General features: G+C 62.7%; 108 protein-coding genes and 5 tRNA genes. 53 read left to right on the top strand and 60 right to left on the bottom strand.

All coding sequences use genetic code 11. The annotated features are described in order from the left end of the window. The first annotated feature begins 151 nt into the window (after positions 1-151). A tRNA-Ile gene (locus L1069_RS02205) sits at positions 152-227 on the top strand. 244 nt (positions 228-471) lie between these two features. After that, positions 472-1,656 carry a hypothetical protein gene (locus L1069_RS02210; RefSeq protein WP_237454634.1) on the top strand — a complete coding sequence of 395 codons (1,185 nt, stop codon included), beginning with the start codon at positions 472-474 and terminating at the stop codon, positions 1,654-1,656. 99 nt (positions 1,657-1,755) lie between these two features. Here L1069_RS02210 and L1069_RS02215 read toward each other — a convergent pair whose 3' ends face one another. The 3 genes from L1069_RS02215 to L1069_RS02225 all read right to left on the bottom strand — a co-directional run bounded on the left by L1069_RS02215 (position 1,756) and on the right by L1069_RS02225 (position 4,449). Next, the gene (locus L1069_RS02215; RefSeq protein WP_237454635.1) at positions 1,756-2,697 is read right to left on the bottom strand and encodes a hypothetical protein; all 942 of its coding nucleotides are present in this window, start codon (positions 2,695-2,697) and stop codon (positions 1,756-1,758) included. After that, entirely contained in the window at positions 2,697-2,960 is a 264-nt protein-coding gene (locus tag L1069_RS02220; protein WP_211038714.1) for a hypothetical protein, read from the bottom strand. Before L1069_RS02220 ends, L1069_RS02215 begins: the two co-directional genes overlap by 1 nt. Before the next feature lie 169 nt (positions 2,961-3,129). Further along, positions 3,130-4,449 carry an ATP-binding protein gene (locus tag L1069_RS02225; RefSeq protein WP_237454636.1) on the bottom strand — a complete coding sequence of 440 codons (1,320 nt, stop codon included), beginning with the start codon at positions 4,447-4,449 and terminating at the stop codon, positions 3,130-3,132. An 83-nt stretch (positions 4,450-4,532) separates the two neighbouring features. Between L1069_RS02225 and L1069_RS02230 the strand changes: the two genes are divergently transcribed. Both L1069_RS02230 and L1069_RS02235 read left to right on the top strand, forming a co-directional pair. Beyond that, a complete protein-coding gene (locus L1069_RS02230; RefSeq protein ID WP_237454637.1) occupies positions 4,533-5,450 on the top strand; it encodes an MBL fold metallo-hydrolase in 918 nt (305 codons plus the stop codon). Between the two features lie 69 nt (positions 5,451-5,519). Further along, positions 5,520-5,594, top strand: a tRNA-Asn gene (locus L1069_RS02235). A gap of 331 nt (positions 5,595-5,925) precedes the next feature. Here L1069_RS02235 and L1069_RS02240 read toward each other — a convergent pair. The 3 genes from L1069_RS02240 to L1069_RS02250 form a co-directional block, all read right to left on the bottom strand. After that, positions 5,926-6,117, bottom strand: a complete 192-nt coding sequence (locus tag L1069_RS02240) for a hypothetical protein (protein WP_237454638.1) — start codon at positions 6,115-6,117, stop codon at positions 5,926-5,928. A 191-nt stretch (positions 6,118-6,308) separates the two neighbouring features. Continuing rightward, a tRNA-Asn gene (locus L1069_RS02245) sits at positions 6,309-6,383 on the bottom strand. A 195-nt stretch (positions 6,384-6,578) separates the two neighbouring features. Next, positions 6,579-7,577, bottom strand: a complete 999-nt coding sequence (locus L1069_RS02250) for a LysR substrate-binding domain-containing protein (protein ID WP_237454639.1) — start codon at positions 7,575-7,577, stop codon at positions 6,579-6,581. Positions 7,578-7,616: 39 nt separating this feature from the next. Here L1069_RS02250 and L1069_RS02255 point away from each other — a divergent pair, with 39 nt between their 5' ends. Then, on the top strand, positions 7,617-8,624 hold the full coding sequence (locus L1069_RS02255; RefSeq protein ID WP_237454640.1) for an ornithine cyclodeaminase family protein: 1,008 nt from the start codon (positions 7,617-7,619) through the stop codon (positions 8,622-8,624). A gap of 1 nt (position 8,625) precedes the next feature. Next, a complete protein-coding gene (locus L1069_RS02260) occupies positions 8,626-10,146 on the top strand; it encodes an aromatic amino acid ammonia-lyase (RefSeq protein WP_237454641.1) in 1,521 nt (506 codons plus the stop codon). A 230-nt stretch (positions 10,147-10,376) separates the two neighbouring features. Here the strand turns inward: L1069_RS02260 and L1069_RS02265 are convergent, their stop codons facing one another. The 3 genes from L1069_RS02265 to L1069_RS02275 all read right to left on the bottom strand — a co-directional run bounded on the left by L1069_RS02265 (position 10,377) and on the right by L1069_RS02275 (position 16,865). Next, the gene (locus L1069_RS02265; RefSeq protein ID WP_237454642.1) at positions 10,377-13,331 is read right to left on the bottom strand and encodes an SdrD B-like domain-containing protein; all 2,955 of its coding nucleotides are present in this window, start codon (positions 13,329-13,331) and stop codon (positions 10,377-10,379) included. A 527-nt stretch (positions 13,332-13,858) separates the two neighbouring features. Next, complete coding sequence (locus tag L1069_RS02270) at positions 13,859-16,342, bottom strand: response regulator (protein ID WP_237454643.1); 2,484 nt, start codon at positions 16,340-16,342, stop codon at positions 13,859-13,861. 25 nt (positions 16,343-16,367) lie between these two features. Beyond that, on the bottom strand, positions 16,368-16,865 hold the full coding sequence (locus tag L1069_RS02275; RefSeq protein WP_237454644.1) for a molybdopterin-dependent oxidoreductase: 498 nt from the start codon (positions 16,863-16,865) through the stop codon (positions 16,368-16,370). Positions 16,866-17,187: 322 nt separating this feature from the next. Between L1069_RS02275 and L1069_RS02280 the strand changes: the two genes are divergently transcribed. Continuing rightward, positions 17,188-17,802 (top strand): response regulator transcription factor, encoded by a 615-nt coding sequence (locus tag L1069_RS02280; protein ID WP_134831302.1) that lies wholly within the window; start codon positions 17,188-17,190, stop codon positions 17,800-17,802. A 36-nt stretch (positions 17,803-17,838) separates the two neighbouring features. On the opposite strand, the gene L1069_RS02285 is transcribed toward L1069_RS02280, so the two are convergent. Further along, positions 17,839-19,068, bottom strand: coding sequence for a cytochrome P450 (locus L1069_RS02285; RefSeq protein WP_237454645.1), 1,230 nt, complete (start codon positions 19,066-19,068; stop codon positions 17,839-17,841). A gap of 163 nt (positions 19,069-19,231) precedes the next feature. Between L1069_RS02285 and L1069_RS02290 the strand changes: the two genes are divergently transcribed. The 3 genes from L1069_RS02290 to L1069_RS02300 all read left to right on the top strand — a co-directional run bounded on the left by L1069_RS02290 (position 19,232) and on the right by L1069_RS02300 (position 20,309). Then, positions 19,232-19,561, top strand: a complete 330-nt coding sequence (locus L1069_RS02290) for a TfoX/Sxy family protein (RefSeq protein ID WP_237454646.1) — start codon at positions 19,232-19,234, stop codon at positions 19,559-19,561. Between the two features lie 69 nt (positions 19,562-19,630). Beyond that, positions 19,631-19,801 carry a YqaE/Pmp3 family membrane protein gene (locus L1069_RS02295; protein WP_129371167.1) on the top strand — a complete coding sequence of 57 codons (171 nt, stop codon included), beginning with the start codon at positions 19,631-19,633 and terminating at the stop codon, positions 19,799-19,801. Continuing rightward, positions 19,794-20,309, top strand: coding sequence for a DUF4112 domain-containing protein (locus tag L1069_RS02300; RefSeq protein ID WP_237454647.1), 516 nt, complete (start codon positions 19,794-19,796; stop codon positions 20,307-20,309). The genes L1069_RS02295 and L1069_RS02300 overlap by 8 nt, the downstream gene beginning before the upstream one ends. Before the next feature lie 53 nt (positions 20,310-20,362). Here L1069_RS02300 and ndk read toward each other — a convergent pair whose 3' ends face one another. Next, positions 20,363-20,785: a nucleoside-diphosphate kinase gene (ndk, locus tag L1069_RS02305; protein WP_237454648.1), complete on the bottom strand. Its 423-nt coding sequence runs from the start codon at positions 20,783-20,785 to the stop codon at positions 20,363-20,365. 271 nt (positions 20,786-21,056) lie between these two features. On the opposite strand from ndk, the gene L1069_RS02310 reads away from it, so the two are divergent. From L1069_RS02310 to L1069_RS02320, 3 genes are read left to right on the top strand one after another with little or no spacing between them, the layout of a single operon-like run. After that, entirely contained in the window at positions 21,057-22,928 is a 1,872-nt protein-coding gene (locus tag L1069_RS02310; RefSeq protein ID WP_237454649.1) for an ABC-F family ATP-binding cassette domain-containing protein, read from the top strand. Beyond that, positions 22,925-23,545, top strand: a complete 621-nt coding sequence (locus L1069_RS02315) for a MarC family protein (RefSeq protein WP_129371170.1) — start codon at positions 22,925-22,927, stop codon at positions 23,543-23,545. Before L1069_RS02310 ends, L1069_RS02315 begins: the two co-directional genes overlap by 4 nt. 44 nt (positions 23,546-23,589) lie before the next feature. After that, the gene (locus L1069_RS02320) at positions 23,590-24,171 is read left to right on the top strand and encodes a TIGR02281 family clan AA aspartic protease (protein ID WP_129371171.1); all 582 of its coding nucleotides are present in this window, start codon (positions 23,590-23,592) and stop codon (positions 24,169-24,171) included. A gap of 106 nt (positions 24,172-24,277) precedes the next feature. On the opposite strand, the gene L1069_RS02325 is transcribed toward L1069_RS02320, so the two are convergent. From L1069_RS02325 to L1069_RS02335, 3 genes are all read right to left on the bottom strand, one after another. Next, positions 24,278-24,829, bottom strand: coding sequence for a CHAP domain-containing protein (locus L1069_RS02325; protein ID WP_129371172.1), 552 nt, complete (start codon positions 24,827-24,829; stop codon positions 24,278-24,280). 159 nt (positions 24,830-24,988) lie between these two features. Continuing rightward, positions 24,989-25,447: a DNA polymerase III subunit chi gene (locus L1069_RS02330; protein ID WP_129371173.1), complete on the bottom strand. Its 459-nt coding sequence runs from the start codon at positions 25,445-25,447 to the stop codon at positions 24,989-24,991. Positions 25,448-25,453: 6 nt separating this feature from the next. Beyond that, the gene (locus L1069_RS02335; RefSeq protein WP_237454650.1) at positions 25,454-26,929 is read right to left on the bottom strand and encodes a leucyl aminopeptidase; all 1,476 of its coding nucleotides are present in this window, start codon (positions 26,927-26,929) and stop codon (positions 25,454-25,456) included. A gap of 196 nt (positions 26,930-27,125) precedes the next feature. Here L1069_RS02335 and lptF point away from each other — a divergent pair, with 196 nt between their 5' ends. The 6 genes from lptF to rsmA all read left to right on the top strand — a co-directional run bounded on the left by lptF (position 27,126) and on the right by rsmA (position 34,638). Continuing rightward, a complete protein-coding gene (gene lptF, locus L1069_RS02340; RefSeq protein WP_237454738.1) occupies positions 27,126-28,244 on the top strand; it encodes an LPS export ABC transporter permease LptF in 1,119 nt (372 codons plus the stop codon). After that, complete coding sequence (gene lptG / locus L1069_RS02345) at positions 28,241-29,344, top strand: LPS export ABC transporter permease LptG (protein ID WP_237454651.1); 1,104 nt, start codon at positions 28,241-28,243, stop codon at positions 29,342-29,344. The genes lptF and lptG overlap by 4 nt, the downstream gene beginning before the upstream one ends. Then, positions 29,328-31,499 carry an LPS assembly protein LptD gene (lptD, locus tag L1069_RS02350; RefSeq protein ID WP_237454652.1) on the top strand — a complete coding sequence of 724 codons (2,172 nt, stop codon included), beginning with the start codon at positions 29,328-29,330 and terminating at the stop codon, positions 31,497-31,499. Before lptG ends, lptD begins: the two co-directional genes overlap by 17 nt. After that, complete coding sequence (locus tag L1069_RS02355; protein ID WP_237454653.1) at positions 31,484-32,743, top strand: peptidylprolyl isomerase; 1,260 nt, start codon at positions 31,484-31,486, stop codon at positions 32,741-32,743. The genes lptD and L1069_RS02355 overlap by 16 nt, the downstream gene beginning before the upstream one ends. Beyond that, the gene (gene pdxA / locus L1069_RS02360) at positions 32,740-33,711 is read left to right on the top strand and encodes a 4-hydroxythreonine-4-phosphate dehydrogenase PdxA (protein WP_237454654.1); all 972 of its coding nucleotides are present in this window, start codon (positions 32,740-32,742) and stop codon (positions 33,709-33,711) included. The genes L1069_RS02355 and pdxA overlap by 4 nt, the downstream gene beginning before the upstream one ends. Before the next feature lie 84 nt (positions 33,712-33,795). Beyond that, complete coding sequence (gene rsmA, locus L1069_RS02365; protein WP_237454655.1) at positions 33,796-34,638, top strand: 16S rRNA (adenine(1518)-N(6)/adenine(1519)-N(6))-dimethyltransferase RsmA; 843 nt, start codon at positions 33,796-33,798, stop codon at positions 34,636-34,638. Between the two features lie 68 nt (positions 34,639-34,706). Here the strand turns inward: rsmA and L1069_RS02370 are convergent, their stop codons facing one another. The 3 genes from L1069_RS02370 to prfA form a co-directional block, all read right to left on the bottom strand. After that, complete coding sequence (locus L1069_RS02370) at positions 34,707-35,408, bottom strand: DUF4167 domain-containing protein (protein ID WP_237454656.1); 702 nt, start codon at positions 35,406-35,408, stop codon at positions 34,707-34,709. A gap of 213 nt (positions 35,409-35,621) precedes the next feature. Continuing rightward, entirely contained in the window at positions 35,622-36,473 is an 852-nt protein-coding gene (prmC, locus tag L1069_RS02375) for a peptide chain release factor N(5)-glutamine methyltransferase (RefSeq protein WP_237454657.1), read from the bottom strand. Between the two features lie 2 nt (positions 36,474-36,475). Then, positions 36,476-37,531 (bottom strand): peptide chain release factor 1, encoded by a 1,056-nt coding sequence (gene prfA, locus L1069_RS02380; protein WP_237454658.1) that lies wholly within the window; start codon positions 37,529-37,531, stop codon positions 36,476-36,478. Positions 37,532-37,591: 60 nt separating this feature from the next. Between prfA and L1069_RS02385 the strand changes: the two genes are divergently transcribed. Continuing rightward, complete coding sequence (locus L1069_RS02385; RefSeq protein WP_237454659.1) at positions 37,592-37,891, top strand: hypothetical protein; 300 nt, start codon at positions 37,592-37,594, stop codon at positions 37,889-37,891. Positions 37,892-38,125: 234 nt separating this feature from the next. Here the strand turns inward: L1069_RS02385 and L1069_RS02390 are convergent, their stop codons facing one another. The 5 genes from L1069_RS02390 to L1069_RS02410 all read right to left on the bottom strand — a co-directional run bounded on the left by L1069_RS02390 (position 38,126) and on the right by L1069_RS02410 (position 42,535). Beyond that, the gene (locus L1069_RS02390) at positions 38,126-38,527 is read right to left on the bottom strand and encodes a hypothetical protein (protein ID WP_134830066.1); all 402 of its coding nucleotides are present in this window, start codon (positions 38,525-38,527) and stop codon (positions 38,126-38,128) included. A gap of 341 nt (positions 38,528-38,868) precedes the next feature. Continuing rightward, positions 38,869-39,309 carry a DUF1499 domain-containing protein gene (locus L1069_RS02395; RefSeq protein WP_134830067.1) on the bottom strand — a complete coding sequence of 147 codons (441 nt, stop codon included), beginning with the start codon at positions 39,307-39,309 and terminating at the stop codon, positions 38,869-38,871. Between the two features lie 72 nt (positions 39,310-39,381). Then, positions 39,382-40,329, bottom strand: a complete 948-nt coding sequence (gene speB / locus L1069_RS02400) for an agmatinase (RefSeq protein ID WP_129371185.1) — start codon at positions 40,327-40,329, stop codon at positions 39,382-39,384. Then, complete coding sequence (gene speB / locus L1069_RS02405; protein ID WP_237454660.1) at positions 40,322-41,290, bottom strand: agmatinase; 969 nt, start codon at positions 41,288-41,290, stop codon at positions 40,322-40,324. Before speB (L1069_RS02405) ends, speB (L1069_RS02400) begins: the two co-directional genes overlap by 8 nt. A gap of 78 nt (positions 41,291-41,368) precedes the next feature. Then, complete coding sequence (locus L1069_RS02410; protein ID WP_237454661.1) at positions 41,369-42,535, bottom strand: M20 aminoacylase family protein; 1,167 nt, start codon at positions 42,533-42,535, stop codon at positions 41,369-41,371. A 64-nt stretch (positions 42,536-42,599) separates the two neighbouring features. Here L1069_RS02410 and mazG point away from each other — a divergent pair, with 64 nt between their 5' ends. Then, a complete protein-coding gene (mazG, locus tag L1069_RS02415) occupies positions 42,600-43,415 on the top strand; it encodes a nucleoside triphosphate pyrophosphohydrolase (RefSeq protein ID WP_237454662.1) in 816 nt (271 codons plus the stop codon). A 72-nt stretch (positions 43,416-43,487) separates the two neighbouring features. On the opposite strand, the gene L1069_RS02420 is transcribed toward mazG, so the two are convergent. Further along, positions 43,488-44,042 (bottom strand): hypothetical protein, encoded by a 555-nt coding sequence (locus L1069_RS02420; RefSeq protein ID WP_237454663.1) that lies wholly within the window; start codon positions 44,040-44,042, stop codon positions 43,488-43,490. Here L1069_RS02420 and L1069_RS02425 point away from each other — a divergent pair. The 3 genes from L1069_RS02425 to L1069_RS02435 are packed head-to-tail and all read left to right on the top strand — an operon-like array spanning position 44,041 to position 45,699. Continuing rightward, a complete protein-coding gene (locus L1069_RS02425; RefSeq protein WP_237454664.1) occupies positions 44,041-44,358 on the top strand; it encodes a hypothetical protein in 318 nt (105 codons plus the stop codon). The genes L1069_RS02420 and L1069_RS02425 overlap by 2 nt on opposite strands. Beyond that, a complete protein-coding gene (locus L1069_RS02430; protein ID WP_237454665.1) occupies positions 44,312-45,253 on the top strand; it encodes a nucleoside hydrolase in 942 nt (313 codons plus the stop codon). Before L1069_RS02425 ends, L1069_RS02430 begins: the two co-directional genes overlap by 47 nt. Next, on the top strand, positions 45,250-45,699 hold the full coding sequence (locus L1069_RS02435) for a GNAT family N-acetyltransferase (protein WP_129371191.1): 450 nt from the start codon (positions 45,250-45,252) through the stop codon (positions 45,697-45,699). Before L1069_RS02430 ends, L1069_RS02435 begins: the two co-directional genes overlap by 4 nt. Positions 45,700-46,260: 561 nt before the next feature. Here the strand turns inward: L1069_RS02435 and L1069_RS02440 are convergent. The 5 genes from L1069_RS02440 to L1069_RS02460 form a co-directional block, all read right to left on the bottom strand. Then, on the bottom strand, positions 46,261-46,716 hold the full coding sequence (locus tag L1069_RS02440; protein WP_237454666.1) for an MEKHLA domain-containing protein: 456 nt from the start codon (positions 46,714-46,716) through the stop codon (positions 46,261-46,263). A 50-nt stretch (positions 46,717-46,766) separates the two neighbouring features. After that, positions 46,767-47,255 (bottom strand): hypothetical protein, encoded by a 489-nt coding sequence (locus L1069_RS02445; RefSeq protein WP_237454667.1) that lies wholly within the window; start codon positions 47,253-47,255, stop codon positions 46,767-46,769. A 73-nt stretch (positions 47,256-47,328) separates the two neighbouring features. After that, the gene (gene eno, locus L1069_RS02450) at positions 47,329-48,606 is read right to left on the bottom strand and encodes a phosphopyruvate hydratase (protein WP_237454668.1); all 1,278 of its coding nucleotides are present in this window, start codon (positions 48,604-48,606) and stop codon (positions 47,329-47,331) included. Between the two features lie 184 nt (positions 48,607-48,790). Further along, positions 48,791-49,684: a DMT family transporter gene (locus L1069_RS02455; protein WP_237454669.1), complete on the bottom strand. Its 894-nt coding sequence runs from the start codon at positions 49,682-49,684 to the stop codon at positions 48,791-48,793. A gap of 202 nt (positions 49,685-49,886) precedes the next feature. After that, entirely contained in the window at positions 49,887-50,300 is a 414-nt protein-coding gene (locus L1069_RS02460) for a Fur family transcriptional regulator (protein WP_129371195.1), read from the bottom strand. Between the two features lie 349 nt (positions 50,301-50,649). Here L1069_RS02460 and L1069_RS02465 point away from each other — a divergent pair, with 349 nt between their 5' ends. After that, complete coding sequence (locus L1069_RS02465) at positions 50,650-51,969, top strand: DEAD/DEAH box helicase (RefSeq protein ID WP_237454670.1); 1,320 nt, start codon at positions 50,650-50,652, stop codon at positions 51,967-51,969. A gap of 292 nt (positions 51,970-52,261) precedes the next feature. Here L1069_RS02465 and L1069_RS02470 read toward each other — a convergent pair whose 3' ends face one another. Next, a complete protein-coding gene (locus L1069_RS02470) occupies positions 52,262-52,966 on the bottom strand; it encodes an endonuclease/exonuclease/phosphatase family protein (RefSeq protein ID WP_129371196.1) in 705 nt (234 codons plus the stop codon). A 153-nt stretch (positions 52,967-53,119) separates the two neighbouring features. Continuing rightward, a complete protein-coding gene (locus tag L1069_RS02475; protein ID WP_237454671.1) occupies positions 53,120-54,538 on the bottom strand; it encodes a YdiU family protein in 1,419 nt (472 codons plus the stop codon). Positions 54,539-54,594: 56 nt separating this feature from the next. Between L1069_RS02475 and L1069_RS02480 the strand changes: the two genes are divergently transcribed. Next, a complete protein-coding gene (locus L1069_RS02480; protein ID WP_129371198.1) occupies positions 54,595-55,014 on the top strand; it encodes a cupin domain-containing protein in 420 nt (139 codons plus the stop codon). A 46-nt stretch (positions 55,015-55,060) separates the two neighbouring features. Next, positions 55,061-55,963 carry a fatty acid desaturase gene (locus tag L1069_RS02485; protein ID WP_237454672.1) on the top strand — a complete coding sequence of 301 codons (903 nt, stop codon included), beginning with the start codon at positions 55,061-55,063 and terminating at the stop codon, positions 55,961-55,963. Positions 55,964-56,044: 81 nt separating this feature from the next. On the opposite strand, the gene L1069_RS02490 is transcribed toward L1069_RS02485, so the two are convergent. After that, positions 56,045-57,154 carry an anhydro-N-acetylmuramic acid kinase gene (locus tag L1069_RS02490; protein ID WP_237454673.1) on the bottom strand — a complete coding sequence of 370 codons (1,110 nt, stop codon included), beginning with the start codon at positions 57,152-57,154 and terminating at the stop codon, positions 56,045-56,047. A 144-nt stretch (positions 57,155-57,298) separates the two neighbouring features. Here L1069_RS02490 and tyrS point away from each other — a divergent pair, with 144 nt between their 5' ends. Beyond that, positions 57,299-58,618, top strand: a complete 1,320-nt coding sequence (gene tyrS, locus L1069_RS02495) for a tyrosine--tRNA ligase (RefSeq protein WP_237454674.1) — start codon at positions 57,299-57,301, stop codon at positions 58,616-58,618. Between the two features lie 458 nt (positions 58,619-59,076). Here the strand turns inward: tyrS and L1069_RS02500 are convergent, their stop codons facing one another. Then, positions 59,077-59,214 (bottom strand): hypothetical protein, encoded by a 138-nt coding sequence (locus L1069_RS02500; RefSeq protein WP_167738113.1) that lies wholly within the window; start codon positions 59,212-59,214, stop codon positions 59,077-59,079. A 46-nt stretch (positions 59,215-59,260) separates the two neighbouring features. Between L1069_RS02500 and L1069_RS02505 the strand changes: the two genes are divergently transcribed. The 3 genes from L1069_RS02505 (at position 59,261) to L1069_RS02515 (ending at position 61,882) form a co-directional block, all read left to right on the top strand. Continuing rightward, complete coding sequence (locus L1069_RS02505; RefSeq protein WP_237454675.1) at positions 59,261-60,178, top strand: GNAT family N-acetyltransferase; 918 nt, start codon at positions 59,261-59,263, stop codon at positions 60,176-60,178. Positions 60,179-60,266: 88 nt separating this feature from the next. Next, positions 60,267-61,022: an SDR family NAD(P)-dependent oxidoreductase gene (locus L1069_RS02510; protein WP_237454676.1), complete on the top strand. Its 756-nt coding sequence runs from the start codon at positions 60,267-60,269 to the stop codon at positions 61,020-61,022. 281 nt (positions 61,023-61,303) lie between these two features. Further along, a complete protein-coding gene (locus L1069_RS02515; RefSeq protein WP_237454677.1) occupies positions 61,304-61,882 on the top strand; it encodes a sugar O-acetyltransferase in 579 nt (192 codons plus the stop codon). 133 nt (positions 61,883-62,015) lie between these two features. Here L1069_RS02515 and L1069_RS02520 read toward each other — a convergent pair whose 3' ends face one another. The 3 genes from L1069_RS02520 to L1069_RS02530 all read right to left on the bottom strand — a co-directional run bounded on the left by L1069_RS02520 (position 62,016) and on the right by L1069_RS02530 (position 65,196). Then, positions 62,016-63,800, bottom strand: coding sequence for an ATP-binding cassette domain-containing protein (locus L1069_RS02520; RefSeq protein ID WP_237454739.1), 1,785 nt, complete (start codon positions 63,798-63,800; stop codon positions 62,016-62,018). A 93-nt stretch (positions 63,801-63,893) separates the two neighbouring features. Continuing rightward, positions 63,894-64,637: a GNAT family N-acyltransferase gene (locus tag L1069_RS02525; protein ID WP_237454678.1), complete on the bottom strand. Its 744-nt coding sequence runs from the start codon at positions 64,635-64,637 to the stop codon at positions 63,894-63,896. 85 nt (positions 64,638-64,722) lie between these two features. Further along, the gene (locus tag L1069_RS02530) at positions 64,723-65,196 is read right to left on the bottom strand and encodes an outer membrane protein assembly factor BamE (protein WP_129371206.1); all 474 of its coding nucleotides are present in this window, start codon (positions 65,194-65,196) and stop codon (positions 64,723-64,725) included. Positions 65,197-65,297: 101 nt separating this feature from the next. Here L1069_RS02530 and L1069_RS02535 point away from each other — a divergent pair, with 101 nt between their 5' ends. The 8 genes from L1069_RS02535 to L1069_RS02570 all read left to right on the top strand — a co-directional run bounded on the left by L1069_RS02535 (position 65,298) and on the right by L1069_RS02570 (position 72,239). After that, the gene (locus L1069_RS02535; RefSeq protein WP_129371207.1) at positions 65,298-65,834 is read left to right on the top strand and encodes a DUF177 domain-containing protein; all 537 of its coding nucleotides are present in this window, start codon (positions 65,298-65,300) and stop codon (positions 65,832-65,834) included. 222 nt (positions 65,835-66,056) lie between these two features. Beyond that, positions 66,057-66,263: a 50S ribosomal protein L32 gene (gene rpmF, locus L1069_RS02540; protein WP_008558107.1), complete on the top strand. Its 207-nt coding sequence runs from the start codon at positions 66,057-66,059 to the stop codon at positions 66,261-66,263. A gap of 36 nt (positions 66,264-66,299) precedes the next feature. Then, entirely contained in the window at positions 66,300-67,412 is a 1,113-nt protein-coding gene (plsX, locus tag L1069_RS02545; protein WP_237454679.1) for a phosphate acyltransferase PlsX, read from the top strand. Positions 67,413-67,429: 17 nt separating this feature from the next. Next, the gene (locus tag L1069_RS02550; protein ID WP_129371209.1) at positions 67,430-68,401 is read left to right on the top strand and encodes a beta-ketoacyl-ACP synthase III; all 972 of its coding nucleotides are present in this window, start codon (positions 67,430-67,432) and stop codon (positions 68,399-68,401) included. A 101-nt stretch (positions 68,402-68,502) separates the two neighbouring features. Then, positions 68,503-68,805 carry an integration host factor subunit alpha gene (gene ihfA / locus L1069_RS02555; protein WP_024090431.1) on the top strand — a complete coding sequence of 101 codons (303 nt, stop codon included), beginning with the start codon at positions 68,503-68,505 and terminating at the stop codon, positions 68,803-68,805. 15 nt (positions 68,806-68,820) lie between these two features. Beyond that, entirely contained in the window at positions 68,821-70,803 is a 1,983-nt protein-coding gene (locus L1069_RS02560) for a MerR family transcriptional regulator (protein ID WP_237454680.1), read from the top strand. Between the two features lie 154 nt (positions 70,804-70,957). Next, a tRNA-Pro gene (locus L1069_RS02565) sits at positions 70,958-71,034 on the top strand. Positions 71,035-71,159: 125 nt separating this feature from the next. Continuing rightward, positions 71,160-72,239, top strand: a complete 1,080-nt coding sequence (locus tag L1069_RS02570; RefSeq protein ID WP_237454681.1) for a 2'-deoxycytidine 5'-triphosphate deaminase — start codon at positions 71,160-71,162, stop codon at positions 72,237-72,239. A gap of 38 nt (positions 72,240-72,277) precedes the next feature. On the opposite strand, the gene L1069_RS02575 is transcribed toward L1069_RS02570, so the two are convergent. Further along, a complete protein-coding gene (locus L1069_RS02575) occupies positions 72,278-72,808 on the bottom strand; it encodes an Lrp/AsnC family transcriptional regulator (protein ID WP_129372915.1) in 531 nt (176 codons plus the stop codon). Between the two features lie 70 nt (positions 72,809-72,878). On the opposite strand from L1069_RS02575, the gene L1069_RS02580 reads away from it, so the two are divergent. After that, positions 72,879-74,030 (top strand): MFS transporter, encoded by a 1,152-nt coding sequence (locus L1069_RS02580; RefSeq protein ID WP_237454682.1) that lies wholly within the window; start codon positions 72,879-72,881, stop codon positions 74,028-74,030. Here L1069_RS02580 and L1069_RS02585 read toward each other — a convergent pair. From L1069_RS02585 to L1069_RS02630, 10 genes are all read right to left on the bottom strand, one after another. Next, positions 74,005-74,193, bottom strand: a complete 189-nt coding sequence (locus tag L1069_RS02585) for a hypothetical protein (RefSeq protein WP_129371212.1) — start codon at positions 74,191-74,193, stop codon at positions 74,005-74,007. The genes L1069_RS02580 and L1069_RS02585 overlap by 26 nt on opposite strands. A gap of 133 nt (positions 74,194-74,326) precedes the next feature. After that, the gene (gene scpB / locus L1069_RS02590) at positions 74,327-75,004 is read right to left on the bottom strand and encodes an SMC-Scp complex subunit ScpB (protein ID WP_205877247.1); all 678 of its coding nucleotides are present in this window, start codon (positions 75,002-75,004) and stop codon (positions 74,327-74,329) included. After that, positions 75,004-75,798 (bottom strand): ScpA family protein, encoded by a 795-nt coding sequence (locus L1069_RS02595; RefSeq protein WP_129371213.1) that lies wholly within the window; start codon positions 75,796-75,798, stop codon positions 75,004-75,006. Before L1069_RS02595 ends, scpB begins: the two co-directional genes overlap by 1 nt. After that, positions 75,791-76,795, bottom strand: coding sequence for a beta-N-acetylhexosaminidase (gene nagZ / locus L1069_RS02600; RefSeq protein WP_237454683.1), 1,005 nt, complete (start codon positions 76,793-76,795; stop codon positions 75,791-75,793). The genes L1069_RS02595 and nagZ overlap by 8 nt, the downstream gene beginning before the upstream one ends. Before the next feature lie 91 nt (positions 76,796-76,886). Beyond that, entirely contained in the window at positions 76,887-78,086 is a 1,200-nt protein-coding gene (locus L1069_RS02605) for an SPOR domain-containing protein (protein ID WP_237454684.1), read from the bottom strand. Positions 78,087-78,203: 117 nt separating this feature from the next. Further along, the gene (argS, locus tag L1069_RS02610) at positions 78,204-79,949 is read right to left on the bottom strand and encodes an arginine--tRNA ligase (RefSeq protein ID WP_237454685.1); all 1,746 of its coding nucleotides are present in this window, start codon (positions 79,947-79,949) and stop codon (positions 78,204-78,206) included. Positions 79,950-80,115: 166 nt separating this feature from the next. Then, positions 80,116-80,454 (bottom strand): YciI family protein, encoded by a 339-nt coding sequence (locus L1069_RS02615; RefSeq protein ID WP_129371217.1) that lies wholly within the window; start codon positions 80,452-80,454, stop codon positions 80,116-80,118. Continuing rightward, positions 80,451-80,750 (bottom strand): hypothetical protein, encoded by a 300-nt coding sequence (locus L1069_RS02620; protein WP_237454686.1) that lies wholly within the window; start codon positions 80,748-80,750, stop codon positions 80,451-80,453. Before L1069_RS02620 ends, L1069_RS02615 begins: the two co-directional genes overlap by 4 nt. Positions 80,751-80,952: 202 nt before the next feature. Continuing rightward, entirely contained in the window at positions 80,953-81,345 is a 393-nt protein-coding gene (locus tag L1069_RS02625; RefSeq protein ID WP_237454687.1) for a GFA family protein, read from the bottom strand. A gap of 396 nt (positions 81,346-81,741) precedes the next feature. Continuing rightward, a complete protein-coding gene (locus tag L1069_RS02630) occupies positions 81,742-82,926 on the bottom strand; it encodes a deoxyguanosinetriphosphate triphosphohydrolase (protein ID WP_275423045.1) in 1,185 nt (394 codons plus the stop codon). Positions 82,927-82,983: 57 nt separating this feature from the next. Here L1069_RS02630 and L1069_RS02635 point away from each other — a divergent pair, with 57 nt between their 5' ends. Further along, positions 82,984-83,307, top strand: a complete 324-nt coding sequence (locus L1069_RS02635) for an iron-sulfur cluster assembly accessory protein (RefSeq protein ID WP_134830090.1) — start codon at positions 82,984-82,986, stop codon at positions 83,305-83,307. A 135-nt stretch (positions 83,308-83,442) separates the two neighbouring features. Here the strand turns inward: L1069_RS02635 and L1069_RS02640 are convergent, their stop codons facing one another. From L1069_RS02640 to L1069_RS02650, 3 genes are all read right to left on the bottom strand, one after another. Then, on the bottom strand, positions 83,443-84,360 hold the full coding sequence (locus L1069_RS02640; RefSeq protein ID WP_237454688.1) for a DMT family transporter: 918 nt from the start codon (positions 84,358-84,360) through the stop codon (positions 83,443-83,445). After that, the gene (locus L1069_RS02645) at positions 84,360-85,421 is read right to left on the bottom strand and encodes a hypothetical protein (protein ID WP_237454689.1); all 1,062 of its coding nucleotides are present in this window, start codon (positions 85,419-85,421) and stop codon (positions 84,360-84,362) included. The genes L1069_RS02640 and L1069_RS02645 overlap by 1 nt, the downstream gene beginning before the upstream one ends. A 97-nt stretch (positions 85,422-85,518) precedes the next feature. After that, positions 85,519-86,124: a DUF6749 family protein gene (locus L1069_RS02650; protein WP_237454690.1), complete on the bottom strand. Its 606-nt coding sequence runs from the start codon at positions 86,122-86,124 to the stop codon at positions 85,519-85,521. A 360-nt stretch (positions 86,125-86,484) separates the two neighbouring features. Here L1069_RS02650 and xth point away from each other — a divergent pair, with 360 nt between their 5' ends. Further along, entirely contained in the window at positions 86,485-87,291 is an 807-nt protein-coding gene (gene xth, locus L1069_RS02655; RefSeq protein ID WP_237454691.1) for an exodeoxyribonuclease III, read from the top strand. 99 nt (positions 87,292-87,390) lie between these two features. Here the strand turns inward: xth and L1069_RS02660 are convergent, their stop codons facing one another. Together L1069_RS02660 and dksA are read right to left on the bottom strand one after the other, a co-directional pair. Continuing rightward, complete coding sequence (locus tag L1069_RS02660) at positions 87,391-88,557, bottom strand: FAD-dependent monooxygenase (RefSeq protein WP_237454692.1); 1,167 nt, start codon at positions 88,555-88,557, stop codon at positions 87,391-87,393. Between the two features lie 103 nt (positions 88,558-88,660). After that, the gene (dksA, locus tag L1069_RS02665) at positions 88,661-89,083 is read right to left on the bottom strand and encodes an RNA polymerase-binding protein DksA (protein ID WP_129372917.1); all 423 of its coding nucleotides are present in this window, start codon (positions 89,081-89,083) and stop codon (positions 88,661-88,663) included. Positions 89,084-89,269: 186 nt separating this feature from the next. On the opposite strand from dksA, the gene L1069_RS02670 reads away from it, so the two are divergent. From L1069_RS02670 to L1069_RS02685, 4 genes are all read left to right on the top strand, one after another. Then, positions 89,270-90,109: a MoxR family ATPase gene (locus L1069_RS02670; RefSeq protein ID WP_129371227.1), complete on the top strand. Its 840-nt coding sequence runs from the start codon at positions 89,270-89,272 to the stop codon at positions 90,107-90,109. Between the two features lie 198 nt (positions 90,110-90,307). Continuing rightward, positions 90,308-91,678 (top strand): DUF2927 domain-containing protein, encoded by a 1,371-nt coding sequence (locus tag L1069_RS02675; RefSeq protein ID WP_237454693.1) that lies wholly within the window; start codon positions 90,308-90,310, stop codon positions 91,676-91,678. Between the two features lie 60 nt (positions 91,679-91,738). After that, positions 91,739-91,906: a hypothetical protein gene (locus L1069_RS02680; RefSeq protein WP_129371228.1), complete on the top strand. Its 168-nt coding sequence runs from the start codon at positions 91,739-91,741 to the stop codon at positions 91,904-91,906. A gap of 21 nt (positions 91,907-91,927) precedes the next feature. Beyond that, entirely contained in the window at positions 91,928-93,112 is a 1,185-nt protein-coding gene (locus tag L1069_RS02685) for a VWA domain-containing protein (RefSeq protein WP_237454694.1), read from the top strand. Between the two features lie 246 nt (positions 93,113-93,358). On the opposite strand, the gene L1069_RS02690 is transcribed toward L1069_RS02685, so the two are convergent. Further along, positions 93,359-93,727, bottom strand: a complete 369-nt coding sequence (locus tag L1069_RS02690; RefSeq protein ID WP_237454695.1) for a hypothetical protein — start codon at positions 93,725-93,727, stop codon at positions 93,359-93,361. Between the two features lie 410 nt (positions 93,728-94,137). On the opposite strand from L1069_RS02690, the gene minC reads away from it, so the two are divergent. The 5 genes from minC (at position 94,138) to L1069_RS02715 (ending at position 98,345) form a co-directional block, all read left to right on the top strand. Beyond that, entirely contained in the window at positions 94,138-94,902 is a 765-nt protein-coding gene (gene minC / locus L1069_RS02695; RefSeq protein WP_237454696.1) for a septum site-determining protein MinC, read from the top strand. A 55-nt stretch (positions 94,903-94,957) separates the two neighbouring features. After that, positions 94,958-95,776: a septum site-determining protein MinD gene (gene minD / locus L1069_RS02700; RefSeq protein WP_343328036.1), complete on the top strand. Its 819-nt coding sequence runs from the start codon at positions 94,958-94,960 to the stop codon at positions 95,774-95,776. 3 nt (positions 95,777-95,779) lie between these two features. After that, positions 95,780-96,043 (top strand): cell division topological specificity factor MinE, encoded by a 264-nt coding sequence (minE, locus tag L1069_RS02705; RefSeq protein ID WP_129371233.1) that lies wholly within the window; start codon positions 95,780-95,782, stop codon positions 96,041-96,043. 141 nt (positions 96,044-96,184) lie between these two features. Next, positions 96,185-97,627: an HD domain-containing protein gene (locus L1069_RS02710; protein ID WP_237454698.1), complete on the top strand. Its 1,443-nt coding sequence runs from the start codon at positions 96,185-96,187 to the stop codon at positions 97,625-97,627. A gap of 31 nt (positions 97,628-97,658) precedes the next feature. Further along, positions 97,659-98,345 carry a M48 family metallopeptidase gene (locus L1069_RS02715; protein ID WP_134830098.1) on the top strand — a complete coding sequence of 229 codons (687 nt, stop codon included), beginning with the start codon at positions 97,659-97,661 and terminating at the stop codon, positions 98,343-98,345. A gap of 69 nt (positions 98,346-98,414) precedes the next feature. Here L1069_RS02715 and L1069_RS02720 read toward each other — a convergent pair whose 3' ends face one another. The 8 genes from L1069_RS02720 to L1069_RS02755 form a co-directional block, all read right to left on the bottom strand. Continuing rightward, positions 98,415-98,957, bottom strand: a complete 543-nt coding sequence (locus L1069_RS02720) for a PIN domain-containing protein (protein ID WP_237454699.1) — start codon at positions 98,955-98,957, stop codon at positions 98,415-98,417. 5 nt (positions 98,958-98,962) lie between these two features. After that, positions 98,963-100,177: a class I SAM-dependent rRNA methyltransferase gene (locus L1069_RS02725; RefSeq protein ID WP_237454700.1), complete on the bottom strand. Its 1,215-nt coding sequence runs from the start codon at positions 100,175-100,177 to the stop codon at positions 98,963-98,965. A gap of 83 nt (positions 100,178-100,260) precedes the next feature. Then, positions 100,261-100,929, bottom strand: a complete 669-nt coding sequence (locus L1069_RS02730) for a DUF6778 family protein (protein WP_237454701.1) — start codon at positions 100,927-100,929, stop codon at positions 100,261-100,263. Between the two features lie 173 nt (positions 100,930-101,102). Then, positions 101,103-101,372 (bottom strand): hypothetical protein, encoded by a 270-nt coding sequence (locus L1069_RS02735; RefSeq protein WP_237454702.1) that lies wholly within the window; start codon positions 101,370-101,372, stop codon positions 101,103-101,105. Next, complete coding sequence (locus L1069_RS02740) at positions 101,356-104,160, bottom strand: glutamine-synthetase adenylyltransferase (RefSeq protein ID WP_237454703.1); 2,805 nt, start codon at positions 104,158-104,160, stop codon at positions 101,356-101,358. The genes L1069_RS02735 and L1069_RS02740 overlap by 17 nt, the downstream gene beginning before the upstream one ends. A gap of 580 nt (positions 104,161-104,740) precedes the next feature. Then, positions 104,741-104,826 (bottom strand) — tRNA-Leu (locus L1069_RS02745). Between the two features lie 108 nt (positions 104,827-104,934). Further along, on the bottom strand, positions 104,935-105,540 hold the full coding sequence (locus L1069_RS02750) for a tetratricopeptide repeat protein (RefSeq protein WP_237454704.1): 606 nt from the start codon (positions 105,538-105,540) through the stop codon (positions 104,935-104,937). A gap of 64 nt (positions 105,541-105,604) precedes the next feature. After that, positions 105,605-106,075: an Lrp/AsnC family transcriptional regulator gene (locus tag L1069_RS02755; protein WP_237454705.1), complete on the bottom strand. Its 471-nt coding sequence runs from the start codon at positions 106,073-106,075 to the stop codon at positions 105,605-105,607. Between the two features lie 126 nt (positions 106,076-106,201). Between L1069_RS02755 and putA the strand changes: the two genes are divergently transcribed. Together putA and L1069_RS02765 are read left to right on the top strand one after the other, a co-directional pair. Further along, on the top strand, positions 106,202-109,615 hold the full coding sequence (putA, locus tag L1069_RS02760; protein ID WP_237454706.1) for a bifunctional proline dehydrogenase/L-glutamate gamma-semialdehyde dehydrogenase PutA: 3,414 nt from the start codon (positions 106,202-106,204) through the stop codon (positions 109,613-109,615). A gap of 53 nt (positions 109,616-109,668) precedes the next feature. Then, positions 109,669-110,439: a rhomboid family intramembrane serine protease gene (locus L1069_RS02765; RefSeq protein WP_237454707.1), complete on the top strand. Its 771-nt coding sequence runs from the start codon at positions 109,669-109,671 to the stop codon at positions 110,437-110,439. Positions 110,440-110,665 lie beyond the last annotated feature (226 nt).

Raw genomic sequence — 110,665 nt, forward strand, 5'->3', positions numbered from 1 at the left:
AAACCCCCCCCCCCCCCCCGGGGGGCCCCCCCCCCCCCGGGGGGGGGGGGGGGGGCCCCCCTGCTCCAGCCGCGCACGGCAAATTCACCGGTGCGCCTTGCAATCACCGCTTGACCTCGCCCGCCCCATTTCCTAACCACAAACCCATGGCGGGCCTGTAGCTCAACGGTTAGAGCAGAGCGCTCATAACGCTTTGGTTGCAGGTTCGAATCCTGCCGGGCCTACCATCCTCCCCGCCCTGCCTCCGGTTCGGCTGCGCTGTTTCTGACCCTTCCCGATCCACTGATTTGCGTCCGGAAACGGCCGATGCCATTCCAATCCCCGGTCTGGCCAGAAGCTTTTGCTTTTTTCTAACCGCCTGAAGGCTAAAGTGGCCAATGAGCAGGCCGGCTTTATTCATTCCGTTGTGTTTCCAAGCTGTTTTTTGGCATTCGTCCGGCCACTGGACCTGTAGAGGCACGAGAGAACACAATGGCAACCGAAAAACTCACAATCATCAAAGCAGACGTAAAGAACGAGGTGACCAAGGCTGTGAAGCCGAAGTTTGTTCAGCTCGGCAATATGAATTTTGCAGCCACCGTCGAAGTCGACAAGAAAGTGGCTGCCGAACTGGATACCGACGCCCGTTTTGTCGCCAAGCTTTATGATGACGCCACCAAGGAATACAAAAAGCTTCTGGCCGAATGCAGCCTGCGTGTCAGCCAGGCAAACGATCTGGGTTCGGTGCTGCCGCTGACTGAAAAGGAATGCAAAGAGCTGGACGCCGACATCAAGAAGATCTTTGCCAAATACGAAAAGTCGATTGAGCAGGTCGCGACCAAACATTTCGACAAGTGGAAGCAGGCCAACAAGGACCGCAAGAAATACCGGATCAAAGTGGTCAGCGCGATTGTCCTGGGCAGCGCCTGCGCCATCGGCAGCACGGCGTCATTGGCGGCTGGTGCGGTGACCGGCGGCGTGTCGATTGCCGCCAGCATCTACGGTATTGCGCAAAGCATCGTCTCGGTGGCGCGCGCAATTCAAAAGGTGACGTCCGACATCGTCAAGATCCATGGCGAGCTGGAGAAGGCGCTGAAACAGCTGGTGACCTCTTATGAGAAACAGTCCAAGGCCAAGGTTAAGGCCAAGGAGATCGGTAAGGAATTCCTGGCAGATTTTCTGATGATCGAAACCGCGGGCTTCAACCGGGTGGATAAGCATCTGGAGACCTATAAGGCGAAGCTCAAAAACATCGATCTGGAGATAGCGGGCCTCGGCAAGGAGCTGAACAAGCTGCTGGATAAGCAGGGCAAGCTCGACAAGGAGATCGAGAAGAAGCTGGGCAAAATGGCCAAGGACCGGGGCTACAAGAGCAAGAAACTGGACGGGCTGTTTACAGCCATGGAAGCGGCCCGCAAGGCCACGGCCAAGCTGATCAAGGATATCGAGGCTTATCATGTCAGCATCAAACCGGCCGAGAAATTCCGCGACAATGCACAGAAGGCCGTTGATGCCTTGCGCCACAAGGACCCGGTCTGGACCAAATGGGCAATCTGGATCGGCAGCCTGGGCCTTACGACCGCAGTGACCAGCATCGCATCGGGCGGAGAAAACCTGATCAAGGCAGCCTCGGCCATTGAACAGGGTTTCACCGCACTGTCCAAGGAACTTGCCTGAACCTGGCAGCACGCTTGCGGGCCGCTGAAGACAGCGGGCCGCAAGCAGCCTGTCCGGACCAGCCCTGGCAAGATACTGCACCCCCAGCCCCGCCCACGGTCACACCCCGCGCTTGCGATTGAGCCAGGCAGTCAGGCCTGCCGTCTCCGCTGCCGTCAGCGCCCTGTTGACCACACCATAGGCGTAAAGCTTTTGGCTGACCGGCAAATCCCGCAGCCCCGCGGCGATGGTCAGACCGCCGCTGATCAGCACACCGGTTTCATCTGCGCGCCATTCTGTGGCCTGCGTTCCCAGATCCGGCAGCGGTATCGTCAAACGATCGTCAACCAGGTCGTGTGACAGATACCAGGCGCTGCTGGAGGGCTCCTGCATCAGCAGCGGCCTGAAACTGTCCCCTCCCTCCTGCAACGCATGGAGGCCGGGGACATTGCGCACCGAAACATTGCGCACCGATCCTTGGGTCGCGGGTGTGCCCTCGATCCAGAAGTTGCCGCCGGAACCGTCGCCGCGCAGCAGAACCTCAACCGTGCCATTGGTGACCTGCCAGGGGCCAATCCCTGTATCATCCGCACTGGTCCCCACCCTGGCGCGGAAGCCCCCCGACAGAAAGCCGAAGACTTCGTAAGAGACGAGATACCAGTCCCCCACCGTGATCCCGGCCCCATCCTTGTAGACATAGGACGTGCCGGAACCATCACCGGTGCAAGTAAAGCTGCCGTCGCCGTTGTCCGCGAATTTCCTGGTGGTTGAGAACGGTGCCGCGAACAGCTCCGTCCCCTGCCCGCTCAGGCGTTGCGCCAGCGGCCCGGCGCCCGCAGCGGCCATTACACCCTGTGCGCCATCCAGTATCAGCGCCACCGGATCGCCCGGGCCGGCCACCGGCACCCGGCCTTTGATGTCCTGGAACATCCCGCCGGTGCTGGACGGATCCCAATAGCCGCCAAGCGCGCCGGGCGCGGCAAACAAGGCAGCGGGCGTGAACGGGTGCTGTGCAGCCGCCAGACCGGTCAGCCTGGTGGCGGAATGCCCCAGCCCCAGCATCAGTACCACCCAGCCACGGATGCGGTCGTCCCCGTCGCTTCAATACCCGCGGCGGAAAACCCGATGGTTTCACCGGCAGTAACCACATAGGTGATGATTGTGCCCGCCTCATCGCGCAGCACCAGATCCCCCGAGGCCAGCACCCGCAGCACCCGCGGCCGGACCGGCAGGTCGGTGCCGTCCTGCGGCGTGATCACCATGTGATGAGCAGCAGGGCTTTCCAGCCCGCGGCGGTGGTTGGAAAACGGATCAATCTGAGGCATGAGAGCTCTCCCAACAGTGTTTCTTTCCCGGACAAGCTGCCCGGGGCCCGATTGATAGCTGCAAAGAAAGAAGATTGGGAAAAGCAGGCGTGCGCTGCAGGCCGCCGCCGCGCAACACCTGACGGCATTCAGGCGCCCGCCCCGCGCGGCGGCCAGTTCGGTTTAGCGGTCAGCGCGCAATTACGATGTCAGCCTTCAGCCCGCCCAGATCCGTGCTTTCGCCCAGCCGCAATGTGCCGCCATGGGCACGTGCTATGTCCGCCACAATCGCCAGCCCCAGACCAACACCAGACCCGCGGTCCTGGTTGCGGGCCGGATCCAGCCGGGTGAAGGGGCGGATGGCATCGCCGCGCTGGCTGGCTGGGATGCCGGGGCCGTCATCCTCGACCCGGATCCGCATGGAGCGTTCGGTCATCGCCACAGAAACCCGCGCTTGGGAGCCATAGCGCACGGCATTGGATATCAGGTTCTCCACCGCCCGCCGCAGCGGCTGGCGGCGCAGCATCACCTCTCCTTCGCCGGACATCTCTCCCAGCGCCACCTGTTTTTCCTGGCGCTGCCAATCGCTGATGATGGTGCGGACCAGCTCTTGCGGGTCCACCGGCTCCGGTTCGCTTATCGTCGCCCCCCGGGAAAAATCCAGAAATGCGTCCAGCAGTGCCTGCATTTCATCCACGTCGCGCAGCATCGGCGCGGCGTCCTCCTCGTCCAGCATCGCCAGCTCCAGCTTCATCCGCGTCAGCGGCGTGCGCAGATCATGGCTAACCCCCGACAGCATCAGCGTGCGCTGCTCGATCTGGCGCTCCAGCCGGGCCCGCATGTCCAGAAAGGCGCTCCCGGCTGCCCGCACCTCCAGCGCGCCGGCGGGCGAATAGGGCACTGCCCGGCCGCGCCCAAAGGCCTCTGCCGCATTGGCCAGCCGCTTGATCGGGCGCAGCTGGTTGCGCATGTAAAGGAAAGAAATCAGCATCATCAGAAAGCCGAACAACAGCATGGTGACAATCAGCTGATGCGGAGCTGCGGCGGTTACCCGGCGGCGGTCAAAGCTGAGTTCCATCAGCCCATGCGCCGCGCCGAAATAGACCTGCACCCTGCGGTCCGCCGGGAACCGCGCCGCGAGAAACCCCGGAAACGTCTTTTCCAGCTCTTCGCGCACCACCCGGCCCGAAAATTCGATCAGGCTGAACTGATCCTCCGGCAGCGGCGCACCGGGCGGCAGAAACCGCGCCTGCATTTTCAGCGGCTGCAGCAGCGGCCCCATCTGCGCCAATGCGGCCTCCTGATCCGGTGCCGTATCCGCCACCTGGCGCAGCAGCTCGAACTCACGCTGGAGGGTGGCCGTCATCTGCACGGTCACATCCTCCAGGTCGCGTTTGATGAACACGACGGACACCACTATTTGCAATGCCACAATGGGCACCACCAGGATCAAAGCCGCACGGGCATAAAGACTGCGCGGCATATATCGTTTGAGCCATTTGAAGAACATGGGCTAAGCCTATAGGGCGGTTGGATAAGAGGAAAGAGGATCCAGGCGCGCACCGGCCAGGAAAACAGCAGCGGAGCAAGACCATGCAGGCACCGGATGAATTCAACCCGCAGGCAGGCCTGGCCGAGGAGCTGGAGCCAGGCCTGCGCCGCATCCTGGCGCCGAATCCCTCGCCGATGACTTATCGCGGCACCAATACCTATATGATCGGGACCGGCGGCCTGGCCGTCATTGATCCGGGGCCGGACTCTGCGCCGCATCTTGCCGCGATCCTGGCCGCAGTGCAGCCGGGCCAAATGATCACCCACATCATCGTGACCCACAGCCATCTGGACCACTCCCCGCTGTCCCGGGCGCTGGCCCAGGCAACCGGCGCGCCGGTCTATGCCTTTGGCGGTCCCGCAGCCGGGCGCAGCGCAGTCATGTGCCAGCTGGCCGCCGACGGGCTGGCCGGCGGCGGCGAGGGCATCGACAGCGGATTCTCTCCAGACATCATCGTCGGTGACGGCGAAATGATCCGCGGCGACGGCTGGGAACTAGAGGTCATCCACACACCCGGCCACCTTGGCAATCACATTGCGCTGGCTTGGGGCGACGCCTGTTTCACCGCCGATCATGTGATGGGCTGGGCCAGTTCGCTGGTGTCGCCGCCGGATGGCGACCTGACGGAATTCATGGCCTCCTGCCGCCGCCTGCGCCAGCGCGGCTGGCGTGTTTTCCACCCAGGCCACGGCGCCCCGGTCCACGATCCTGCCGGAAGGCTGGACTGGCTGACCGCCCACCGCGAATCCCGCGAGGCCGCAATTCTGGACGCGCTTCAAATTGCGCCGGCTAGCGCAGCCTCTTTGGCCCGGCAGATTTATACCGAGACCCCGCCGGCTTTGCTAAAGGCTGCTGAGCGCAACGTTTTCGCTCACCTTGTTGACCTCACCGGCCGCAAGTTGGCCGCACCGCAAGGCGTCCTTTCCGCCACCGCTGTATTCGAACAGCGCGGCGGTTGATTTTTTTCGAAAAAGTCCTCCGAACCCTCTGGACGCCTGATCCCGAGGGCGCTATACGGCACGGACCGTTCCGGCGTAGCTCAGCGGTAGAGCAGTTGACTGTTAATCAATTGGTCGTAGGTTCGATCCCTACCGCCGGAGCCAAAGAATTCAAGGACTTAGCGATCGCCCGTTAGGTCCTTTTTTCTTTTCAAGCACAGAAAACACTACCCGGATCGGTGACATCGGATCTTTTGTCATCCATTTGCACATGTACGTCCTAACCAACGGCCTGCAAACGCTTTTTCTCCTCCACCGCATATTGAAGGAGAGGCTTGCCCTTTTCCTTAGCTGTGGCAAACACGCATGGTTTCGGCACCTTCGGCAAAGACCTTGGTGGCTACACCTCTGGGCCGCACGAACGTGTTTTTTGACGAATGCTCAGTCATCAGATGCTCCCCCGGCCTCCTGTGGCGTCCCCTGGACTGCTTCGGCATCAATCGTGTCGTGTCGCATAGACCATGTAGTCGGGTGATTGGTCGATGGGATGCGCCGTTAGATCATAGACCAATAATGCGATTTGATCGCCGAGATCAGAGGCGTTCTCGACTTTGAGGTTTGCCGTGCTGTTCAAAACCGTGACTGTGACGGTTGCGGTCGATCCGCCGGTAGAGGCGGAGAACGTCATGGCGTTCCTTTCATGGTGTTGCGCGCCCAAGAGCCAAGCCAGTCGAACCCGCCTTGAGTTTAATCTTCTCAATGCTCCGGCTCCCGCAGGAGGAGGGTGTAATCGGATGTGACCGAGGGTGTGCCCAGAACGACAAAAGCGCCCCGAAATGGAGCGCTTTGTCGTTTATTTCCAACTTCTTAGGAGGAAGTTGGCTCCGGCGGTAGGGATCGAACCTACGACCAATTGATTAACAGTCAACTGCTCTACCGCTGAGCTACGCCGGAATACGAGATGCGGTATAGGAATAACTCCAATGGACGTCCAGAGGTAATTTGCGGTTTTGAACAACTTTTTTCGCCCCCGCTAGAGGGGCCGTTTTCGCCGGGAAGAACCGTAAGTCCTCCAAGGCCTGCCAACCTCCAATCAGCCGCCGGGCAGGCCCCCGAATTGTACGCTCAAGACCGATGACTGCGGTACGGCTAGTGCGTTTCTTCAGGTGCATCCTTCGGGAACAATTCCTCCAAAAACGCCTGCAGCGGCGGGTTCTTTTCAGCCGCATCGGTTTGCTGAGCAGCAGAATGCGGCACGATAGCAAAATAGGCGTACGGCAACGGCAGGCCAGGTTCACCAACCACGACGCCAAGATTGGCGGGGTGTTTTGCCTGCGCCAGCATCTTTGGCACCAATGCAATACCTGCCCCCTGTCTGGCGAGTTCCAGGGCAACCGCAGCGCCGCCGACACGCAGGCCTTTGCGCATGTTCGGGTTTCTGGCCAGGCCAGCGGCCCGGAACCAGTTTGCCCAGGTCGGATGCGACGCATACTGCTCTCCCCAATCAGTATGTATCAGCAAAACGTCCGGCACTGCGGCAATCCCGGATCCTGCCACATGGCTGTCGTAAAACGCTTGTGTGCAAAACGGATGGGCGACGTCTTTGAACAATGGCAGCTGGGTGTGCTGCGGATAAAGATGGCTCTCATAGGTTACCCTAAGATCGGTACGCGTATTCAACAGGTCGACCGGATCAGCTTCGATCCGCAACTCGATCCCGGTGCCGGGAAACGCCTCCCGAAAGCGCGAAATGGCGGGGGCGACCCAGTTTTCTGCCAAAGACTGGATTGTGCTGACTGCAAGGCCGGAGCGGGCCTCAGCTTCAATGAGGTTCTCCGTGGCCGTCGATATGGCCGTCAATGCTTCGGAAATTGCCGGGTAATAGGTCCGCCCGGCATCGGTCAGCAGCAGACGGTTATTCAACCGGTGAAACAGCGTTTTCCCAAGAAACGCTTCTGCATTCTTGACCTGCATACTGACTGCGGCAGGCGACACGCCAAGTTCGGACGCCGCAGGCGTGAACCCGCCCAAACGCACTGCAGCCTCGAATGCTTTGAGTGCATTCAATGGAGGAAGGAGCATGGAAGCGGCCCTTTCTGAATCAGAAAACCTTAGGCCAGCCTCACATTTTTCGATCTGTAAAGACATCACACAAACGCCATCATGCCCAAAACGGGAGTGACAGACATGGCGCGCATAGAGATCGAATACCTGGGACAGCCGGAAGTGGACCGGGTGGCTCTCAGCAATGACGACATCCTGGATGCGGTTGAGCGGACTTTGGTTGCAGCCGGCCGGAACAAAACCGTCATCGAACCGCGGATGCATCTGACGCCGGATCCGGCGTTCAACGGGCACTTCAATGTGCTGCGCGGGTATGTGGCGCCGCTGGACTATGCAGGGGTCAAGATCGTGGGGGATTACGTCGACAATTACAAACAGGGCCTGCCGTCAGAGCTGGCGCTTTTGAACCTGTTTTGCCCCAGAACCGGGGCACCGCGCGCCGTGATCGACGCCGCCGGCATTACCGATATGCGCACTGGTGCGCTGACGGCCCTGGGTGCCAAATGGCTGGGGCCGAAGACCCCGAAGGTCCTGGGCCATGTCGGCGCGCGCGGCACCTCGTACTGGAATGTGCGGCTGCTGGATCATCTGTTCGACTTCGAGGAAATCCGCATCCACTCGCGGCGCCCCGAAAGCCGGGAGGCCTTTGCCGAACGGCTGCGCCAGGACCTGGGCAAAGACGTGACCGTGACCGCCAGCTGGCAAAGCTGCTTGGAGGGCGCTGATATTCTGGTCGAGGCAACGCGGCTTAGCACCCCTGCCCCGATGTTTAACCGGGCCTGGGTCAAGCCGGGTGCCTTTGTGGTGCCTTACGGAACCATGAGCACCCTGCCGTTGGATTTCATCGAGGGTTTTGACAAACTTGTCATGGATGATCTGGGGCAGATGCGCGCCGGGCACCTTGGGGCGCTGAGACCGCACATCGATGCGGGCCTGGTCAGCGAAGAGACGTTTTATGCCGAGATCGGCGAAATCGCTGCAGGATTGAAACCGGGGCGCGAGGCGGACAGCGAAACAATTCTGTTCTGGCACCGCGGCATGTCCACAAGCGATATCGCCCTTGGGGCAAAGATACTGGAGCGCGCCAGAGAACTGGGGATCGTTCAGAACCTGCTGTACCGGGATGCCTGACATGAAAACGCTAAGATTGGATGGCACGTCGCTGACGGTTGCGGATCTTGACCGGGCCGCGCATGGAAACTGGCAGCTGGACCTCGCCCCGGGAGGGCTTGCCAGAATGAGCCGGACACATGCGCTGGTCGCGCGGGCCATCGCAGGAAAAATCCCGGTTTACGGCGTGACAACCGGATTGGGCGCGCGGGCGACCGAGGTATTAGGTGCAGACGCACTCGCCGATTTTTCGCTGCAGACGCTGCGGGGACGCGCCCATGCCATCGGGCCATTGGCCGCGCCCGAAGTGGTGCGGGCAGGATTGATCGTCCGGCTGAACACAATGCTTGGCGGTTACAGCGCAGCCCGGCCCGAGGTCGCCCGGCATATTGCCAGCTGCCTGAATGCGGGTCTTGTCCCGGTGACTGGCTCCCTTGGGTCAATCGGTGCGGCGGATCTGGTGCTGAATGCCGCAACCGGGCTTGCGCTGATCGGCGAAGGCGAGATGTATGCCAGCGATGGCAGCATCGGCCCCAGCGCCGAACTGATGCAAGCTCATGGGATTACGCCCTTAAAGCTGGCACCGCGCGACGGGCTGGCGCTGGCCAATCACTCCTGTGCAACCGCCGCCAGGGCCGCGCTGACCGTGTCCAAAGCCGCAACCGCCTTTGAAGCGGTGCAGACTTCTGCCACGATGTCGATGGAAGGGTTCCGGGCGAATACCGGTCCTTTGGACGAAACCATTTTGTCCATTAAACCCCATCCCGGCCATCTGAAGGCAGCATCGGGCCTGCGCAACCGGCTGGCTGGCAGTGCGCTGTTTGAATCCGGCCAGGCCCAGCGCCTGCAGGATCCGCTGTCGTTTCGCAATGTTGCGCAGATCCATGGCACCGCCAAAACTGCGCTGGACCGGGCCATGGACTGCGTGCAAATCGAGATCAGCAGTGCCAGCGACAATCCGGTTGCCCTGGCCGAACGCAAAAAATTGGTTTCTTGCGGCGCCTATTTCACATCCGAGATTACCAGTACTGCCGAAACCCTAAGCCGGTCGTTTGTCCCATTGGCCATGGCACAGCTTGCCCGCGCCGCCAAACTTCTGAACCCCGAATTCAGCGGCTTGCCCAGTTTTCTGGCAATGCCGGACAGCGCCTCCAACGGGTTCGCCTCGGTCATGAAGGTGGCTGAATCCCTGGTCGCCGAGATCGCGCATGCCGCCCAATCGGTGCCGGTTTGGCCCAGCGTGAATGCAAATGGAGTGGAGGATTGCCTGACAGGTTCCCCGGCAGCCGTCAGCGCGCTGGACAGGATCGCTGACAATGTCTTTCACCTGACGTCGATTGAATTACTGATTGCCTGCCAAGCGATAGAGCTTCGCAAGCTCAGCGGCAATTGCGGCGGGTTTCTTTCTGGTATGAACAATCAGGTCCGAAAGATCTCGCCCGCGCTGCGCGACGACCGGCCGCTTGCCAAAGATATCGAAAACCTGTCAGCCACCCTAAAAGAAAATCGCATCGCTTTCTGCCCCCCTGACGCAAGCGAATGAACACTTCAGATGCGGCGACCTGATTGCAAAGGCACGATCCGGCCGGCAATCAGCCCCGCCCAGGCGACACACGTTTTTGGAGTGGTGACTTAAGACATGGCTGAAATCTGCGGGGGCCGCTTTTGCAATTACCCTCGCCGCGGCTGCGTGCTGCAAACGGTATAGTTGTTTTTTTTGAAGCCTGAAGCGCGGCAAGGAGTTATTGCCGCGCCTCATTTTTGATCAAGCCCCTACGCGAAAGTAAGGTCGATATTTTCGATATTTGCGATATCCAATGCGATTGTCGAGAAGCTGTAGCTTGATACAACACCATTGGTGTCATCCGCATTTGCAGCCAGCGACATCAGATAAGCATCAACTTCGACTTGCATCGCAGCAAAGTCCGCAGCAGCCACCTGCACCTCAAGCGTATCGATACCTGACTGCCCGTCGATCAGGTCGCGCACGCCATCCGCCTGGAAGTCGCGCCAGATAAAGACGTCATCGCCATCACCGCCAAAGGCCATATCCGCGCCCTCACCGATACGTTTGATTTCATCATCACCTTGGCCGGCAAAAATCATTTCGCTTCCGGCATTTCCGCTGATCTCGTCATTACCGGCGCCAGCAAAGATAAAATCGTCACCTGGGTTGGCACTGATGACGTCATCACCGTCGCCGCCCAGTATCTGGTCGTTGTCGCCGCTGCCCGCGATGTCATCGTTGCCGCTGCCGCCGGAAATGATGTCATTACCAAGATTGCCCGACAGATCGTCATCGCCTTCACCGCCAAGGATTGTGTCATCACCGGCCGACCCCAGAACCGTATCGTCGCCGCTGGCGCCGTCAATGCCATCATTGCCGCCGCGGCCCGTGATGGAATCATTACCGCTGCCGCCGACGATGATGTCATCAAGGCCTGAGCCTTCGAAGGTTTCGCCCCCGTCGCCCAACATCACGGCGCCCGGCGCTGACGCGTCCGGAGCCGCAATATCGCCCAACTGAAGCTCGGCTGTCGCCATCCGGCCCTGGCTGTCAACAACGGTATAGCTCACAACGTCAAACCCGCCGGTTGCTTCCGCATTGGCAGTGTAGGTGATCTGTCCGTCCGGCTCGACTGACGCCGTGCCAAACTGCCCGTCTGTAACAGACATGACAACCGGCGTGCCGGGGGCCTGACCCGGATTGTCATTGGCCAGCACGTCAACAGTCGTGCTGCCGTTCAGGGCAGGCAAATCAGCGGTATCATCACTGGCTGAAAGGATCAGGGAGGAGACCAGAACATCCTGATCGTCAAATCGCAGCAGTTCCATATCAATCAGCAGGTCTTCACCATCCGGCCCCGTCACTGTGAGCGAGCTTCCACTAAGTGTATTCAGGGTGATTGTGTAATCTGCAAGAGCACCGTTAAAGACTGCAATGTCGAAATCAAGGCCGCCATCGATCGTATCATCGCCCGCGCCCCCGACGGCTGTATCATTGCCTCCGGCAAGGTGGATGGTGTCATTGCCGCCGCGCGCGTCGACAGAATCATCGCCAGAGAACGCGCGGATAGTGTCGTCGGTATCACAGCCAATCAGCACGTCATCGACGCGCGCCTCACCGTCGATGCGCCCGCACGGCCGGATGCCGGCGTCGATGTCTTCAACAGCCTCGCCTTTCCGGATTTCAATAATCTCAACCCTGCCGGACATATTCACATCGGAATCGATAGTGTCATCGTCCCCCTGATCCTGAGCAACGAATCCAAATCCATCGACCTCCGCAAAGAAGACCTCATAAACGCCCGGATCCAGATCAGTGAATGAATAGCCGCCGTCGCTGTCTGTGCTTGTGGTGAATACTTCGCCCGTATCCAGGTTCGTCAAAGTGACTTCGGCGCCGGCCACGCCGGGTTCACCATTGTCGGTGTCACTGCCATCCGTGTCTTCGAAATACCGGCCTGAGAGCGAGCCGGGCTGCGGGTCGACAACACCCAGGTCGATATCAGTTTCCGTGTTCGCACCAACAGTGATCACACCCGACATACCGTTTTCATCAACATCTGAATCGATCGTATCGTCCGAGCCTGCGTCCTGAATGGTAAACTCTGTACCGTCAGGCGCCACACCCATGATCTTGTAATCGCCGGCTTCAATTCCGTCGAACCGGTAGTTCCCATCGGCATCGGTGGTGGTGGTTGCCACGACAACGCCGCCGGCATCAAGCAGCTTGATCGTGACATCAGCCTTGCCAGGCTCCGGGACCACTTCTTGCTGGTCCTGGCCTTCAAGAACGATGTTATCGATACGCACATATTCGTAGCCATCGCCCTTGGTCTTGATCGTGATGTCTTCCCCATTGCTGATGGCAACATCCTTGATGACATAGGTTGAAAAGCCGCCATCATTCGACCCGCCGCCGTCGGAATCGGCATCCAGCCGGATTGCTTCGACTAACTGACCATCCACTTTCAGCTTGATCTTGCTTTGGCCGTCGTTTTCATCCTGCACGCGTATCTTTACGTCATAGACACCGGTTTTGCCGTCAAAGGTGGTGCACAGCGTGCCGTAGCACCCTGGATAAGCCAGCTTGACAAGCTCACCGCCGGACGCCTGGTTGCCGTCCACCGTCTTAAAGCCGCTCTTGTGCATATTCTCGGCTTCGATCTTGTAATCGCAACCTGGGATGGTGGTCACCTCCCCGTTAATGCCGTCGCAATCCAAATCGCAGAAAACGGTGCCTGAAATGGATCCCGTTTCAATTTTGTCACCCGCGCCAAGGCATTTGTAGTCAACCCAGTTACCTTTGACGCCGCAGGTCTTGACCACAGTCAATTCAACCCCGGCCGGGGGAACATCATTGTAGAAGGTGAAATAGTCTTCGCCCTGTCCCGGGGCGTCATGGCCTTCAATCTCGATTTCGATCAGGTAATAGGTATTGCCGTCCGAGCCTTTCAGGACGTGATAGCTTTCGGCATACATCTTCCCGCCTGCCGGTTCACCATCGACATAAGCGTTTTGGCCGTACCTGTCATCCGCGCGTTCGTTACTGTAATAGTCGCCTGACAAAAAATAGTCGTTGTCTTTTGTAGACAGGCATACCGTGGCGCTTGCCGGCATGCTGAAGGTGTCACCGTACCCAAAGCTGGATCCATTTCCTCCTTGATCCAAAAGATCTGCTTCGGTAAATGCAGTCCATTCGTAATTCCTGTAATTGTAGGTCACTTTCACTTCCCCCGATCAGGCGCAACTCGTTACAAACAAACGCCCCAAGGAAAGGCCCGTTTTCCAGGCCGTTTAAACGCATTCCGCAACACAGACTGCCCGCAAAACCGGGTTCGACGAAACCGGCTGCGGCTCTCACTGAGTAATGAAATTTGTTCATTTCGGCCAAGTACGGCTCGGTCTGTCCCCCGGCAGCGTGTTTTCCCAATTCTTGACCACCGGAAACAACACTTCGCTTCTGGCAGCCACCTTCTAAACTAAAGCGCAAATTTTTTTGTCAATGGGAGAAAGCACCCAACCGGTTGCGCAAAACAATGGAGCGTGCCTCCAAATGCGGCCGGAGCCTTGTCAAACATGCTTTAAAAACAACCTCTATCGCCGTAACAGACCGGTCTTCCAATCGCTGCCAAAGGTCAAAAAAAAGAACACCGTAAAAGCGGATCCCAATCTGTTTTCCAGATTAAACTGGAATGGGAGAGGCGCGCCCGGCGGTTTCTGCCCCAGCAGCCGCTGGCAAGGAAACCGGTTTATACGTGCAAATGAGGGGCCAGAACCAGTGCTGCGCTGGCCCAGGCCTGCTGAAACGGCGCAACCGGAGGCGTTCCCCCTTCTTCCGCCGTCTCGATCGCCAGCATCGCCGCGCGCAGGCCGGACAGGCCCAGAACTGCCGCCGACCCTGCCAGCCGGTGCGCCTCTTTGCGCTGGTCATCGTCTAGAACCGCGCAATCCTGCAGCCCATCCTGGAGCTGATTTACCTCGTCGCAAAAGGACGCCAGAAAGCTGCGTGCCCGGTCTTGCCCAAGGGCTTCAAAAAACTGGTGGATGTCCGACTGCGTTCCGGGCAGCACCTTGACCCCGCTGCCTGCCCGGCGGTCTATCACTTCAGCCAGCTCAGCCTTGTTGGCCGGTTTGGTAAGAACTTCGGCAAAACCGGCATCCAGAATGCGGGCGTGGTCCTCCGCGGCGGCATGCGCGGTGAGCGCCACAATGTCGGTGCCCTCGGCCAGCTGCTGGGCGCGGATCCGGCGCAGCGCCTCGATCCCGTCCACCTGCGGCATGCTGATGTCCATCAGAATCAGATCGAACCGCCCCTCTTCTGCGGCCTGCACAGCCTCGGCACCGCCCGGCACAGCCGTCACCTGATGCCCCTCCTGGCGCAGCATCGTGGCCAGAAGCTCGCGGTTGATGTCGTTATCCTCGGCGATCAGCAGACGGCAGGCGCCGTTCCGGCAGGGTTTGTCCTGTGCTGCCTGGCGCGGCGGCGCCTTGGCCGCCGGTAACGCCAGTGAGATGGTGAACAGGCTGCCTTCACCCAGCTCGCTTTCGCATGCAATCGTACCGCCCATGGCCTGCACCAGGCGCTTGGTGATTGCCAGTCCCAGTCCCGTGCCCTCGCTGCCACGGCCATAGCTGGAATCCAAAGTGATAAAATCTTCGAAAATCCGGTCAAGGTCGCCAGGCGAGATGCCTTGGCCGGTGTCCGCGACATGGAATTCCACCGTTTCCCCGTCCGGCAGCCGCATTACATCCACACTCACCGCGCCATCGCTGGTGAACTTCAAAGCATTGCCAATCAGGTTCAAAAGCACCTGCTGCACAGCCCGCGGCCGCCCGGCCACCACCGGCTTGCCGCCCAGGCTGCAGTGCAGAGACAGATCGATCCCCCTGCCCTTGGCGCTGGCCTGCTGGCTTTCAATCAGACCGCTGATCAGCTCCTCCAGATCAAAGATCCGCCGTTTCTCAGTTTCGGCGCCGGCCTCCAGCCGCGACAGCTCCAGCACGTCATTCACATGCTGCAGCAGCAAGCCGCCCGAAACCCGCATCGCCTGCAAGTAGCGGCGCTGCTCCGGTGTCGGTCCGGTTCCCTCAATCAGATCGATAGCCCCCAGAACCCCGGTCAGCGGGGTGCGCATCTCGTGGCTCATCACCGTCAGCAGGTTTTGCTTGGCGCGCTCGCCGGCCAGCGCGTCGTCCCGCGCCCGCCGCAATTCCTCTTCCGCAGCGATCCGCTCGGAGATGTCGCGCAGGAAGCCAACAAAGACCAGTTCGTTTCCCGACTGGCTGACCGACACAGACAGCTCTACCGGGAACAGCTCGCCGGACTTACGCCGCGCTTCCAGCTGCAGCCGGCCTTTGCCGGCCACCTGCGCCTCACCGGTTTGCAGAAACCGTTTCATGCCGGCCTGATGCGCCTCCTGCAGGTGGTCCGGCACAATCAGGCTGACCATCTGCTGGCCCATGGCCTCAGCCTTGCTGTAGCCGAACACCGTTTCCGCCGCCCCGTTGAAGGCAAGAATGCTGCCGTCTGCACCAACCACCAGGATCGCATCCAGCGAGGAGGCAATCATCGCCTCCATCCGCGCGGCAGAGCGGCTGCGCTCCACTGCCAGCCTGCGGCCTTTGCGGTAGAGCCGCCCAAGCAGCAGCGCCGCCAGCGCCAGCGCCAGCACCAGGGCCAGCACCACCCAGCCCAGACGCGTCAGGATGGTGAACAGTTTCAGCCGCTTACCCTTGGAATCCTCCACCTGCAGCACGACACCAAACAAGGCAAGTTCACGCACATCACCGCTGTTTTGCGCCAGCTCGGCGGCAAGCTCCGGCAGGCTGTCCAGCAACGGCCGGCTGCCACTGTCAATAACCGCCGCCATGCGGTCCAGCCGGTCCTGCATCTGCTGCAGCAGGGCTGCACCTGCCGGGCTTTGGCGCAAATCCTCAAACAGCGGGCTTTCGCGGAACGTGGCAATCCGGCTGTAGTAAACATCGAACTGGCGCTGCAGGCGGCGCAGATCCCCAGGCGCGCTGGCCGTCAGAACCGCCGCCTCCAGCTTGAGATGCTCAACTTCGGCCTGGGACAGATTCCATTGCATATTGTCTGTTGCCGCGGTCGACAGCCCGCCCAGCTGCTGCAGCACCTGATGCCCCAGCCGCACAGACTGCGCAGCCAGCGCTGCTGCAATTGCCAGCACCAGCGCTAAAACCCAGCGCGGCATCGTTGGAAATCCGCGCAGCATCACCTGACTGCTCCCTGCCTGCCATTCACGGCCGAATTACGATCCGGTCCAGTTGCCAAATACTGCGCGAAAAGACTTCTTCGGTACGGTAGGCCGGGTTGCTGTCATAAGGGTACACCACCCATAGCGGCCCCTTGTTGCGCAAGGACATTTCCGCGCCGTTACGCTCAAACGCGACAATCGGGCCACCGTCAACCGCATCCGCAACAGGGATTTCCACCGCATAGTCATTCACCGCATACGCTACAAGCCGCCCGCTGCTGACATCCATCCGCCCGACCAGAACAGCCAGCGGCACGCCGGTGAACTGCTGCGGCCCGCTGGTCCAAATGGTCTCTGTCTCAAAGGTGACCGGAGCCAGCGCACGCAGATCCTCAATCGTGTACTGCGCTGCAGGTTCCGCCGCGCCCTCCACTCCGACCGACAGCAGCACCGGTTGCGCTTCATCCGCAAAAACTGCGGTTGCGCACGCCATGACTGCAAGCGAAGCCAAGGCCGCGACCTGCGAAATCAATCCTCTCATTCCAGCACTCCTCATTTGATGCCGTTTCCGTAACAGCCGGGCAAAGCATGGCACATCCGCTCCGCCCGAAAACCGGCACCTGAGGATAGGTTCATGACCTTTCGTATAGGGTGCACAACCGCCAGAGTAGCGCCATCAACCCTAATGTTGGCTTACCAGAGGCCGTCAGAACGTCGTAACATCGGTAAAATTTCCAGTACTCGCACAGGAGCAGCAGCAGATGTTCACACCCCAGACCAGTCCGCAATCCAAGGTTGACAGTTTTGAAACCCTTGTCGCTGTAGACTGGGACCGGGAAGTAAAGAACAGGTCTAGTGGCTACATGCGCATTTTGCTGGCAGACGATCATGATATGGTCCGCGAAACAATCTCCGCCTACCTCAAATCCGAGGGCGGTGCTGAGGTCGCTTTGGCGACTGATCTGCCTGGTGCGATCTCGCAGATCTGTGAACTGGGCCCCTACGACCTGGTGCTGCTTGACTTCAACATGCCCGGCATGATGGGGCTCGACGGCCTGGCCAAGGCGCTGGAGGCCAATGGCGGCAAGGGCGTGGCCATTCTGTCCGGCAGCGCGCCCGCCCGCACCGCACAGGAGGCCCTGGATGCCGGCGCCATCGGCTTCATCCCCAAGACCATGGGCGCGCAATCCCTGCTGAATGCCGTGCGCTTCATGAGCGCGGGAGAGATCTATGTGCCTGTAGATCTGATGCGCGAAGACGCCTCGGCAAAAACCCATCCGCTGGCCGAAAAACTCAGCCCGCGTGAACTGGAAGTGCTGAACGGGTTATGCCGCGGCCTGTCGAACAAGGAAATCGCCCGCGAGCTGGAGCTGCAGGAAGTGACAATCAAACTGCATGTGCGCACGCTTTGCCGCAAGCTGGAGGCCAAGAACCGGACCCAGGCCGCGCTGACCGCCAAGGCGGCCGGGCTGTTCTGAGCCGGCCTGCCTGACAGCGCCCCTGTCGACCCTTACTCACTCCATTTCCGCCGGCAGTGCCGCATAGCCGCGAAAGCGGATTCGCCCGCCCGGCACCCGGCCGGGCAACAGGCGATAGCCCGGAAAACGGTGCAGCAGGCGTTCAATGGCGATCCTCCCCTCCAGCCGCGCCAGCGTCAGCCCGACGCAGACATGCGGCCCGCCGGCAAAGGCCAGATGCCGGTTCGGCGTCCGGTTAACATCAAAGACACCCGGCTTTTCAAACACCTCCGGATCGCGGTTCGCCGCCCCGATCAGCAGATGCAAGTTGGTCCCCGCAGGGACTTTCATTCCGCCAAATTCCACATCCGTTGTGGTTTCCCGGTTGCCCAGCTGATTGGGCGACCGGAAGCGCAGAACCTCCTCGATGGCAGGTTTGATCAGCTCCTGCTGCTCCAGCAGCCGCTGCTTTTGGTCCGGATGGTCATTCAGCAGCGCCAGCCCGTTGCCGATCAGATTGGTGGTGGTCTCGTGACCTGCATTCAGGATAAAGATGCAATTCTGGATCAGCTCAACCTCGCTGAGGGCGCTATCCGCCCCCTCGCCGTTGATCAGCCGTGTCAGCACGTCGGTGTCAATGTCCCCTGGTTTGGCCCGCCGCCGGGCGATCAAATCCTGCAGGTAGGCCTTGAACTCCTCCACCGCCCGGTGCCCTGCGGCCAGCTGATCAGCATTCAGCGCTGGCTCCAGCGCGCCCAGGATGGCCAGCGACCAGTCACGCAGCGGCGCCCGCTCCGCCATCGGCACGTCCAGCAGATTGCCGATAATCTGGATCGGAATGGAGGCGGCAAAATCCTCGATCAGGTCCACTTTGGCTGCGCCCGCCATTCCGTCCAGCAAGCGGTCAACCGTCTCAACCAGCCCCGGTTCCATCCTGGCAATTGCCCGCGGCGTCAGCGCCGAGGTCATGATCCTGCGCACCCGCGTATGCAGCGGCGGATCGGAAAACACTAGCGAAGTGGTGTGATGCTCAAACAATGGCGAACCCGCGCCGAATTTTGGCGCAAAAGCTTTCTTCTTGTCCGAGGAAAACAGCGTGGTGTCCCGGTAAACCCTGTCCAGATCGGCATGGCGGCAGACCAGCAGCGACCCATCCGGCTGCGGCAGCACCGGCGCCTCGCGCAGCAATGCATCGTAAATGGGAAACGGATCCTCCAGAAAACCCTCAGGCGGGTTCGCCAGATTAAACTCCTCAATATTCACAGATACTTGCTCTCCGCTGCTCATCCGACACCCTCCCGCTGGCCATTCCGGCCAGGGTTTCTGCAGGAAATGCGACTGTCAATCCGCCATTGCGGCAAGAAACCCAGCGTCAGTACGATGCCCCGCAATATACGGCGACGCCCGATTACAGCGTGACAACGGCACCGGGAACAGATAGAAACAAAACATGAACACACCAATTTCTTCCATCCGAAACCTTGGCCCCGCGTATGAGGAAGCCTGCCACCGGGCCGGCATTTCTTCGGCCGAGGATCTGCGTGCCATCGGCGCTGATGCGGCCTATGCCAAACTTCTGAAAACCGGTACCCGGCCGCATTTCATCGGCTACTACGTGCTGGTGATGTCGCTGCAGGGGCGGCCTTGGAATGATTGCAAAGGCAAGGAAAAAAAAGAGCTTCGCCAGCGCTTTGACGAGATCAAGGCCAGCAGCATTGATACCCATCAAGCAGCACTCGAGGCAACCTTGGACATGATCGGCGTTGTAGCGCGCAAATAGATGGATGGAACCAAATGGGGTATCCGGGGGTTGGTTCATCAACGGGACACTAACCAAAGGAGATCCTCGATGGACCTGATCCGGATTATTTTTGCAGTCATTCTGCCGCCGCTTGGCGTGTTTCTGCAGGTCGGCCTTGGCAAGCATTTCTGGCTCAATATCCTGCTGACGATCCTCGGCTATATTCCGGGCATCGTGCACGCTGTCTGGATTATCGCAAAGACGCCTGAACATGCCTGACACCGCGCATCACGAAGACCGCCTGCAATCATTGCAGCGCCTGGCACACCGCATGGACCGGGCATTCCGCATTCCCTTGATCGGAACGCGGATCGGCTGGGACAGCATTCTGGGTCTCATCCCGGGCGTGGGCGACGCGGTGGCGCTGCTGCCTGCGGGCTATATCCTGCTCTCGGGACACCGCATGGGTGCTTCAAAAGGAACGCTGGCGCGCATGGCCGCCAACATCGGCATTGATGCGCTTGTTGGCACGATCCCGCTGGCCGGCGATCTTTTCGACATTGGCTGGAAGGCCAACACCCGCAACGTCGCCCTGCTGCGCCGCCACCTGGAACAATCAGCCGCGCAGGATGAGCCTTTGGCGAAACGTCTTGCGCGGCGCGGCTTTTCCAACCTGATTGCGCCCAAGGACTTGGCTGCCTTCAGCCGCTTCGCCACGCGGACACGGCCCCGCAGACCGCGCAACCGGCAGCACAGCGGGCTCAGAACCGCTTTCTCCAACTCATAAAAAAACCGCGCCAGTCGCCCGGCGCGGCCTTCAGTCATCGCTAAGCCTGCGGCTTAGCCGACCAGCTCGAGGCCTGAGAAGAAATAGGCGATCTCAACAGCGGCGGTTTCCGGTGCGTCGGAACCGTGCACGGAGTTTTCGCCAACCGATTCAGCAAATTCGGCGCGAATGGTGCCGGCCGCGGCGTCCGCCGGGTTGGTGGCGCCCATCACTTCGCGGTTTTTGGCAATGGCGTTTTCGCCTTCCAGAACCTGCGCGACGATCGGAGCGGAGGCCATGAATTCGCACAGTTCGTCGTAGAACGGACGCTCGGCGTGCACTTTGTAGAACTCGCCTGCCTGGGCTTTGCTCAGGTGAATGCGCTTTTGCGCCACAACGCGCAGGCCGGCTTCTTCGAATTTGGCGTTGATTGCGCCGGTCAGATTGCGGCGGGTTGCGTCGGGCTTGATGATCGAGAAAGTGCGTTCCAGTGCCATGGGGCAGACTCCTGTGCTGAAAAGCCGGACATCATGCCCGGCCCGTTACGAATTGCCGCCCCGATAGCATGGCTCTGTGACAGGATAAAGAGGGGATTGCGCAGCTGTGACGCAGCAGCAAAGGCGACGCGCAGCCCGTTGGCTTTGCCTCCTGAGCCTGCGCCGGTCTTGCCGCGCATCTGCAATAAGCCGGCCACAGCCAGCCACGTCCGGCACCCGCACATGGCCTGCCCCATTGACAAGGGCCAGACAGTACCCCAGTGCAAGGCCCATGTTACGTATCAGCGATATATCCTATGCGGTCGAAGGCCGTCTTTTGTTCGATGGCGCCAGCGCCACGATCCCCACTGGCCACAAGGTTGGATTGGTCGGCCGCAACGGCACCGGCAAAACCACGCTGTTCCGGCTGATCCGCAATGAGCTGTCGCTGGAATCCGGCGCCATTTCACTGCCCAGCAAAGCGCGGATCGGCGGCATTGCCCAGGAAGCGCCATCCTCCAACGTGTCGCTGATCGATACGGTGCTTGCCGCGGACACTGAACGCGCCGAATTGATGGCCGAGTCCGAGACCGCGCAGGATCCCGGACGGATTGCCGAAATTCAAACCCGGCTTTCAGATATCGACGCATGGTCGGCCGAGGCACGTGCCGCTGCCATCCTCAAAGGTCTCGGGTTTGATTTTGCCGCCCAGCAACGCCCTTGCTCCGACTATTCGGGCGGCTGGCGGATGCGGGTGGCCCTGGCTGCGGTGCTGTTTTCACAGCCTGACCTCTTGCTGCTGGACGAACCTACCAACTACCTGGACCTTGAGGGCGCGCTGTGGCTTGAGGCCTATCTGGTCAAATACCCGCACACCGTGATCATCATCAGCCACGACCGCGAACTGCTGAACCGCTCGGTGAACGGCATTCTGCACCTCGAAGAGCTTGGGCTGACCTATTACTCCGGCAACTATGACCAGTTCGCCCGTCAGCGCGCCGCCAACCGGGCCAATCAGGCCGCACAGGCCAAGAAACAGGACGCCCGCCGCGCCCATCTGCAGGCCTTTGTGGACCGGTTCAAAGCCAAGGCGAGCAAAGCCAAACAGGCGCAAAGCCGGGTCAAGATGCTGGAGAAGATGGAGACCATCCGCGCTCCCGAAGACGCCGCGCGCACCGTTTTCACCTTCCCCGAACCTGAGGAGCTGTCGCCGCCGATCATCGCGACCGAGGGCGCCTCGGTCGGCTATGACGGCACCCCGATCCTCAGCCGGCTGGATCTGCGCATTGATCAGGACGACCGTATCGCGCTGCTTGGCAAGAACGGAGAGGGCAAATCCACCCTGTCCAAAATGCTGTCAGGCCGTCTGGATGTGATGGCCGGCAAGATGACCCAGTCCAGCAAGCTGCGGATCGGTTTTTTTGCCCAGCATCAGGTGGACGAACTGCACATTGACGAAACGCCGCTGCAGCATTTGCAGCGCGAACGCCCGAACGAAGGCCAGGCCCGCCTGCGCGCCCGGCTGGCCGGGTTCGGACTGGGGTCGGATCAGGCTGATACCGAGGTCGGCCGTCTTTCCGGCGGGCAAAAGGCGCGGTTGTCGCTGCTGCTGGCCACCCTGCCCGCTCCGCATCTGCTGATCCTCGATGAACCGACCAACCACCTGGACATCGAAAGCCGCGAGGCGCTGGTCGAAGCGCTGACCGCCTATTCCGGCGCGGTCATTCTGGTCAGCCATGACATGCACCTCCTTAGCCTGGTTGCGGACCGGCTGTGGCTGGTGTCGGGCGGCACGGTGAAACCGTTTGAGGGCGATCTGCCGGCCTACCGCGATCTGCTGCTGACGCGCGACAAACCCGCAGGCAAATCCAAATCCAAGACCAAGGCCAAGGCCAAGGCCGAAAAACCCAAGCGCCCCAGCCGCGACGCCATTCAGGCCCTGCGCGCCGAGGTCCGCAAAGGTGAGGCGCGCCTGGAGAAAGTCAGCGAAATGCGCGACAAGCTGGCCAAAAAGCTGGCAGACCCTGCTCTTTATGACGATGGGCGCAAAGACGAAGCCATTGTCTGGCAGCGCAAATATGCCGAAGTCATGGAAGCCCAGGACCGCGCCGAGGAGCTGTGGCTGAAAGCGGTGGAGAAACTCGAAAAAGCAGAGGCGCAATGATCGACACGGCCTTTCTGATCACCTCATTTGTCACGTTGTTTGTCATCGTTGACCCGATCGGCCTGACACCGATCTTTCTGGCGCTGACACAGGGCATGACGCCCGCACAGCGGCGTGCGATTGCCCTGCGTTCGACCATCACTGCGGCAATTCTGCTTGCGCTGTTTACGGCACTTGGCGAGGCGGTGCTTGGCTTTGCAGGCATTTCCATGGCTGCCTTCCGCATTGCCGGGGGTGTGCTGTTGTTCCTCACTGCGCTTGATATGCTGTTTGAACGCCGCAACAAGCGGCGCGAAGACCGCAGCGAAGAGGATGATTTTGACGACCCGTCCATCTTCCCGCTGGCGATCCCGCTGATTGCAGGCCCCGGCTCCATCGCCACTGTCATCCTGCTGGCGGGGCAGCAGCCTGGCATTGCAGGCTTTGCCATGGTGATGGGCGTGGTGGTCGCAGTGCTGGCGATCCTCTTGGTGATGTGCCTGTTTTCCGGCCTGTTCGAACGCTTGCTGGGCAAGACCGGCATCACCGTTGTGACCCGCCTTCTGGGCATGCTGCTGGCGGCGCTTTCTGTCCAGTTCGTGCTCGACGGACTGCGCGCTTTTGGATTTGCAGGCTAGCATAACGCCCCGGCCCGCCTACATTATATTCAGGAGGTGCGCAGATGGGCGAGTTTGAGATCGGGCGGGTTATCTACCTGGTTGTCCTGCTGGTTGCAGTGGGATCCTGGGTGTTTGTGCAGAACCGCCAATCCATCGGCAAGACACTGCAGATGTTTGCGGTCTGGGGATTTATCTTCCTTGGTGTGATCGCCTCTTACGGGCTGTGGGAGGACATTCGCCAAACCGTGCGCCCGCAGCAAAGCGTCGCGGTGGAGGCCGGACGGGTCGAAGTGCCGCGCGCGCCGGACGGGCATTACTATCTGACCCTTGAGGTGAACGGCGCAGCTGTCCCGTTCCTGGTCGACACCGGCGCCAGCGAAGTCGTGCTGAACGCGCGCGATGCAGAGCGTGCCGGGATTGACACCGGCAGCCTCGCCTATCTCGGCCGCGCCCGCACCGCCAATGGCGAGGTGCGCACAGCCTCGGTCTGGATCGAAGAAATGTCGCTGGGCGGCATCACCGACACAGACGTGCGCGTGTGGGTGAACCAGGGCGAGCTGGAGCAATCCCTTTTGGGCATGGGCTATCTGCAGCGCTGGTCCAGCATCGAAATCCGCAATGGCGCATTGGTGCTGACCCGCTGATCATGCGCCTTGCGGCGCAGGCCTCCGGCAGGGGTATTTCGAACCAGAAAGAAGCCAAGGCACCTTTCTTCCTTTGGCCAAGAGAGGCAGCGCCGCTGCGCTGCGATCACCCTTTGTCCGGAACCGGCAGAATGAACCCGTTGATCGGATAGACCCGCCCGTAGGCCCCCGGATTGCTTTCCAAGCGAACGGCGGACCAGTCATTTGCTGCAGACACGTCAATTACCGCCATGCCCAGCGACACCTTGTTGCGGCGCCAGTTGGCGTGATTGATCCGGATCCGGCGCGAATCCTCCACCTTGGAGACCACTGCCACATGGCCCAGCGGATTGGAGCGGGTCGCCCGGAACGCCATCACCGCACCGGTTTGCGGCTGCTGGCCGCGGCTGAACTGTCCTTTGGCCTGTGCCCACCAGGTTTTGGCATTGCCGAAAATCTCAATCCCGCTGGCATTGCGGGCAAAGGGCACGCACCAGACACGGCTCCCTCTGGATTGCAAAGACTGGACTTCCTGAACCGCGTATTCCAGACGCGCGGCCTCAGCCTCGGCCCGGGCCACCGATCCGCCTTGAATATCACCGCAGTTGGCAAGGAACAGCAGCCCAGCCCCAACAATCGGCAGCAGCCGCGCCCGACGGAACGCATGTGATACTTTCATCTGTCCCCCAGTGTCCTGGTCTTCTGTTCTGATCTTTTGACCGGGAGGATTACTGCGGCAGCGCCTTTTGCGCGAGCATTTCCTGCCAAGCTGAAACAAATCTGAAGGATATTGGCAAAATCCCGCCGATACCGCGGGTTAACAGGCCGGTTTCCCGGCCTATTTCTCGGCCTTCTTCTCCCAACGCCCGCCCTCTTCGGACCAGTATTGGGCGGAACAGCCAGCATCTGTCAGTGACTTCCACTGGCTGCGGGCGTGCTGCACAGCTTGCGGATCTGTGCCGTCGAACAGAATACAGACACGGCTCAGCGCCTGCACCTCATCGGCGCTGACTGCGGCGCCCTCCACCGCCATCACACAGTCCGGGGTATTGGCGGCCTCAGGCCCGGCGGTAAGCAGAACCGGCTGCAGCGCGTCATGGGGGCCGCCCGCCAGGCCATGGGGCAGAAAGCTGTCCTCTGCCCCCAGCCACAGACGGTCATCCAGCCAGGCCATGCGCTCGGGGTCGCGCCCGCGCACCGCAATGCGCCAGCCCGCCCCGCGCGCCTTGTCCAGAAGGACCGGCAAGGTCTCCTCCAGCGGTCTGCGCGTCAGATGATAGAAATAGGCAGCCCCCATGAACGCTTATTCCGCCTCGAACTTATCCGCGACCAGACGGTTCAGCGCCATCACGCCCCAACCGGTGGCGCCTTTGGGCGCATAGTCCGTGTCCGCCTTGACCGAGGCCACACCGGCAATGTCCAGATGGATCCAGGGCATATCGTCCTTGATGAACCGCTGCAGGAACTGCGCTGCGGTGATGGAACCCGCCGGGCGTCCGCCGATGTTTTTCATATCGGCAATCCGCGATTTCAGTTGTTCGTCATAGGCCTTGCCCAACGGCATCCGCCAAGCGCCTTCGTCCTCGGAGCGCGCGGCCTTCAGGAAGGCATTGCACAGATCGTCATCGTTGGAGAATACGCCGGCATTTTCATGCCCGAGGCCAATAATGATCGCGCCGGTCAGGGTCGCCAGATCGATAACACCCGCAGGTTTGAACCGCTCCTGCGCGTACCAAAGCACGTCGCACAGAACCAGACGGCCCTCAGCGTCCGTATTGATGACTTCGACCGTGTCGCCCTTCATCGACTTCACCACATCGCCCGGACGGGTGGCATTGCCCGAGGGCATGTTTTCCACAAGGCCGACCAGCCCGACCACATTGGCCTGGGCTTTGCGCAGCGCCAGTGCCTTCATCGTGCCGGCCACAACACCGGCGCCGCCCATGTCCATGGTCATGTCTTCCATGCCGCCCGCAGGCTTCAGCGATATGCCGCCGGTATCAAACACCACGCCCTTGCCGACCAGCGCCAGCGGAGCTGCGTCCTTGGCGCCGCCTTTCCACTGCATCACCGCCACTTTGGAGGGGCTGTCAGAACCTTGACCAACACACAGCAGCGTGCGCATGCCCAGTTTTTCCAGGTCCGCCTCTTCCAGGACCTCAACCTCAAGGCCGATCTCCCTCATTTCTTCGATGCGGCGGGCGAATTCGGTGGTGGTCAGCACATTGGCAGGCTCATTGACCAGATCCCGGGTCATGTGAACGCCTTCGGCCACCGCCAGCAACGGTGCGCAGGCGGCCTCCAGATCGGACGGCATCTTGGAAGCGATCACCACCTCGCCTTCAGGCTTGTCTTCGGCGGGGGTCTTATGGTCATCAAAGCCATAGTCGCGCAGCGCCAGCCCCATGGTGAGGTCAGCAGCCTTGTTCATGCTGCCGGCCATCACCGTCAGCCGCTTGCCCGCTGCCGCCTTGGCCAGTTTTGCACCCGCTTGGCGTGCCTCTACCGGAGTCAGCTTGCGCGGCAGAACCAGCACATCCAGTGCCTCGGCCTGCATGCCTGCGGGCCAGCCCAGAGAAATCACATCACCCGCCTTGGCCTTCTTGAAGCCGTCCGATTCGATCAGCCGGGCAATTGCGCCCTTGCTCAGCCGGTTGGCGGTGCGCGCGGCCTGATCCATGCTGCCCTCGGGCGTGACCATCACCGCCACACGGCCGGTCATTTCCGGCAGCGCCTTGGGGTCGTATTCGGCAAATCGGATCGGGGTAAGGCTGCTCATTCTCGCGCGCTCCTGCTGGTTTCATATGGTTCTTGGCATAAGAGGTATCCTGCGCAGGGGCGCTTGGCCAGACCCGCCTTTGCGCCCGCTGCGGCCGCGATCTGCCGCCGAATGAGGCGCCTTGCGAGAATGCAGTTTTCCCCGCCCGGCAAATCCACTAATGTCGCGCAAAATCACAATGGTCTGGGGGGATCGGGTGTCACGCTACGACAGATACGTGCTGTCACAATATCTGCTCTTCTTCGGCTTTTTTGCGCTGATTCTGGTGGCCGTGTTCTGGGTCAACCGGGCTGTTGTGCTGTTTGACCGGCTGATCGGCAATGGTCAGTCGGCCTTGGTGTTCCTTGAGTTCACCGCGCTCACCCTGCCGAACCTCATCCGCATGGTGCTGCCGATTGCCGCCTTTGGCGCCTCGGTCTGGGTCACCAACCGGCTGAACAGCGAAAGCGAGCTGACAGTGCTGCGCGCCACCGGCACCAGCCCCTGGCAGATGGCGCGGCCGGCCCTTGCATTCGGCGTCATCACGGCACTGATGATGTCGGCTCTGACCCACTACCTGCTGCCGGCGTCGATCAGCCAGTTGGAAGTCCGTGAAAGCGAAGTCTCCCGCAACATCACCGCCAAGCTGCTGAGCGAGGGCGATTTCCTGCACCCGGCAGACGGTGTTACCTTCTATATCCGCCAGATCGACCCGGACGGCACCTTGAACGACGTTTTCCTGTCTGACCGCCGCGACCCGGCGACCACGGTGACCTATACCGGCGCCCGCGCCTTTCTGGTACGCGACGAAGGCAGCGCGCATCTGATTATGGTGGAAGGCATGGCGCAGCGGCTGGACAATCAGACGCAACGGCTTTCGACCACGTTCTTCTCGGATTTTTCGTATGATATCAGCGCACTGGCCCGGAAGTCTGAAAATAAGTCGCGCAACATCCGTGCGATCCCAAGCCTGGAACTGATGACCAGCACCCAGGCCGTCACCCGCAGCGATGGCTACTCCGCAGGCGCCCAGGCCGAGGAACTGCACCTGCGCTTTGCCCGTGCCCTGGTCTGTGTGGCCGTCGCCCTGATCGGATTTTCCGCGCTGATGCTGGGAACGTTCTCGCGGTTCGGCGTCTGGCGTCAGGCTTTCCTCGCCTTTGTTGTGCTGATTTTTGTCGAGGGCTTGCGCGGAGTTGTCTCGGAGCCGGTTCTGCAAAACCCCAGCCTGTGGCCGCTGATTTACCTGCCGACCTTGCTGGGGCTTTTGGTGGCGCTGATCTTCCTGATTTTATCAGTCCGGCCCAAACGGACCCGGGCGGAGGCGCCCGCATGAAGCTTGATCTCTATTATGCGCGCCGCTTTCTGCAGTGGTTCCTGGTGATTGTTGCGGTGCTGATGACACTGGTGGTGCTGATCGACCTGAACGAACAGGTCCGCCGGTTTGAGGCGATCGACCTCAGCCTGCCGCAATTGCTTGGCCTGACCCTGCTGAACGTTCCGGCCGCCCTCAGCGAGTTCCTGCCGCTGATCATGATCCTGTCGACCATCGTGCTGTTTGTCGGCCTTGCCCGCAGCAGCGAGCTGGTGGTGACCCGCGCCATCGGCCGGTCCGGCATCCGCGCGCTGGCGGCACCGGTGCTGGTGGCCGCGGCAATCGGCGCCTTGGCGGTCACCATGCTGAACCCGATCGCTTCGGCCACCGCCAACCGCTATCAGGACCTGGCCGAGACCTATCACAACGGCGGGCCGTCGGCGCTGTCGCTGTCCGGCGAAGGCCTGTGGCTGCGCCAGGGCGGCGCCAGGGGCCAGTCGGTCATCCACGCCAAAGGCTACAGCGGCGACGCGGCGGATATCACTTTGCTTGACGTGTCGATCCACGCCTATACCAGTGTCGGCGGCCTGGTCCGCCGCATCATTGCCGACAGCGCCCGGCTGGAGGGCAGCAACTGGATCCTGTCCAATGCCAAAACCTGGCCGCTGGCGGCTGGCATCAACCCCGATTCCAACGCCGCCCGGCATGACGAGCTGCATTTGCCCACAACACTGACCACCGACCGGATCCGCGATACCCTGGGCACGGCCAGCGGCATCTCGATCTACGATCTGCCCTCCACAATCCGCGAATTGTCTGCCGCAGGTTTTACCACCAAACGCTACGAGGTCCGCTATCAGGCGGAACTGGCCCGCCCTCTGTTTCTTATCGCCATGGTTCTGGTCGGTGCCTCCTTCACCATGCGGCACGCGCGCTTTGGCGGCACCGGCCTGGCGGTGCTGATGGCGGTCCTTTTGGGATTCGGGCTTTATTTCATCCGCAATTTCGCGCAAATCCTTGGCGAGAACGGGCAAATCCCTGTGGCCCTGGCCGCATGGGCGCCGCCCGCCGCCGCGATACTTTTGACCTTGGGACTGCTTCTCCATGCCGAAGACGGGTAAATTGCGCCGCGCACTGCTTCTTTCGGCTGTGCTGCCCTGGCTCGCCCTGACAGCCCCGGCGCAGACCGCGGCACTGCCTGATCCGGCGCAGCCCGCGATGCTGGTTGCAGATCAGGTCTTCATCACCCCTGACCGCACCTTGGTGGCCGAAGGCAATGTCGAGGCGTTTCAAGGCGATATCCGGCTGCGCGCGCAAAAGATCACGTTTGATCAGACCACCGGCACCCTGCAGATCGAAGGCCCGATCCGCATCGACCAGCAAGGCGATATCACCATACTGGCCACCGCTGCCGAGCTGGACCGCGACCTGCGCAACGGATTGCTGACCGGCGCCCGCATGGTGTTCCAGCAGCAGCTGCAGCTGGCCTCGCTTCAAATGACCCGGGTCAGCGGCCGCTACACACAGCTGTACAAGACCGCCGTCACCTCCTGCCATGTGTGCGAGGATGGACGCCCGCCGCTCTGGCAGATCCGGGCTGAGCGGGTGACCCACGACCAGCAGGCACGCCAGCTCTATTTCGAAAGCGCCCAGCTGCGGGTGCTGGACGTGCCGGTGTTCTATTTTCCGGCGATCCGCCTGCCTGATCCTTCACTGGAGCGGGCCAGCGGATTTCTGGTGCCTTCGATACGCTCCACGTCGAATCTCGGCACCGGGGTCAAGGCGCCCTATTTCTTCACGCTTGGCCCGCACCGCGACCTGACGCTCGCGCCCTATATTTCGTCCAGCACCCAGACGCTGGACGTCCGCTACCGCCAGGCCTTCCGCCGCGGCAGGATCGAATTCAACGGGGCCTACACCCGCGACGATCTGTTTTCCGGCGAAGACCGCGGCTACATCTTTGGCGAAGGCCAGTTCGATCTGCCGCGGGACTTCCGCTTCACCTTTGATGTCAAAGCGGTCTCGGACGACGCCTATCTCGAGGACTACGGCCTGCCGGAACTGGACCGTTTGCGGTCCGAGGCGGTGCTGTCCCGCGCCAAACGCGACAGCCTGTTCCGCGCCTCCCTGACCCATTACAAAACCCTGCGTACCAGCGAAGAGCAGGCGAACATTCCTTCTGGAATCGCGGAAGCCTTCTATCAGACCCGCCACCATCCCGCCCTCACCGGCGGCGAGCTGCGGCTGACCCTGCAGGGCCATGGCCACCGCCGCAGCTCCAGCATCGACGGCACCGCCACTGACAGCAACGGGCGTGACCTTGCGCGGCTCACTGCCGACATTGACTGGCGCCGCAGCTGGCGCCTGGGCTATGGCATCCTGGCGGAATGGGAGCTCGGCGCCGCAGCAGACGCGTTCCGCGCTTATGACGACAGTTTCTTCAACGAAGAGGTCACCCGCCTGACGCCGCGCACCGCGCTGACCCTGCGTCTGCCGATGAGCCGCCGCGAGGCTGGCGGCGCCACCCAGTACCTGGAGCCGATCCTGCAGCTGGGCTGGCGCGACGAGGGCGGCGGCAGCGTGGTCACCGAGGAAAGCCGCTTTGTCGAGTTTGACCAGGGCAATCTGTTGTCACTGTCGCGGTTTCCCTCCACCGACGCCCGCGAGGACGGCCTGACCCTGGTCTACGGCGCCAACTGGGCGCGTTATGCGCCCACCGGCTGGCAGGCCTATGCAACCGTCGGCCAGGTGCTGCGCAGCGACGGCGATGACCGGTTCACCAAAAGCTCCGGCCTCAGCGGCACCTCCTCGGATTTCCTGCTGGCAGGCCAGATCAAATTCGGCGACGGGCTGGCCCTCTCTACCCGCGGCTTGCTGAACGGTTCACTGAACTTCTCCAAGGCAGAACTGCGCGGCGACTGGCGCACCAGCCGCTCCAGCCTTTCCGGCACCTATCTGTGGCTCGGCACCGACCCCGATGAAGACCGGGCCGAGGAAAGTTCGGAGCTGTGGGTCGACGGCAGCTATGATTTCACCCCCAGCTGGTCCGCCAGTGCCCGGCTGCGCTATGATATTTCCGACGCCCGCGCCACCCGTGCAGGTCTCGGCGTGGCCTACAGCAACGAATGCGTGACGGTCGACCTTTCAGTCAACCGCCGCTATACCTCAACAACAAGTGTTGAGCCGACAACCGATTTCGGCTTTACCATCTCGCTCAGCGGATTTTCCGTAAAGAGCGGCAGCAAACAGTACAGGCGGTCATGCAGCAAGACGTGAATACCCGGTTCCCGGCTCCTTTCCTTTCCCGTGCTCTCAAAACCGCAGCCGCGCTGGCGCTGGCCGCGGGGCTGTCCTGGACCGGCCTGCCGGCAGGAGCACAAAACCTCTTTGCCCCGGCCATCACCGTGAATGACGAGGTCATCACCCGGTATGAGCTGGAACAGCGCGCCCGCTTCCAATCGGCGCTGCGGGTGCCCGGCGATCCTCTGGCCACCGCCCGCGAAGAGCTGATCAACGACCGGCTCAAACTCGCTGAACTGGAGCAGGCCGGGATCGAACTGGCCGAAGAAGATATCACCGCCGGCATGGAAGAGCTGGCCGCACGCGCCAACCTGTCGCTGAACGAATTTCTCACCGCCTTGCAGCAAAGCGGCGTGGAGCCGCAAACCCTGCGCGATTTCACCAAGGTCGGGCTGGGCTGGCGGGAATACACCCGCGCCCGCTTCCTGTCCCGCGCCCGCCCCACTCCGGAGGAGATTGACCGCGCCATGGGCTCGGCCGGCACCGGCAGCGTCCAGGTTCTTCTCAGCGAATTCATCGTTCCGATCAACGAACAGAACGCAGCGCAGGTCGAAGAGCTGATCGAACAGGTCGCCCGGCTGAAAGGCTACGACAGCTTCTCAGCTGCCGCTTCCCAGTATTCTGCTGCCGCCAGCCGCAACGAGGGCGGACGCCTGCCCTGGATGCCGCTGACCCAGCTGCCGCCGCAGCTGCAAGAGGTTGCGCTGGCGCTGAAACCCGGCGAGATTTCCGAACCGCTGCCGCTGCAAAGCGCTGTGGCCCTGTTCCAGATGCGCGGCGTGCGCGAAGTTGAGGGCGCAGCACCGCGCTTCACCGCGATCGAATACGCTGCCTATCATGTGCCCGGCGGCCGCACGCCCGAAGGGCTTGCCGCGGCGCAAAAGGTGGTGGACAGCGTCGACACCTGCGAAGATTTCTATGGGCTGGCCCAGGGTCAGGACCCCTCGGTGCTGGATGTGCAAAGCCTGCAGCCGTCAGAAATCCCCCGCGATATCGCGCTGGAACTGGCCAAACTGGACCCGGGTGAGACCTCCACTACGCTGACCCGCAACAACGGCCAGACACTGATGGTGCTGATGCTCTGTGGCCGCACTGCCGACCTGGGCGAGGACAGCTCGCGCGAGACCGTGGCCAATGCGCTGACGGCACAGCGGATGGCCTCACTGGCCGGCAGCTACCTTGAACAGCTGCGCGCCGACGCCCGGATCAACATCAAATGAGCTTATCCGGGCCGATTGCCCTTAGCTGCGGCGAACCCGCAGGCATCGGCCCGGAAATTGCCGTCAAGGCTTGGGACGCACTGCGCAGCTCTTGCCCGTTCTTCTGGATCGGCGACCCGCGCCACCTGCCTGCGGGCACCCCGGTCAAGGAAATCACCGCCCCGGCTGAGGCTGCTGCAGCCTGCACAGACAGCTTCCCGGTACTGCCTCTCGCCTTTGGCGGCAGCGCAGCCAAGGGCGCTGCCGACCCGGCCAACGCCGCTGGCGTCATCCGGTCCATTGAGACCGCAGTCCAATTGGTCCAGACCGGCAAAGCCGCCGCTGTCTGCACCGCCCCGATCCACAAAAAGGCGCTGATTGACGGCGCCGGCTTTGCCTATCCCGGCCACACCGAATTTCTGGCGTCCCTCGCCGGCCGCAATCGCGTGGTAATGATGCTGGCCAGCGAGCAGCTGCGGGTTGTGCCCGCCACAATCCACATCGCTTTGTCCGAAGTCCCTAAGGTCCTGACCCCGGAACTGCTGCGCGAAACCGTTGAGATCACCGCTGCCGGCCTAAGCGGTCAGTTCGGCATCGCAGCGCCCCGCATTGCTGTCGCCGGGCTCAACCCGCATGCAGGCGAAGGCGGCGCCATGGGCCATGAGGAATTGGATTGGATCAACGCCCTGATCCGTCAGATGCAGTCGGAAGGCCTGAATGTCACCGGCCCGCACCCGGCGGACACACTGTTCCATGCGGCCGCCCGCACCCGCTATGACGCGGCGGTCTGCATGTATCACGACCAGGCGCTGATCCCGATCAAGACGCTGGATTTCGACCGCGGCGTCAATGTAACCTTGGGCCTGCCCTTCATCCGCACCTCGCCCGATCACGGCACCGCCTTTGACATCGCAGGCACCGGCCAAGCCAACCCAACCAGCCTGATCGAAGCCCTGAAGCTGGCGCAGCGGATGGCTGCCAGCCCTTGATTCTTCCCCGGACGGCAAATATCCCCGCCGGAGGCATGAAATCTCTGGCGCGCCGCCCGCGCCATGTCCCAAGGTACAGATGATATGAGCGCTATCGATAGCCTTCCTCCCCTGCGTGACGTGATCGCAACGCATCAATTGTCGGCGCGCAAATCACTGGGCCAGAATTTCCTGCTGGACCTGAATCTCACCGCCAAGATCGCCCGCCAAGCCGGTGATCTGACGGGCTGTGATGTGCTGGAAATCGGCCCCGGCCCTGGCGGGCTGACACGCGGGCTGCTGGCCGAAGGCGCCCGGCGGGTGCTGGCAGTAGAGAAAGACAGCCGCTGCCTGCCCGCATTGCAGGAAATCGCAGATGCCTATCCGGGCCGGTTTGAAGTCATCAACGGCGACGCGCTGGAGATCGACCCGCTGGCGCATTTGACCCCGCCGATCCGCATCGCCGCCAACCTGCCCTATAACGTCGGCACCGAGCTGCTGGTGCGCTGGCTGACACCCAAGGAGTGGCCGCCGTTCTGGCAGAGCCTCACCCTGATGTTCCAGCGCGAGGTGGCCGAGCGTATCGTGGCCCTGCCCGGCTCCAAGGCCTATGGCCGGCTGGCAATCCTGGCGCAATGGCGGGCCGATGCACGCATTGTGCTGTCGTTGCCGCCCGGCGCCTTCACCCCGCCGCCCAAAGTCTCCAGCGCGGTGGTGCATCTCGATGCCCTGCCCGAGCCGCGCTTCCCGGCTGATGCAGCCATCCTGTCGCGTGTCGTGGCCACGGCCTTCAACCAGCGCCGCAAAATGCTGCGCTCCTCGCTCAAAGGCGTCTCACCGGTGATCGAGGACCACCTTAACGCTGCCGGCATCCCGCCCACCGAACGCGCTGAACAGGTGAGCCTTGAGGCCTTCTGCGCGCTTGCCCGCGAACTGGCCAAAGCCTGAACAGAAACGGAAAAAACCCCCGGGCAGTCAGCGCCGGGGGTCTTTTTGATTGCCGGATCCGGCGCTGATTACTCAGCCGCCTCTGCCGGGCCTTCTTCGGCCTTCGGCTTGGGCTTGGCGCGCGGACGGGCTGGTTTCTTCGGCGCCGGTGCCTCGCCGCCTTCACTTGCTGCAGGCGCATCGGCAGCCTTGGCCGCGGGTTTGCGCGGGCGGGGCTTGCGGGCCGGAGCCTTTTTGGCGGGTGCTTCAGCCGGCGCTTCAGCAGATGCTGCCGACTGGCTTTCCGGTGTTTCCACCAGGCCGCTGTCGCCGCCGTTGCCATTGTCGCCGCGCGGGTCGATCATCTCGGGCTGCGGGGCCGCTGCCGGATCAGCTGCGGGCGGTGCCGCTGCGGGGGATGCCGCTGCGGCAGCCGCAGCTTCCCGCTCCTGGCGTTCCAGCCGCTCGGTGCGTTCGCGGTCGCGCTCGGCCTGGCGTTCGCGGTTCTGCCGCTCCTGCTCATCGCGGCGCGCATCGATTTCGCGCTGTGCTTCATTGAGCAGCCGCAGATAATGCTCTGCATGCTGCTGGAAATTCTCTGCCGCAACCCGGTCATTGCTCAGCTGCGCGTCCCGCGCCAGCTGATTGTATTTGTCAATGATCTGCTGCGGGGTTCCGCGCACCTTGCCTTCGGGACCGGAGCTGTCGAACACCCGGTTGACAACATTGACGCCATTCGGGCGATTCCGGTTGTTCGACTTGGAACGTGAACGTGATTTTGACGATCTCATATGCCTAGCGTAAGCCTTGAGTTAATGCGCCGTAGACCCTGTTCTACGCGTCTTAGCGCCGGATCATTAGCTTTTTTGGGCTTGATGCCGCGGGAAGGCTTGGAAAGCGTTCTCCTGAAGCGGCTCTTCTTGAGTAACCATGTTACGAAGCCCCAGACAAGGGGCACAACAGTGTTTTCTTTGATTTTTCTTCCGAAATTGTGAATCTTCGCGTTAAAAGCGGTGTTTTGCGCCGGAATGCGCCCGTACCACCCGGTCCCGGCCGTCCAAATCCGGCAGCACAGCAATGCCGCTTAACCCTGCCATTTCCAGCAGCGCGCCGACCGCCTGCCCCTGCGTCGGGCCGATTTCCAACAGCACCCGCCCGCCCGGCGCCAGATGCGCCGCAGCCTGCGCAGCTATCCGCCGGTAGGCGCCCAGCCCGTCGCCGCCATCTGTAAGTGCAATGCCCGGCTCATGCCCGCGCACCTCTGCGGACAGCCCGTCCATCTCGTCCAGCGCAATATAGGGCGGGTTGGATACGATCAGATCAAACGTCCCCTCGACACTCTCAAACCAGTCCGACTGCTGAATATCTGCCCGCGCTTCAACCCGGTGCAAAACGGCATTGGCGCTAGCCTGCAGGCAGGCCGCCTCGCTGATGTCCACCCCCAGTCCGGTGGCCTCCTGCCGCTCGGCCAGCAACGTCACCAGAATACAGCCCGAGCCAACGCCTAAGTCCAGCACCCGCGCGTATGGTTCCGCCAGTGCGGCCTCTATCAGGATCTCTGTTTCGGGCCGCGGATCCAGAACATCGCGGGACACTTTGAAACGGCGGCCATAGAATTCCCGCTCGCCGATCAGATGCGAGACCGGCACCCGCACCGCCCTAAGCGAAATCAGCTGCTCATACCGTTCTGCTACTTCCTGCGCCAGCTCCTCGGGCGCGATCAGCGTCACCCGGCTGGCTTCGATCCGCGCCGCATGGGCCAGCAGCACCCGCGCATCCCGCGCCGGGTCATGAACCCCGGCCGCGCGCAGCCGGGACGCCGCTGCTGCCATCGCCTGTGCCGCGGTTTCTGCCATGCTCACTGCCCCATCTCGGCCAGAAGCCGCGCCTGATTGTCTGCAGTCAGCGCATCGACAATCTCGTCCAGATCGCCGCCCATCACCTGATCCAGCTTGTAAAGCGTCAGGTTGATGCGGTGATCGGTCATCCGCCCTTGCGGAAAATTATAGGTGCGGATGCGTTCCGACCGGTCGCCCGAGCCCACCTGGCTTGCCCGGTCCGCAGACCGCTCATTGTCGATCCGCTGCCGTTCCAGATCATAGAGCCGGGTTTTCAGCACCTGCATGGCAATTTCGCGGTTTCGGTGCTGGGATTTCTCTGACGACGTCACGATCAGCCCGGTCGGCAGGTGGGTGATACGGACAGCCGAGTCGGTGGTGTTCACATGCTGCCCGCCCGCACCCGAGGCCCGCATGGTATCAATACGGATGTCGTTGGCATCAATATGAATGTCCACATCCTCGGCCTCCGGCAGCACCGCCACAGTGGCCGCCGAGGTATGTATGCGCCCTCCGCTTTCTGTGGTTGGCACCCGCTGCACCCGGTGGACGCCGGATTCATATTTCAGCCGGGCAAAGACATTCTCACCCTTGATATGCGCCACCACTTCCTTGATGCCGCCCAGCTCGGTCGCCTGTTCCTCGATGATCTCGACTTTCCAGCCCTGCGCCTCGGCATAACGCTGGTACATCCGCAGCAGATCGCCTGCAAACAGCGCCGCCTCGTCACCGCCGGTGCCGGGCCGGATTTCCAGCATCGCAGGGCGGCCATCGGCGGCGTCCTTGGGCAGCAAGGCCAGCTGCAGCGCCTGCTCAACTTCGGGGATTGCCGCCTTCAGCGCCGGGATCTCTTCCTCGGCCAGATCCTTCATGTCCGGATCACCCAGCATCAGCTCGGCTTCCTCCAGATCGCTCAGCAGCTTGCGGTAGGCCGTCACCTGCTCCGCCACCGGGCGCAGTCCGGAATATTCCTTGGCCAGCGCCGCAATGTCCCCGCCCCCGGCACCATCCGCCATTGCGGCTTCAAGATACTGAAACCGCTGCAGGATCTGTTCCAGCCGCTCTTCGGGGACCATGGGCGCGCCTATTCTTGTTCATGTTTTGGCCAAATCTTGCCTCTGTGATATGCTAGAGCCATGAAACATGCCAGTGCCCTTGTCGTTTCCATTCTAATGGCTGCCTCCGGCAGTGCCTGGGCTGATGTGACCGGGCCGGGCGGCAAAACCATCGACTGCTATTGCACCGACAAGTCCGGCAGCCGCGTCGAGCTGGGCGAGCTGCGCTGCCTGCAGGTCGACGGGCGCATGTTCATGGCGCAATGCCAAATGTCGCTGAACGTGCCGATGTGGCGCGAGGTGCAAAGCAGCTGCCTTTCGGCGTCGCTGGGGGCAAACTCCGGTTCTTCGAACGCGCCATCAGACCTGCCGCGGCTCTGAGCCGCCCCGCCGGCTGTTCCGCTGCCCCTGCAACGTGAATACAGATGTCCGGCAAAGACGTCTTCATTAAGCTGGGCAGCCCGGGCATTCGCTAACCTTCACCCGGGCCGCAGCCACGCTTGATCAAGTAGTTACGCGACAGCTCATCTCTGTTGAGTTCACGGCAGAGCGTCTTATGACCGCCCCCCACGCTCAGCCCCTGCCGCGTGGCACGGGGAAGGGATGCCTGCGCCATCAATCCACAAACGGGGTGGAGCCGTCCCAAGCCGAACTGCTCGCCACTGGCGCCACTGCCGCCGCCGGGGCGGGCTGCGCGGTGACGATGTAGTCTTGCCCCACGCCTGCGACGGGGAAGCCATCGCCTCCGGATGCGCAAGTGCCGGAGAAAATTTTGTAGTCCGGTGCAGTTGGCAACACCCTCACATTGATTTCCGCAACAGATCCATTACCGCATATCTGGCCAGAGACCTGTGTTCTGATCTCTTGCGCCGTCCAACTGGCACCGGCACTGCCGCTGAAGCGGCCATTTCCATCCTTGTCGAATCGCAATTCATTGCTGGCAGGCGCGCCGCCGCAGGCCGCCAGCAGCGCACAACAGGCAAAGTACAGAACAGGTTTGGAAAAACTTAAGGCCACGAAATATTCTCCATATTTTAATAAAACAGCGCTTTAGGTCAGCGCATGCGAATAACATCTGCTTTGGAAGATGCCACGAACCACACCCAACAAACACCCTGCCGGGTCAAGGGTGGCGCAGCCACCGCGCGCCAGCGCGGCTTGCCCTTGACGCGGCAGAAACAAACACAATCGAAAGGGCGTCTTCAGGGGCAGTCCTGCCCCTGAAGCGCTTCTCAGCAAAAACCGTGGCTCATCGGCCCATGGCCGATGAGCCTGCGCCGCGCTTTGCGCGGCGCCCGGCCCAACTGTGAGGGGCTTTTCCCAAAAGCCCGCGAACAGGCGGGAGCACACCCAGGGTGTTACTCTCCAGCAGCAGCAGCCTGTGGATCCTCCGCCATCTCCGCCAGCCAGGTGTTAATCCGCTCCTTGTTGGCGCCCAGATCCGACCGCCCGAACCGCAGCCGCGCATAGACCTTCAGCAGATCCCCGTCCTGTGCTGCAGTGGTGTAATCCGGAAATCCCAGCACCTGGGTGCGGGTGATATAGGTCACCATTCCGTCTGCCGGCCCGCCTGCCAGCACGCTGGTGCGCGGGGCGTGGCTGGCGATGCGGTGGAACCGCTCCAGCCCGTCCGGCCCCGAGCGCACCACCCGGAACACGCCACCGCGGAACTCCTTGTCTTCAGTGAACTCCGGCTGAGTGTTCCAATCCAGCGGATCGCTTGGCGCCAGCCGGACAAAGCCCAAGACAGCAATGCCTGCCGCCAATACCAGCCAAGCAAACAGCATCAGCCGCCTCATTGCGGTTTCAAGGTCAACCCTTGCCTCCTCCCTTTGCGGCCCTCCCCCGGCCTGACGTGCAGGCCGGACCGCTTATTTTGTCGTCACCCCCGGCAGCACGCACAGCAGCTCATAGAGCAGATTGGCACCCACCAAAGCCGTGTTGCCCGAGGGATCATACGGCGGCGACACCTCCACCAGGTCGCAGCCCACGATGTTCACCCCCTTCAGCGACCGGATCAGCTCCAGCGCCTGCGGCGTGGTCAGCCCGCCGATTTCCGGCGTGCCGGTTCCCGGTGCATAAGCCGGGTCCAGACTATCGATATCATAAGACACATAAACCGGCCTATTGCCGATATCGCGGCGAATTTCCGCACCCATCTGATGCAGCTGCCGCCCCCACAGCTCCGCCGCGGGGAAATGCTGAAAACCCCAGCTTTGCGCCTCGGTAAAATCGCTGGCGGCGTAACCTGTGCCGCGGATACCGATCTGATAAGTCTTGTCGGGGACAATCAGCCCTTCTTCAAAGGCGCGGCGGAACACGGTGCCATGGGTTTCGCGCTCACCGAACATCTCGTCGTTCACATCCGCATGGGCATCCACATGCACCAGCGCCACGGGGCCGTATTTCTTGGCAATCGCCCGCAGAATCGGCAGGGTGATCGAATGATCGCCGCCCATTGCCACCGGGATCACGCCGCCGGACAGGATCGCCTCATAGCTTTCCTGAATGATGCGCAGCGATTCCGGCAGCGAAAACGTGTTGATCGCCAGATCACCGATATCGCCAATGTTCAGACTGTCAAACGGCGCAGCACCTGTCGCCATGTTATAAGGCCGCAGCATCGCGCTTTCGGCCCGGATCTGCTTGGGGCCGAAACGGGTGCCCGACCGCCAGGAGGTGCCAATGTCCATTGGAACCCCCAGAACGGCCACATCCAGGCCCTCCAGAGAGGTTGCCTGCGGCAGCCGCATAAAAGTGTTGGGACCGGAGAACCGGGCCAGGTCATTGCCGCTGATCGGTTGATTGAAGTCAGTCATTGTCTCTCATGTTCCAGCCCAGTAGGCAGATGATTTCCGTCGCCACATGTGCCCCGGCAATAGCAGTTGCGCCAGTTGTGTCAAAGGGGGGAGAAACCTCGACCACGTCACCGCCCTTGATATTGATGCCGGCAATCTCCCGCAGGATGCGCGCCGCTTGCGCCGAGGTCAGCCCGCCCCAGACCGGCGTGCCGGTGCCGGGCGCATAAGCCGGGTCCAGGCAGTCGATGTCAAATGTCAGGTAAGCCGGGCGGTCGCCCAGGATCGCCTTGATCCGCTTCGCGGTCTCCACCGGCCCGATCTCATGCACTGTGGGGGCGTCAATGATGTTGACGCCCAGCGTATCGTCATTGGTGGTGCGGATCCCCACCTGAACGGATGTTGCCGGGTCCACGATCCCCATTTTCACCGCCTTATAGAACATGGTGCCGTGATCCACCCGGTCCATGTTGTCATCCGGCCAGGTGTCGGTATGGGCATCAAACTGCAGCAGCGAGATCGGCCCGTATTTCTCGGCATAGGCTTTCAGGATGGGAAAACTGATGTAGTGATCGCCGCCCAGCACAACCGATGCCGTGTCCTGTGCCAGAATGCCCCGGATATGCTCCGTCAGGGCGGTGGGAAATCCCGGCACATTGGCATGATCAAATGCCAGGTCGCCATAGTCGGCAATCGCCAGAGTGCTTAAGGGTTTATGCGGCCAGCCATAAGGTTCATCCGGGCTTTGCAAGGTAGAGGCCTCGCGGATCGCCCGCGGCCCCAGCCGCGTGCCGGGCCGGTTGGTCACCGCCTGGTCAAACGGCACGCCGGTGACGGCAATATCCACGCCGGTCAGGTCCTTGGTGTATTTACGGCGCAAAAATGACACCGCCCCGCCAAAGGTGATCTCAAAACTCAAACCCTTCATGTCCTCGCGGGTGAAGGCGTGATCGATCATGTGTTTTGCGTCTTCCAGTGCCATGGCGATGCATCCCTGTCCTTCGGCTTCAGCTTTTGATCAAATACCCGCTTTGCAGGCCCCTGTCATCTGCGCAGGCCCTTACCCGCCCACCGGCTGCGCCCGCTCCACCAGCCGGGCAAAGAACGACGCCCCGACCGGTGCGATCGCGTCGTTGAAATCATACTTGGGGTGATGCAGCCCCGCACTGCTGCCCTGACCCAGAAACAGGTAGGAGCCGGGCCGCGCCTGCAGCATATAGGCAAAATCCTCCGCCCCCATCTCGCGGCCGCCATCAGGCACAACATTGCCCTCGCCCGCGATCTCCTTGGCAACCTCCACCGCAAATGCGGTCTTCTCCGCATCGTTGAATGTGGCCGGATACCCGATCTCATAGTCCAGTTCCGCCTCAACACCGTAACTGGCAGCCTGCCCCGCCACGATCTCCTTCATCCGCCGCCTCACCATCTTCTGCACCTCCGGGTTAAAGGTGCGCACGGTGCCGTTGATATAGGCGGTATCCGGGATCACATTATCGACAGTGCCGGTATGGATCTGAGTAACCGAGACCACCAGATCCTCCAGCGTGTGATGGTTCCGCGACACGATGGTCTGGATCGCTTGCGCCATACCGCAGGCCGCCATCACCGGATCACGGGTTTCATGCGGCATCGCACCATGGCCGCCCTGCCCCTGAATGTGAATGTGAAAGGTGTCCACCGCCGCCATCAGCGCCCCGGGCGTGGTCAGGAAATGCCCCGCCGGCAGCCCCGGCGCATTGTGCAGCGCATAGATCTCGCCGATATTAAACCGCTCCATGATGCCCTCTTCGACCATGATGCGCGCGCCGCCGATCGCCTCCTCGGCGGGTTGAAAGATCAGCGCCGCCCGGCCCATGAAGTTACGCGTCTCCGCCAGGTATTTCGCCGCCCCCAGCAGCATGGCGGTATGCCCGTCATGGCCGCAGGCATGCATGTTGCCCGCATGACCCGAGGCGTAATCCACCCCTGTCTCCTCCGGGATCGGCAAAGCGTCCATATCAGCCCGCAAGCCGATGGTCGGACCATCCCCCTGCCCGTTGATGATCGCCACCATGCCGGTCTGCGCGATCCCCTCATGCAGCTCATCAACCCCGATTTCCCGCAACCGCTCCGCCACAAAGGCGGCGGTCTTGGGCAGGTCCAGCGCCAGCTCGGGGATCTGATGCAGATGCCGCCGCCAGGCCTTCATCTCCTCGGCGTAATCGGCAATACGGTTCACAACGGGCATTGGGGTGGACTCCTGCAGCAGACTCGGGATTGATGCATCAGACACTGGAACAAGAGCCGCCGCAATGCCCCAAACAGACCTGATTCACGATGAGACCGCAGGCATCGAACGCCTGCTTGAAATCATGGCGCGCCTGCGCGATCCCAAAACCGGCTGCCCCTGGGACATCGAACAGGATTTTGCCAGCATCGCCCCCTATACCATTGAAGAGGCTTACGAAGTTGCCGATGCAATCGACCGCGGAGCCTGGGATGAGCTGAAGGGCGAACTCGGTGATCTGCTGTTCCAATCCGTCTTCCACGCCCAGATGGCGCAGGAGGCAGGTCACTTCACCTTTCAGGACGTGGTCCGGACCATGTCGGACAAGATGGTCTCACGCCATCCGCATGTGTTCGGGGATGAAAACCGCGAGAAATCCGCCGAACAGCAAACCCGGGATTGGGAAGCGATCAAGGCAGCGGAACGCGCCGGAAAGGAACAGAAAGGCACACTGGATGGCGTCGCCGTGGGCCTGCCTGCCCTCTTGCGCGCCTACAAGTTGCAAAAACGCGCCGCGCGCGTCGGCTTTGACTGGCCCTCGGCCGACAATGTCATCGCCAAGATCACCGAGGAATGCGCCGAACTGGTCGAGGCCCGCGACACCCTCACTCAGACAGAAGTCGAAGAAGAATTCGGCGACCTGATGTTTGTGATGGCCAATCTGGGCCGCCATCTGGGGGTTGAGCCCGAAGCCGCCCTGCGCGCCGCCAATGCCAAATTCACCCGCCGGTTCGAAGGCGTCGAAGCCAAGCTAACCGCCCGCGGCAAACGCCCCGAGGACAGCGATCTGGCCGAAATGGACGCCCTCTGGGACGCGGTCAAGGCAGATGAACGCGCCTGAGCGCGCATCTTTCATTCATCTTTCTTCAAATACTCATATCCCGGCGGCGCAGCCGCCGGGCAGCCAAAGGCTTCAGGCCAGGCCGGCCTTTTTCAGGTTTCCCATGATGGTCTTGAAGTCCTGAATGATCTTTTCCTTCTTCATCAGATCTTTCCACAGCTTCTCGCCGGTCTTCTTGTCGCCAACAGCGATATTGACCATCACATCCTTCAGCTTTTTCACATCGGTGATGCCCAGCAGCTTGGCCGCCTTCTTGGGATCGCCCATCCGGTTTTCGGCCACGTATTTCTTGTATTCATCGCTGCCGGTGAAGCCCATCACATCCTTGTTCAGCATCAGGACGACTTCTCTCTTGCCGGTCTCGATGATCTTCTTCCAATCGCCGCTCTTGAAGTCCTTCTTCTCCGCCAGAAGCTTGGCCGCATTGTAGGTCTTCGAGGTGATATTGACCGGCTCCTTGCCCTTTTTCTGATCCATATAGCGGGCCCACAGCGATTCCGGGTTGCCCTTGTTCTGCGTGAACATGAACTCATTCAGACAGTAACGCCGCTTGCAGTACTCCATGTAAGAAGCGGTCATCTTCTTGTCCTTCAGAATGTCGCCGACAACTTTGGGATCATTGCTCATGTCTCTTATTCCTCATGAAAATCAAAATACATCTTCCGGCAAAACACCGCAGAACCAATACTTCCCGTTTCCGGGCTTCAAAAGCCGCTGCGCATCCGGGACCATCCCGCCCCGCCTGACGCTGCGTCAAGCAACCATAGAAAGCAAACGCCGCAACGGCAAACTTCCGTCGCAGAAAATGTCCGGAAATTTGCACCGCCGGTGCGGCAGCGGTTCAATCCCGGCTAAACTGCGCGTAGTCTCATGGCTCACCAGCAGCGGAGAGTGCCATGGCACCGAGAAAAATCATCATCGACACCGATCCGGGACAGGATGATGCAGTGGCCATCCTGCTGGCGCTGGCCAGCCCCGAAGACCTGGATCTGCTTGGCATCACCTGTGTCGCAGGCAATGTGCCGCTTGCGCTCACCAGCAAGAACGCCCGAATTGCCTGCGAAGCTGCCGGCAAGACGCATGTGCCGGTTTACGCGGGCAGCAAGGCGCCGCTTTGCCGGCCGCTGATCACCGCCGAACATGTGCACGGCCAAACCGGCCTCGACGGGCCAACGCTATGGGAGCCGGACATGCCGCTTGCCGCAGGGCACGGCGTCGATTTCATCATCGACACCCTGCGCCGGGAACCAGCAGGCACTGTCACCCTCTGCACGCTGGGGCCGCTCACGAACATTGCCGCCGCCTTTAACCGGGCGCCCGACATCATCGAACGGGTGCAGGACGTCGTGATGATGGGCGGCGCTTATTTCGAGGTCGGCAACATAACCCCGGCGGCTGAATTCAACATTTACGTCGACCCGGAAGCCGCTGAAATCATGTTCAGATCCGGCGCGCCGATCACCGTGATGCCACTGGACGTGACGCATAAGGTGCTGGCCACCCAACCCCGCGTCGAAGCAATCCGCGCCCTGAATTCCCGCGTGGGAACCTTCACCGCAGATATGCTCGATTTTTTCGAACGCTTCGATGTGGAAAAATACGGCTCCGAAGGCGGCCCGCTGCATGACCCCTGTGTCATTGCCTGGCTGTTGCAGCCCGGCCTGTTCGCCGGCCGTCATGTGAATGTCGAGATCGAAACACGCTCCGAACTCACCCTTGGCATGACCGTCGCCGATTGGTGGGGCGTCACCGGCCGAAAACCCAACGCCCTGTTTATCGGCGATGCCGACGCGGACGGTTTCTTTAAACTCCTGACCGAAAGGCTCGCCCGACTATGAGCGCCGCCCTGCATCTTGCCAAGCCTGAACACCTGGACCGGGTGCTGGCGCTGGTTGCCGCCTTCCATGCCGAATCCGGTCTGGAAACAACCGAGGACCACCGCCGCGCCGGGGTTGAGCCGCTGCTGAACGGGCACCCTTACGGCGCGGTTTACCTGATCGGCCCGACCCGCGCGCCGATCGGCTATATCGTCATCACCTTTGGCTGGTCGGTGGAATTCGGCGGCATGGACGGCTTTGTGGATGAACTGTACATCCGCCCCGCGGTGCGCGGCCGCGGCGTTGCCACCGAGGTGCTGACCGAACTGCCGAAAACCCTGGCCACGGCTGGATTGCGTGCCCTGCATCTGGAGGTGGACCGTGAAAACGAGACCGCCCGGCGGCTCTATCTGCGTACCCGGTTTAAGCCGCGCGACAGCTACATGCTGATGACCAAGGAGATGTAAGCCAAAAGGCACAGCCGTCAAGCTGCGCCCTCTGACCAGCTCTCCCCCCAAAGAGCCTGTTCTATCGCTGCCGGAATGGCAGTTGGAGCTGCGGCAGGCACGGTGGCAATTCAAAACAGCCAGACAAAACAATGTGCCAGTTCGCGCGGTGATGGAACCTCACGCACCGCGGCGGACTAAATGTGCCGCCGCACTCTCCTTAGGTCTGACGCTCCGCCCCCCGGCCAGGGCGCCAGCCATCCGGTCCTGAATTCCCGGATGGTAGATGAAACCGGCCGTTGCACTCACAACTTCTGACCGGATCCGGCGGTGCAGCGGCATCCCCGCCAAGCGGGAAGTATTCCGGGCTGCTGCACCCTGGTAGTATTGAAAGACCCGCTGGAATTGCCAATTTGCGAAAACCTTGTTTTGGCATGCTGGTCTCTCCTCTCCCGCGGTAACACCCGGACCGCGTAAGACTAAGGTAACATGTCCGTGAAAGCCCGTCTGTGAACCGGGCCACACAACCGCGGGCCCTGTTTTCCGTTCACCTTCTGCATCCTGCCCTGCCTGCGGGCGGAGCTAAAGAAAAGCAAAGTCGCGGAACGTCGCCGCCTCACCCAGTTTACCCCCATCCGCCCCCAGCAAGGGCCAGATGATGGCATTGCGGATCTCGAACCGCCGCCCCAGGGCACTGATCCGCACGCCTGTGTAATTGCTGATAAAGCCCTTTGCGCGCATCTCAGCGAACATCGTGTCCCGCTGGCCCCGATGCGTCGGCTCCGCCGTCAGCCGCGACGGCATGGCTGTCAGCTGCTCCCAGCCCATCTCCCACAAGCGCTGCGCCGCCAGATTGCCATAGGTCAGCACCGGATCGGCGGCAGTGTTGTGCGACAGCACCGGGAAAGGCGCACGGTACAGCGCCTCGGCATCCGCCCCCTCCAGCAGCGGGCGGTCGGTGGCCTGGGCAAAGGACGTCAGCAGCAGGTCCGCGTGGGCGGTTTGATAGCTGTTTTCCGGAGAGGGTGTCTGCATCATTTATTTTTGTCCTCTGCCGGTTCCGTCGTGGCTGCATGCGGGAAAGCCAATCACGCGGCTGCGTATCTGACCAATGGCAATTGAGTAGAAGCCGTGTTCTTTTCCTGCATCATCCGCAGCTGCCGCAAAGACACCGGGCGCTGGCTCGCAAAGTTGGTGTTCTCAATCAAATGGGTACGGACACACGCCTCCGGCCCGTTGTAAACGATTTCGGCCTTCAGCTTTTTATAGTCAAGCAACAGGACAATAAGAAAATCGGCACCAGTGTTATGCGGTCGAAAATGTGCCGCTCCTTTAGGGTCCCCAGTTGCCTTGATCTGAACAGTCCTTCCGTCGGCTATCGTCGCATCGATACCCGGACTATTGTTGGCCGTGATTTTGAGACCAAAAGCGCGGGAGGCGATTGCTTCTCCGATGTCGCCTACAAGCTTGCCATCCAGAGTAAACTTCAAACCTGAACCCGCGAATTCATCTTCCAGCTTTGCCCGTGCTTCGAACAGAGTTTTCACCGCTTCAGGCAGGTTCAAAAATACGCCCATCGAAATGACTCCTCGAAAAAAGAAGGGCTGATTGACACCAGCCCTTCCGGATCATTCTTCGTAATGGAGGCGCTCAGCGCTTCAGGATCGAACGGCCTGCGTATTCGGCCACTTCGCCCAGCATTTCCTCAATCCGGATCAGCTGGTTGTACTTGGCGAGCCGGTCAGAGCGCGCCAGCGAGCCGGTCTTGATCTGGCCGCAGTTGGTGGCAACCGCCAGGTCGGCAATGGTGGCGTCCTCGGTCTCGCCCGAGCGGTGCGACATCACGTTGGTGTAGCGCGCACGATGCGCCATATCGACCGCCTTCAGGGTCTCGGTCAGGGTGCCGATCTGGTTCACCTTCACCAGCATCGAGTTGGCGCAGCCGCGCTCGATGCCCTCGGCCAGGCGCGCCGGGTTGGTCACAAACAGGTCGTCGCCCACCAGCTGCACCTTATCGCCGATCTCCTGGGTCAGCGCCTTCCAGCCGTCCCAGTCGTCTTCGCCCATGCCGTCTTCGATCGAAATGATCGGATAGTCGTTCACCAGCGCCGCCAGATAGGCCACGTTTTCCTCGGACGACAGGGTCTTGCCCTCGCCGGACAGCACGTATTTACCGTCCTTGTAATACTCGGTCGCCGCGCAATCCAGTGCCAGATAAATTTCCTCACCCGGCTTATAGCCTGCCTTCTCGATAGATTTCAGAACGAAATCAAGGGCTTCGCGGGTCGAGACAATGTTGGGGGCAAAGCCGCCCTCGTCGCCGATACCGGTCGAAAGACCCGCCGCCGACAGCTCTTTCTTCAGGGTGTGGAACACTTCGGACCCCATGCGCACCGCGTCGCGGATGTTCTCCGCGGCCACCGGCATGATCATGAATTCCTGAATGTCGATCGGGTTGTCGGCGTGCTCACCGCCGTTGATGATGTTCATCATCGGCACCGGCAGCACCCGCGCCGAAGTGCCGCCGATATAGCGGTACAGCGGCTGGGTGGTGAAATCGGCCGCAGCCTTTGCCACCGCCATCGACACGCCCAGGATCGCGTTGGCGCCCAAGCGGGCTTTGTTCTCGGTGCCGTCCAGCTCGATCATCGCCATATCCACGGCGACCTGCTCGCAGGCGTCAAAGCCGACCAGTTCCTCGGCGATTTCGCCGTTCACTGCGGCGACCGCTTCCAGCACGCCTTTTCCGAGGTAACGGGATTTGTCGCCGTCGCGCTTCTCCACTGCCTCATAGGCGCCGGTCGAGGCGCCCGAAGGCACGGCGGCGCGGCCCATGGTGCCGTCTTCCAGGATCACGTCGACCTCAACCGTCGGGTTGCCCCGGCTGTCGAGAATCTCACGGGCGTGAATGTCGATAATGGTGCTCATCTGTCCATCCTTGGTTTGGCCTGAAAGCGGCGCGTTCTGTTGCCAGCGTCATACCAGCCGCGGCGGAAATGTAAACCGGGCGCGTTATCGCTAACACACATGAAAGCGGCGGTTTAGGGCTAACATTGCTCTGTTTGCGCCAACAGGGTTGAACAATTGCACGCCGCGCTGCCGGCCTGAGACCTCAGGCCGCAGCAGCCGCCGCGCGCCGCGCCCGCCGGGCCAGCCGCTGCTCCCGGACAAAGGTATAAAGACCGGATGCGATAATCAGCGCCGACCCTGCCAAGGTCAGCGTATCGGGGCGCTCGCCAAAGACGATGACTCCTGCAAGGATCGAAAACAGCAGCCTTGTATAGCGGAACGGCGTCACCGCCGAGGCATCGCCAACCCGCGTCGCCGTCACGATGCCGTAATAGCCCAGCACCCCGAACAGCACTCCGCCGGCCATCATCATCCACTCGCCGCCCGTCAGCGCCTGCGCATCGCCCGGCGTGAAGATCAGCAGCAAAACCCCGGCCGGGATGACCGCCATAAATGCCTGAAAACTCAACACCGTTGATGGCACACCGCTGTCCATTGTGCGGGTCATCAGATCGCGCGCCGCAACCCCCAGCACTGCCACCACAACCAGCAGCGCCGCTGGCTCAAACCCGTCCAGCCCGGGCCGGATGATCAGCAGAACGCCAGCAAAGCCCACGCAGATCGCCAACCAGCGCCGCCAGCCCACGTCCTCCTTCAGAAACAGCGCCGCCCCCATGGTGATCACCAAAGGCGTTGCCTGAAACACTGCGGCCACGGTCGAGATATCCACCAGCGCCAAAGCCGAGGCAAACCCCATCGCCGACACCGCTTCCATGGCGGCCCGCATCACCGGCTTTTTGCGCCAGGCCCGCGCCGCCATCAGCCGGTGCCCTTGCATCTTGGCCATGACCGCAAAGACAAACCCGCTGCCCAGCCCCAGAAAAACCAGGATCTGCCCCACCGGCAAAGTGGCCGACAGACGCTTGATGAACATGTCTTCAAGCGTGAAAAAAGCCATTGAGGCAATGACCAGCAGAATACCATGCAGGTTGTTCATAAGCGCGCGTCCCGTATCCCGGTCCGGCAGTACGCCGGACCATCCGGGCAAAGAACATCAGCGCCCCGGCGCAGGCAACTCCGTTTGCGACCCGGTGTCATGACAAGACGTGAGCACAGATATCAATTTCCGTGATGCGCCGCGCGGCCCAGGCCGCCGGCGCAACCGGAGTTCTGCAAAATAATGCGGGCCGGGGCGGATGCTACTCCGCCTTGCGCGGCACCCCGTACAGCTCCAGCTTATGCCCGCGCAGCTCATAGCCCAGCTTGCGGGCGATCCGCTCCTGCAGCTCCTCGATCTCCGGGTCGCAGAACTCAATCACTTCGCCGGTGTTCATATCGATCAGATGGTCGTGGTGATCCCGCTCGGCATCCTCGTACCGCGCGCGCCCGTCGCCGAACTCCAGCCGTTCCAGAATGCCCGCCTCCTCGAACAGCTTCACCGTGCGATAGACGGTGGCGATGGAAATCGCCGCATCCATCGCACTGGCGCGGGCATACAGCTCCTCTACATCCGGGTGATCGCCGCTGTCCTGCAGCACCTGGGCAATCACCCGGCGCTGGCCGGTCATGCGCAGCCCCTTGGCTTCGCAACGGGCGATAATCGGCTTTGGCATCGAAGGTCCTCGCGGTTTTCTGGCTTTCCTCTTTAGCGGATGCAATCTGCGTCGAAAACAGGCTTTTCGCCGGCATCAACGGTTGACAATGCGCTTATCCACAGCCATTTGACGCCCAGGCATCCCTCCCTGCCGCGTGAGCAGAGACCAAGACCGGCCGCACCGCATGTGCGTGACAAGACACCCGGGGTCAAGTGATATGCCGACATTCCCAAAATCACGCGTGGGGATTGCAGAGGCCAGCGGCCTGGCATCCAGCCAGCGCGCGCCCGAGGTCCCTGCCCCGCAAGAAACCGCTGTTAGCAGCGGATCCGGCCCGTGCTGACGCAGGGCTGTGAAAGGACGATACGTGACTGAATTTTCGACCATGGGGCTTCCTGAAAAGCTCCTCACCCGGCTCCAGGACCTGGGCCTCAATGATCCCACCCCGATCCAGGCCCGCGCCATTCCGCATGCCTTGAACGGTCAGGACGTGCTGGGTCTCGCGCAGACCGGCACCGGCAAGACCGCCGCATTTGGCGTGCCGCTGATCGCGCAGATGATGCAATACGGCCGCAAGCCCGCTGCCAACACCGTGCGCGGCCTGGTGCTGGCGCCGACCCGCGAACTGGCCAACCAGATCGCAGCGACCCTGAAAGGCCTCACCGAAAACACCCCGATGAAGGTCGGCCTGGTTGTCGGCGGCGTGTCCATCAACCCGCAGATCTCCCGCATCGCCAAGGGCACCGACATCCTGGTTGCCACACCGGGCCGCCTGATTGACATCCTCGATCGCGGCGCACTGGATCTCGGCTCCTGCGACTTCCTGGTGCTGGACGAAGCCGACCAGATGCTGGACCTCGGCTTCATCCACACTCTGCGCAAGATCGCGGCGCTGCTGCCGGCCGAGCGCCAGACCATGCTGTTCTCGGCCACCATGCCCAAGCAGATGAACGAGATCGCCAACTCCTACCTGCAAAGCCCTGTCCGTATCGAAGTCTCGCCTCCGGGCAAAGCCGCCGACAAGGTCACCCAATCGGTGCATTTCATCGCCAAGGCCGAAAAGCTGAGCCTGCTGAAAGAGCTGCTGGCCGACCACAAGGACGAGCGCGCATTGGTCTTTGGCCGCACCAAACACGGCATGGAAAAGCTGATGAAGGTGCTGGACAAGGCAGGCTTTGCCGCAGCTGCCATTCACGGCAACAAATCCCAGGGCCAGCGCGAGCGCGCCCTTGCCGCCTTTAAATCCGGCGACATCAAGGTTCTGGTCGCCACCGATGTGGCCGCCCGCGGGCTGGACATTCCGGACGTGAAACACGTCTACAACTACGAGCTGCCCAATGTGCCGGACGCCTATGTGCACCGTATCGGCCGCACTGCGCGCGCTGGCAAGGATGGCGCTGCGATTGCGTTTTGCTCGCCGGATGAAATGGAAGAACTGAAGGCGATCCAGAAGGTGATGAAAACCACCATCCCCGTCGCCTCGGGCCGCGCCTGGGAGGCTTTGCCGGATCCGGCAGCGGCCGGTAAACCCGGCGGCCGTCCTGGCGCACGCCGCGGCGGCGGCGGTTTCGGCGGCGGCAAACCCGGCGGCCAGCGCCGCCGCGGCGGCGGTGGCTCGGGCGGCCAAGGCAAGCCCCAGGGCGCAAGCAACGGCCAGCGCGGCGGCCAAAAACAGCGCGCGCGCTAAGCCTGCCCGCGCAGCTCCGGGTCAAGGACAGTACTGCCGCAGCGCGTCAGCGCTGCTCATCCTTGCCCCGGAACAGCAAAGCACCAGCCACATTCAAACAGCCATCTTCAGGGGCAAACTCTGCCCCTGAAGCAGTTCCCTGCAGTTGAAACCTGCAGAAAATTGACCGGGGGACAGTTCCGGCTGCAAACATGCGCCCCTCCCCTGCGTTGCGCAGCAACGCCCGGCCCAAGGCCGCCAAGGGGCTTCAGGCACAGCCTGACGCCCCTGCGGGCGCGGGAGCGCTCCCGCTTCACACCGCCTGCAAATCCGCCCAGACCGGCAAATGGTCCGAGGCAATATGCGCAGGCCGGGCACCATGCACCCCATGCGCAACGGCTTTCAACCGCTTGCAATACGCAATCCGATCCAGTGCCCCCAGGGGCCGCAGCGCCGGAAAGCTCGCCTTGGGCGGCAGGAAAGTCAGCGCCGGTGTGATATGCTCCAGCACCGCCCCCCGCGACCACTCATTGAAATCCCCCGCCAGCACCACTGCGCTGTCCTCGCGCTTTGCCGCATGGGCCAAGGCACGCATCTGTTCACGCCGCGCCCGTCCCGTCAGCCCCAGATGCGCGCCAATCACCCGCACCGGCCCCAAAACCGTCTTCAGCTGAACCCAGACCGCGCCGCGCGGCTCCAGCCCTGGCAAAACGATATGGCCTTTGGCCTGCAGCACCACGCCATTCCGGAACAGCACCGCATTGCCGTGCCAGCCCAGGGACCCGGCTCCGCCCAGGTCCGCCGCCTGCCAGCCGGTTTCCGCGACCAGAAAATGCGGCAGCGCCGCGGGCCGCGGCGGCAGGCGCTTGTCAGCCTCCTGCAGCACCACCACGTCCGCAGCCAGTCCGGCGATCACCTGCAAGACACGCTCAGGCCGGCGGCGCAGGTCCAGGCCGATACATTTCTGAATATTGTAAGTGGCAATCCGCAGCGTATCCTGCGGCGGTTGATTGGGCATCCGGTGCCTCCAGGTTTGTCCGGAGTTTGGCGCAGGACACATCTGAAACACAACCGTCATCCCGACGCAGGCGTGGCCGGGGGCTGCCCGCCCCCTTTTGAGCCTGCGGCTCAATTCACCCCCGGGGAGTATTTGAAACCAGAAAGAAGCAGATCAGGTTCCGCAGAAAGTCGCCTGCACCACTTCCTCCGGTGCTGGCGGACGCTGCAGGTCTGTGTGTTCCGGCTGGTCCGCATAAGGGCTGGCCAGAACTGCGTTCAGCCGGTGAAACAGCGCATAGTCTCCCGCCACAGCGCCCGCAATCATCTCTTCGATGCGGTGGTTGCGCGGGATGAAGGCCGGATTGGCGGCCTGCATCACCGCTTGCGGGTCCGGCTCATCCGCCAACCGCGCCTGCCAGCCTTCGGCCCAGCCGTCATATACCGCCGGATCGGTGAATTGATCGCGCGCCGTGCCCGCCGCCAGCGCCCTGAAACTATTGGTGAAATCGCTTTGGTTTTCCGCCATCCGCTCCAGCAGGCCAGTGACCAGCTCCAGGTCATCTTCCTGCGCCGAAGTGATCCCCAGCTTGGCACGGAACCGGGTCAGCCAAACGTCCTCGGTCAGCTGCGGCATCGCATGAACGATTTCCGTGGCTTCCTCGACGCCTGCCTGCGGGTCGTCCAGCTGCTGGATCAGCGCAGTGGCCAGCTGTGCCAGGTTCCACACCGCAATATCGGGCTGGTTGGCATAGGCATACCGCCGCCCGCGGTCGATAGACGAGAACACGGTGTGCGGATGGTAGACATCCATAAAAGCGCAAGGGCCATAGTCGATTGTCTCGCCCGAAATCGCGGAATTGTCAGTGTTCATCACCCCGTGGATAAAGCCCACGCCCATCCAGGCTGCAATCAGCTTGGCCTGCGCATCGCGCACCGCCCTCAGCAGGCCCATGGCTCCATCCGCATTCGGGTAATGGCGGGCAATCGCATAGTCCGTCAGCTGCCGCAGGCTGTGTTTGTCGCCGCGCGCCGCGAAGATCTGAAACGTCCCCACCCGCAGATGGCTGGAGGCCACCCGGGTCAGAACCGCACCGGGCAATCCCCCTTCGCGCCAGACAGTCTCGCCCGTCTCAACCGCCGCCAGCGCGCGGGTGGTCGGGATGCCAAGCGCATGCATTGCCTCGCTCACCACATATTCGCGCAGCACCGGGCCCAGCCAGGCACGGCCATCGCCGCTGCGGGAATAGGGTGTGCGCCCGGAGCCTTTCAGCTGGACATCCCGGCGCTTACCGTCGGCTCCCACCGTCTCGCCCAGCAGGATTGCCCGCCCGTCGCCCAGCTGCGGATTATACGTCCCGAACTGGTGCCCGGCGTAAAGCTGCGCCAGCGGATCAGCCCCTTCCGGCACCAGGTTGCCACCAAAGACCGCCGCCATCTCTGCCGCCTCACCCGGGCTTATGCGCATCAGCCGGGCCAGATCCTCGTTGAAAGCAATCAGCCTCGGCGCCTTCACCGCCTGCGGCGCCAGTTTGGAGTAGAACTGCCCCGGCAGGGCAGCATATGTGTTATCAAAGGGTAACGTGAAAGCCATAGCCCAAACATATGCTTGGTATACAGATTTACCAGCGCCAAAAGGGAGAGCCTGCAGTGACGGCAGATCAGATCATTGAACATTTGGGCTTGCAGCCGCACCCCGAAGGCGGATGGTACCGGGAAACCTGGCGGGCCGGGAATGAAGGCCGCCCCGCAGGCACCTGTATTTACTTTCTTTTAAAGGAAGGCGAAAACAGCCATTGGCACCGGGTCGATGCAACGGAGATCTGGCTTTTCCACGCCGGTGCACCGCTGGTGCTGTCGGTGGCGGAGACAAGGGAAGGCCCGGCACAGGACCACATACTGACCCCTGATCTGACCAAAGGCGCGCCGCAGCAGATCGTGCCCGAAGGTCACTGGCAGGCGGCCCGCACAACCGGAGACTGCACATTGGTAAGCTGCACCGTCTCGCCCGGTTTCCAGTTCGAAGGATTCGAACTTGCTGCGCCTGGCTTTGACATCCCGCGTGGCTGACCCCCGACTCTTGCAGCGAATCAGAAGACTGGACAAAACTGTCCATATGCCTGCGCCTATGGATCACACCACCCTTATCAAGTCGCTGCCGCCGGAGACCAAAGCGTCCTTGACCACCCGTTCCGATGCTGCGGGGCTGCAGCATCTTGCGCTGTACATTGCCGCTTTGGCCGTCTGCACCACAGGCCTTGCGCTGCAAGTGCCCTTCTGGCCGCTTCTGATGCTGCCGCAGGGGGTGTTGCTGGTCTTCCTGTTCACCCTCAGCCACGAATGCACCCACCAAACTCCGTTCCGCAGCAAGTGGCTGAACGAGGCCGCCGGCCATTTCTGCGCCCTGGCAATGGCGCTGCCCTTTGTCTGGTTCCGCTACTTTCACCTGGCGCATCACAAGTTCACCAACGACCCCGAACGCGACCCCGAGCTGGAACAAGGGCCGCGCCCGGAGACCATTCCCCAATGGCTGAAATACCTCAGCGGCTGGGGCTATTGGCGCGGCATGGCGGGGACCCTCTGGCGCAACGCCTTTGGCACCATTGATGCGCCGTACCTGCCGGAACGCCGCCACGCGCACATGCGGCTGGAGTCGCGGGTACTGTTGTCCGTCTACACAGCCGCCCTGCTGACCCTGCTGGTGTCACCACTGGTTTTGCGGCTATGGCTTGTGCCGCTGCTGATCGGCCAGCCGTTCCTGCGCGCCTATCTGTTGGCAGAACACGGGCTCTGCCCGCCAGTTGCCAACATGCTGGAAAACTCCCGCACCACCTTCACCAACCGGTTGGTGCGCTTTCTGGCCTGGAATATGCCTTATCATGCCGAGCATCATGCTTTTCCGAATGTGCCTTTCCACCAGCTGCCCGCTTTCCATGCCATCACACAGGCACACCTGAAGTCGGCTTCGGGAGGGTATGCAGAGTTCACATCAGACTACCTCCGGCAGATCTCCCGCTGACCGGCCGTCAAAGGCCGCACAAATTTCTTTGAAGAAATTTGACAAGAAACTTCGAAGTTTCTTGTCCCCCTCGCCTCCATCTCACGCCCCCGGCACGCTCACCACCCCGCCGCCGACGCAGGCCCGCACGCCGGTCGTGCCAGGGCAGGACGTCGCCATCCCCCGCGCCACCCGCACCGCCAGATGGGCAAAGGCCTGCGCCTCCAGCATGTCGCCGTCCAGGCCTGCGTCCTCAACCGGTTTCACCGCACAATCCAGCGACACCCGCAGCATCTGCATCAGCACCGGGTTGTGCCGCCCGCCGCCAGTGACCAGCACGACCTCCGGCGGCTCCGGGCAATGCTCCATCCCCTGCGCCACCGAAGCTGCGCACATGGCGATCAAGGTCGCCGCGGCGTCCGAGTTATTCAACTCGTTCACCAATCCGACCATCTCGTCAAAATCGTTCCTATCCAGCGACTTGGGCGGCATTCTTGCAAAGTAAGGCTCGGCCAGAAACAGCTCCAGCGCGCCGGTCTCCACAGTGCCGGAGCGCGCCACCTTGCCACCCGCGTCCCAGGGAATGCCAAGCCGCTCCTGCACCAGATCATTAACCGGCGCATTGGCCGGGCCGGTGTCAAACGCCAGCAGCGCGCCGGGTTCCTCGGCCTGGTCAAACCGCGGATCCACATAGGTAAGATTACCAACCCCGCCCAGGTTCAGGAAACACAGCGGCCGTTCGGCGCCGATGTATTTAGCGCAGGCAAAGTGAAAGAACGGCGCCAGCGGCGCGCCCTCGCCGCCCATCGACACATCGTCTGAACGGAAATCCCAGACCACCGGCTTGCCCAGGCGTTCGGCCAAAGCCGCGCCATCGCCCACCTGCAGCGTACCCTGCAGCCGGGGCGCATGGGCCAGGGTCTGGCCGTGAAAGCCGATGATCTCCACGTCCTCGAATTCTGCCAGCGCCGCCGCATGGGCCGCATCGCAAACCCCGGCAGCCGCTTCAACCTCCGGTCCGGTCCATTTGCCCAGCCCGGCCCGCAGCACGCTGCGCTCGGCTTCGGTATACTCGCGGTAACTGCTCTCGCCGAACCCGTGGATACGCTCGCCATCGGTTACCACAACCGCTGCATCCACCCCGTCCAGCGAAGTGCCGCTCATCGCCCCCAGCGCCCGCACCGGGCCTGATTTTGCTATGGCCCTGCTCATGGCCTGCCCCCGTCCTTATGGCTCCGGGCCGTCCCGCCCGCTTGCGCCTGACTCTACAACGCATAAATTGCCGGGAAAACAGGTTCCAACCGGCATCAATGCGATTTATAGGGCATGGTGCAAAATCATAGACCGAGGCATGTTATGACCTACACACCGAAATCGGATTTCGTCGCAGTCATGATGGAACGCGGGTTCCTCGCGGACTGCACCGATTATCAGGGGCTGGATGACGCCCTGATCAGCGGTGTGCGCCCGGCCTATATCGGCTTTGACGCGACTGCAAAATCCTTGCACGTCGGCTCGCTGATCCAGATCATGATGCTGCGCTGGTTCCAGAAGACCGGCCACCAGCCGATCACCCTGATGGGTGGCGGCACCACCAAGGTGGGCGACCCCTCCTTTCGTGCCGATGAACGCCCGCTGCTGACCGAAGCCCAGATCGACGACAATATCGCCGGCATCAAGAAGGTGTTCTCGGCCTATATCGACTACGACACCGATGCGCCGAACAAGGCGCTGATGCTGAACAACGCCGAATGGCTGGACAGCTTGAACTACCTGGAATTCCTGCGCGACATCGGCCGCCATTTCTCGGTGAACCGGATGCTGGCATTCGAAAGCGTCAAATCACGCCTTGACCGCGAGCAGTCGCTCAGCTTCCTCGAGTTCAACTACATGATCCTGCAGGCCTATGACTTCATGGAGCTGAACAACCGCTACGGCTGCATCCTGCAGATGGGCGGCTCGGATCAATGGGGCAATATCGTCAACGGTATCGACCTCACCCGCCGCACCATCGACCATGAGGTCTATGGCCTGACTTCACCGCTGCTGACCACTTCGGACGGCAAGAAGATGGGCAAGTCGCAGGACGGCGCAGTCTGGTTGAATGCCGAAATGCGCAGCCCATACGAGTTCTGGCAATTCTGGCGCAACACCACCGATGCCGACGTGGGCCGGTTCCTGAAGCTTTATACCGAGCTGCCGGTCGATGAATGCGAGCGCCTGGGCGCGCTGGCCGGATCTGAAGTCAACGCCGCCAAGGTGATCCTGGCGAATGAGGTGACCACGCTGCTGCACGGTGCCGGGGCCGCCGCGGCAGCAGAAGCCACCGCCCGCGAAGTGTTTGAGAAGGGCGGTGTGGGCGACGACCTCCCGACCCTGTCGCTCACTGCGGCGGATCTGGGTGACGGGATTTCCATTGTGCAGCTGATCGTGAAATCCGGCCTTGCCAAATCCGGCAAGGACGCCAAACGGCTGATTTCCGAGAACGGTGCCAAACTGGACGATCGGCCACTGACTGATGCTGGGTCAAGAATCCTAGTTTATCAATCAACGGACGGTACAATGCGAGCCAGATTGGTAGCTTCAGATGGCGAACTTCTTGAGGACAAAGATTTGAGCAGTTGGAAACTGAGCGCCGGCAAAAAACGCCACGCTCTGGTGCGGCTGGACGGCTGAACAGGCCGGGAATAACACGAGACAGGGGAGCCGCCGCGCTCCCCTTTTTCATTTGCAACAAGCCCTCCCGCCCATTCCGGCCCCATCATAGATGGGCCGTCATGGTTGGGCATAGCGCCGCGCAGCCGCGCGGCGCGGTCGCGCTTCCTTTGAGACACACGCCAAAACAGGCCAGCGCCGGGTCAAGGACGGCGCAGCCGCCGTGCGCAGCACGGTTTATCCTTGAGGCGGGGATGGACAGGGTAAACTCAAACAAGCGCCTTGAGGGCAAACCTGCCCTTAAGCGCCTCTCAGCCAGCTTCCTTGCGCCGCAACGCGGCGCCTGCCCAGGGCTCCACCCGTACCTCGCTGAAATCCGTCCCCGGACAGTTTTCCGGGCGTTCGTCACCCCAAGGCCGCACAAAGACGAATAGGCACAGCCAAGGCGGCTGCGGGCGCGGGGGGCGCTCCCGGCTGCCTCAGAGCAGAAACACCTCGACCAGCGTCAGCACCAGAAACACCGGCACCGACAGGCCGATGGCAATCAGCAGCGCCGCTGCCCTGGTCATCCGCGGGGCCGCAGCCGCCTGCCCCATAATCTGTTTCTTGTCCTTCATGCCCGAAGTTAACCATGAATTAGGTTTCCAGCGCGTTAATGGCCTCATGTTCGACAGTGCCCCCGATCCCGGTATGCCCACATCGGCAACCCGCCGCCCTCCGCTCCGCGCCCTTCAGCAATCGCCGGAGTTTGCCCGCGCGCTGATGGCCTGCGGACAGGATCCGCTGTTGCTGGACGGCACGCTGGTGCTGCAGCGCCGCCTTCCCGGCGGGTTGCGTCTGGCGATGGTGAACCGGGCGGATCTGAGCAACCCCGCCCCCCTGATGGCAGCCTTGCGCAGGCGTGGACTGGGCCATACGCCGCTGATCCTGTCGCCGGAAACACCGTCACCGCAACTCGCCCGCCTTGGTGCGGTACCGCTTGTCACCCCGGCGCATGCAGCGCTTTGGGACCTGACCGGCACCCCCGACCAGCGCCGGGCAGCTCTGCACCAGAAATGGCGCAACCGGCTGAACCACGGCGAATCCCAGGGCCTGCGCCTCACCCGCCAGAACCTGCCGCACGATGTGCGCCACTGGCTGTTTGCTGCCGACGCCAAACAGCAGACCGCCCGCGGCTACCGCAGCTGGCCCATCGCCCTCACCCTTGCCTATGCGCGTGAAAACAAGGGCCAGGCCAAACTGTTCCAGGCATTCGAGGGCAAAGACCCGGTCGCCGCCATCCTGATCCTCACCCATGGCAGCAGCGCCACCTACCACATCGCCCATACCACCGCGCGCGGCAAACAGCTCAGCGCCCATCCCATGCTAATGTGGGAGGCCGCATGCTGGCTTGCCAACAAGGGCATCTGCCGCCTGGACCTTGGCCTGATCGACACAAGCCGCGCCGCTGGACTTGCCCGTTTCAAACTCGGCACCGGCGCCAAGGCGCACCGCCTGGGCGGAACCTGGGGCCATTGGCCGCCGTTGGGCCGCCTCTTACGTCCCCTGGCGCTGCTGGACCGGCAGCAAATGGACGCCTGAGCGCCCGCGACGTCCCGTCCCGCTGGACAGATGCAGGCCGCCTCCATTATATGAACACACGTTCAGATAACCGGGAGGAGCCCCGCTCATGAAACTTGCAGACACCGCTGCCATCGTCACCGGCGCCGCCTCGGGCCTGGGCGAGGCCACCGCCCGCTACTTTGCCGGCCAAGGCGCCCAGGTAACAATCCTGGACCGCGACGCCGGCCGCGGAACCCAAGTTGCGGAAGAAATCGGCGGGCATTTCGCCCAGACCGACGTCACCAGCGAAGACTCGGTCTCCGCCGCCATCGCCCACGCCGCCGGGAAGATGGGCAAGATCACCGCTTGCGTGAACTGCGCCGGCATCGCCATCGGTGCCAAGACCGTCGGCAAAGACGGCGCGCATCCGCTGGACGCCTACAAGCGCACCATTGACATCAATCTGGTCGGCACTTTCAACGTGGCGCGCCTCGCCGCCGTGGAAATCGCCAAGAACACTCCGGACGCTGACGGCGCTCGCGGGGTGATCATCAACACCGCCTCGATCGCCGCCTTTGACGGCCAAAAGGGCCAGGCGGCTTATGCAGCCTCCAAGGGCGGCGTGGCCGGCATGTGCCTGCCGATGGCGCGTGATCTGGCCTCTTCGGGCATCCGCGTGATGACCATCGCGCCCGGCATTTTCATGACGCCGATGCTGGCCGGCCTGCCGGAAGAAGTGCAGCAGCAATTGGCGGCAGATGTGCCCAACCCCGCCCGCCTGGGCGATCCCCGCGAATACGGCCGCCTCGCGGGCTTTATCGTCGAAATGGGCTATTTGAACGGCGAAGTCATCCGCATTGACGGCGCCCTGCGCATGCGCTGACACACCTGCTGTTGAGGCCGGGTCAAGGGCTGCGCAGCAGCGGCGCCTGCGCCGTTCACCCTTAAGGCGGTCTCAGCGGAATACACACTCGAAATGGCGTCTTGAGGGGCACACCGCCTCTTAAGCGCTTCTCAGCCAAACCTTTTTGCGTTGCGCAGCAACGCGCGGCCCAAGGCCGCACAAAGGTGCCTTGGCGCAGCCAGGGCTCCTGCGGGCGCGGGAGCACTGCCGCCGATTGACAATCCCTCCAGCCCGCATTTCACTCCCTTCAGGAGGTCCCGATGCGCAAAACCGAACGGCAGAAAATGCAGGCTGGCGAATGGTACTGTTGCCAGGACAGCGAACTTGGGGTGTTGCAGCACCAGGCCCGCGTTGCGGTGCATCAGCACAACACCGCCCCGCCTGATCCCGCCGCGCAGCTCAGCCCGCCGCTGGCAGCTCTCTTTGCCGCCCACGGCGAAAACTGCCTGGTTGAGGCCCCCTTCCACTGCGCCTATGGCATCAACATCACCCTGGGCTGCAACGTCTACATGAACGCGGGCTGCACCATTCTGGACACCGCGCCGGTCACCATCGGCGACGGCGCCATGCTGGGGCCGAATGTGCAGATCTACTGCGCCCAGCACCACAAGGACAGGGCTTTACGGGGGCAAGGGCTGGAGATCGCCCGCCCCGTTACTCTGGGCACGGACGTCTGGATCGGCGGCGGCGCAATCCTCCTGCCGGGTGTCACAATCGGCGACGGCGCCATCGTCGGCGCCGGGGCAGTAGTGACCAGGGATGTGGCTGCAGGCAAAACGGTGACCGGCAACCCCGCCCGCCCCCGGCGCCTGGAATCAAGCTGGTCGTCAGACGGTTAAGGCACCGCCCGCCGCCTTAACCCGCGCTTCATATTTCCTGATGAATTCCAAAGCATTATGGCAGAACCTTTGACCAAATGTTTCGCGCGCGAAACATTTGGTCAGCCTTACTGTCTTAACTGAAACCGCGGCCTCAGCCCTCGGCTTTTTCCTCCAGCAGCAACCATTCTTCCTCAGCCGCCGCCAGCTTTTCCTGCCGCTCCACCAGCGCTTCGGTCGCTTTCCTGAACTTGACCGGCTCGCGGGTGAACAGCGCTGGATCCGCCATCAATTCCTGCAGTTTGCCGATCTCCGCTTCCAGCCGCTCAATCTCACCCGGCAGCGCCTCCAGCCGGTGCTTTTCCTTAAAGCTCAGCCCGTCCTTGGGCTGGCTTTCCTGCTTGGGCTTCGGCTTCGCAACCTTCACCTTCTCAGACTTTTCCGCAACGTCCAGCGGCCCGCGCTGCGCCAGGTAGTCGCTCCATCCGCCGGCATAAGCCGTGGCCTTGCCGTCGCCTTCCATCGCAATGGTGGTGGTCGCCACCCGGTCCAGAAAATCCCGGTCATGGCTCACCAGCAGCACGGTGCCGTCGTAATTATCGAGCAGCTCCTGCAAGAGATCCAGCGTCTCCACATCCAGGTCGTTGGTCGGTTCATCCAGAACCAGAAGGTTCGAGGACCGCGCCATCAGCCGCGCCAAGAGCAGCCGCGCCTTCTCGCCGCCCGACAAAGACCGCACCGGGGCACGCGCCTGGGCTTCATCAAACAGAAACTCCTTCAGATAGCCCACCACATGTTTCGGCTGCCCGCGCACCATCACCTGATCCGCCTTGCCGGAAACCCCCAGCAGGGGATCCGCGGTCAGATTCTCCCACAGGGTCGCATTGCCATCCAATTGATCCCGCGTCTGATCAAACAGCGCCAGCTCCAGATTGGTGCCCAGCTTCACCGACCCCGTATCCGGCTCTTCCAGCCCCAGCAGCATCTTCAACAGCGTTGTCTTGCCTGCGCCATTGGGCCCGACAAAAGCCACCCGGTCACCGCGCTGCACCTTCAGCGAGAAGTCCTGCACGATCTGCTTACCGCCAAAGGCCTTGCCCAGCCCTTCAGCCTCAATCACCTTGCGGCCCGATTTCGGCCCCGAATCCAACGCCATCTCAGCTGCGCCCTGGCGCTTGATCTGGTTGCTGCGTTCGGATTTCAGATCCTGCAGCGCCCGCACCCGGCCCATGTTGCGCTTGCGGCGGGCGGAAATCCCCTCCACCGCCCAGCGGCTTTCGGATTTGATCAGCCGGTTCAGCTTGTGCCGCTGCTGGTCTTCTTCCTCCCACAGCTTGTCGCGCCAGGCTTCAAAGGCCTCAAACCCCTTCTCCTGCCGGCGCACCGCGCCGCGGTCCACCCACAGCGTCGCCTTCGTCAGCGCCCGCAAAAACGCCCGGTCGTGGCTGATCAGCACAAAACCCGCGCGGGTCGCCTTCAGCTCATTCTCCAGCCAGGTGATCGCTTCGATATCCAGATGGTTGGTCGGCTCGTCCAGCAGCATCAGATCCGGCGCCTCGGCCATCAGCTTGGCCAATGCGGCGCGGCGCCGTTCACCGCCGGATGCGGTTTCAACGGGACGCGCCGGATCGAACTTCAACCCTTCGCCCGCGCGCTCCACCTTGTACATCTCGCCAGGATCCAGCGCGCTGGCGGCAAAATCGCCCAGCGTCGCAAAACCCGTCATCTGCGGATCCTGCTCCATATAGCCCACCGATTTACCCGGCGGCACCACAATCGCGCCCTTATCCGCTTCAACAATCCCCGCCATCACCTTCATCAGCGTGGATTTCCCCGACCCGTTGCGGCCCACCAGGGCAACGCGGTCGCCGGGCTGAACCACCAGATCGAGATCGGAAAAAACCGGATCGCCCCCAAAGGTGAGGGAAATACCGGACATCTGTAAAAGAGGAATACGTGCCATGCCAGCCAGCTACCCCGGCGGCAGAATCGCGTCAACGCCGCTTCTTCATCTTTTCAAAAATACTCAAATTCACCCGGCCACCGCCCTGAGCAGCCGCTTGCGGGCAGCAGGAATGGCCCCGATCTCCAGCCCGGTGAACACATGCAGCGTGTTCATACAGGCATCGACCACCGCATGATCGCTGACCCAGCCGCCCATCAGCAGATAGGTCCGCAGCAGCGGCGGCATATGCAGCATCGCCTTTTTCACATCCGGTTTCCGCCGCAACCGCGCAGCAAAGCGGAACACATCCGGCGCCTTCACCTGCGGCCGCCAGCAAGGCGGCGCCAGATGCCGGTGTTTCAGCAGTGCAAAAGCGTCCAGGTATTCTGCCGTGGCGGTGCCGGCAAAAGACGTGCAGCCAAACAGCATCCGCACATCTTTTGCATCAACAAAGACCGTTACCGCCCCCCAGGCAATGCGCAGGATATCCGGGTCGTGCCAATCGGGATGGATGCAGAACCGGCCCAGCTCCGCCATCCGGCCCTGGAACCCCTGCAACCCCGGCAGATCATAGAACTGCGCCGAATAGCTGCAGCCCAGTTCCGCGCCGCCCCTCAGCACCAGCAGCCGGAAGCAGCAGACCAAAGCACCAGTCCGCACCTCCTCCACCAGCACATGCACGCAGGCCCCATCATAAGCGTCGCAATCGGTGCCGCCGGTGCGAAAGCACAGCGCGCGCAGCGCCTGCGCCGCAGCCACATCCGCAGCCCCCGCCGCCAGGCGCGCGCGGTAACACCCCTTGTGCAATAGCACCTCCGGCACTGCTGCCATTGCGGCCTCCCCCTTCTCCGGTTCAGCCCTTAACATAAGCGCTGTGACAGCCCGGTGAAGCCCGCTGGACCGGCAGCCCCCAGCCTTACTGGTCCTGCAGGAACTGATCGGGACCGAAGTTGCCCAGGCTGCCCAGCAGCTGGCGCAGGAACGTGTTGTCCTGCACGCTGGAACTGGTCACCCGGCGTTCCAGCGGCACCACTTTGCCGTCTTCCAGGCTGAACCGCTCAATCCCCTGCACCACCCCGGCGGTGTCAAAGCTGATCGCGACCAGATCGCGCGCCACCGGTTTCGGGGCTGCGGCGCCATAGTGGCGGAACCGGGTCGCGACGTAATAATAACCGCTGTCGTTCAGCACCCCGGTCGAGGACGGGATGCCGACGCTTTCGGCCACCGAATCCCGGGTATCGATCCCCGGCACCACTTCGGCCAGCTGGTCCGGCGTGGGCACATACCCGTGCTTGCGGTAAACCGACGAACAGGCCGCCAATGCCAGCCCCGCCGCGGCAAAAACCGCCCCGCGCATAACGGACTTAAAGTGAAATGCCTTAGCAACCATGACTGCCCCCCGGCCTTATGCCGCAATGCGCGGCTTGAATACGTCTTTGAACCCGATTACCTAATGACCGCTTCCGGTTCAAGAAACGAAAGTCCCCGATTATGTCTGACAGCACCGCACTGCGGGTGGCGGATCTGCCGCAAAACACCCCGACCGCCTTTGAAATTGTCCCGGATAAAGCAGATCTGGCCGCATTGGCAGCCGAGCTGGGCGTGACCGCCCTGCGCAAAACCCGCTTTAAAGGCGAGATCAAGGCGCGCGGCAAACGCGACTGGCAGCTGACCGGATCCTTGGGCGCCACTGTGGTGCAGGACTGTGTGGTGACACTGGAGCCGGTGACCACACGGATTGAGGAGAACATCCGCCTCACCTACCTGTCCCGTATGGAGATTCCGGACGAAGCCGAGGCGGAAATGCCCGAGGATGACAGCACCGAGGCGCTTGGCAGCCATATTGATCCGGGCGCCGTGATGGCCGAGGCGCTGGCGCTGCATATCCCCGTCTACCCGCGCAAAGACGGCGCTGAGCTGGGCGAAGCGGTCTATACCAAGCCCGGCACGGCGCCGATGCGCGACGAGGATGCCCGCCCCTTTGCCGGTCTTGGCGCGCTGCGCGGGCTTTTGAAAGATGAGGATTAAGCCGGAATTTCCGCGCTTGCGGAAATTGCATCTGGAACCGGCGGCAAAGCTGCCCTAAAAAACACCTTGCGCCGCCGGAGATTCGCAGTATTTTCGCGCGCTCATCGGAATTTTTGGTTGGACAATGCTTGGGCAGGCGCCTAAACGCACGTCAGACTGATCGAACAGAACGCAATCGCGCCGCGGGGATGGCCCCAAGGCCCAAAAGACAAAGGTTGAGACATGGCCGTCCAACAGAATAAAGTATCCAAATCGCGCCGCAACAACCGCCGCGCGCACGATGCACTGGTTGCTGCAAACCCGAACGAATGCGGCAACTGCGGCGAGCTGAAGCGCCCGCACCACGTATGCCCCTCCTGCGGCCATTACGACGACAAAGAAATCGTCGCAGCGGCTGACGAGATCGAGATCGACGAAGACGCGGCATAAGCCACGGACAGGATTTGATGCCAGGCAGGCTTTCGCATGACGGGTAAACCCGATCAAAATCAGGCAAAAGCCGGCCGCATCACCATTTCTGTTGACGCCATGGGCGGAGACGCCGGCCCCGCTGTTGTGGTGGCCGGCATTGCCATGTCGGCGGATAAGAATCCCGATATCGGGTTCATCCTGCACGGCCCCGCCGAACAGCTGAAACCGCTGGTCGCCAAAAAACGCATCCTTGAAGGCCGGGTTGAGATTCGCGACGTCCGCGACGTTGTCACCATGGAGGACAAACCCTCCCAGGTGATGCGCAACGGCAAGGGCACTTCGATGTGGTCGGCCCTGGATGCGGTCAAGAACGGCGAAGCGGGCGGCGCTGTATCCTGCGGCAACACCGGCGCGCTGATGGCGCTTTCGATGCTGCGCCTGCGCAAGCTGCCGGGGGTTAACCGGCCTGCCATTGCCATCCTGTGGCCGTCGCTGAACCCGCAGGGCTTCAACGTGATGCTGGATGTCGGCGCCGACGTGAAGGCGGATGCCGAGGACCTGCTGCAATACGCGCTGATGGGCACCTCATACGTGCGCAATTCCATGGACATTGCCTGCCCGCGGGTCGGCTTGCTGAACGTGGGCACCGAAGAGCACAAGGGCAGCGCCGTGCTGAAAGAGGCCCACGCGCTGATTGCGGAGAACGCCGCACAGTCCAATTATGAATTCACCGGCTTTGTCGAAGGCAGCGATATTCCCGGTGATACCGCAGATGTGATCGTCACCGACGGCTTTACCGGCAATGTGGCGATCAAGACCGGCGAAGGCACCGCGCGGGTAATGCGCACCGCCTTGCGGGAAGCCTTTGAATTTTCGTTTTTGTCCAAGATTGCCGCCCTTCTGGCGATGACCTCTTTGAAAAGACTGTCCAAACGGATGGATCCGCGCCGGGTCAACGGCGGCGTGTTCCTGGGGCTCAATGGCACTGTGGTCAAATCCCACGGCGGCGCCGATGCCATGGGGGTTTCCGCTGCGGTCAAGCTGGCGTTCCGCCTGGCAGAGCATGGATTCGCCGAAAAGCTGGCGGCACGGGTTGCATCTGCCGGTGCGCATACCCAAGATGATACTGCCCCCCGCGAGATGCGGGCGGCCACCGAAAAAGATTAAAATAGGCAGGCAATCGAATGACGCGACGCGCGGTAGTTGTTGGCACAGGACACTATCTCCCCGAACGGGTGGTTGAAAACGCGGAATTCGAAGCCACGCTGGATACCACGGACGAATGGATCCGCAGCCGGTCTGGCATCGAACGCCGCCATTTCGCCGCCGAGGGTGAGACCACATCGGATATGGCCGCCAAGGCAGCGGAACGCGCTTTGGCCGATGCCGGGCTGACGGCCGAAGATGTGGACGCCATCATCGTAGCAACCTCCACCGCCGACCTCACCTTTCCTTCCGCCGCCACTATGGTGCAGTCCAAGCTGGGCATGACAAAAGGCTTTGCCTTTGACGTGCAGGCGGTCTGCGCCGGCTTTGTCTATGCCCTCAGCAATGCCAACGCGCTGATCGCCTCGGGCCAGGCAGAGCGGGTGCTGGTGATCGGCGCCGAGACCTTCAGCCGGATCATGGACTGGACCGACCGCGGCACCTGCGTGCTGTTCGGCGACGGCGCCGGCGCGCTGCTGCTGGAAGGCCAGGAGCAGCCCGGCACCAACAGGGACCGCGGCATCCTGTCGACCGACCTCAACTCGGACGGGCGCTATAAAGATCTCTTGTATGTGGACGGCGGAGTCTCCACCCAGTCGACCGGCCATCTGCGGATGCAGGGCAACCAGGTGTTCCGCCACGCGGTGGAGAAACTCGCCTCTACCGCGAACACCGCGCTGGACAAGGCCGGGCTGGCGGCCGCGGATGTGGATTGGATCGTGCCGCATCAAGCCAATATCCGCATCATCCAGGGCACCGCCAAGAAAATGGGGCTCAGCATGGACAACGTGGTGGTAACCGTGCAGGATCACGGCAACACCTCTGCCGCCTCCATTCCGCTGGCCCTGTCCGTCGGCAAAGAGCGCGGCCAGATCAAAGAAGGCGATCTGATTGTGACCGAAGCCATCGGCGGCGGCCTCGCCTGGGGTGCTGTTGTGGTGCGCTGGTAACCCTGCAGTCTTAATTTCCGCCCGAAACACCCCGCGCAATTCATTGATATTGACAGGGAAATTCCCCGCGCCCTATGCTTTGGCAAACAACGGGGAATGGTATGGGCGAAAAAACACTTACACGAATGGATTTGAGTGAAGCAGTTTTCCGGGAAGTCGGCCTGTCGCGCAATGAAAGCGCGCAGCTGGTGGAAAGCATGCTGCAATACATGTCGGATGCCCTGGTGCGCGGTGAACAGGTGAAGATTTCCTCGTTCGGCACATTCAGCGTGCGGGACAAATCAGCCAGGGTCGGGCGCAACCCGAAAACCGGCGAAGAAGTGCCGATTCAGCCGCGCCGCGTGCTGACCTTCCGGCCCTCCCACCTGATGAAAGACCGCGTGGCAGACGGCAACCGTAAATAACGGGACCAATAGGCCATGTCGAAATCACCGGACGCGTTCCGCACCATTAGCGAAGTTGCGGAATGGCTGGGCGTGCAGGCCCATGTCCTGCGCTTCTGGGAGAGCAAGTTCACCCAGCTCAAACCTGTAAAGCGCGCCGGCGGGCGGCGCTATTACCGGCCTGCGGATATGCTGCTTCTGGGCGGCATCAAGAAACTGCTGCATGACGACGGGCTGCCGATCAAGGAGGTGCAGGCGTTGCTGCGCGAGCATGGCGCGGCGCATGTGTCCGGCTTTTCCCATTCGCTTGACGGCTCAGCCGCAGAGCGCCCCGAAGCCGTGCCGCCGGCCGATAAGCTTGGCGATGATTGGCAAAGCTCGCTGGAGCTGAGCCTTGACGCAGCCGCGCAGGATCCAGATCCAGGCAGCAATGTGGTCGGCTTCCCGCCCGCGCCGGCAGCTGAAGCAGCCACAGCTGAAACCGGCGCACTGCCGGACAGCGGCCCGGCATCTGCCCCCGAAACCGGCCCCGAATCCGGCCCCGGTTCCGCCTCCGAGCTGCAAAATCAGACGGACCCGGAGCCGCCCGCCGCTGACAACGGTGCAGAGGCCGGCTCAGAACACCCAAAGCCCGGCCCCGGCGCCCTCCCTGTGGCAGAAGCCCCCGCAGACCTGCCCCTTGCCAGCGCGCCGGAACCCGAAGCCCCTGCCGCTTTGCCCGATACTGATGCGCCTGACTCTGCTGCATCGCTGGATCTGCCCGCCGCTGAGGCTGCTAAGGATGTTTCAGCCGATGCGTACAGCGCAGGGCCCTCAGTCGATCAGCCCGCCGCCGCCGCCCCGGCACCGGAAGCACCCTTACAGGACCGCCCCGCCACCACGCCGGCGATGGAAGACCCCGCGCCTGCTGCAGCGGTTGAGATTTCCACCCCTGACGCCAAAGCGGAGCCGGCTGCGCCTGTGATGGACAGCCTTGCAGAAGATCCTGCCGCAGCGGAGCCGCCGCAAGCCGGTGCGGATCCCGCTGACCTCCCAGCTGCCTCCGGCCCGGCCGGGGACCAACCGGAAACCAAGGCCCCGGACATGCCTCTGGAGCAGCCGAGTGCAGAGCCGGAGGCGGCACCGCCTGCAAGCGACGCCGCGGCACTTGATCCGGGCACCGCAGCGCCAAAGGCCGAGGAGGCGCAGCCCGCCGCCACGGATATCCCAGCCGCAGTGCCGGGTCTGCCCCCCGAAGCGGCAATCGAAGAGCCGCAAGAATTTGTTTGGGAAACCGATGCGGCTGCGAATCCGGAACCCGTTCCGGAACAGCCCGCAGTCCCGGAAGAATCGGACACCGCGCCAGCGCCAATAGCAGAGCCTGCCTTTGATCCCTCCGCCGCACCGCTGGACAAACCAGCCGCAGCAGCGGAACCGGAACAAGCCGCAGAGCCGGTTGCAGAACAAGCGCCCGAAGCCGGGTCCGAATCGGCGGCCGGGTCCGCGCCGGCAGAACAGCCGGTCCCGGCAGAAGATCCCGTTTCCAGCCAGACACCGGCGCCCGCAGAAGAACCAGAAGTTTTCGCAGCGGACGCTCCGCCAGCGGATCCGGAGCCGGCCGGGGACACGCTGGTGGCCGCCGCAGGCCTGCAGCCGGAAGAGCCGCTGGACTTCGGCTTGGCCCCGCCCGAGGCAGCCTCCGCGCCTGCTTCAGAAGCGGATCCCGCGATGTCTTTCCCGCCGCATGATCTGGACGAGGCCGCCCGGCAAGTGGATGCACTGGAATTCTCCTCCGGCTTCGACCCTGCAGCCGAAGCGCCCCAGGACGGCCCGGCTGAAACGGAAACGCCGGCACCGCAAGAGGCTGCAACGGAAACCACGGCGCCCGGCGCGCCAGTCCAGCCTCCAGCCCAGCCGCCGGTGCCGCAGCCGGGTGTTCTGGCGCATCTCGCCGCCATCCGCAGCTTGCCGCCGCATGTATTGGGTGAAATTGCCGCCTGCGCGGAGGAACTGCGGGGCCTTAACGCAAGCAGCCACTGAACCGGAGTCCAGCCCGTCGCTGGCCCCAGGACGCGGCTGCCGCAGCTGGCCTGCTTTGCTCCCGCTTTCCTCTGCTGACTTTCTTTGCGGCGGCGAGAAAAATATTGCCGCCCCCTCTTGCCCCTGCCGCCAAAACGGTTAGAAGGCTCCTCAACGGGCTATGGCGCAGCCTGGTAGCGCGTCCGTCTGGGGGACGGAAGGTCGCAGGTTCGAGTCCTGCTAGCCCGACCATATGAAAAACGCCCGGGTGTTCACGCACCCGGGCGTTTTCGTATCCAGCGCAGGGCTTTGCCGATTGCGCAGCGCGGCCAATTCGGCCAGCATCGCCGCAAAGCCGGCACCGAGGGGGACAGGACATGACAGGCGTATTGCCCAGCCAAACCATTGAAAAGATGCTGGATCACGGCGAAATCGCCGTCAGCACCCCGCTGGTCGAAGGCCAGGTGCAGCCCGCCAGCCTCGACCTGCGCCTGGGCAACGTGGCTTACCGGGTGCGCGCCTCGTTTCTGACCGGCCAGGGCCGCAGCGTTTCCGACCGCCTGACCGAGTTCGAGATGCACCGGATCAGCCTTGAGGGCGGCGCAGTGCTGGAAAAAGGCTGCGTCTATGTGGTGCCCTTGATGGAAAGCCTGGCGCTGCCAAAGGATGTCTCTGCGGTGGCCAATGCCAAAAGCTCCACCGGGCGGCTGGATCTTCTGACCCGCACCATCACCGATGGCGGCGAGGAATTCGACCGCATCAAACCCGGCTACACCGGCCCGCTTTATGCCGAGATCTGCCCCCGGTCCTTTTCGGTGCTGGTGCGGCCCGGCATGCGGCTCAATCAGATCCGGTTCCGCACCGGCCAGGCAGTCCTCAGCGATGCTGAGCTGAAAATGCTGCACGCAGGCTCGCCGCTGGTTGACGGTGACGCGGTGATCGAGGATGGCCTGGGCTTTTCAGTTGATCTGAAACTGCCCGGCAGTGATCTGGTCGGCTACCGCGCCAAGCCGCATACCGGCGTCATCGACCTGGACCGGATCGGCGAATACGACCCGCAGGAGTACTGGGAGGAAGTGCACACCAAGGACGGCCGCATCATTCTGGACCCCGGTGCCTTTTACATTCTGGTCAGCCGCGAGGCAGTGCATATCCCGCCCGCCTTTGCCGCCGAGATGGCGCCCTATCTGGCCATGGTCGGTGAATTCCGGGTGCATTACGCGGGCTTCTTCGACCCTGGCTTTGGCCATGACGCGGCCGGCGGTACCGGTTCGCGCGGGGTGCTGGAGGTGCGCTGCCACGAGGCGCCTTTTGTGCTGGAGCACGGCCAGGTGGTCGGGCGTCTCGTCTATGAGAAGATGGCAGAGGTGCCCGAGCAGCTTTACGGCGCCGGGATTGCATCTAATTATCAAGGCCAAGGGCTGAAACTGTCAAAGCACTTCAAGACGCCTGCCTGATAGCAAATAGGGCAGCACCCGGCCCAGAAGCCGGGCGTTCACTTCACTGGCCCGCCGTTCGCCAGTTCCTTCGTCGTGCCCGCCTGCACCGGCCGGTCCAGATGCGTCGACAGCACCGTATAGGTGCGGGTGGCACGCACACAGCCGACCTCGTAAATCCGCGCCAGCAGCCCCTCCAGCGCTTTGGGGGAGGCAACCCGCACCTTGAGAATCAGGTTGGTATCCCCGGCAGAGCTGTGCACCTCCTCCAGCTCCGGCATCTCTTGCAGCGCCAAAAGATCCGTGGTCACGCCCCAGCCCTCGGTGTCCACATGGATAAAGGCCAGCAGCGGCTTGCCCACTGCAGCGCCGTCCAGCCGCGCAACGGTCGACTCGATGGCACCAGAGGCACGCAGCCGCTTGACCCGCTCATGCACCGCGGGCGCCGACAGACCGACCTCCTGGCCGATGGCAGCATAAGACAGCGTCGCATCGACGCTCAGCGCACCTAATATTCTTCGGTCCAAAGCATCCAGAACCCGGCCCGGCCCCGTATTCTTCCGAACCCCATCTGTTATTTCCGTTGCCATATCCAGCTGCCCTTCACAGAACGTCATTCAGCACATAGCAAAGTTACCTGAACATTTTCAAGGTAATCCCATGCGAACCCCGATTCTGATCCTGATGAGCGCAATTGGCGTGATTGGTGCAAACTCCCTGCTGCTGTCGCCTGTGGTGACGGCTGTCAGTGAAACCCTGGACGCCTCCACAACAGAGGTGATGCGGGCCGCCAGCGCCTATGGCCTCGGGGTGGCCGCGGCGGCGCTGCTGCTGGCGCCATTGGCAGACCGGATCGGCGCCGGGCGGCTGCTGCGCGCAGCCCTCATGCTGCTGGCAGCTGGACTGGCAGCCAGTGCCGCAGCACCGGATGTCTGGTGGCTGATGGCGGCGCAGGCGGTGTGCGGGCTGGCAGCGGGCGCCGCCCTGCCCTCGATCTATACGCTGGCGATGGTGATCGCCCCCGAAGGGCGCGAGGCGCAGGTGCTGGGCTATGTGCTGGCGGGTTGGACGGTGTCGATGGTGCTGGGCGTCAGCGTCAGCGCCTGGGCCACCGATCTGGCAGGCTGGCGGGCGGTCTATGGCGCCCTGTCTGGCGTGGCGCTTGTGCTGTGGGGCGCGGCGCGCGCCCTGCACGGGGCAGGCAGCCCCAGCGGCCAGGCAACCTCGCCGCTGACTGCGCTGCGGGTGCCGGGCATCATGCGCGGGTTGCTGGCCACTGCGCTGCTGATGCTGGGCTTTTACAGCAGCTATTTCTTCACTGGTGCCCATATCACCCAAGCATTGGGGCACAGCACCACCCAGGCGGGCCTGCTGCCGCTGTTCTACGGCATCGGCTTTGGCCTGGCGGTGCTGCTGGATCCGCTGCTGGACCGGCTGGGCCTGGCGCGGGCGACGCCGCCGGTGTTTCTGGGCGTCACTGCCAGCTATTTGCTGATGATGGTCCGGGCGGACCAATACATGCTGCTGCTGGGCCTCGCAGTGCTGTGGGGGATCTGCCAGCACCTGGCGCTGAACCTGGTGGTGGCGCGGGTGACACAGCTGGACCCGCAGCAGCGCGGCGCCATCATGGGGCTGTTCAGCACCGTGACCTACCTGTGCGTCTTCGCAGCCCCCTTTTGCGGCGCTGCGGCCTATGCCGGCTGGGGACTGGCGGGCTGCTTAGCCGTCTCCGCCCTGCTGTCAGCCTGCGCTGCGCTTGAGGCCATGGGCCTGAGACGCAAGCGGGTCAGCCCTGGCGGCGCCCCGGCTTGACCGGCGGAATGCGCGAACTGCCCGCCTGCTGCGCGGGCGGTGCGCTGCGCGGCTGACCCTTGCCGCGTTTGGCTACCGCGCTGATGCCGGCATTAACGCCCGCATTGACTGCGCGGCTGACCAGCCGCCGCAGCACCATGTTGATGATCGAATTCAATGTCATGGCCTTGGCCCCGCTTCCTGACTGCCCGCGATCTTAAAGGCAAATTAAGACAATTCCGGGGCGCAGAACACCGCTAAACACCGCCGGGACAAGACACCGGCAGACACGATTGCGTAAACCGCGCCCTCAGGCGTCACTCTTCGAACAGTTCCGCCTGTTCTTCCGGTTCCTCGTCGTCGTCGCCCCCCTGGCCCATCGCAAAGGCCCCCGGCGGCGGCCGGTTCTCCAGCAGGCCCGCGGCGCGCAGCTCTTTCAATCCCGGCAGGTCGCGGGCACTTTCCAGGCCGAAGTGATCCAAAAAGACCGGCGTCACCACAAAGGTCACCGGGCGGCCCGGCGTCATCCGGCGGCGGCCCAGGCGGATCCAGTCCATCTCCATCAGCTGGTCAATGGTACCGCGCGACACCGACACGCCGCGGATCTCTTCGATCTCGGTGCGGGTGACCGGCTGGTGATAGGCGACAATCGCCAAAGTCTCAATCGCGGCGCGGCTCAGCTTGCGCAGCTCGGTGGTTTCCTTCTGCATCAGAAAGCCCAGATCGGGTGCTGTGCGGATCGCCCAGGCATCGCCCAGACGCACCACCCGCACGCCGCGCCCCTCATAGCGTTTGCGCAGATGCTCCACCGCCTCGCGCGGGTTGCAGCCATGCGGCATACGGCCTTCCAGATCGCGCAGGGTGACAGGCTCAGGGCTGGCAAACAGCACAGCCTCGACCATCCGCTCCTGCTCCGCCATCGGCGGCGCATCAAAAAGCGTGTCGCTCTCTTCGCGGACGGGAGCGCCGTGGCTGTCCATAAGCTGGTCTTCCATCATGTATCCTCGTTCAGGCTGCGCAGCTGGATCGGCGCAAATATCTCACTCTGACGCAGCTCAAGCCTGCCTTCCTTCACCAGCTGCAAAGACGCAGCAAAGGTGGAGGCAGTGGCCGAGCGGCGCTTGACCGGATCGCTGTGCCAGCCGTCCGGCAGATAGCTGATCAGATCGGTCCAGCCGCCGGTAAAACCCAGCAGCTGGCGCATCCGCTCCAGCGCTTCTTCCATCGTAAAGACCGACTCCCGGTCCATCACAAAGGGGCGGAAATCCTCCTTGGTGCGGATCCGGGCATAGGCCTGCATCAGATCCAGCAGGTTGGCAGTATAGGTAACGGTCTTGATCCGGGCGACGCTCTCTTCTTCGCCGCGGGCAAAGAAGTCGCGCCCCAGCCGGTCGCGGGCCAGCAGCCGGGCCGAAGCATCGCGCATCGCCTGCAGGCGTTCCAGCTGGAACGCCAGGTGTGCCGCCAGTTCCTCGCCCGAGGGGCCGTCTTCCGCCGGGTCGGGGGGCAGCAGCAGGCGGGATTTCAGGAACGCCAGCCAGGCCGCCATCACCAGGTAATCCGCGGCCAGCTCGATCCGCAGCTCCTTGGCCTTGTTGACAAAGGTCAGGTACTGTTTGGCCAGCTCCAGCACCGAGATCTTGCGCAGGTCCACTTTCTGGGTGCGCGACAGGGTCAAAAGCAGGTCAAGCGGGCCTTCGAACCCGTCCACATCCACGATCAGGGCCTCGGCTGCCAGCCGCTCCTCTACCGTCGTGTCCGTGTCTGAAAAAAGTGTCTGCTCAGCCATAAACCTGCCCGCCCATGAGGGCGGCAAGTTCTCTTTCAGCGCTCAGAATGTCAAGGGCAGCAGGCGGGCGGCGGGCCGCCAAAGCGCGTTCTGCGCGGGTCTGCGCCGCCGCTGTCATCGCCCCTGCGGCCTCAGCCACCGCGACCCGTTCCTCCAGCGAGGCATTGCACAAAAGCACAACATCGCAGCCTGCCGCGATCGAGGCGCGGGCATTGTCCGCCAGCGAGCCCTGCAGAGCCTTCATCGAGATGTCGTCGGTCATAACCAGCCCGTCAAACCCGATGCGTTCGCGGATCAGACGCATCATCACCGGTGACGTTGTGGCGGGGCGGTCGTCATAGGCGTCATAGACCAGATGCGCGGTCATCCCCAGCGGCAGGTCGTTCAGTGCCTGGAACGCGGCAAAGTCGCTTTGCTCCAGCACGTCAGGGTGGTTCGCCACATGCGGCAGATCCAGATGGCTGTCAGCAGCGGCGCGGCCATGGCCGGGAATATGCTTCAGCACCGGCAGCACGCCGCCATCAAGATGCGCGGTGGCCACGGCACGGGCAATCCGGACAACCGTTGCGGCGCTGGTGCCATAGCAGCGGTTCTTCAAAAATTCATGGGTTTCCATGCAGGCGACATCGGCGATCGGCGCACAGTTGCTATCGATGCCCAGCGTATACAGCTCATGGGCAATCAACCTATAGCGCAGGTACATTGCCCGCACGGCGTCCTCGCCCGCCAGCTGCACATGCTCCAGCGGCGGCAGCCAATTGCGTGCCAGCGGTTTGCGCAGCCGCTGCACCCGGCCGCCCTCCTGGTCGATGGTGATCGGGGCATCGCGGCCCACCGCCTCGCGGAAGTCACCGCACAGCGCCTGGATCTGTTCGACATCTTCCAGATTGCGGGCAAAAAGGATGAATCCAAACGGATCGGCATCGCGGAAGAACGCCTTTTCATCGGCAGTCAGCCGCAGGCCCTCGGCGTCAAGGATGGTGGCTCCGTAGGTCATAAGATCCCTATCGCCCATGAAAAGCGGGAGGGCAGCGCCCGGCCCGGGGTGGGTGCAAAGCGCCCGGCCTTGGGGCGGGCCGGGCGCTGCGTTACCGTGTGGTTACCGGAATGCAATCGGCATTGCCAGCCACCAGCGCCGAGCAGAACCGGCGGGCGTCCGACAGGCCCGCAAAGCCCATCGCCCGCAGCCGGTAAAACGTGCGCCCGCCGCTTTCGGCGCGTTGAATCACCCGCTGCTTGCCTTCAAGATAGTCCGCGAAACGGGCATGGATACGGTCCCATTCGGCGCGCGCCACCTCCGGGCTTTCATAGGCGCCAAGCTGCGCCAGCCGTGTGCCTGCCGCAAGGGTTGCCGGGTCCACATCAACGGTCCCGGCACGTGCTGCCGGTGCGGCTGCGGCCGGAGCCGGGCTGAACCGTGCGGGCCGGGCCGATGGCCGCAGCGAGACCTTGACACCCGGAGCATTCAGAATTGCAGGCGACGGGACTGCGGCGGCAAGCGCCGGCTGCAGCGGTTCCGGCTGCACGATGGCAGGGGCCTGCGCCGATGCGGGCACTGCGGCGGAAAGCGGCTCGGCCTCACGCGCCAATTCGGCAACCAGCGCGTCGATATCGCCGTTCTGGAACGAGGCAACAGCCTCCTCGCTGACGCCGGGCACTGCGGGAACGCCGGGTTCAACCGGGGCCGCAGGCAGTTCAGCCGCCGGCGCGGCCTCGGCGGCCAGCTCGGGCAGCGGTTTGTCATCTTCGGTCAGCTCAATGGCGGCAGGCGCCAGGGTCAGCCGGTCGGCAGGGGCTTCAGCGCTGCCGCTGGCGGCAACCGCGTTGACAGCCAGCCCCTGGTGATCCGCCTGAGAGCCGCCCGGCAGCACAGGCTGTTCGCGCATCGGTCCTTCGGCTGCGCGCACCACTGGTACGCCGCTGACATCCCGCATCACCAGCTTGTAGCCCCAAAAGCCCACCCCGGCGACCAGCGCAATCGACGCAACTGCTCCCAGAATGCTCAGCGATTTCGAGAATCGCGCCCGCAGCCCGGCAGGAGCAGCAAAAACGGCATAGTCCTGGGGACCATGGCCCTGCCCTTCGGGCTGATAGCCATAGGCGGAGTCTTCATAGCCGTAATTCGGCTCGGCTCCTGGCCCGGAATAGTGCTGGCCCCCGGAGTTCTGGCCGGAATACTGCTGGCCGGAATATTGCTGTGTGTATGTGTTTTCCGAGGCAGTGTCCTGTTCGTGACCGCTGCCTTGTGCATAGGCGCGGCCTTGGCCCGCCTGCGCAAAATACGCCATTTTCCGCCTCACTGCCCGGTTTGGCAGCGCATGGGCTGCGCTGCCGCTGGGTCTCTTGAACTGCCTCAGTCCGGCGGACTGCGCGACTTATGCCCGCAGGGGCTGGCGCCCCATTGGTTATCGCATCTCTTCTGCCGGTTTCACGCCAAGAATACCAAGACCTGCGGAAATGACAACGGAAACGGCCCGGGCCAGCGCCAAATTCGCATGTGTTGCCGATTGGCTGCTCTCCTTAACAAATCGTAAACCTTCGTTCGATTTGCCCAGATGATACAGCCCGTGCAACTCAGACGCGAGATCATAGAGATAGAAGGCCACCCGGTGCGGTTCATTGCTGCGGGCGGCGATTTCCACCTGGCGCGGCCATTCGGCCAGCTTCTTGACCACTGCCAGCTGCGCCGGGTCGGCGATCAGACTCAGATCCGCAGCGTTCAGGGTCGCATCATCGGCAGCGATATTCTGTTCCGCCGCCTTGCGCAGGGTCGAGCAGATCCGCGCGTTGGCGTATTGCACATAGAACACCGGGTTGTCCTTGGACTGCTCCAGCGCCTTATCGAGGTCAAAGTCGAAACCCTGATCGTTCTTGCGGGTCAGCAGCATGAACCGGGTCACGTCTGCGCCCACCGCATCCACCACATCGCGCAGGGTGACAAAGGTCCCTGCCCGCTTGGACATCTTGAATTCCTGACCGTCCTTGAACAGCTTCACCAGCTGGCACAGCTTGATATCCAGCGGCACCCGGCCATCCGACAGCGCCGACACGGCCGCCTTCATCCGTTTGACATAGCCGCCGTGGTCAGCGCCGAAAATGTCGATCAGCTCGTCAAAGCCGCGCTCGACCTTGTCATAGTGATAAGCAATGTCCGGTGCGAAATAGGTCCAGGCGCCATCCGATTTCTTCACCGCCCGGTCAACGTCGTCGCCATGGTCGGTGGATTTGAACAGGGTCTGCTCGCGCGGCTCCCAATCATCGGGCTTTTTGCCCTTGGGCGGCTCCAGCACGCCTTGATAGATCAGCCCCTTGGATTGCAGCGCCTCCAGCGCCGCCTCGATCTTGCCGGTGCCATAGAGGGATTTTTCCGAATAGAACACATCCATTTCGATGCCAAGCTGGGCCAGGTCCTCGCGGATCAGCACCATCATCGCCTCGGTGGAGAACTCCCGCACGTCCGCCAGCCAGACGTCCTCGCCCTTGGCGACATAAGCATCACCCACCTTGTCCTTCAGCGCCTGCCCCACCGGCTTCAGGTAATCACCCGGATAGGTGCCGTCGGCAAAGGCCACTTCCTGCCCGTGCGCTTCCAGGTAGCGCAGGTAGACAGACCGCGCCAGCACATCGACCTGGCCGCCGCCGTCGTTGATGTAGTATTCGCGGGTGACGTCATAGCCGGCATAAGCCAAAAGCGAGGCCAGCGCATCGCCGAACACCGCGCCGCGGGTATGGCCGACGTGCAGCGGGCCGGTCGGGTTGGCCGAGACATATTCCACGTTCACCCGCTTGCCCGCGCCCAGACCAGAGCGGCCGAAATCCGTGCCTGCGTCCAGGACCGATTTCAGAACGTTCTGCCAGATGCCGGGCGCAAGGCGCAGGTTCAAAAAGCCGGGGCCTGCGACCTCGGCCGACGTCACCCGCACATCCGCGGCCAGCCTGGCGGCCAGCGCCTCGGCGATGTCGCGCTGCTTCATCCTGGCGGGCTTGGCCAGAACCATCGCCGCATTGGTTGCCATGTCGCCATGGGCGGCATCGCGCGGCGGCTCCACCGCGACATTGGCAAAATCAAGCCCCTCGGGCAGCGCGCCGTCCGCGGTCATCGCGGTCAGACTGTCAATCACAAGCGAGCGGATATCGGTAAAGAGGTTCATATCTGGCGTCCCATATGTTCAACAGTGCGGATACCGGGGGCCAAAGGCAGGGTCAACAGGATTGCAGGGGCTGCAGGGACCGGTAAGCGCACCGCACCGGAAAATTCAAATTTTCCGGCCAATTTTCTTGCTCAAGAAAATTGCGCCGCCATCCGCCGCGCCGGCCTCACAGGGTGGCGGTCTGGTCTTCCAGGATCTTGCCCCAGGTGAAGATCTCATAGGACCGGAAAGCAGGCACATAAAACGGATCACCATGGATCAGATGCTCCACCTCGACACGGTCCTCGGCCTCGACGATCCACAGCGCACCGCAGAAATCGCCATCGGTGTCCGGCTTCAGCCCGCCGCCGATCCGCAGTTCCGGGTGATCCCGGACATAAGCCACATGAGCATCGCGCCGGGATTGGCTGGCGCGCACATCCATCATTGCCGGCGCATCACGGAACATCACCGCCCAGCGGGTCAGCGCCGGCGCGGTCTTGCGGGTTTCCCGGGGAGCGGTCATGACAGCATTCCCTGAATGGCCGTGGCCGTGCCCCATTCGGTGATCTTGTAGGTGCGCAAAGAGGCCACGTAATAAGGATCCTGCAGGATCAGCCGTTCCACATCCTGACGGGTCTCCGCCTCCACATTCCAGATCGCGCCTGGGAAATCCTGCATCGGCCGCATCGCCAGCGCGCCGCCGATCTGCAGCTCGGACCTGGACCGCACAAAGGCGATATGCGCCTCGCGCCGCTTCTTGTCGCCGCGCACCCGGTCCATTTCGGGCTTGTCCGTGAATGTGACGGTCCAGCGTGCCATGGCTTTCCCCCTTGCTGCTCCTTTCGCGGATAACGCCAACGCCCCGCGGCATCATAGGGCCAGATCATAGCACGGCTTACGGCCAATTCGGGAACCCGGCTAAGAGCATTCCGCACCCCGAACACACAACAGCAGGTCCGCGCCCGGCCACGGGCCGTTGCGAATGTGCCGTCCCGAGGCGGAGGCCGGGCACAGGCCGGACCTACGCCGGATGCCCCTCCGACTGCTTCGCACCGTCGCAAATCGCATACCAGCCCGGCTTCTCGCCCACGAACTCGTGGAAACTGTTAGTCACCTCCAGCGCCCCGTCCAGTGCATTTGCGGCGATCGGAAAACTGGCGTCCTGCGACAGGATCTCGCCCAGCGAGCTGCCGCAGATCCGGCAGAAGCAACGGCCGTATTTATAGGGTGGCGCAGGCTGATACAGCGTCACCTCCTCCTTGCCGGCAATCCAGCGCAGGTCTTCCTTCTTCACAAACACAATGGTGCTGGCCCCCGCCTTGCGGCAGCGCGAGCAATGGCAGGTACCCATCAGCGACGGCTGCGCCAGCAGCTCAAACTTCACCGCGCCGCAGCAACAGCTTCCCTCAATCATTCCAGCAATCCTTCCTATTATCCACTTGATAGGAACATTACGTGAACACATTCTGAAAAACAAGCCGCACTCACCCGTTGCGCAGCGACCATCCGCACCGCACGCCCGGCTTGCGCCGCCTTAACATGGCTATGCGAAAGTCACTCCCGCTGCAGTACATGGCGCGGGTCAGACAACCCGTGCGCACAGGACGCCAGCCCCCCAAGACCACCTCCGCAAAAGGTGCAGAGTCGTCTGATTGATGAAGCTATTGACCGGACACGTGGCGCGCTGGCGTTCCGGCCCTTCCCTCCGCCTGTCGTGGCTGCGCCGCCATCTCTACACTGCCCGTTTCACTGCACGCAGGAAAGGGCCGCCGCAAACAAGACAGACCCCAAGGAACACAAGGCGAAGCCGTCAGACTTCAACCTTCACCCCGATCAGCCGCTCATGCTGCTGCAGGGCGAAACGGTCGGTCATGCCGGCAATGTAATCCGACACAATCCGCGCCAGCGCGGTGCGTCCTTGTGCAGCTGCGATATCGGCGTGCCAGCGCTCCGGCATGTCCTGCGGATTGTCCAGAAAGTAGGGAAACAGCGCCTCCACCACCTTGGCGACCTTGGCGCGTTTCTCCATCACCGAAGGGGCGCGGTACATGCGGGTGAACAGGAAGGCGCGGATGTCTTTCAGCCCGGCCCAAATTTCCGGCGAGAACTGCACCAGCGGATAATCCAGCTCCCGCACCTCCTCGACACTCTGCACAGCAGACTCCGCCAGCAGTACCCGGGCAGTGCCGATCACATCACCGACCATGACCCCGAAGAAACGCCGCAGTGCCTCGTGCCGGCGGCGGTTCGGGTCCAGTCCCGGATACAGCCGGTCCACCGCGCCATACGCCTTGTCCAGCAGCGGCAGCCGGGCCAGATCATCGTCGCTGAACAGCCCGGCCCGCAGCGCATCGTGCAGATCGTGGTTGTTGTAGGCAATGTCATCCGCCAGCGCCGCCACCTGCGCCTCGGCGCTTGCGTGGGTGTGCAGTTCCAGATCCACCGCCGCGTTGCATTCCGCCAGCGCCCAGGGCAGCTCCCCCACCACCGGACCGTTGTGTTTCGCAATCGCTTCAAGGGTTTCCCAGGTGAGATTCAACCCGTCGAATTCGGCGTAATGGCGCTCCAGACAGGTCACAATGCGGATCGCCTGGGCATTATGATCAAACCCGCCATAGGGTGCCATCAGCCCGTGCAGCGCATCCTCGCCGGTGTGGCCGAACGGCGTGTGGCCTAAGTCATGCGCCAACGCCACCGCCTCGGTCAGCTCCTGGTTCAGCCCCAAGGCGCCGGCAATCGTCCGGCCCACCTGCCCCACTTCAATCGAATGGGTCAGGCGGGTGCGGTAATTGTCGCCCTCATGTTCGACAAACACCTGGGTCTTATGTTTCAACCTGCGGAACGCACTGGCGTGGATGATCCGGTCGCGGTCACGCTGATAGGGCGATCGGAAGGAACTTTCCTCCTCGGTCACCTGCCGCCCGCGGCTGCGGTCCGGCATCGTGGCATAAGGCGCATGCATCTTAAATCTTTTCTCCAGCAAATCTTGCCGCATGAATTGCACCTTCATATATAAAGCCTTGCGCTGCAACTAACGCTGTGGAGAAACCTGATGAACCTGCCCCCGAAAGTCACTGACCGCGCCTTTGCCCGGCTGGCCGAGATCGGCGCCGCGGACCAGGGCCAGGCGCTGCGCGTCGCGGTCGAAGGCGGCGGCTGCTCGGGCTTTCAGTACGAGATCGCACTGGACGAGGCGAAACCCGAAGATCTGGTGCTTGAGGGCCAGGGCGAAAAGGTCGTCGTCGACACGGTCTCCCTGCCGTTCCTGGAAAACGCAGTGATCGATTTCACCGAGGAACTGATCGGCGCCCGCTTCACCATCGAGAACCCCAACGCCACCTCCAGCTGCGGCTGCGGCACCTCGTTTTCGATGTGACCCGGCGTCCAGCCGGCATCGCGCATCATGATCCCGCTTTGCCGCCAGGCAAGGCAGCGCCCGCCCTCATCTCAAGGGGCGGGCGCTTCGCCCGTTTGCAGGGCGCAACGTCTCAGACGCAACCCCGACCCGGCGCTAGGGATCGGTCTGCAGCCGTCCCTGGCCGCGCAGCCTTGGCAAGGCCGGGGCAAACTGATCCCAGACCAGATACAGACCGGACGCAATCACAATGGCACCGCCGATATAGGTGGTGGCTGGCGGAAACTCCCCAAAGAAGACTGAACCGATAACCGCCATCCAGATGAACTGCAGGTTCATCAGCGGGGTCACCGCATAAGAAGCCATAAGCCGCAACGCCACCACCAGCAGCCAGCGCGCGCCGAACAACAAGAAGGCATAGGCCGCAGCCCACCCCACATCAGCAAGCGGCATCGGCACCCACACAAACGGCAGCACCAGCAGCATTGCGCCGCACAGCGTCAGGTTGGGATAGAACACCTGCGCCAGCGCGTTGCTTTCATAACGGCCGATAAACCGTGCCATGGTCATGGAAAACGTGCCGGAAAGCACCGCACCAAAGGCCACGAAATGGCCCCAGGATGCATGGGCGTCCGCGTTGCCATGCGGCAGCAGGAACAACACGCCGCAAAATCCCGCAGCCAGCGCAATCCAGGCCGCCGGGCGCACTGGCTCTTTCAATACTGCTCCGGACATTGCGCCGGCCAGCAGCGGCATCAGGCCGATAAAGACAAACACTTCGGCAAAAGGCAGCAGCCGGAAGGCATAGAAGAAACAGACCGCAGCGATCAGCGTTGCCACTGACCTGAGAGCCATCGCCCGCGGGCAGCGGGTGCGGAAGCCGCCGCGCTGCGCCGGCAGCCGGTCCGCCAGCAGGCAGAACCCCACCACCATCGCACCGGACAGCGCATAAAGCTGCGCCGCCGCATACTGGCCCGCCAGCAATTTTGTGATCCCGTCGGCCGAGGCGATCAACCCGGTATAGGCCACCACCAGCAGCGCACCGCCCAAGGCCTGATTGCGGGTGCCGCCCATCACGCAACCCCCGCGCTGCCCGCCCGGGCGAAACCTTCGAAAAATCCTGCGAACCTTGCACAGCTGCGCTCTGCCGCGGTGAGCAGCCCGTGCTCCTCCTCGCTCAGGGCAGCCTCGGCGCGCGCCTTCACTGCGCTCCAGCTGTTGCGCGCCATCCCGGCGTCGAAAACCGCTTCTGACAGGCTCCTCAAAATGCTCCCTCCCTGTTGCGCCGACACATGCATTCCTCCCATCGGGACCGCCTGCCGAAAGGCAGGACGCCCGGACATCAGCATGAGCCAGTTGACCACAAAATACTCGTGATACGCATCCTGATGTCCATAAAATTCTCCCTTAGCGAGCATATAGGCCGAAACCTGCCGGTCAAGCCACGCCTCCCAGGCCGCAGGCGGCTGCTGGCCGGCAAACCGCAGCGCGATGCAGATCTCTGCCAGCAGGTCGGCATTCTGATCCAAAAAGGCCACCAGACCGGCAAATTCCAGACTGGTGATCGCCGCCACCGGCAGGTCCGGATCGCGGCGGCCGTATTCAGAGAGATAGAAAACGATATGGGTCAGCTCGTAAGCTGCTTTCTTGTTGGGAATGGCAAAGGTCTGAGGGTTTGAGATGAAACCGCGCAGCCGGTCATCCAGCCCGTCATCACGCAGATCTATCCCGCGCCGCGCCAGCAGCCGCCGGGCCTCGGCGCGCTGCAAATCGGACAGCTCGGCCTGCGCCAGCCCCTGCTTTGACACCCAGTCTGCCAGTTGCGCCCCGGTCTGCCCCGGCAGACCCAGATCCTCCAGGTCCAGGCAGATCGACAGGATAAAGCGGTAATACTGCCGGAAAAAACTGATATGACGCGCCGCACCATCGTAAAATTGCTGCAAGGGCTGCAGGGCATCAGCGGCAACATCCGCCCCGGTGCATTCCAGAATATTCAGCAGCTCGGCGTTCTCTTTGAGCCAGAACACGTCCTCCTGGCTGCGCCGGTGCGTTGCGAAACCGGCAATCAGCGTCTCTTGCGCACAGGCCCGGGACTGGCGGGCGGCAGGAGAGAAAAACGGGATGATCTGGGCCATGGGAACCTCGTTCGGATAAATGCGGCGCGATACCGGCGGCCCCGGATACAGGGCCGCCAAAAGTCAGGGACCGGCAGCAAAACCGGCCCTGCCCGGATCAGCTGCCCGAGGAGAACAGCCGGGTGGCATCCCCCGCGCTGGTCCGTGCCGCCGTTGCGGGGGCAGAACCGGAAGAGAACAGATGCGTCCCCTCGCCCGCGCCCGTCCTGGCCGCGGCGGCCGGGGCTGAACCGGAGGAGAACATCTCTGTCAGATCACCTGCCGCGGTTTCATGTGCCGCCGCAGGGGCTGAACCGGAAGAATACATTTCTGTCAAATCCCCGGACGCAATCTCTGATTGATCCGCAGGTGCTGACCCTGAGGAAAACATTTGCACCAGATCACCTGCGGCGGCATCGCTTTGAGCAACAGGAGCGGAGCCGGAAGAGAACATCTCTACCAGGTCGCCAGCTGCGGTTTCGCTGCGGGCCGCAGGCGCTGAACCGCTGGAGAACAACCCGGTTTCCCCGCCAGCCCAGCTTTGCGCGGCCTGCGGCATGGACCCGGACGAAAACAACGAAACACCTTCACCCGCAGTCAGCTCCGCGGAACATTCAGGTGCTGAACCAGAGGAGAACATCTCTGTCCCGCCGCCCTCGAACAGGCTGGCGCCTGCGGTTTGACGGGCTGCATGGATGGTCTGGATTTTGTGCTGAGCAGTCATTTGGAACCCCATTCATTAAGGACAAAAGGCTCCACAACGCTGGCACGGACACCGCGCAGCGCAAATAGAAAATGCAATTTCACATTGTATTTTCTAGTGCGGATTACATTAACTTCAACTCGCTATTTTTTGTGCAATTTCAATTATTTCAATTCATCCACAGCTTATTCACCGCGTTATTCACACGTATATTATTGCAAAATAAATAAACTCAACCTGAGGGATACTTTTCACCTGTGCAAAACAGCCATGATTCGCCGTGCCGCAAGTGATTCCCGAATCGTGCTTCGGGCTTGCCCCGCGACGCTGATTCAGCGATAGATCGGCCTCGGATAAAGCAATCTGTGCCGGAGGCAAGCCATGAAAATCGCCACATTCAATATCAATGGCATCAAGGCCCGGGCGCAGGCGCTGCCGGACTGGCTGGATGAAGCCCAGCCCGACGTGGCGGTGCTGCAAGAGATCAAATCGGTCGACGAAGCGTTTCCGCGCGAAATGCTGGAAGAGCGCGGCTATAACGTCGAAACCCACGGCCAGAAAAGCTTTAACGGGGTGGCAATCCTGTCAAAGCTGCCGCTGGAGGATGTGCGCCGCGGCCTGCCCGGCGATGACAGCGACGAACAGGCCCGCTGGATCGAGGCCACGGTGGTCGGCAAGCAGGCGATCCGCATCTGCGGCCTGTACCTGCCCAATGGCAACCCGGTTGAACTGGAGCCGGACGGCAGCCCGGTGGCGGGCAGCAAATATGCCTATAAACTAGCCTGGATGGAACGGCTGAAGGCGCGCGCCGAAGCGTTGCTGGCGGAGGAGATGCCGGCACTGATGGCCGGTGACTACAACATCATCCCGCAGGCCGAGGATGCCAAGCGCCCCGAAGCCTGGCTGGAGGACGCGCTGCACCGGCCCGAAAGCCGTGCCGCGTTTCAGCGGATCGTCAACCTTGGCTTCACCGAAGCCTTCCGCGCCCGGCACCAGGGGCCAGGGCATTATTCCTTCTGGGATTACCAGGCTGGTGCGTGGAACCGCGACGACGGCATCCGCATCGACCATTTCCTGCTGACCCCGCAAGCCGCGGATCTGCTGCGCGATTGCCAGATCGACAAGGATGTGCGCGGCCGGGAAAAACCCTCGGACCACGTGCCGGTCTGGGTCGAGCTGGATATCTAGCGCTATCCGCGCCGCGCACCAGCGCGGCGCCCGGCCCAACACTTTCGGATTCATTTCAGATGAACCCGAAAAGGGGCGGGAGCCGCCCGCCGGCCCTGCTCAGGCGGTGACGTCGTGGCGGTAGATCCAGTCGAACTGGCTGACCATCTTGCCAGGTGCAAAGCGGCCGCCCAGCTTCAGCACCTGATGCGCAGGCCAGCTGAGCGGTGCGCGCAGATGGTATTTCCAGGCGTTTTTGCCGGCCGCCTGCACCACCTTTTCAGCCCGTTCGCGGCGGCGGGACTGGTAAACGGCCAAGCCGCGCGCGATATCCGGCGCTTCCTGCAGGGAGCGGGCCAGCACCCATGCATCCTCCAGCGCCAGATTGGCGCCCTGCGCCATGAAGGGCAGCGTCGGATGCGCCGCATCGCCCAAGATGGCGGTGTTTTCGCCATGCCAGCTGGCCGCTACCGGGTGGCGGAACAGACCCCACTGCAATACATCCTCCACCGCCTCCAGCAGCGCAGCGGCGGTGCCGCCGAAACCGGAAAAGGCGGCGCGCAGGTTGGCGGGATCATCCTTGAAATTCCAGCCCTCGTCGGCCCAGGCGCGGCGTTCCTGCACCGCAACCAGGTTCATCAGACTGCCATCGCGCAAGGGGTAAGCCACCAGATGCCGCCCCGGCCCCATGAACACCTGCGCCTCGGCGGGCAGGTCCAGATGGTTTGGCACAGTGGCGCGCCAGGCCACCTGGCCGGTGAAAAAAGGCGTTCGTTCGCCGTTCAGCGCCACGCGGGCTTTCGAGTGCAGCCCATCAGCGCCCACCACCAGATCACCGCCGCATTGCGCACCATTGCTGAGGTGGACGACAGGCTGCAGGCCCGGTTCGACCCGGTCCGCCCGTTGCAGCAGCCGCACCTGCACACCGTCGCGGCGGGCGGCACCGGCCAGAATGCCGACCAGGTCGGAGCGGTGCACAAAGTAGTACGGATGCCCCGCTGAATATTCATCAAGATCCAATCGCAGCACCTGATCGCCGCGCCGGTGGCCGCGCAGCACCACGGCACGGGCGCGCTGCGAGCACCAGGCCAGATCATCGGCCAGCCCCAGCGCCCTTAGCACAGCCACGCCGTTGGGAGTGATCTGCAGGCCCGCGCCCACTTCGGAGATCGCCTCGGCCTGCTCCAGCACAGTGACGGAGGCGCCAAAGCGGCGCAGCGCCAAGGCTGCGGTCAAGCCGCCGATCCCGGCGCCGATGACGGTTATTTTCAGGCCTTTGAGTTCCATGGGCTCCCGCAGATTCTCCGCTTGCACCCAATGAAACAAAAAACGCCGGAGCAAAAGGCCCCGGCGTCATGAATTCGCGCGTTTTCACTGCCAATGGCGGCGGTTAATCGTCGCGGTGGACTTTTTCGCGGCGCTCGTGGCGTTCCTGGGCCTCAAGGCTCATGGTTGCGATCGGACGTGCATCCAGACGTTTCAGCGAAATCGGATCGCCGGTCACTTCGCAGTAGCCGAATTCACCCTCGTCGATGCGGCGCAAGGCCGAGTCGATTTTGGCGACCAGCTTGCGCTGGCGGTCACGGGTGCGCAGTTCCAGCGCGCGGTCGGTCTCTTCGCTGGCACGGTCGGCAACATCCGGGATGTTGCGGGTGTTGTCCTGCAGCCCTTCGATGGTATCGCGGCTGTCGGACAGCAGATCCTGTTTCCATTCCAATAGTTTGCGTCGGAAATACTCAAGCTGCCGGTCGTTCATGAACGGCTCATCTTCAGCCGGTCGGTAGTCGTCCGGCAGAAACACTTCTTGCTTCATTTCGGCTCCTTCGGTCTGGCCCATAATGCTGGTCATAATTTGCACCTGAACATTTTGGCTCCCCCTCTGCCGCAGCGTTTATCCCCATCGGAAGGGAATGTCACTACACAATAGTGGCGCCGTTTGGTTAAAACCGTGATAACAACTTGGCGCCGTGGCACCGATCATGACTGGAACAGGAAAGATATGCAATTTCAGGGCACTAAAGAATATGTCGCAACAGATGATTTGAAAGTTGCGGTGAATGCGGCGGTGACGCTGGAGCGTCCGCTGCTGGTTAAGGGCGAGCCGGGCACGGGCAAGACCGAACTGGCAAAACAGGTTGCCAGCGCCCTGGGGCTGCGGATGATCGAGTGGAACGTGAAGTCCACCACCCGCGCCCAGCAAGGCCTGTATGAATATGACGCCGTCAGCCGGTTGCGCGACAGCCAGCTGGGTGATGCGCGCGTGAATGATGTGAAAAACTACATCAAGAAGGGCAAGCTGTGGGAAGCCTTTGAAGCGGGTGAGAAGGTCGTGCTGCTGATCGACGAGATCGACAAGGCCGACATAGAGTTCCCGAACGACCTGTTGCAGGAGCTCGACAAGATGGAGTTCCACGTCTACGAGACCGGCGAGATGGTCAAGGCAAAGCACCGGCCCGTCATGATCATCACCTCGAACAATGAAAAAGAACTGCCGGACGCCTTTTTGCGGCGCTGCTTCTTTCATTACATCCGCTTTCCGGATGCTGAAACGATGAAAAAGATCGTCGAGGTGCACCATCCCGGCATCAAGGACAGCCTGCTGACCGCCGCGCTGACCCAGTTCTACGAGATCCGCGAGACGCAAGGCCTGAAGAAGAAACCCTCGACCTCCGAGGTGATCGACTGGCTGAAGCTGCTGCTGGCCGAGGATCTGAGCCCTGAGGACATCGCCCGTGACGGCGCCGATGCGCTGCCGAAATTGCATGGGGCGCTGCTGAAAAACGAACAGGACGTGCATTTGTTCGAACGGCTGGCCTTTATGGCGCGCGGCCGCCGCTGAACGGCCTTGAGGCCGGAACAGGCAGGCGCATTGCCTGGCGGCTGCCTGTTTCGCTTCAAATTGCTGCCGCATTCCCCTATCAGAGGAAACAGAGCCGGGCAGCACAGCCCGGGCTGATAGGAGACGCCCCGAGTGCCCGCTGACGCTGCCCCGGTTTCACACATCTCTGTCCAACACCCGCCCCGCAGGCCTGCCGTCTTGCGCGTGCTTAGGGCGGCGGCAGCCGGGCTTGCTGTGGCTGCGCTGGCTGCCTGCGCGACCCCCGGCGGGCGGGCCGCAGCGCCGACCCGCGCCGCAGCCGCGCCGGTAGCGCTGCCGCCGGTCAAGGTGTTCACCGCCGGCCGCGCGCAGCCGCCGCAGCGCTCCAATGCCGATATCGCGCGGGATTTTCTGGATCTGCACTTCCGGCTGGAAGGCGGCAGCACCCTGCCCCAGTTCACCCGGTTCGAGACCCCGATCACCCTGCGGGTGACCGGCACGCCCGCACCGGGGTTCAACCGCGATCTAAGCGCGCTGCTGACCCGGCTGCAGACCGAGGCCGGGATCCCGGTCCGCCGGGTGTCCGGCGGCGAAGCCAGTATCACCATTCAGTCGGTTTCCCGCGCCGAGATCCGCCGGGCCTTGCCCAAGGCCGCCTGTTTTGTGGTCCCCAATGTCTCGTCGCTGCGTGAATACCGCCGCAACCGGCGCAGCCCGCGCACCAATTGGTCGCTGCTGCGCAACCGCGAGAAGCTGGCGGTGTTCATCCCCAATGACGTCAGCCCGCAGGAGGTGCGTGATTGCCTGCACGAGGAGCTGGCGCAAGCGCTTGGTCCGCTGAACGATCTCTACCGGCTGCCGGATTCCATTTTCAACGACGACAATATCCATGCGGTGCTGACCGGCTTTGACATGCTGATCCTGCGCGCAACCTATGCGCCCGAGCTGCGCACCGGCATGAGCCGGGCCGAGGTGGCCGCGCGGCTGCCTGCGGTGCTGGCGCGGCTGAACCCGCGCGGCGCGCGCACCGCGGCGCAGCGGATGCCGGAAACCCCGCGCGCCTGGTCAGCCGCCTATGAGCAGGCTTTGGGTCCGCAAGCCTCGCTGCGGGACCGGCTGCGCGCCGCCAACAGGGCCGCGGAGATTGCCCGCGACCTGGGCTGGCAGGACCACCGCCGGGCCTTGAGCCATTACACATTGGGCCGGATGCTGCATGTCCGCGAGCCCGAGCTGGCATTGCAGCATTTCCTGACTGCACAGACATATCTGCAAGGTCTGCCCGGCACCCGGATGCACCAGGCCAAACTGGCAGTGCAGCTGGCGGCCTATGAGATTGCCACCGGCAATGGGGGCGCCGCGCTGGCGCGGCTGACCCCTGCCGTGGCAGCCGCAGCCGAACATGAGAACGCCGCCCTGCTGTCGACCCTGCTGATGCTGCAGGCCGAAGCGCTGGAGTTGCAGGGCCGCGTGGTGGAGGCGCGCCGGGTCAGGCTGGACAGCCTGGGATGGGCACGCTACGGGTTCGGCCCGGATTGGGTGGTCGAGGCCCGGCTGGAAGAGATCGCCGCGCTGCGCCCCTCGGCCCCTTGATCCTGAGCGTACAGACTGGACCTGAAAGACTGATCTGAAAGACAGGAAACGGAAAACACCATGATTGTAATCGCCGGCTTGGTGCTGGGCGCCGTTATTGGCGCAACGAAGGCCCGCAAACGTGGCGGCAATACCCTGGACATGCTGCAATACGGGGCTGTCTATGCCATCGTATTTGGTATGATCGGGCTGCTGGCAACCATCCTGACCCACCGGGTGCTGGCGTAACTGCTCAGCAAAGGCGCCGCGATGTTCCAGCCCTTCTTTGAAAACCTGCGCAAGGCGGCCATTCCGGTGTCTTTGCGCGAATACCTGACCTTTCTCGAAGGCATGAAGGCGGGGCTGGCGACCTACGACATCGAGGCGTTCTACTTCCTCGCCCGTGCGGCAATGGTGAAGGACGAGCGCAACATCGACAAGTTCGACCGCGCCTTTGCCGCCACATTCAAAGGCCTGGAGGTGATCCCGGCCGAGGCCGTGATGGAGGCCGTGGACATTCCCGAAGACTGGCTGCGCAAGATGGCGGAAAAACATCTGAGCGCAGAGGAGAAAGCCGAAATCGAGGCGCTTGGCGGCTTTGAGAAATTGATGGAGACGCTGCAGGAGCGGCTGAAGGACCAACAGGGCCGCCATCAGGGCGGCAACAAGTGGATCGGCACCGCCGGCACGTCGCCCTTTGGCGCCTATGGCTATAACCCCGAGGGCGTGCGCATCGGCCAGAAGGAAAGCCGCCACCAGCGCGCGGTCAAGGTTTGGGACAAGCGCGAGTTCAAGAACCTGGACGGCGATGTGGAACTGGGCACCCGCAACATCAAGGTGGCCCTGAAACGGCTGCGCCGCTGGGTCCGCCAGGGCGCGCATGAGGAGCTGGATCTGGACCGCACCATCCGCTCCACCGCCGAGCATGGCTATCTGGATGTAAAGACCCGGCCCGAGCGGCACAATGCTGTGAAGGTCCTGCTGTTCCTGGACGTGGGCGGCTCAATGGATCCGCATATCAAGGTGGTGGAGGAGCTGTTCTCGGCGGCGCGGACCGAGTTCAAGCATCTGGAGTACTATTACTTTCACAATTGCCTGTATGAAGGCGTGTGGCGCGACAACCGGCGGCGCTGGGGCGAGAAGACCCCGACCCATGAGGTTCTGCGCACCTACGGGCCGGACTATAAATGCATCTTTGTGGGTGACGCCTCGATGAGCCCATATGAGATCGCCTATGCCGGCGGCGCCAATGAGCATTGGAACGAGGAAGCAGGCCAGGTCTGGCTGCAACGCGCGCGCGACGCCTGGGGGGCAAACCTGTGGATCAACCCGGTGCCGGAGAAATACTGGGACTACACCCATTCGATCGGCATGATCCGCGAGATTTTCGAAGGCGCCATGGTGCCGATGACGCTGGACGGGCTGGAACGCGGCATGCGCGAGCTGTCGCGCTAGGCTTTTCTTCCTGACAGCCGGCGGGACCAACCGGGCGCCGCAAGACTCAGCGGCCCTCCCGCGCCTGCAGATGCGCCGGCTGGCGCCAGCGCCCCTTGGCAGCCTTGGGCATGGCATCCTGCCTTGGCAGGATGCGCGCCGGACCTTTAGGTCCGGCGCCGGGCCCAACCGGGAGGCCGGCATTTCAGATGCAGGCCGGACGGGCGGGAGCCACGCTTTGCGACTCCGATTTGCGCTTTTCTGCTGCTAAACGCCCCAAAGCCCCCAGCCGCCCAAAGCCGCGACCGGCACGAACAGCCAGCCTTGCGGCAGCAGCCCATAGCCCGTGCGGCGCAGCGGCGGCACCACGATGCCGATCACCGCAGTCACCGCCGCCAGAGCTGTTCCCGCCAGCGCCATGTCAGCCGAGCCGCGGGCGCCGAGAAACAGGAACAGAGCCATCAGGCCCAGATAGCCGGTCACCAGATGCCAGCAGAACAAGGTGGTTTCGCGCACGGCATCCGGCAGCTGACGGTCCTGTGCCAGCGGTACCGCACATTCCCGGCCCCCGATGCAAGCGTGAACACCCATCCACAAGGCCGCCAGCGCTGACGCCGCAAGTAAAGTCCACTGCATCGCAATTCTCCAATTTCTTAATAAAATCAATACCGCCGGTCAAATGTGCAACCCGGCAGCCTATTCAAACCATGCCAAGCCGGAGGGCACCACTGGCAAATACGCCGCAGAGGCTGCGGCTGGTGCGGCGTTACTCCGGCACTGCTGATTGCGCCCCGCGGCGCTGTGCCGCCGCCGCTGGTTCCAGAGGGCGGCTGGGCAATGCCCCCGCCCCGGCCGCGCGGACAGCAATTCTTTTTTGCACAACCTGAAGCAGTCTGCCCGCGGAATTCCGCCGCTGAGAACCACATCCGGCGCATGTCCGCCGAAGCGGGCTTGCACCGGTTGAACGGGCCGCCCCGCAACCGCTATCCGTAAGGAAAAGAACAAGCGGCAATACAAAGGCCGCAATCCCCGAGCAGGAGCCTCGCGTGAGCGTGCCGCATCAAGACATCCCTCCCCGTGGCGGTGCCCCCGCCGCTGCCATAAAGCCGTTTCAGATCCGCGGACGGTATTTTACCGCCGTTGCGCTGCGCCCCGAGGACGGGCCGCTGGACAAGGCGTTTTATGCGGCCCTTGACGCGCAGCTGCGCTGGAGTCCGCATTTCTTTGACGGTGCGCCGCTGATCCTGGATCTGGCCCAGGCGCCGGGGCTGACCCGCCCGGCTGAGCTGCGGGCACTGACCGACAGCCTGCGCAGCCGCGGCCTGGCAGTGTTCGGGGTGCAAAACGCCTCGCCCTCGCAGGTGGCCGCTGCCGAAGACGCCGGGCTGATCACAATTGCCAGCGGCAAGGATGCGCCGCTGAACACCAAAGGTCCGGCCCGGCCCGGTACCCGGCGGGAATTGCCCAAGAAATTGCGTCCGCCGCAAAACCGGCTGATCACCCAGCCGGTGCGGTCCGGCCAGACGGTTGTGGCCGAAGGCGGCGATCTGGTGGTGGTCGGGCCGGTCAGTTCCGGCGCCGAGCTGATTGCGCGCGGCAGCATTCATGTCTATGGCCGCCTGCGGGGCCGCGCCATGGCTGGTGCCGAGGGTGACGAGGAGGCGCGGATCTTCTGCAACAGCCTGGACGCCGAGCTGCTGGCAGTGGCCGGGCTGTACCGGACAAGCGAAAATTTGGAACCGGAGCTGTTGAACCGCCCTGTGCAGGTGTTCCTGCAGGATGGACGGCTTTGTGTGGAGACCCTGGGATGAGCGCAGGGATAAGGAAGGCAGAACGATGAGCAAGGACCTGAAACTGGAAGAGCCGCTGGGCAAGGTGATCGTGGTCACCTCGGGCAAGGGCGGCGTTGGCAAGACCACCACATCCGCTGCCGTCGGCGCCGAGCTGGCGCGGCGCGGCCACAAGACGGTGGTGATCGATTTCGACGTGGGTTTGCGCAACCTGGACATGATCATGGGCTGTGAACGCCGGGTGGTGTTCGACTTTATCAATGTCATTCAGGGCGACGCCAAGCTGAAGCAGGCGCTGATCCGCGACCGGCGTCTGGAGACGCTGTCGGTGCTGCCGACCTCGCAGACCCGCGACAAGGATGCGCTGACCAAGGATGGCGTCCAGAAGGTGCTGGAAGAGCTGCGTCAGGAGTTCGACTATATCATCTGCGACAGCCCTGCGGGCATTGAACGCGGCGCCCAGATGGCGATGCATTTTGCCGATGAGGCGATTGTGGTGACCAACCCCGAAGTGTCCTCGGTGCGCGATAGCGACCGGGTGCTGGGCCTGTTGAACAGCATCACCGACCGGGCGGGCAAGGCCGGTGCGGAGCCAATCAAGGCGCATGTGCTGATTACCCGTCACGACAAGTCCCGCATCAGCAGCGGTGAAATGATGACGGTAGAGGATGTGCTGGAGGTTCTGGCAGAGCCGCTTTTGGGGATCATCCCTGAAAGCAAGGCAGTGCTGCGGGCCTCCAATCTCGGCGTTCCGGTGGTGCTGGATGACCCTTCTGCGGCGGCCACCGCCTATGAGGACGCGGTGGGCCGGCTGATCGGCGAGCAGATTGAGATGCGGATTGCCGCCGACCGGCGGCCCGGCCTGCTGCAGCGGCTGTTCGGACGGGCGGTGTAGGGCATGTTCGGTTTTTCCCTCCGCCCCCGCAAAGCCTCGGCCAGCACTGCCAAGGAACGGCTGCAGATCCTGCTGGCGCATGAACGCAGCAGCAGCGGCGGTGTCCGCCCCGACTGCCTGCCGCAATTGCAGCGCGAGATCCTGGAAGTGATCCGCCGCCATATGCAGATCGGCGACGAAGCGATCGACATCCGCATGGAACGCGGCGATGAGCTGTCGAGCCTGGAAATCAACATCGAGTTTCCCGGCAAGCTGGGCATGAACTGAACTGCCCGTCGGGGCAGTGCATGTCCCGGCAGTTTTATTAAATTCCGGCGCGAATTCCCCAACCCGCCCGCGCCGGGGTAAGGGCAGGTTAAGCCTGCCCGTGGTGTCATGGGCCTTCCGCATCTTTCGCGCAGAAGGCCCATGACTATCTTAAATCAGAATTCGCACCTCGCCGGTGCCGCCCCCCAGGAAACCTTGCGGCTGGGGGAGCTTCTTGGCGCGCTCAGCCATGCGCTGGACATGACCGAAGGCCAGCCCAAGGGGCATTGCCTGCGCTGCTGCTGGATCGGCATGCAGGTGGCAGCAGAGCTGAGGATGGCGCCGCAGGCGCGCTCCGACCTCTATTTCACTTTGCTGATGAAGGATCTGGGCTGCAGTTCCAATGCCGCCCGCATCTGCCAGCTGTACAAGACCGACGACCTGTCCTTTAAGCGCGATTTCAAAACGGTGAACGGCCTGCGCCAGGGGCTGGGTTTTCTATGGCGCAACACGGCCGGCGGCGCCGCGGCCTGGACCCGGCTGAAAACCCTGAAACAGGTGCTGGCAAGGAACAGCAGCATAGCCGCAGAGATGATCGACACCCGCTGCAACCGGGGCGCGGCAATTGCCCGGCAGATGCGGTTTTCCGAAGCTGTGGCCGAAGGCATCGCCGGCCTGGATGAGCATTGGGACGGCGGCGGCCTGCCGCTGGGCCTGGCGGGCGATGCAATCCCGCTGTTTTCGCGCATTGCGCTGATGGCGCAGGTGGTGGATGTCTTTGCAGCCGAGCGGGGAATCGAGGGTGCCGCGGCAGAGCTGGAGCGGCGTGCGGGCACATGGTTCGATCCGGATCTGGTGCCGGTCTTCACCTCGGTGATCCGCCGTCCGCGCTTTCTGCCGGATCTGTGGGATCCCGGGCTGGAAGCAGAAGTGCTTGCCACCCCGCAGGCCCGGCACATTCATCCGGTGGATGAGGATTACCTGGATGAAATCAGCGAGGCGTTTTCATTGGTGATCGACGCCAAAAGCCCCTTTACCCACGGCCATTCGCGGCGGGTTGCGCGCTATACCGGCATGATCTGCGATCAGCTGGGCTACTCCCCGGAACGGCGGCGCTGGTTGGTGCGGGGTGCGCTGCTGCACGACATTGGCAAGCTGGGTATCCCCAATACTATTCTGGACAAGCCGGGCAAGATGACCGAGGCGGAAATTGCCAGGATGAAGCAGCATCCGGTGCTGGGTCATCAGGTGCTGAGCCGGATTTTCGCCTTCCGCGAGCTGGCGGATGTGGGCGCGGCGCATCACGAGCGGCTGGATGGAAAAGGCTACCCTTACGGTCTGGACGCCGGCCGGCTGAGCCAGGAGATGCGGATTTTGGCGGTGGCCGATATCTTTGACGCGCTGACCGCGGACCGGCCCTATCGCGCTGCGCTGCCGCTGGATGAGGCTTATGCAATCATGGACAAACTGTCGGGGCCTGGAATTGATCCGGACTGCTATGCAGCACTGCAGGACGCGGTCACTGCCAGCGGCTGGCCGTCGGGTCAGGACAGGCTGCCGCAGGAAAGCGGATGGGCGGCAGCGGATCATGCAGAAACCGCTTGAGCCTGGCAGGGTCAGCCCCCATATCTGAAGCATGCTGCGCCTTCTGCCCATTCTGCTGGCCGTCGCTTACGGCCTTGTGATGTACCGGATTTCGATCTGGCGCACCCACCGTGAGCTGGACCAGCGCTCAACCGAGCTGGCGGATGCGCGGCTGAAAGGGCTGACCGACCGGCTGGCGGCGGCGCTGGAGATTGCCCGTATTCCGGTGCATATCTATGAGGTCGATCCGGTCAACGGGCTGGCGGCGCCGGACGGGCGGATCTTTATCACCCGCGGGTTTTACCGCAAATACCAGAACGGCGAGGTCAGCGCCGAGGAAATGGCATCGGTAATTGCCCATGAGCTGGGCCATGTGGCGCTGGGGCATGCGAAGAAACGGATGATAGATTTCTCCGGCCAGAACGCGCTTCGCACGGCGCTGATGATGATCCTGGGCCGCTACATTCCCTTTATCGGGCCTTGGATAGCCGGGGTGCTGACCGGTTTGATCGCAGCGCGGCTGTCGCGCGGCGATGAGTATGAGGCAGATGAATATGCCGCCGCATTGCTGACCAAGGCGGGCATTGGCCTGGCGCCGCAGAAAAGCCTGTTCACCAAACTGGAAGAGCTGACCCAGGCGCGCGCGGGCATGGCGCCGGCCTGGCTGATGAGCCATCCGAAAACCGAAGAACGCATCGCCGCGCTGGAGCGGCTGGAAGCGAAATGGGCCAAGGGCTGAGCTGGCTGAGGGCATGAGGGGCCTGCCCCTCATACTCCCCGGAGTATTTGCAGAAAGATGAAGATACCGTCAGCCGGCCAAGGCTTTGGCCAGCCTTGGAAGCCGGGCCTTCTTCAGCAACGGGCGGATCTCCCAGCTGCCGCCGGAGAGGCGGTTGGCCTCGGCCAGGACTTGGCTGCCCAAGGCCTCCATGCCTGCGCTGTCCTGCAGCCAGAAGCGATAGAGGAGTTCGTCAGCGCCGATACGCTCCAGGCCTTCCTCGGCCAGGGTGTGACGGGGGAAGTCCTTGTTGTTGAGGGTAACAATTGCGTCGGCGTGGCCGGTGATGGCGGCGGCCAGCACATGGATGTCGGCGCTGTCGGGCAGCCACAAGCGGGCTTCAACGCCCGGAGCTGCCGGCACTTCGGCCTTGGGCCAGCTGGCGCGGGCCAGCGCGGTCTCGGCCTTGGCCTGCGCCGCGCCTTCGGGGCCGAGTTTCAGCGCCGCGCGCTCCCATTCGCCCAGGATGCGCGCAGACCAGAGCGGGGTGAAATGCCCCAGCCTGGCCGCGCCCAGCAGCATCTCCCGCATCACCGTCGGGTAAAGCACGCAAGTGTCCAGGAGCAGCTTCATCCCCGTCAGTCCAGCCGGAAGAACACGGCCTTAAGGTAGCCGCTTTCCGCCAGCTGCGGCAGCTGCGGGTGGTCGGGGCCGGCATAGCCGGTGTGGATCAGCGTGCCGCGGCGGCCGGATCTGCCGATGCCGCGGGCCGAGGCGTTGCGGAATTTGGCGAGATCCGCCGCGTGCGAGCAGGAGCAAAGCCCAAGGTAGCCGCCGGGTTTCACCAGCGGGGCGGCCAGTTTGGCAATGCGTTCATAGGCCCGCAAGCCCGCCTCCAGCGCCTGTTTCGAGGGTGCAAAGGCGGGCGGGTCGCAGATAACCACGTCGAAGTTTTCGCCTTCCTTCTGCAGCGCGTCCAGCACGTCGAACGCATCGCCCTGGCGGGCGGTGAACCTGTCCTTGCGGCCGCTGGCTTCGGCGCCCCGGGCCGCCAGCTCAAGTGCGGCGGCAGAGCCGTCAACGCAGGTGGCGTGCGCGGCCCCCCCTGCCAGCATCGCCAGGCCAAAGCCGCCAACGTGGGAGAACACATCCAGCACCGTGGCGCCCTGTCCGGTGAGGCGGGCGGCAAAGGCGTGGTTTTCACGCTGATCGAAGAACAGCCCGGTTTTCTGACCGCCGGTCAGGTCGGCCATATAAGTGGCGCCGTTCATCTGCACCGGCACAGGTGCGGCGGGCGTTTCGCCCAGCAGGGTCTGGTTCTGATCGTCCAACCCTTCCAGAGTGCGGGTGCGGCCAGCGGCGTTTTTCAGGATCACGTCTGCACCGGTCACATCCGCCAGCGCCGCGGTGAGCATGTCCAGATGCATTTCGGCCCAGGCGGCGTTGGGCTGGACCACGCAAGCGGCGCCGAACCGGTCGATGACCACGCCGGGCAACCCGTCGGATTCGGCATGGACCAGCCGGTAGAAGGGCGCGTCATACAAGCGTTCGCGCATCTCCAGCGCGCGGGACAGGCGGGCAGCGAACCAGGCCTGATCAATCACCGCTTCCGGATCCCGGTCGAGCATCCGGGCGATGATCTTGCTGTCCGGGTTCACCGAGACCAGCCCCAGCGAGCGCTGCGCCTCATCCTCCAGCACCGCCAGGGTGCCGGGCGCCAGATTGCGGGTGCGGCGGTCGGTCACCAGTTCGTTGGCATAAACCCAGGGAAACCCGTGCCGGATGGCGCGGGCGTTGGATTTGGGTTTCATTTTCACGCGGGGGCGCTGATGCGCATCTGAGGAGGCTGTCATGGGGTCCTCATAGCCTTAAGCCCGGAACAGGAAAAGGGGCCGCATGGCCCCTTCCCGCAGAACTTCGCCGCTGCGCCTTGGCTTTATTGCAGCGCCTGCAGCAGCCCCAGACGCGGATTCCGGTAGCTGCCCGGTTTGGTCAGCTCCTGGCGGACCACATTGGCCAGGTGGCCGGTGATGCGGATTTTTTGGGTCTGGCCGCGCGACATGGCTTCCAGGGCGCGGGCGCCGCCAAAGGCTTTGAGATCGGCCTCGATGGTTTTTTCCGGGCGCAGCAGGGCGCCGGTGGCCGGATCGGTGAGCCGCATCTTGAAGGTGATGGCGTGAATGCCGCCGGTGGTGTAGCGCGCCTTTTGGGTCAGGGCGTGAAAGCGCTGCAGTTCGATATGCAGATCGGCCTCGATCGCGCCGCCCATGCCGGTGCTGCCGGCCTCCATGGCGCGCTGCACGATTGCCTGCACCTGGGCGTGGCGGTCGCCGTAAGGATCCTCGCGCCAGACAATATCGCCTTTGGGCAAATAGCTGTTGGCCTCGGAAACGGAGAGGCTGCGCGGCACATCGACGGTAACGCGGCTGACCCGCAAAGCCGGCACCGGATCCACCTGCGGCAGAGTTTCATAGCCGTCGGGCACGTGCACCGCCGCGTCGGGCACCGGCTCGAACGGCAAGTTGCGCGACGGCACGTCCACCGAGGCGCAGGCGGACACCATCAGCCCAAGGGAGACGAATGCGAGGCTGCGGAAGATGTTCATGGCTCTGCTCCTTACCGTTTTCAAGCCGCCGGATCAGGGACCGGCAGGCGGGTTCAACAGCAGGATGCGGGTCAATCGGGGCAGAATTGGGACAATTTAAGTCCAATTTAGCGAAAAATTAACGAATGTTTATGACCGGTCAACGATTGCCCCGGCCTGCCCCGTCGCTGCTATCATCGCGCGCGCGAACGCCAGCCGCCGCGGCGGCGCGGTGTGGCGCTGCCTACCAGCCCGTCGCGCAGCACTGCGGTCATCGGATGGTCCGGATCTGCGCTGCCGTACATCTCCAGCAATGCGTTGATATCTTTCCGGCTGTCGCGAGCAGCGTCCATGCCCAACGCCCAGTCAAAGAAAATGCTGCGGCATTGCGCATCCGTAATGCCGTCGATCCGGTAGGATTCGTAGATCAGACCGCGCGGGTCCTGTTCAGTGCTGCCCTTCATCCGCCCCATCCCTTTCCAAGGCCTCTGCAATCAGCGCCGCACAGCGTTTGTAACGGGTCTGCAGCTCCTGCTCCAGCGCATCCAGCCGGGCGTATCCGGTGGTGCGGCAGAGGAACTGCGCACCGCCCTCCCCGATCGTCTCCGCCTCGATGGCTTTGCCGGAAAGCAGCCGCGCGGCACTTTGCACCGACCAGAATAGCCGGTAACTGGCGGTCAGGTATTCTGCATCCGCGTCATTCAGCCATCCGGCAGCGACAGCACCCAGCAGGCCGGAAGCCACATCGCGCGCCACCGAGTCGGAAGTAAGCGCGCCGGCTTGCGACAAAAGCTCGATATCCATCATCCGGCCGGCGCCGTTTTTGGCGTCCCACAGGCCTGATGGCGCCTTGGCGGCGGCCAGCCGCACGCGCATTTCCGACACCTCCTGCAGCACCTTGGCCAGGTTCCGCGGCTGGGACAGGAAAGCGGCGCGGAAGGTTTCGATTTCGGCGGCAAGGGCGGTCTCGCCCGCAACCACCCGCGCCCTGGTCAGCGCCAGATGCTCCCACACCCAGGCCTCGTTCTGCTGGTAATTGGTAAAACCGGCCAGGCTGACCGCTACCGGACCCTGATTGCCCGAAGGCCGCAGGCGCATGTCGACCTCGTAAAGCTTGCCCTGCGCCATGGGGGCCGAGAGCGCAGTGACAAAGGCCTGGGTCAGACGGGCGAAATAGGGCCGCGTGGCCAGCGGGCGCTTACCCTCGGACATATCCGCATCGCCCGGGTCATAGATCACGATCATGTCGAGATCGGATTGCGAATTGATCTGCCCTGCCCCCAGCGATCCCATGGCCAGAACCGCCGCGCCGCGTCCCGGCGGGGGGCCGTGCTTGCGGGAAAACTGCGCCACCACTACCGGAGCGAGGCCGGCAATCACCACCTCGGCCAATTCGGCGTATTGGACACCCGCCCGATGGCCGTCGATCAGCCCGCGCAGGTGATGCACGCCGATGCGGAAGTGCCATTCCTTGCACCAGCGGCGGGTGGCATCAAGCCGGGCCTCATAGTCGCCTTCCTGCGCCAGCCGTTTTTTCAGCTCCGCCCGCAGCTGCTCTGCCCCCGGCCAGGGATCAAAGAAGGAACCGCCGATCACCGCATCAAACACCCCGGAATTGCGGGACAGGAAACTGGCCAGCTCGCGCGAGGTGCCGGCGATATCCACCAGCAGATCGATCAGCTGCGGGTTGGCGCCGAACAGCGAGAACAGCTGCACCCCGGCCGGCAGCCCGGACAGGAAACCGTCCAGCGCCACCAGGGTCTCGGCCGGTTTGGCGGTTTTGGCAACGCGCGACAGCAGCTCCGGTTTCAGCCGCTCAAATATCCGCGCCCCGCGGGAGGAGCGCAGCGCCGGATAGGTCGGCCAACGGGCGATGATGGCGCCGTCCAGATTGGCGGTGTCCTTTGCGGTGTCAGCTGCGGTCGGCGTGCCGCCGGGCGAGAAGAATCCCTCGGTCAGCTCATGCACTTCGGTCAGCCGGTCCCTGATTTGTGCTGTCAGCTCCGCCGGATCGCAGTCCATCAGGCAGGCGATACGGGCAATGCCGTCCTCGGATTTGGGCATCTGGTGGGTTTGCGCGTCATGCACCATCTGAATGCGGTGCTCGACCTCGCGGTGGGCGCGGTAATGGGCCGACAAGGTTTCAGCGGTGCCCGGCGGCACCCAGCCCTTGTCTGCAAGGGCGGCCAGCCCCTCGACGGTGCCGCGCAGGCGCAAGGCTTCGTCGCGCCCGCCGGCGATCAGTTGGCGGGTCTGGGTAAAGAACTCAATTTCGCGGATACCGCCGCGGCCCAGTTTCATATCGTGGCCCGGCACATGCAGGGCGCCGCCGGTGCCCTTGTTCTCGCGGATGCGCAGGCGGATGTCATGGGCGTCCTGGATGGCGGCGAAATCCAGGTGACGGCGCCAGATAAAGGGCCGCAGGGTGGTCAGAAACCGCTCTCCCGCCGCGATGTCGCCCGCACAGGGGCGTGCCTTGATGTAGGCGGCGCGTTCCCAGGTGCGGCCCAGGCTTTCGTAGTAGCGCTCTGCCGCTTCCATCGCCAGACAGACAGGGGTGACCGCCGGATCCGGGCGCAGACGCAGGTCGGTGCGGAACACATAGCCGTCGCCGGTGCGGTCGCTGAGGATGGCGCACATGTTCTTGGTTGCGCGCACCATGCCCTGGCGCGCCTCAAAGAAGTCATCCGGGTCGAACCGGGTTTCATCGAACAGGCAGATGAGGTCGATGTCAGAGCTGTAGTTCAGCTCATGCGCGCCCATTTTACCCATCGCCAGAATAGTAAGCCCGCCTGCGGTTTCCACATCACCCCCGGTCAGGCCCGGCAGTTTCTTGCGGCGGATCAGGTTGGCGATTTCGGATTTTATGGCGACGTCCGCACACAGCGCCCCGAATTCCGTCAGCGCCCCGGTCACCTGTTCCAGGCTCCAGCCGCCGCTGAGATCGCACAGCGCCGTCAGCAGCGCAAGCCGCCGTTTGGCCTGGCGCAGGCCCGGTTTCAGCCCGCTGCCTTCGAGCGCCCGGCAGTCTGCAAAGACCGCCGCCAGCGCGGCGTCAGGATCCTGCAGCGCCTGCGGCAGCCAGGCCGCCTCGCGCGCGGTCAGCTCCTTAAGATACGGGCTGGAACCGCAGGCGCCTGCCACCAGTTCAGCAAACGCGCCGGACAGTTCCGGCACCAGACTGCGCGCCTCGGCGCCAAGGCCGGGATCAAAAGGGCGGGGAATGCGGGAGATGTTCAGGGCTGTGGTCATGCGCCGAGACTGTTCCCGCCGCAGCGGCGCGTCAATGGCCGAATTGCCGCTGCCCGGTACAGGTTTACCTAAGGTCAGGAATACCTGAATGGATAAACAGTCCAAGTAAAGATATCGTTAATACACGGTCATGCTCCGGTTCCCGGGGCCGTTTCTATGTAAAGAGTATCTTGTTAACAGGGGATGCCGGGCTGCGCTGGTAATACCCCGGCTCTGCTTGGGACCTTGCGTATTTTGCAGTGCCGTCCCCTGCCCGGCTTGTGTATCCGGAGCATGAACGTGCGATCCTCTGCCAATCGCGGTCCTCTGCTGATCCTGAGCTTGGCGCTGTTTGCCAGAGTGTTTGCGATGTTTCGCAGAGCAATGAGCAGCAAGCGTCCGGGTGCGCATTTTCGAACTATTGCGTAACTTCCTGTCAAACCCTTGGAATATATACGATAACGGGCCACTGGCAGTGAAGAAAACCATCCTCAAAACCGCATTCAAAGCACCCTTGGCCTACGACCGTCAAAACGGCGCTCGAACTCCGCAAGCATCTGTAATATTTGAGTTTTTGGGATTTTTTCATCTGAATGTATAATGGTGCGGACGGCGGGACTCGAACCCGCACGGCCATAAGGCCAGGAGATTTTAAGTCTCCGGTGTCTACCATTCCACCACGTCCGCACAGGGCACTGCCAAGCAGCGCCTTTGCAGCAGGTCTAGCCTTCTGAATTCATGCGGACAATCGGTTTTCAGCGTTTTGCTGGAATTTTTCCCGCGGTGCTGGCGCCGCTACAATTCCGTATCCCCCGCCCCTGCAGGTGCCAAGGGCCCGCCCGGGTCAGCCAGATAACGCTCTGGCAGCCAGGGGTTCAACGCCAGCGCCTCGGCCAAAGCTGCCCGCGCTTCCTCCAGCCGCGACAGGCCGTAGAGCGACAGTGCCCGTCCGCTCATCGCGGCAATATGGCGGGGCGACAGATGCAGCGCCCGGTCCAGATCACGAAGGGCAGCGGCAAAATCCCGGCGCAGGTAATGCACAAAGGCGCGCTGGTTGTAGCCCTCGGCATAATCCGGGCAGTAGGCGATCAGCTGATCGAAATCCTCCAAAGCCCCCAGAAAATCAAAGGACGTGCGCCTTGTCATCCCGCGGTCAAGCATCGCCTGAGCCTGCGCATCCGGCGCGTCGGCCCAGAACTCCCACATCCGGTTGGCAATTTCGCGCGCCTGATCCTCGGTGCCGGCCTTCTGTACCTCGTGCAGCAGCCCGTCCAGCCGGGCGCTGTGGTCTGGCGCTGCCGGGCAATCGGACGCCTGCACCGGATCCGTCAGACCCAAAGTCAGAAAGAGCGCTGCGGCGCATGCAATATTATGAGGGGCACGAAGCAAGGCAAAATACATACCCCATGCTGGCATATTTTGGCATTCAATCAAGTCAACTGCGCGTGCGCGCATTCCTTCTGCCTCACAAAGGCGCCAATGCACCGTCTTCCTTTACCGCTTCCATCGCCACATAGGTCGAGGTTGAGGCGACATGCGGCAGCGAGGAAATCTTTTCCCCCAGCACTGCCCGGTAATCGGTCATCGAGCGGGTCCGCACCTTCAGCAGGTAGTCGAAATGCGACGCCATCATATAGGCCTGTTCGATCTCCGGCAGTTTCGCCACCGCCGCGTTGAACTTGACCAGCGCCGCCTCGCGGGTGTCGTCCAGCTTCACCTCGACAAAGGCGACGTGATCCAGTCCCAGCCGGATCGGATCCACCAGGGCGCGGTAACCGGTAATGATGCCCTCCGCCTCCAGCCGCCTGAGCCGGGTCTGGGTGGGTGTTTTCGACAGGCCGATTTTGCGGGCCAGATCGGCAATGGAGATCCGGCCGTCCTCGCTCAGCACATTCAGAATCGCCCGGTCGAACCGATCCAGGTCAGGAAAGTCCATTTGCACTTCTACCTTTCACATTTTTCGCGCTTTCGCCTGAGTATCCCCCATTTTCAGGCGATTGTCCCGCCGGAAAGGGTGTATCTTAAGCAAAAGCCCTGCACACCCTTTTGTGGAGTTCCCCGCATGACCACCCAACCAAAACTGCGCCACCGGATCGATGCCGGCACCTATGCCGACCAAACCGCGGTGCGTGACCAGCTGATTGCCCAGGCGGCCCTGTCTAACGCCGACCGTGTCCGGATCAGTTCCAGTGCTGCTGCCCTGGTGCGCGATATCCGCGGCCATTCGGCGCCGGGCCTTATGGAGGTGTTCCTGGCCGAATACGGGTTGTCGACAGATGAAGGGGTCGCGCTGATGTGCCTCGCTGAGGCGCTGCTGCGGGTGCCGGATGCCGACACCATTGATGCGCTGATCGAGGACAAGATCGCGCCCTCCGACTGGGGCAAGCATCTGGGCAAGTCAACGTCTTCGCTGGTCAATGCCTCGACCTGGGCCTTGATGCTGACCGGCAAGGTGCTGGACGAGGATCGCAGCCCCATCGGGGCGCTGCGCGGCGCCATCAAGCGTCTGGGCGAGCCGGTGATCCGCACCGCCGTCAGCCGCGCAATGAAGGAAATGGGCCGCCAGTTTGTGCTGGGCGAGACCATCGAAAGCGCCATGGACCGCGCCGCCGGGATGGAAGCCAAAGGCTATACCTACTCCTACGACATGCTGGGCGAGGCCGCCCGCACCGAGGCTGACGCAGCCCGCTATCACCTGTCCTATTCCAAGGCGATCTCGGCAATTGCCGCTGCCTGCAATAGCGACGACATCCGTAAGAACCCCGGCATTTCGGTGAAGCTTTCCGCGCTGCACCCGCGTTACGAGCTGGCGCAGGAAAGCAGCGTGATGGAGCATCTGGTGCCGCGGCTGAAGGCGCTGGCGCTGCTGGCCAAAGCCGCGAAAATGGGCCTTAACATCGACGCCGAGGAGGCCGACCGCCTGTCGCTGTCGCTGGAGGTGATCGGCGCCGTAGTCTCGGACCCCTCTCTGGCCGGCTGGGACGGGTTTGGCGTGGTGGTGCAGGCCTATGGCCCGCGCACCGGGCTGGCCATCGACGCACTGCATGAAATGGCCGAGAAATACGACCGCCGTTTTATGGTGCGGCTGGTGAAAGGCGCTTATTGGGACACTGAAATCAAGCGCGCCCAGGTCGAAGGTGTCGATGGCTTCCCGGTGTTCACCAACAAGGCGCTGACTGATGTGTCCTATATTTCCAACGCCCGCAAATTGCTGGGGATGACGGACCGGATTTATCCGCAGTTCGCAACTCACAATGCCCATACTGTTGCCGCCATCCTGCATATGGCCGCGGACAAGGACAACGCAACCTACGAATTCCAGCGCCTGCACGGGATGGGCGAAACCCTGCACCAGATGGTGCTGGAGCAGAACAAGACCAACTGCCGGATTTATGCGCCTGTTGGCGCGCACCGGGATCTATTGGCCTATCTGGTACGCCGCCTGCTGGAAAACGGCGCCAACAGCTCATTCGTGAACCAGATCGTGGACGAGAATGTCTCTCCCGATGTCGTGGCCGCGGACCCTTTCGCGGCAGTTGCCGATATCAGCCGCAAGATCCCGACCGGGCCTGAGCTGTACGCGCCCGAGCGCCCGAATTCCAAAGGCTTCGACCTGGGTCACGCGCCGACGCTGGCCGCTATTGAAAAAGCCCGCGCGCCCTGGCGGACCCATCAATGGCAGGCCGGACCGCTGCTGGCAGGCGATGCCCGGCCTGAGACTGCCAAGGATGTGACCAACCCCGCCGACCTGAGTGTGACCGGCTCCGTCAGCCAGTGCAGCCCCGAGGATGTCGAACTGGCGCTGGCGCTGGCCGACCCTTGGGACGCGCCTGCAGCAGAACGCACCGCGATCCTGAACAAGGCTGCCGACCTCTATGAGGAAAATTTTGGCGAGCTGTTCGCCATCCTCGCCCGTGAGGCCGGCAAGACCATCCCCGATGCTGTGGCCGAACTGCGCGAGGCGGTGGATTTCCTGCGCTATTATGCGTCCCGCATTTCTGATGCGCCGCCTGCTGGCATTTTCACCTGCATTTCACCCTGGAATTTCCCGCTGGCGATCTTCACCGGACAGGTTGCGGCAGCACTTGCCGCAGGCAACGCAGTGCTGGCCAAACCCGCCGACCAAACGCCGCTGATCGCCCACCGCGCCGTGCAGCTAATGCATGAGGCAGGCGTGCCGCGCGCAGCCATGCAGCTGGTGCCTGGCCGCGGCAGCGTGGTTGGTGCCGCCATCACATCTGACCCGCGGGTCAATGGCGTTGCCTTCACCGGCTCCACCGCAACAGCGATGCGTATCCGCAAGGCGATGGCCGACAACCTGCAGCCCGGCGCGCCGCTGATTGCGGAAACCGGCGGTCTGAACGCGATGATTGTCGATTCAACCGCGCTGCCGGAACAGACAGTGCAAGCTGTGATCGAAAGCGCCTTCCAGTCGGCCGGCCAGCGCTGCTCGGCGCTGCGCTGCCTTTACCTGCAGGAGGACATCGCCGACACCGTGCTGAAGATGCTGAAAGGGGCGATGGACTGCCTGCATCTGGATGATCCCTGGCATCTGTCGACTGACAGCGGACCGGTGATTGACGAAGGCGCCCGGGCTGGCATCCTTGCCCATGTCGCCAAGGCCCGCGCTGAGGGCCGGGTGCTGAAGGAAATGCGCGCGCCGCAAGGCGGCACCTTTGTGGCGCCCACCATGATCGAAATCCCCGGCATCGGCGCACTGGAGGAAGAGATCTTTGGCCCCGTCCTGCATGTGGTCCGATTCAAATCCCAACAGTTGGATCAGGTGATTTCAGACATCAATGCAACCGGTTACGGGCTGACCTTCGGGTTGCACACCCGTATCGACGACCGGGTGCAGCATGTCTGCGACCGGGTCCATGCGGGCAATATCTATGTGAACCGCAACCAGATCGGCGCCATTGTCGGCAGCCAGCCGTTCGGCGGCGAGGGTCTGTCCGGCACCGGCCCCAAGGCCGGCGGCCCCTATTACCTCAGCCGTTTCTGCGCGCCGGACCGGCAGCAAAGCAACGCGGTATGGGAGACCACCTTTGCCGAACTGCCCGGGGAAAGCGGCGTGCCTGCGCGCGCCGTGACCACCTCCCTGCCCGGCCCGACCGGGGAATCGAACCGCCTGACCGTCTCGGCCCGTCCGCCGCTGTTGTGCATGGGACCGGGGCCCGAGGCTGCGGCGGAACAGGCCAAAGAGGTGATCAGCCTCGGCGGCACCGCGATTGAGGCGCATGGCATGTTCGACCTGCACCGGCTGGAGGCGATCCAAGGCATTGCCGGCGTGCTGTGGTGGGGCGACGAGGCGACAGGCCGCGAGATCGAACAATGGCTGGCCAAGCGCGACGGCCCGATTATACCGCTGATCCCGGGCAAGCCCGACCGCGCCCGAGTCCTGGCTGAACGCCACGTCTGCGTCGATACCACGGCATCAGGCGGCAATGCGGATCTGCTGGGCGGCAACGCCTGAGCTGCGCCCGATAAGTGCTTGACGCTGGGCCGTTTCCGGCCCAGCGTTCCCCCATGTTTCCGATCCGCGACCACAACCCGTCCGGGCGCAAGCCCTATGTCGTCTATGCGCTGATGGCGGCGAATATCCTGGCCTATGTCTACTACACGGCCAGCTATGCCAGCCCCCGCGCGCTGGCCTATTTCTATGACGCCTATGCGGTGGTGCCGGCCGAGATCAGCCACGGCTACGGGTTCGAGACCCTGTTCACATCAATGTTCATCCACGCAGGGCTGATGCATCTGGGCGGCAACATGCTGTTCCTGTGGATCTTCGGCGACAATCTGGAAGATGAGATGGGCCACATGCCTTTTCTTGCGTTCTACCTTGCCAGCGGTATCGGCGCCGGGTTGATACACGTCTATTCGGCGCCCGGTTCCATGGTGCCCACAGTGGGGGCCTCTGGCGCAATTGCGGGCGTCATGGGCGGCTACCTGCTGATGTTCCCCAAGGCCCGCGTCGATATCCTGCTGGTGCTGATCATCTATTTCCGCATCTTCACCATCCCCGCCTTTGTCATGCTGGGTGTCTGGCTGGCGATGCAGTTTTTTGGAGGTCTCGGTGCCGATCCCGACCAAGGCGGTGTCGCCTATTGGGCCCATGCCGGCGGCTTTGCCGTCGGGTTGATCCTGTGCCTGCCCCTGTGGCTGCGGCGCGGCGGCCCGGCGTTCTGGAACCGGACGCATGGATCACCGCCGCATCCGGAGAACGAATATGAGTATTCCGCCAGCCGCATCCCCAAACTGCCGCGCAAGAAGCGCAACCCGGGACCTTGGGGGAAGTAGAAAGACGGCAAAGAGTTCGGGTCAAGGAAATGCCGGAATTGATGTCCCCTCAGGCGGGCTCGATAAGCCAAGGCCGGATTGCAACGGCCGCAACGAAAAGCTGTTCTGTCAAAGACAAGAAAGGCTGACCTGAAACCGGAACGCAAAGCCAAACTGGCCAGTGCTTGGATTGAAGCTGTTCAACAGTAAAAGGTGCCCGTTGATCGTCAAGCGGCCTGCTGTGATA

Origin of the sequence: Leisingera sp. MMG026, assembly GCF_021654205.1 — a bacterium.
Classification (GTDB): Bacteria; Pseudomonadota; Alphaproteobacteria; order Rhodobacterales; family Rhodobacteraceae; genus Leisingera.

What these genes read in the sequence shown, in the direction of transcription:
- L1069_RS02210 (WP_237454634.1), top strand. Translation starts at nt 472, where the DNA reads ATGGCAACCGAAAAACTCACAATCATCAAAGCAGACGTAAAGAACGAG.
- L1069_RS02215 (WP_237454635.1), bottom strand. Translation starts at nt 2,697, where the DNA reads ATGCTGGGGCTGGGGCATTCCGCCACCAGGCTGACCGGTCTGGCGGCT.
- L1069_RS02220 (WP_211038714.1), bottom strand. Translation starts at nt 2,960, where the DNA reads ATGCCTCAGATTGATCCGTTTTCCAACCACCGCCGCGGGCTGGAAAGC.
- L1069_RS02225 (WP_237454636.1), bottom strand. Translation starts at nt 4,449, where the DNA reads ATGTTCTTCAAATGGCTCAAACGATATATGCCGCGCAGTCTTTATGCC.
- L1069_RS02230 (WP_237454637.1), top strand. Translation starts at nt 4,533, where the DNA reads ATGCAGGCACCGGATGAATTCAACCCGCAGGCAGGCCTGGCCGAGGAG.
- L1069_RS02240 (WP_237454638.1), bottom strand. Translation starts at nt 6,117, where the DNA reads ATGACGTTCTCCGCCTCTACCGGCGGATCGACCGCAACCGTCACAGTC.
- L1069_RS02250 (WP_237454639.1), bottom strand. Translation starts at nt 7,577, where the DNA reads ATGTCTTTACAGATCGAAAAATGTGAGGCTGGCCTAAGGTTTTCTGAT.
- L1069_RS02255 (WP_237454640.1), top strand. Translation starts at nt 7,617, where the DNA reads ATGGCGCGCATAGAGATCGAATACCTGGGACAGCCGGAAGTGGACCGG.
- L1069_RS02260 (WP_237454641.1), top strand. Translation starts at nt 8,626, where the DNA reads ATGAAAACGCTAAGATTGGATGGCACGTCGCTGACGGTTGCGGATCTT.
- L1069_RS02270 (WP_237454643.1), bottom strand. Translation starts at nt 16,342, where the DNA reads ATGCTGCGCGGATTTCCAACGATGCCGCGCTGGGTTTTAGCGCTGGTG.
- L1069_RS02275 (WP_237454644.1), bottom strand. Translation starts at nt 16,865, where the DNA reads ATGAGAGGATTGATTTCGCAGGTCGCGGCCTTGGCTTCGCTTGCAGTC.
- L1069_RS02280 (WP_134831302.1), top strand. Translation starts at nt 17,188, where the DNA reads ATGCGCATTTTGCTGGCAGACGATCATGATATGGTCCGCGAAACAATC.
- L1069_RS02285 (WP_237454645.1), bottom strand. Translation starts at nt 19,068, where the DNA reads ATGAGCAGCGGAGAGCAAGTATCTGTGAATATTGAGGAGTTTAATCTG.
- L1069_RS02290 (WP_237454646.1), top strand. Translation starts at nt 19,232, where the DNA reads ATGAACACACCAATTTCTTCCATCCGAAACCTTGGCCCCGCGTATGAG.
- L1069_RS02295 (WP_129371167.1), top strand. Translation starts at nt 19,631, where the DNA reads ATGGACCTGATCCGGATTATTTTTGCAGTCATTCTGCCGCCGCTTGGC.
- L1069_RS02300 (WP_237454647.1), top strand. Translation starts at nt 19,794, where the DNA reads ATGCCTGACACCGCGCATCACGAAGACCGCCTGCAATCATTGCAGCGC.
- ndk (WP_237454648.1), bottom strand. Translation starts at nt 20,785, where the DNA reads ATGGCACTGGAACGCACTTTCTCGATCATCAAGCCCGACGCAACCCGC.
- L1069_RS02310 (WP_237454649.1), top strand. Translation starts at nt 21,057, where the DNA reads ATGTTACGTATCAGCGATATATCCTATGCGGTCGAAGGCCGTCTTTTG.
- L1069_RS02315 (WP_129371170.1), top strand. Translation starts at nt 22,925, where the DNA reads ATGATCGACACGGCCTTTCTGATCACCTCATTTGTCACGTTGTTTGTC.
- L1069_RS02320 (WP_129371171.1), top strand. Translation starts at nt 23,590, where the DNA reads ATGGGCGAGTTTGAGATCGGGCGGGTTATCTACCTGGTTGTCCTGCTG.
- L1069_RS02325 (WP_129371172.1), bottom strand. Translation starts at nt 24,829, where the DNA reads ATGAAAGTATCACATGCGTTCCGTCGGGCGCGGCTGCTGCCGATTGTT.
- L1069_RS02330 (WP_129371173.1), bottom strand. Translation starts at nt 25,447, where the DNA reads ATGGGGGCTGCCTATTTCTATCATCTGACGCGCAGACCGCTGGAGGAG.
- L1069_RS02335 (WP_237454650.1), bottom strand. Translation starts at nt 26,929, where the DNA reads ATGAGCAGCCTTACCCCGATCCGATTTGCCGAATACGACCCCAAGGCG.
- lptG (WP_237454651.1), top strand. Translation starts at nt 28,241, where the DNA reads ATGAAGCTTGATCTCTATTATGCGCGCCGCTTTCTGCAGTGGTTCCTG.
- lptD (WP_237454652.1), top strand. Translation starts at nt 29,328, where the DNA reads ATGCCGAAGACGGGTAAATTGCGCCGCGCACTGCTTCTTTCGGCTGTG.
- L1069_RS02355 (WP_237454653.1), top strand. Translation starts at nt 31,484, where the DNA reads ATGCAGCAAGACGTGAATACCCGGTTCCCGGCTCCTTTCCTTTCCCGT.
- pdxA (WP_237454654.1), top strand. Translation starts at nt 32,740, where the DNA reads ATGAGCTTATCCGGGCCGATTGCCCTTAGCTGCGGCGAACCCGCAGGC.
- rsmA (WP_237454655.1), top strand. Translation starts at nt 33,796, where the DNA reads ATGAGCGCTATCGATAGCCTTCCTCCCCTGCGTGACGTGATCGCAACG.
- L1069_RS02370 (WP_237454656.1), bottom strand. Translation starts at nt 35,408, where the DNA reads ATGAGATCGTCAAAATCACGTTCACGTTCCAAGTCGAACAACCGGAAT.
- prmC (WP_237454657.1), bottom strand. Translation starts at nt 36,473, where the DNA reads ATGGCAGAAACCGCGGCACAGGCGATGGCAGCAGCGGCGTCCCGGCTG.
- prfA (WP_237454658.1), bottom strand. Translation starts at nt 37,531, where the DNA reads ATGGTCCCCGAAGAGCGGCTGGAACAGATCCTGCAGCGGTTTCAGTAT.
- L1069_RS02385 (WP_237454659.1), top strand. Translation starts at nt 37,592, where the DNA reads ATGAAACATGCCAGTGCCCTTGTCGTTTCCATTCTAATGGCTGCCTCC.
- L1069_RS02395 (WP_134830067.1), bottom strand. Translation starts at nt 39,309, where the DNA reads ATGAGGCGGCTGATGCTGTTTGCTTGGCTGGTATTGGCGGCAGGCATT.
- speB (WP_129371185.1), bottom strand. Translation starts at nt 40,329, where the DNA reads ATGACTGACTTCAATCAACCGATCAGCGGCAATGACCTGGCCCGGTTC.
- speB (WP_237454660.1), bottom strand. Translation starts at nt 41,290, where the DNA reads ATGGCACTGGAAGACGCAAAACACATGATCGATCACGCCTTCACCCGC.
- L1069_RS02410 (WP_237454661.1), bottom strand. Translation starts at nt 42,535, where the DNA reads ATGCCCGTTGTGAACCGTATTGCCGATTACGCCGAGGAGATGAAGGCC.
- mazG (WP_237454662.1), top strand. Translation starts at nt 42,600, where the DNA reads ATGCCCCAAACAGACCTGATTCACGATGAGACCGCAGGCATCGAACGC.
- L1069_RS02425 (WP_237454664.1), top strand. Translation starts at nt 44,041, where the DNA reads ATGTCTCTTATTCCTCATGAAAATCAAAATACATCTTCCGGCAAAACA.
- L1069_RS02420 (WP_237454663.1), bottom strand. Translation starts at nt 44,042, where the DNA reads ATGAGCAATGATCCCAAAGTTGTCGGCGACATTCTGAAGGACAAGAAG.
- L1069_RS02430 (WP_237454665.1), top strand. Translation starts at nt 44,312, where the DNA reads ATGGCACCGAGAAAAATCATCATCGACACCGATCCGGGACAGGATGAT.
- L1069_RS02435 (WP_129371191.1), top strand. Translation starts at nt 45,250, where the DNA reads ATGAGCGCCGCCCTGCATCTTGCCAAGCCTGAACACCTGGACCGGGTG.
- L1069_RS02440 (WP_237454666.1), bottom strand. Translation starts at nt 46,716, where the DNA reads ATGATGCAGACACCCTCTCCGGAAAACAGCTATCAAACCGCCCACGCG.
- L1069_RS02445 (WP_237454667.1), bottom strand. Translation starts at nt 47,255, where the DNA reads ATGGGCGTATTTTTGAACCTGCCTGAAGCGGTGAAAACTCTGTTCGAA.
- eno (WP_237454668.1), bottom strand. Translation starts at nt 48,606, where the DNA reads ATGAGCACCATTATCGACATTCACGCCCGTGAGATTCTCGACAGCCGG.
- L1069_RS02455 (WP_237454669.1), bottom strand. Translation starts at nt 49,684, where the DNA reads ATGAACAACCTGCATGGTATTCTGCTGGTCATTGCCTCAATGGCTTTT.
- L1069_RS02460 (WP_129371195.1), bottom strand. Translation starts at nt 50,300, where the DNA reads ATGCCAAAGCCGATTATCGCCCGTTGCGAAGCCAAGGGGCTGCGCATG.
- L1069_RS02470 (WP_129371196.1), bottom strand. Translation starts at nt 52,966, where the DNA reads ATGCCCAATCAACCGCCGCAGGATACGCTGCGGATTGCCACTTACAAT.
- L1069_RS02475 (WP_237454671.1), bottom strand. Translation starts at nt 54,538, where the DNA reads ATGGCTTTCACGTTACCCTTTGATAACACATATGCTGCCCTGCCGGGG.
- L1069_RS02485 (WP_237454672.1), top strand. Translation starts at nt 55,061, where the DNA reads ATGCCTGCGCCTATGGATCACACCACCCTTATCAAGTCGCTGCCGCCG.
- L1069_RS02490 (WP_237454673.1), bottom strand. Translation starts at nt 57,154, where the DNA reads ATGAGCAGGGCCATAGCAAAATCAGGCCCGGTGCGGGCGCTGGGGGCG.
- tyrS (WP_237454674.1), top strand. Translation starts at nt 57,299, where the DNA reads ATGACCTACACACCGAAATCGGATTTCGTCGCAGTCATGATGGAACGC.
- L1069_RS02500 (WP_167738113.1), bottom strand. Translation starts at nt 59,214, where the DNA reads ATGAAGGACAAGAAACAGATTATGGGGCAGGCGGCTGCGGCCCCGCGG.
- L1069_RS02505 (WP_237454675.1), top strand. Translation starts at nt 59,261, where the DNA reads ATGTTCGACAGTGCCCCCGATCCCGGTATGCCCACATCGGCAACCCGC.
- L1069_RS02510 (WP_237454676.1), top strand. Translation starts at nt 60,267, where the DNA reads ATGAAACTTGCAGACACCGCTGCCATCGTCACCGGCGCCGCCTCGGGC.
- L1069_RS02515 (WP_237454677.1), top strand. Translation starts at nt 61,304, where the DNA reads ATGCGCAAAACCGAACGGCAGAAAATGCAGGCTGGCGAATGGTACTGT.
- L1069_RS02520 (WP_237454739.1), bottom strand. Translation starts at nt 63,800, where the DNA reads ATGTCCGGTATTTCCCTCACCTTTGGGGGCGATCCGGTTTTTTCCGAT.
- L1069_RS02525 (WP_237454678.1), bottom strand. Translation starts at nt 64,637, where the DNA reads ATGGCAGCAGTGCCGGAGGTGCTATTGCACAAGGGGTGTTACCGCGCG.
- L1069_RS02530 (WP_129371206.1), bottom strand. Translation starts at nt 65,196, where the DNA reads ATGGTTGCTAAGGCATTTCACTTTAAGTCCGTTATGCGCGGGGCGGTT.
- L1069_RS02535 (WP_129371207.1), top strand. Translation starts at nt 65,298, where the DNA reads ATGTCTGACAGCACCGCACTGCGGGTGGCGGATCTGCCGCAAAACACC.
- rpmF (WP_008558107.1), top strand. Translation starts at nt 66,057, where the DNA reads ATGGCCGTCCAACAGAATAAAGTATCCAAATCGCGCCGCAACAACCGC.
- plsX (WP_237454679.1), top strand. Translation starts at nt 66,300, where the DNA reads ATGACGGGTAAACCCGATCAAAATCAGGCAAAAGCCGGCCGCATCACC.
- L1069_RS02550 (WP_129371209.1), top strand. Translation starts at nt 67,430, where the DNA reads ATGACGCGACGCGCGGTAGTTGTTGGCACAGGACACTATCTCCCCGAA.
- ihfA (WP_024090431.1), top strand. Translation starts at nt 68,503, where the DNA reads ATGGGCGAAAAAACACTTACACGAATGGATTTGAGTGAAGCAGTTTTC.
- L1069_RS02560 (WP_237454680.1), top strand. Translation starts at nt 68,821, where the DNA reads ATGTCGAAATCACCGGACGCGTTCCGCACCATTAGCGAAGTTGCGGAA.
- L1069_RS02570 (WP_237454681.1), top strand. Translation starts at nt 71,160, where the DNA reads ATGACAGGCGTATTGCCCAGCCAAACCATTGAAAAGATGCTGGATCAC.
- L1069_RS02575 (WP_129372915.1), bottom strand. Translation starts at nt 72,808, where the DNA reads ATGGCAACGGAAATAACAGATGGGGTTCGGAAGAATACGGGGCCGGGC.
- L1069_RS02580 (WP_237454682.1), top strand. Translation starts at nt 72,879, where the DNA reads ATGCGAACCCCGATTCTGATCCTGATGAGCGCAATTGGCGTGATTGGT.
- L1069_RS02585 (WP_129371212.1), bottom strand. Translation starts at nt 74,193, where the DNA reads ATGACATTGAATTCGATCATCAACATGGTGCTGCGGCGGCTGGTCAGC.
- scpB (WP_205877247.1), bottom strand. Translation starts at nt 75,004, where the DNA reads ATGGAAGACCAGCTTATGGACAGCCACGGCGCTCCCGTCCGCGAAGAG.
- L1069_RS02595 (WP_129371213.1), bottom strand. Translation starts at nt 75,798, where the DNA reads ATGGCTGAGCAGACACTTTTTTCAGACACGGACACGACGGTAGAGGAG.
- nagZ (WP_237454683.1), bottom strand. Translation starts at nt 76,795, where the DNA reads ATGACCTACGGAGCCACCATCCTTGACGCCGAGGGCCTGCGGCTGACT.
- L1069_RS02605 (WP_237454684.1), bottom strand. Translation starts at nt 78,086, where the DNA reads ATGGCGTATTTTGCGCAGGCGGGCCAAGGCCGCGCCTATGCACAAGGC.
- argS (WP_237454685.1), bottom strand. Translation starts at nt 79,949, where the DNA reads ATGAACCTCTTTACCGATATCCGCTCGCTTGTGATTGACAGTCTGACC.
- L1069_RS02615 (WP_129371217.1), bottom strand. Translation starts at nt 80,454, where the DNA reads ATGACCGCTCCCCGGGAAACCCGCAAGACCGCGCCGGCGCTGACCCGC.
- L1069_RS02620 (WP_237454686.1), bottom strand. Translation starts at nt 80,750, where the DNA reads ATGGCACGCTGGACCGTCACATTCACGGACAAGCCCGAAATGGACCGG.
- L1069_RS02625 (WP_237454687.1), bottom strand. Translation starts at nt 81,345, where the DNA reads ATGATTGAGGGAAGCTGTTGCTGCGGCGCGGTGAAGTTTGAGCTGCTG.
- L1069_RS02630 (WP_275423045.1), bottom strand. Translation starts at nt 82,926, where the DNA reads ATGCGGCAAGATTTGCTGGAGAAAAGATTTAAGATGCATGCGCCTTAT.
- L1069_RS02635 (WP_134830090.1), top strand. Translation starts at nt 82,984, where the DNA reads ATGAACCTGCCCCCGAAAGTCACTGACCGCGCCTTTGCCCGGCTGGCC.
- L1069_RS02640 (WP_237454688.1), bottom strand. Translation starts at nt 84,360, where the DNA reads ATGGGCGGCACCCGCAATCAGGCCTTGGGCGGTGCGCTGCTGGTGGTG.
- L1069_RS02645 (WP_237454689.1), bottom strand. Translation starts at nt 85,421, where the DNA reads ATGGCCCAGATCATCCCGTTTTTCTCTCCTGCCGCCCGCCAGTCCCGG.
- L1069_RS02650 (WP_237454690.1), bottom strand. Translation starts at nt 86,124, where the DNA reads ATGACTGCTCAGCACAAAATCCAGACCATCCATGCAGCCCGTCAAACC.
- xth (WP_237454691.1), top strand. Translation starts at nt 86,485, where the DNA reads ATGAAAATCGCCACATTCAATATCAATGGCATCAAGGCCCGGGCGCAG.
- L1069_RS02660 (WP_237454692.1), bottom strand. Translation starts at nt 88,557, where the DNA reads ATGGAACTCAAAGGCCTGAAAATAACCGTCATCGGCGCCGGGATCGGC.
- dksA (WP_129372917.1), bottom strand. Translation starts at nt 89,083, where the DNA reads ATGAAGCAAGAAGTGTTTCTGCCGGACGACTACCGACCGGCTGAAGAT.
- L1069_RS02670 (WP_129371227.1), top strand. Translation starts at nt 89,270, where the DNA reads ATGCAATTTCAGGGCACTAAAGAATATGTCGCAACAGATGATTTGAAA.
- L1069_RS02680 (WP_129371228.1), top strand. Translation starts at nt 91,739, where the DNA reads ATGATTGTAATCGCCGGCTTGGTGCTGGGCGCCGTTATTGGCGCAACG.
- L1069_RS02685 (WP_237454694.1), top strand. Translation starts at nt 91,928, where the DNA reads ATGTTCCAGCCCTTCTTTGAAAACCTGCGCAAGGCGGCCATTCCGGTG.
- L1069_RS02690 (WP_237454695.1), bottom strand. Translation starts at nt 93,727, where the DNA reads ATGCAGTGGACTTTACTTGCGGCGTCAGCGCTGGCGGCCTTGTGGATG.
- minE (WP_129371233.1), top strand. Translation starts at nt 95,780, where the DNA reads ATGTTCGGTTTTTCCCTCCGCCCCCGCAAAGCCTCGGCCAGCACTGCC.
- L1069_RS02710 (WP_237454698.1), top strand. Translation starts at nt 96,185, where the DNA reads ATGACTATCTTAAATCAGAATTCGCACCTCGCCGGTGCCGCCCCCCAG.
- L1069_RS02715 (WP_134830098.1), top strand. Translation starts at nt 97,659, where the DNA reads ATGCTGCGCCTTCTGCCCATTCTGCTGGCCGTCGCTTACGGCCTTGTG.
- L1069_RS02720 (WP_237454699.1), bottom strand. Translation starts at nt 98,957, where the DNA reads ATGAAGCTGCTCCTGGACACTTGCGTGCTTTACCCGACGGTGATGCGG.
- L1069_RS02725 (WP_237454700.1), bottom strand. Translation starts at nt 100,177, where the DNA reads ATGACAGCCTCCTCAGATGCGCATCAGCGCCCCCGCGTGAAAATGAAA.
- L1069_RS02730 (WP_237454701.1), bottom strand. Translation starts at nt 100,929, where the DNA reads ATGAACATCTTCCGCAGCCTCGCATTCGTCTCCCTTGGGCTGATGGTG.
- L1069_RS02735 (WP_237454702.1), bottom strand. Translation starts at nt 101,372, where the DNA reads ATGAAGGGCAGCACTGAACAGGACCCGCGCGGTCTGATCTACGAATCC.
- L1069_RS02740 (WP_237454703.1), bottom strand. Translation starts at nt 104,160, where the DNA reads ATGACCACAGCCCTGAACATCTCCCGCATTCCCCGCCCTTTTGATCCC.
- L1069_RS02750 (WP_237454704.1), bottom strand. Translation starts at nt 105,540, where the DNA reads ATGTATTTTGCCTTGCTTCGTGCCCCTCATAATATTGCATGCGCCGCA.
- L1069_RS02755 (WP_237454705.1), bottom strand. Translation starts at nt 106,075, where the DNA reads ATGGACTTTCCTGACCTGGATCGGTTCGACCGGGCGATTCTGAATGTG.
- putA (WP_237454706.1), top strand. Translation starts at nt 106,202, where the DNA reads ATGACCACCCAACCAAAACTGCGCCACCGGATCGATGCCGGCACCTAT.
- L1069_RS02765 (WP_237454707.1), top strand. Translation starts at nt 109,669, where the DNA reads ATGTTTCCGATCCGCGACCACAACCCGTCCGGGCGCAAGCCCTATGTC.